The 88,625-nt window shown below is 59.0% G+C and carries 81 protein-coding genes and 9 pseudogenes; 45 read left to right on the top strand and 45 right to left on the bottom strand.

The genetic code is table 11. The features are described from left to right. The 7 genes and pseudogenes from ASD00_RS40190 to ASD00_RS19035 form a co-directional block, all read right to left on the bottom strand. Positions 1-170 (bottom strand): annotated as a pseudogene (locus tag ASD00_RS40190) (S-(hydroxymethyl)glutathione dehydrogenase); the annotation flags it as partial. A 22-nt stretch (positions 171-192) separates the two neighbouring features. Continuing rightward, positions 193-1,038 (bottom strand): xylose isomerase, encoded by an 846-nt coding sequence (locus tag ASD00_RS19060; RefSeq protein ID WP_057208289.1) that lies wholly within the window; start codon positions 1,036-1,038, stop codon positions 193-195. 22 nt (positions 1,039-1,060) lie between these two features. Beyond that, on the bottom strand, positions 1,061-2,266 hold the full coding sequence (locus tag ASD00_RS19055) for an FAD-dependent oxidoreductase (RefSeq protein WP_057208288.1): 1,206 nt from the start codon (positions 2,264-2,266) through the stop codon (positions 1,061-1,063). A gap of 63 nt (positions 2,267-2,329) precedes the next feature. Then, positions 2,330-3,274 (bottom strand): substrate-binding domain-containing protein, encoded by a 945-nt coding sequence (locus ASD00_RS19050; protein WP_057208286.1) that lies wholly within the window; start codon positions 3,272-3,274, stop codon positions 2,330-2,332. Between the two features lie 75 nt (positions 3,275-3,349). Next, a complete protein-coding gene (locus tag ASD00_RS19045) occupies positions 3,350-3,661 on the bottom strand; it encodes a MocE family 2Fe-2S type ferredoxin (RefSeq protein WP_057208284.1) in 312 nt (103 codons plus the stop codon). Continuing rightward, positions 3,658-4,692 (bottom strand): sterol desaturase family protein, encoded by a 1,035-nt coding sequence (locus ASD00_RS19040; protein WP_057208282.1) that lies wholly within the window; start codon positions 4,690-4,692, stop codon positions 3,658-3,660. Before ASD00_RS19040 ends, ASD00_RS19045 begins: the two co-directional genes overlap by 4 nt. Before the next feature lie 174 nt (positions 4,693-4,866). Next, positions 4,867-5,868 carry a LacI family DNA-binding transcriptional regulator gene (locus tag ASD00_RS19035; RefSeq protein WP_057208279.1) on the bottom strand — a complete coding sequence of 334 codons (1,002 nt, stop codon included), beginning with the start codon at positions 5,866-5,868 and terminating at the stop codon, positions 4,867-4,869. A gap of 683 nt (positions 5,869-6,551) precedes the next feature. Between ASD00_RS19035 and ASD00_RS41305 the strand changes: the two genes are divergently transcribed. From ASD00_RS41305 to ASD00_RS41795, 5 genes and pseudogenes are all read left to right on the top strand, one after another. After that, positions 6,552-6,743: hypothetical protein (locus ASD00_RS41305; RefSeq protein WP_210173875.1), on the top strand; the 192-nt coding region annotated here is incomplete at its 5' end. 343 nt (positions 6,744-7,086) lie between these two features. Then, entirely contained in the window at positions 7,087-7,257 is a 171-nt protein-coding gene (locus tag ASD00_RS40965) for a hypothetical protein (protein ID WP_164474992.1), read from the top strand. Continuing rightward, on the top strand, positions 7,250-7,972 hold the full coding sequence (locus ASD00_RS41800; protein ID WP_244494248.1) for a hypothetical protein: 723 nt from the start codon (positions 7,250-7,252) through the stop codon (positions 7,970-7,972). The genes ASD00_RS40965 and ASD00_RS41800 overlap by 8 nt, the downstream gene beginning before the upstream one ends. 10 nt (positions 7,973-7,982) lie before the next feature. After that, positions 7,983-8,225: a hypothetical protein gene (locus ASD00_RS19020; RefSeq protein ID WP_057208276.1), complete on the top strand. Its 243-nt coding sequence runs from the start codon at positions 7,983-7,985 to the stop codon at positions 8,223-8,225. A gap of 382 nt (positions 8,226-8,607) precedes the next feature. After that, positions 8,608-8,829 (top strand): annotated as a pseudogene (locus ASD00_RS41795) (hypothetical protein); the annotation flags it as partial. Here the strand turns inward: ASD00_RS41795 and ASD00_RS19015 are convergent. The 3 genes from ASD00_RS19015 to ASD00_RS19005 all read right to left on the bottom strand — a co-directional run bounded on the left by ASD00_RS19015 (position 8,767) and on the right by ASD00_RS19005 (position 11,172). Continuing rightward, positions 8,767-9,267 carry a GNAT family N-acetyltransferase gene (locus ASD00_RS19015; protein WP_244494247.1) on the bottom strand — a complete coding sequence of 167 codons (501 nt, stop codon included), beginning with the start codon at positions 9,265-9,267 and terminating at the stop codon, positions 8,767-8,769. The pseudogene ASD00_RS41795 and the gene ASD00_RS19015 overlap by 63 nt on opposite strands. Before the next feature lie 398 nt (positions 9,268-9,665). Next, on the bottom strand, positions 9,666-10,904 hold the full coding sequence (locus ASD00_RS19010) for a type II toxin-antitoxin system HipA family toxin (RefSeq protein WP_057208272.1): 1,239 nt from the start codon (positions 10,902-10,904) through the stop codon (positions 9,666-9,668). Continuing rightward, on the bottom strand, positions 10,885-11,172 hold the full coding sequence (locus ASD00_RS19005; RefSeq protein ID WP_057208270.1) for a helix-turn-helix domain-containing protein: 288 nt from the start codon (positions 11,170-11,172) through the stop codon (positions 10,885-10,887). Before ASD00_RS19005 ends, ASD00_RS19010 begins: the two co-directional genes overlap by 20 nt. A 568-nt stretch (positions 11,173-11,740) precedes the next feature. On the opposite strand from ASD00_RS19005, the pseudogene ASD00_RS42510 reads away from it, so the two are divergent. The 5 genes and pseudogenes from ASD00_RS42510 to ASD00_RS40180 all read left to right on the top strand — a co-directional run. Further along, positions 11,741-12,106: pseudogene (locus ASD00_RS42510) on the top strand (tetratricopeptide repeat protein); the annotation flags it as partial. Between the two features lie 195 nt (positions 12,107-12,301). Continuing rightward, on the top strand, positions 12,302-12,958 hold the full coding sequence (locus tag ASD00_RS18995; RefSeq protein WP_057208297.1) for an ABC transporter ATP-binding protein: 657 nt from the start codon (positions 12,302-12,304) through the stop codon (positions 12,956-12,958). Then, positions 12,955-15,366, top strand: a complete 2,412-nt coding sequence (locus ASD00_RS18990) for an ABC transporter permease (RefSeq protein WP_057208266.1) — start codon at positions 12,955-12,957, stop codon at positions 15,364-15,366. Before ASD00_RS18995 ends, ASD00_RS18990 begins: the two co-directional genes overlap by 4 nt. Then, positions 15,356-16,429, top strand: a complete 1,074-nt coding sequence (locus ASD00_RS18985; RefSeq protein WP_057208264.1) for a lipocalin-like domain-containing protein — start codon at positions 15,356-15,358, stop codon at positions 16,427-16,429. The genes ASD00_RS18990 and ASD00_RS18985 overlap by 11 nt, the downstream gene beginning before the upstream one ends. 193 nt (positions 16,430-16,622) lie before the next feature. Further along, positions 16,623-16,813, top strand: a pseudogene (locus ASD00_RS40180) (DUF6494 family protein). Between the two features lie 62 nt (positions 16,814-16,875). On the opposite strand, the gene ASD00_RS18975 reads toward ASD00_RS40180, so the two are convergent. Together ASD00_RS18975 and ASD00_RS41790 are read right to left on the bottom strand one after the other, a co-directional pair. Next, positions 16,876-18,330: a CHAD domain-containing protein gene (locus tag ASD00_RS18975; protein ID WP_200951480.1), complete on the bottom strand. Its 1,455-nt coding sequence runs from the start codon at positions 18,328-18,330 to the stop codon at positions 16,876-16,878. A 186-nt stretch (positions 18,331-18,516) separates the two neighbouring features. Beyond that, positions 18,517-18,618 (bottom strand): annotated as a pseudogene (locus tag ASD00_RS41790) (IS110 family transposase); the annotation flags it as partial. A gap of 204 nt (positions 18,619-18,822) precedes the next feature. On the opposite strand from ASD00_RS41790, the gene ASD00_RS18965 reads away from it, so the two are divergent. The 12 genes from ASD00_RS18965 to ASD00_RS18910 all read left to right on the top strand — a co-directional run bounded on the left by ASD00_RS18965 (position 18,823) and on the right by ASD00_RS18910 (position 30,698). Continuing rightward, on the top strand, positions 18,823-19,542 hold the full coding sequence (locus ASD00_RS18965; RefSeq protein ID WP_057208256.1) for an IclR family transcriptional regulator: 720 nt from the start codon (positions 18,823-18,825) through the stop codon (positions 19,540-19,542). Next, positions 19,543-21,279: a hypothetical protein gene (locus ASD00_RS18960; protein WP_057208253.1), complete on the top strand. Its 1,737-nt coding sequence runs from the start codon at positions 19,543-19,545 to the stop codon at positions 21,277-21,279. It abuts the gene before it with no gap. Then, positions 21,276-21,986: a hypothetical protein gene (locus ASD00_RS18955; RefSeq protein WP_057208252.1), complete on the top strand. Its 711-nt coding sequence runs from the start codon at positions 21,276-21,278 to the stop codon at positions 21,984-21,986. Before ASD00_RS18960 ends, ASD00_RS18955 begins: the two co-directional genes overlap by 4 nt. 11 nt (positions 21,987-21,997) lie before the next feature. Continuing rightward, positions 21,998-22,969 (top strand): dipeptidase, encoded by a 972-nt coding sequence (locus ASD00_RS18950; RefSeq protein ID WP_057208295.1) that lies wholly within the window; start codon positions 21,998-22,000, stop codon positions 22,967-22,969. Between the two features lie 101 nt (positions 22,970-23,070). Continuing rightward, positions 23,071-24,144 (top strand): extracellular solute-binding protein, encoded by a 1,074-nt coding sequence (locus ASD00_RS18945; protein ID WP_057208250.1) that lies wholly within the window; start codon positions 23,071-23,073, stop codon positions 24,142-24,144. A gap of 103 nt (positions 24,145-24,247) precedes the next feature. Then, complete coding sequence (locus ASD00_RS18940; protein WP_057208248.1) at positions 24,248-25,099, top strand: ABC transporter permease; 852 nt, start codon at positions 24,248-24,250, stop codon at positions 25,097-25,099. Then, positions 25,096-25,926 carry an ABC transporter permease gene (locus tag ASD00_RS18935; protein WP_057208246.1) on the top strand — a complete coding sequence of 277 codons (831 nt, stop codon included), beginning with the start codon at positions 25,096-25,098 and terminating at the stop codon, positions 25,924-25,926. Before ASD00_RS18940 ends, ASD00_RS18935 begins: the two co-directional genes overlap by 4 nt. Positions 25,927-25,941: 15 nt before the next feature. After that, positions 25,942-26,991 carry an ABC transporter ATP-binding protein gene (locus ASD00_RS18930; protein WP_057208244.1) on the top strand — a complete coding sequence of 350 codons (1,050 nt, stop codon included), beginning with the start codon at positions 25,942-25,944 and terminating at the stop codon, positions 26,989-26,991. Positions 26,992-27,029: 38 nt separating this feature from the next. Beyond that, complete coding sequence (locus ASD00_RS18925) at positions 27,030-28,415, top strand: aspartate aminotransferase family protein (protein ID WP_057208242.1); 1,386 nt, start codon at positions 27,030-27,032, stop codon at positions 28,413-28,415. Beyond that, entirely contained in the window at positions 28,415-29,890 is a 1,476-nt protein-coding gene (locus ASD00_RS18920; RefSeq protein ID WP_057208240.1) for an NAD-dependent succinate-semialdehyde dehydrogenase, read from the top strand. The genes ASD00_RS18925 and ASD00_RS18920 overlap by 1 nt, the downstream gene beginning before the upstream one ends. Positions 29,891-29,916: 26 nt before the next feature. Beyond that, positions 29,917-30,303, top strand: a complete 387-nt coding sequence (locus ASD00_RS18915) for a RidA family protein (RefSeq protein WP_057208238.1) — start codon at positions 29,917-29,919, stop codon at positions 30,301-30,303. An 11-nt stretch (positions 30,304-30,314) separates the two neighbouring features. Beyond that, a complete protein-coding gene (locus tag ASD00_RS18910; protein WP_057208236.1) occupies positions 30,315-30,698 on the top strand; it encodes a RidA family protein in 384 nt (127 codons plus the stop codon). A gap of 179 nt (positions 30,699-30,877) precedes the next feature. On the opposite strand, the gene ASD00_RS38950 is transcribed toward ASD00_RS18910, so the two are convergent. Then, on the bottom strand, positions 30,878-31,075 hold the full coding sequence (locus ASD00_RS38950) for a winged helix-turn-helix transcriptional regulator (RefSeq protein WP_107028010.1): 198 nt from the start codon (positions 31,073-31,075) through the stop codon (positions 30,878-30,880). A 251-nt stretch (positions 31,076-31,326) separates the two neighbouring features. Here ASD00_RS38950 and ASD00_RS18905 point away from each other — a divergent pair, with 251 nt between their 5' ends. The 10 genes and pseudogenes from ASD00_RS18905 to ASD00_RS18850 all read left to right on the top strand — a co-directional run bounded on the left by ASD00_RS18905 (position 31,327) and on the right by ASD00_RS18850 (position 45,257). Continuing rightward, positions 31,327-31,572, top strand: coding sequence for a hypothetical protein (locus tag ASD00_RS18905; protein WP_057208234.1), 246 nt, complete (start codon positions 31,327-31,329; stop codon positions 31,570-31,572). 970 nt (positions 31,573-32,542) lie between these two features. Next, a complete protein-coding gene (locus ASD00_RS18890) occupies positions 32,543-34,861 on the top strand; it encodes a rhodanese-like domain-containing protein (protein WP_057208228.1) in 2,319 nt (772 codons plus the stop codon). 271 nt (positions 34,862-35,132) lie between these two features. Next, positions 35,133-35,601 (top strand): annotated as a pseudogene (locus tag ASD00_RS18885) (Lrp/AsnC family transcriptional regulator). Positions 35,602-35,843: 242 nt separating this feature from the next. Beyond that, positions 35,844-36,869, top strand: a complete 1,026-nt coding sequence (locus ASD00_RS18880) for a helix-turn-helix domain-containing protein (RefSeq protein ID WP_057208226.1) — start codon at positions 35,844-35,846, stop codon at positions 36,867-36,869. Positions 36,870-37,153: 284 nt separating this feature from the next. Continuing rightward, entirely contained in the window at positions 37,154-37,783 is a 630-nt protein-coding gene (locus ASD00_RS18875) for an outer membrane protein (RefSeq protein WP_057208224.1), read from the top strand. 238 nt (positions 37,784-38,021) lie between these two features. Continuing rightward, a complete protein-coding gene (locus ASD00_RS18870; protein ID WP_082523638.1) occupies positions 38,022-41,057 on the top strand; it encodes a putative Ig domain-containing protein in 3,036 nt (1,011 codons plus the stop codon). 289 nt (positions 41,058-41,346) lie between these two features. Continuing rightward, entirely contained in the window at positions 41,347-41,541 is a 195-nt protein-coding gene (locus ASD00_RS18865) for a hypothetical protein (RefSeq protein ID WP_146160917.1), read from the top strand. 215 nt (positions 41,542-41,756) lie between these two features. Beyond that, on the top strand, positions 41,757-41,882 hold the full coding sequence (locus tag ASD00_RS40170) for an exopeptide (protein WP_107028007.1): 126 nt from the start codon (positions 41,757-41,759) through the stop codon (positions 41,880-41,882). Between the two features lie 865 nt (positions 41,883-42,747). Then, positions 42,748-43,050, top strand: a complete 303-nt coding sequence (locus tag ASD00_RS18860; protein WP_057208218.1) for a DUF982 domain-containing protein — start codon at positions 42,748-42,750, stop codon at positions 43,048-43,050. 1,277 nt (positions 43,051-44,327) lie between these two features. After that, the gene (locus ASD00_RS18850; protein WP_057208214.1) at positions 44,328-45,257 is read left to right on the top strand and encodes an MBL fold metallo-hydrolase; all 930 of its coding nucleotides are present in this window, start codon (positions 44,328-44,330) and stop codon (positions 45,255-45,257) included. Between the two features lie 351 nt (positions 45,258-45,608). Here the strand turns inward: ASD00_RS18850 and ASD00_RS18845 are convergent, their stop codons facing one another. The 12 genes from ASD00_RS18845 to ASD00_RS18790 all read right to left on the bottom strand — a co-directional run bounded on the left by ASD00_RS18845 (position 45,609) and on the right by ASD00_RS18790 (position 57,999). After that, positions 45,609-46,256: a hypothetical protein gene (locus ASD00_RS18845; protein ID WP_057208212.1), complete on the bottom strand. Its 648-nt coding sequence runs from the start codon at positions 46,254-46,256 to the stop codon at positions 45,609-45,611. 144 nt (positions 46,257-46,400) lie between these two features. After that, positions 46,401-47,318, bottom strand: a complete 918-nt coding sequence (locus ASD00_RS18840) for an MBL fold metallo-hydrolase (RefSeq protein ID WP_225906472.1) — start codon at positions 47,316-47,318, stop codon at positions 46,401-46,403. Positions 47,319-47,746: 428 nt separating this feature from the next. Next, positions 47,747-48,112, bottom strand: coding sequence for a response regulator (locus ASD00_RS18835; RefSeq protein WP_057208208.1), 366 nt, complete (start codon positions 48,110-48,112; stop codon positions 47,747-47,749). Between the two features lie 29 nt (positions 48,113-48,141). Beyond that, the gene (locus tag ASD00_RS18830) at positions 48,142-50,745 is read right to left on the bottom strand and encodes a PAS domain-containing protein (protein WP_244496088.1); all 2,604 of its coding nucleotides are present in this window, start codon (positions 50,743-50,745) and stop codon (positions 48,142-48,144) included. Between the two features lie 281 nt (positions 50,746-51,026). After that, the gene (locus ASD00_RS18825; protein ID WP_244496087.1) at positions 51,027-51,620 is read right to left on the bottom strand and encodes a glutathione S-transferase C-terminal domain-containing protein; all 594 of its coding nucleotides are present in this window, start codon (positions 51,618-51,620) and stop codon (positions 51,027-51,029) included. A 51-nt stretch (positions 51,621-51,671) separates the two neighbouring features. Next, positions 51,672-53,156 carry a mechanosensitive ion channel family protein gene (locus tag ASD00_RS18820; RefSeq protein WP_057208204.1) on the bottom strand — a complete coding sequence of 495 codons (1,485 nt, stop codon included), beginning with the start codon at positions 53,154-53,156 and terminating at the stop codon, positions 51,672-51,674. Between the two features lie 24 nt (positions 53,157-53,180). Beyond that, a complete protein-coding gene (locus ASD00_RS41785; RefSeq protein WP_244494249.1) occupies positions 53,181-53,399 on the bottom strand; it encodes a CBS domain-containing protein in 219 nt (72 codons plus the stop codon). Between the two features lie 346 nt (positions 53,400-53,745). Further along, positions 53,746-54,504, bottom strand: coding sequence for an SDR family oxidoreductase (locus ASD00_RS18810; RefSeq protein ID WP_057208202.1), 759 nt, complete (start codon positions 54,502-54,504; stop codon positions 53,746-53,748). 290 nt (positions 54,505-54,794) lie between these two features. Next, positions 54,795-55,190, bottom strand: a complete 396-nt coding sequence (locus ASD00_RS42505) for a hypothetical protein (RefSeq protein ID WP_063963300.1) — start codon at positions 55,188-55,190, stop codon at positions 54,795-54,797. 341 nt (positions 55,191-55,531) lie between these two features. Next, entirely contained in the window at positions 55,532-56,182 is a 651-nt protein-coding gene (locus ASD00_RS18800) for a response regulator transcription factor (RefSeq protein ID WP_057208200.1), read from the bottom strand. Between the two features lie 215 nt (positions 56,183-56,397). Further along, positions 56,398-56,937, bottom strand: a complete 540-nt coding sequence (locus ASD00_RS18795; protein ID WP_057208198.1) for an Rrf2 family transcriptional regulator — start codon at positions 56,935-56,937, stop codon at positions 56,398-56,400. A 294-nt stretch (positions 56,938-57,231) separates the two neighbouring features. After that, on the bottom strand, positions 57,232-57,999 hold the full coding sequence (locus ASD00_RS18790) for an alpha/beta hydrolase (RefSeq protein ID WP_057208196.1): 768 nt from the start codon (positions 57,997-57,999) through the stop codon (positions 57,232-57,234). 151 nt (positions 58,000-58,150) lie between these two features. Here ASD00_RS18790 and ASD00_RS18785 point away from each other — a divergent pair, with 151 nt between their 5' ends. The 3 genes from ASD00_RS18785 to ASD00_RS18775 all read left to right on the top strand — a co-directional run bounded on the left by ASD00_RS18785 (position 58,151) and on the right by ASD00_RS18775 (position 59,825). Beyond that, positions 58,151-58,597, top strand: a complete 447-nt coding sequence (locus tag ASD00_RS18785) for a MarR family transcriptional regulator (RefSeq protein ID WP_057208194.1) — start codon at positions 58,151-58,153, stop codon at positions 58,595-58,597. A gap of 576 nt (positions 58,598-59,173) precedes the next feature. Beyond that, the gene (locus tag ASD00_RS18780; RefSeq protein WP_244494625.1) at positions 59,174-59,422 is read left to right on the top strand and encodes a DUF4160 domain-containing protein; all 249 of its coding nucleotides are present in this window, start codon (positions 59,174-59,176) and stop codon (positions 59,420-59,422) included. After that, on the top strand, positions 59,415-59,825 hold the full coding sequence (locus tag ASD00_RS18775) for a DUF2442 domain-containing protein (protein WP_057208192.1): 411 nt from the start codon (positions 59,415-59,417) through the stop codon (positions 59,823-59,825). The genes ASD00_RS18780 and ASD00_RS18775 overlap by 8 nt, the downstream gene beginning before the upstream one ends. A gap of 303 nt (positions 59,826-60,128) precedes the next feature. Here ASD00_RS18775 and ASD00_RS18770 read toward each other — a convergent pair whose 3' ends face one another. From ASD00_RS18770 to ASD00_RS18725, 10 genes are all read right to left on the bottom strand, one after another. Continuing rightward, entirely contained in the window at positions 60,129-60,872 is a 744-nt protein-coding gene (locus ASD00_RS18770; protein ID WP_057208189.1) for an amino acid ABC transporter ATP-binding protein, read from the bottom strand. Next, positions 60,869-61,843: an amino acid ABC transporter permease gene (locus ASD00_RS18765; RefSeq protein ID WP_057208187.1), complete on the bottom strand. Its 975-nt coding sequence runs from the start codon at positions 61,841-61,843 to the stop codon at positions 60,869-60,871. Before ASD00_RS18765 ends, ASD00_RS18770 begins: the two co-directional genes overlap by 4 nt. A gap of 61 nt (positions 61,844-61,904) precedes the next feature. Continuing rightward, complete coding sequence (locus ASD00_RS18760) at positions 61,905-62,738, bottom strand: transporter substrate-binding domain-containing protein (protein WP_057208185.1); 834 nt, start codon at positions 62,736-62,738, stop codon at positions 61,905-61,907. Positions 62,739-62,877: 139 nt separating this feature from the next. After that, positions 62,878-63,267: a carboxymuconolactone decarboxylase family protein gene (locus tag ASD00_RS18755; RefSeq protein ID WP_057208183.1), complete on the bottom strand. Its 390-nt coding sequence runs from the start codon at positions 63,265-63,267 to the stop codon at positions 62,878-62,880. Further along, entirely contained in the window at positions 63,260-64,069 is an 810-nt protein-coding gene (locus ASD00_RS18750; protein WP_057208180.1) for an alpha/beta fold hydrolase, read from the bottom strand. Before ASD00_RS18750 ends, ASD00_RS18755 begins: the two co-directional genes overlap by 8 nt. A 2-nt stretch (positions 64,070-64,071) precedes the next feature. Further along, positions 64,072-65,148, bottom strand: a complete 1,077-nt coding sequence (locus ASD00_RS18745) for an LLM class flavin-dependent oxidoreductase (protein WP_057208178.1) — start codon at positions 65,146-65,148, stop codon at positions 64,072-64,074. A 35-nt stretch (positions 65,149-65,183) separates the two neighbouring features. Further along, entirely contained in the window at positions 65,184-66,698 is a 1,515-nt protein-coding gene (locus tag ASD00_RS18740; RefSeq protein ID WP_057208175.1) for an aldehyde dehydrogenase, read from the bottom strand. Between the two features lies 1 nt (position 66,699). After that, a complete protein-coding gene (locus ASD00_RS18735; RefSeq protein WP_057208173.1) occupies positions 66,700-67,686 on the bottom strand; it encodes a flavin reductase in 987 nt (328 codons plus the stop codon). 178 nt (positions 67,687-67,864) lie between these two features. After that, positions 67,865-69,670 (bottom strand): helix-turn-helix domain-containing protein, encoded by a 1,806-nt coding sequence (locus ASD00_RS18730; protein WP_057208170.1) that lies wholly within the window; start codon positions 69,668-69,670, stop codon positions 67,865-67,867. A 264-nt stretch (positions 69,671-69,934) separates the two neighbouring features. Then, positions 69,935-71,278, bottom strand: coding sequence for an amidohydrolase (locus ASD00_RS18725; RefSeq protein ID WP_199197060.1), 1,344 nt, complete (start codon positions 71,276-71,278; stop codon positions 69,935-69,937). A gap of 362 nt (positions 71,279-71,640) precedes the next feature. On the opposite strand from ASD00_RS18725, the gene ASD00_RS18720 reads away from it, so the two are divergent. The 7 genes and pseudogenes from ASD00_RS18720 to ASD00_RS18695 all read left to right on the top strand — a co-directional run. Next, positions 71,641-72,243: an amino acid synthesis family protein gene (locus tag ASD00_RS18720; protein ID WP_057208165.1), complete on the top strand. Its 603-nt coding sequence runs from the start codon at positions 71,641-71,643 to the stop codon at positions 72,241-72,243. Positions 72,244-72,281: 38 nt separating this feature from the next. Continuing rightward, a complete protein-coding gene (locus ASD00_RS18715) occupies positions 72,282-72,764 on the top strand; it encodes an Lrp/AsnC family transcriptional regulator (RefSeq protein ID WP_057208162.1) in 483 nt (160 codons plus the stop codon). A gap of 202 nt (positions 72,765-72,966) precedes the next feature. Next, positions 72,967-73,407, top strand: a complete 441-nt coding sequence (locus tag ASD00_RS18710; protein WP_057208160.1) for a hypothetical protein — start codon at positions 72,967-72,969, stop codon at positions 73,405-73,407. 307 nt (positions 73,408-73,714) lie between these two features. Continuing rightward, positions 73,715-73,951 (top strand): hypothetical protein, encoded by a 237-nt coding sequence (locus ASD00_RS40165; RefSeq protein WP_156585677.1) that lies wholly within the window; start codon positions 73,715-73,717, stop codon positions 73,949-73,951. A gap of 74 nt (positions 73,952-74,025) precedes the next feature. Continuing rightward, positions 74,026-75,690 carry an N-6 DNA methylase gene (locus ASD00_RS18705; protein WP_057208158.1) on the top strand — a complete coding sequence of 555 codons (1,665 nt, stop codon included), beginning with the start codon at positions 74,026-74,028 and terminating at the stop codon, positions 75,688-75,690. Then, on the top strand, positions 75,680-76,711 hold the full coding sequence (locus ASD00_RS18700) for a hypothetical protein (RefSeq protein ID WP_057208157.1): 1,032 nt from the start codon (positions 75,680-75,682) through the stop codon (positions 76,709-76,711). Before ASD00_RS18705 ends, ASD00_RS18700 begins: the two co-directional genes overlap by 11 nt. Before the next feature lie 129 nt (positions 76,712-76,840). After that, positions 76,841-77,259 (top strand): annotated as a pseudogene (locus tag ASD00_RS18695) (helix-turn-helix domain-containing protein); the annotation flags it as partial. A 250-nt stretch (positions 77,260-77,509) separates the two neighbouring features. Here ASD00_RS18695 and ASD00_RS18690 read toward each other — a convergent pair. The 5 genes and pseudogenes from ASD00_RS18690 to ASD00_RS18675 form a co-directional block, all read right to left on the bottom strand. Next, positions 77,510-77,902, bottom strand: a complete 393-nt coding sequence (locus tag ASD00_RS18690) for a type II toxin-antitoxin system VapC family toxin (RefSeq protein WP_057208291.1) — start codon at positions 77,900-77,902, stop codon at positions 77,510-77,512. Continuing rightward, entirely contained in the window at positions 77,902-78,144 is a 243-nt protein-coding gene (locus tag ASD00_RS18685) for a type II toxin-antitoxin system prevent-host-death family antitoxin (protein ID WP_057208155.1), read from the bottom strand. Before ASD00_RS18685 ends, ASD00_RS18690 begins: the two co-directional genes overlap by 1 nt. Positions 78,145-78,271: 127 nt before the next feature. Next, a pseudogene (locus tag ASD00_RS38930) lies at positions 78,272-78,519 on the bottom strand (transposase); the annotation flags it as partial. 122 nt (positions 78,520-78,641) lie between these two features. After that, entirely contained in the window at positions 78,642-81,752 is a 3,111-nt protein-coding gene (locus ASD00_RS18680) for an efflux RND transporter permease subunit (RefSeq protein ID WP_057208153.1), read from the bottom strand. Next, the gene (locus ASD00_RS18675; protein ID WP_057208152.1) at positions 81,752-82,867 is read right to left on the bottom strand and encodes an efflux RND transporter periplasmic adaptor subunit; all 1,116 of its coding nucleotides are present in this window, start codon (positions 82,865-82,867) and stop codon (positions 81,752-81,754) included. The genes ASD00_RS18680 and ASD00_RS18675 overlap by 1 nt, the downstream gene beginning before the upstream one ends. A 99-nt stretch (positions 82,868-82,966) precedes the next feature. Between ASD00_RS18675 and ASD00_RS18670 the strand changes: the two genes are divergently transcribed. Both ASD00_RS18670 and fabF read left to right on the top strand, forming a co-directional pair. Continuing rightward, on the top strand, positions 82,967-83,551 hold the full coding sequence (locus ASD00_RS18670; RefSeq protein ID WP_057208117.1) for a TetR/AcrR family transcriptional regulator: 585 nt from the start codon (positions 82,967-82,969) through the stop codon (positions 83,549-83,551). Positions 83,552-83,729: 178 nt separating this feature from the next. Continuing rightward, on the top strand, positions 83,730-85,028 hold the full coding sequence (gene fabF, locus ASD00_RS18665) for a beta-ketoacyl-ACP synthase II (RefSeq protein ID WP_057208116.1): 1,299 nt from the start codon (positions 83,730-83,732) through the stop codon (positions 85,026-85,028). A 204-nt stretch (positions 85,029-85,232) separates the two neighbouring features. On the opposite strand, the pseudogene ASD00_RS18660 reads toward fabF, so the two are convergent. Together ASD00_RS18660 and ASD00_RS18655 are read right to left on the bottom strand one after the other, a co-directional pair. Continuing rightward, positions 85,233-85,611: pseudogene (locus ASD00_RS18660) on the bottom strand (type II toxin-antitoxin system VapC family toxin). Continuing rightward, complete coding sequence (locus ASD00_RS18655; protein ID WP_057208114.1) at positions 85,611-85,865, bottom strand: type II toxin-antitoxin system Phd/YefM family antitoxin; 255 nt, start codon at positions 85,863-85,865, stop codon at positions 85,611-85,613. Before ASD00_RS18655 ends, ASD00_RS18660 begins: the two are co-directional and overlap by 1 nt. Before the next feature lie 511 nt (positions 85,866-86,376). Here ASD00_RS18655 and ASD00_RS18650 point away from each other — a divergent pair. After that, positions 86,377-86,772 (top strand): PRC-barrel domain-containing protein, encoded by a 396-nt coding sequence (locus ASD00_RS18650; protein WP_057208112.1) that lies wholly within the window; start codon positions 86,377-86,379, stop codon positions 86,770-86,772. A gap of 175 nt (positions 86,773-86,947) precedes the next feature. Here the strand turns inward: ASD00_RS18650 and ASD00_RS18645 are convergent, their stop codons facing one another. The 3 genes from ASD00_RS18645 to ASD00_RS38925 form a co-directional block, all read right to left on the bottom strand. Continuing rightward, the gene (locus ASD00_RS18645) at positions 86,948-87,268 is read right to left on the bottom strand and encodes a hypothetical protein (protein WP_057208110.1); all 321 of its coding nucleotides are present in this window, start codon (positions 87,266-87,268) and stop codon (positions 86,948-86,950) included. Between the two features lie 560 nt (positions 87,269-87,828). Beyond that, positions 87,829-87,942: an ATP-binding protein gene (locus ASD00_RS42320; RefSeq protein ID WP_272502216.1), complete on the bottom strand. Its 114-nt coding sequence runs from the start codon at positions 87,940-87,942 to the stop codon at positions 87,829-87,831. After that, positions 87,917-88,471: an ATP-binding protein gene (locus ASD00_RS38925; protein ID WP_272502215.1), complete on the bottom strand. Its 555-nt coding sequence runs from the start codon at positions 88,469-88,471 to the stop codon at positions 87,917-87,919. The genes ASD00_RS42320 and ASD00_RS38925 overlap by 26 nt, the downstream gene beginning before the upstream one ends. Between the last annotated feature and the right edge of the window lie 154 nt (positions 88,472-88,625).

The following is an 88,625-nucleotide window of genomic DNA, read 5'->3' as shown; positions in this document are numbered from 1 at the left end:
GGGAACAGACCTTCGGGGTCGGCGCCGGAAAGCGTGAAATCGTCGGTGTGGCAGATGCCGGTCGCCTTGACCTCGATCAGCACCTCGCCGGCCCGCGGCCCTTCGAGCTGAACGGTCATCACTTCCAGCGGCTTGCCGGCCTGAACGGCGACGGCGGCGCGTACATCCATAATAATATCTCCGATAGTTTGATTAGGTCAGGGGGCCGGTTGAGACCTTCGCCCACAAATCACGAGCATGTTGCTTCAGCGCCAGGGATTCCTCCCAACGGTCTGTAGTATCTTCGCCGAAGCGGTCTGTTATCGCATAGGGTTTGGGGCCGAGTTCGCAGACGAATGCGAGGCTGTCGTTCGCCCCTGCCCGCTTTTGCCAACTGCGAAAACCAAATTCCCACCAGCCGAGAAAGAGATCCACCCAAGGGCGATGGTGAGGATAGGAGATCTCGATTTGGACCTGTTCTCGTGAGGCTACTCTTCCGTGGAATGCCCAGGAGCAGTCCAGAATCTTCTCGATCAGTCGGTGATTTTCGTCGGAGATGGGCCAGGAAAACTCGCGCCCGACGAGGAAATGGGACACATCTCCCAGTAGCCTCAGATTCGGAAGACGATCAAGAAGGTCCAAGGTGAAGAAAAGGTCGGTGGTCATCCGATCGCGATGAGTCTCGATCAAAACAGGAATTCTCGCTTCCTCCGACAGTTGTTGCCAACCTTCAAGAAGTGGCAGGCAATCTTCTACGCGGCGCAAACGAACGTCGGGTTGCAGGCAGATATGGTGAACACCGAATTCGGCGGCGTTTTCAAGAACCGGCTTGAGATCATCTATGGTCGTTGGAAAACACTGGCCTTCGACCTGAAGGCCGAATTGGCGCAGCAGGGCGTGAAGCCACCGCACATACGCTCGGTCGTGCCAGTGCGCGCTTACACCATCAAAGCCTCCTTGAGCGATCCGCTCGACCTTCTCCTCGAGGGTGAATTCGGAGCGTCTGCTGCTGCGCAGTTCCATCGCCCAAAGTGATTGAAACACCAAAAGTGATTGCATTGCCCCATCCCCGCCGATTTGATCACGCGGCCCGCGCGCTTTTCAGAAGCGTCTTCAGATTAACCGCCGGGTCAGCCAATGACGCTGCATCGACAGCGGCGCCGGCAGCAATCAACATCTCGGCCAGCTTGATATCCTTGGCAATGGTGTTGCCAGCGCCCAGTCCTGCCGCCGCAACGAGCCGCCCGCCGTCCAGATAAAATTCCAGCTCTCCTTCTGCGAGGCAACGCACGACTGCCTGATGAGCGGGCTGCGGCAAACCCGCGACCTGCAAGCCCAGATCATATTGGTCGGTCCAGAACCAGGGGATGGCCAGGAATGCATCGTTGCCGCCCACCATGTTGCGGGCAGCAGTCTCGGCCTGGCTACGCGCATTGCGCCAACTCTCGAACCGGACATGCCCGCCGCTCGCCAACGAAACCGCCGCGCAGTCTCCGGCCGCGAATATGTCCGGATTGCTGGTGCGAAGGGAAATATCCACCAGGACGCCATTGCCGGTCGCAAGCCCTACCGCCTCGGCCAACGCCATATCGGGCTGAACTCCAATCGCTGCGACAACAATGTCGGCTGGCACCACGACACGATCGGCGAGATAAACGGCATCATCAGTGATTTCGGCCACCCCTTGTCCGAGATGGAACTGCACGCCCTCGCCCAGATGCCTGGCATGAAGCTTTGCGGCGAAACGCGTGGGTACGGCGCGCCCAAGCGGCTTTGGCGCAGCTTCAATGATGCTGACAGCAACGCGCTTTTTGCGCAGCACGGCTGCGAGTTCCATTCCGATCAGGCCGCCACCGACGATCGCGACGCTCTTGCCGATCTCGGCACCAGAGAAGATCGTCTCAGCATCCGCATAGGTGCGGAAGTCCAGCGCGCGTTCTGCGCCGGGGCATGTCAGCCGCCGCGGACGCGCGCCAGTGGCCAAAAGCAGCTTTCCATAGGTCAACACCCGCCCGTCGCTAAGCGCAACAGTATGGCTTTCCACGTCAATGCTCGACGCCGAGACACCCTGAAGGTAGTCGATGCCGGAAGCTTCCAGCGCCTGCGCTCCGCAGATCGGCTTCAACTGGACCGCACCCTCGATCGGTTTCGACAACGGCGGGCGCTCATAGGGCAGGTGAGGTTCCGAACCGACGAGCGTGACGGCTTCTAAGAAGCCTGCTTCGCGCAGCGCAAAGGCCGCTCGAGTACCGCATTCTCCGGCCCCGATAATGACGATACCGCCCATGCTCTATCTCCAGCTTGAAATGGCCTGGCGCAACGCAATTGCGATGCGCCAGTCGTGGGAGGATCAGTTCTGATGGGCGTATTCGGCCATGTTCTTGGGCGTGACGAGCTCGAAGGGAACCCAGACCGCCTTCTCGATACTCTTGCCCTGAGCCAATGCCGCCGCCGCATCGACGGCGCTCGCTGACTGGCCCTTGGCGTTCTGGAATACCGTGACGTCCAGGTCGCCTGCCGCCATGGCCGCCAGTGCGTCCTGCGTCGCGTCGATACCAACGATGATTACATCGTCCGTCGATACGCCCGCCGCTTTCAGCGCCTGAATGGCACCAATCGCCATCTCGTCATTGTTGGCAAACACCACGTCAATGGGTCGGCCGGCGGTGATCCAATTCGTGGTCAGATCCATCGCATTGGTGCGTGTCCAGGCAGCGGATTGCTCGTCAGCAATTGTCACGCCCTTGCAATCGCCCGCCGCCAGCGTTTCCTTCACCGAAGAGGTGCGATCCCGCGAAGCCTGATGCGCCAAATCTCCCATCAGGATGTAGACCTGGGCATCGCTTGCTTTTCCTTTTGCCTTCAAGAGCTCACAGGCAGCCTCGGCACCCAACTTCCCCGAGTCGGTCTCTTTCGAGCCAACATAGGCCTGCTTTTCGGGTAGCGTATCGACATCGTCGGGCTGAAGATTGAGGTAGACCAATGGAATGCCAGCCTTCTGCGCTGCTTCGCTGATGCCAGGGGCAGCCGACGTATCGGCAAGCGTCATGATGATCGCATCCACGCCCGAGGCGATGAAGTTGTCCAACTGACTGCGCTGTTTGGAAATGTCGGTTTGAGCATCTTCGATCTGAAGGTTGACGCCGCTTATCTGAGAAGCTCTCGCGTCGAGTCCCTGTCGTAGCAATGTCTGGAAATTGTTGTCGAAGCTCTGCATCGAGACGCCGATCGTCTCCGCGGACGCAGCCGTTCCCATTAAGGCGGCCAGAACGGCTGCCAGGTACATGGATTTCATATCATCCTCCCAGTAGGTGCCGGATCACCCGATCGCATTCCGGAGGCCCCACGGGCCTGTTCGGTAGCGGAGCCTTCAGCCGAGGGCCACGCGTACTTCTCCGTCGATCACCTCGGCCGGATAGGTTCTCAGATTCTCGCAGGCGGGAAGCCGAAGAGCCTCGCCAGTACGATAGTCGAAGACGCCGGAATGCTTGGGACATTCCACCTCGAAGTCCATGACCAACCCGTCTGCGAGATGGATCGCCTCGTGCGTGCAGAGCCCGGCCGTGCAGTAGACGTTGTCGTCCGGCCCGCGGTAGATCGCGTAAGTGCGGCCTGCGTGATCGAAGCGCAGCGCGCCTTCCTGCTCAATGTCGTCAAGTTTGCATGCTGAAACCCAGGTCATTCGGCGGCCTCCCCGATTGCGTTGCGTGCCTTGCGGGCTGCGAGTTTTTCCTTCCGCTTGCGATAGCGTTCCTGCATGCGGGCCTCGCCATCGGGAGAGCCGTCGTGCCAGGTGCCGAACCAGCGATCGAGCGGAATTAAGGCGTCCCCATAGTTCACCTCGAAATACTTGTGGTGGAGATAGTGAGCATAGGCGTGGCTATCGAGCAGCTTGTCTTCACCGACCTCAACCTTGTCGAAACCGACGTGACCAGGGATCGCACCAAAACCCGCATAGTGAAGTTGGTAGAGCATGATGATCGGGTTGGACGGCAAGATGAGGTGGTAGAACGCAGTTCCGAAATAGAGCAGATGCTCGATCGGATGCATCGACAACGACGACCAGGGCGATGGATTGACCGAGTTGTGATGGACAGAATGGACCCACTTGTAGAGGAACGGCGTGTGGATGAGCCTGTGGATACAGAAGAAGTGGAATTCGTGGATGATCGGGACCACGAGTGCGACGAGTGCCAGCGTCCAGGGATTTTCCGCAAACGTCAGCCAAGGCGCGTAACCATTGGCATAGGCCCACAGCATCAGGACTTCGATCGCGGTCCAGATTGTCACTCCAGACAGAAACGTTCGCAGGATGTTGTCAACGTTCTGGCTTTCGAACCAAAAGGCCTTGCTCTTCTGGTCGGCCGGAAACTTGCCGTTGTACTTGAAGCGGTTCTCCTGGCGCTTCAGGATGTAAAGATGAAGTTCGAAAGCGCCGTAGAAGAGAAAGACGCAGATTGCATTCACGGCATAAAGCGACGCGATCCAGCCCATGCCCAAGTCCTGCATCGTCTCCGTGGACGGTATCACCCAAGCCCAATAGGCCACGGCTGATACGGCGAAGATCGCATTCCACGGAAAGAAATAGTGTGGCAGCCACTTTGCAAGCGCCAGCAGCTTGAGCGGAAAGGCAAACAATGGCGCTAATTCAATCGGCTCGTTCGGAGCCCAATCACCGCGTTTGTTGCGCGTTCCAAACTTCAGATCATCCATTGCGCTCTCCTCCGCGGGATCGGATGTGCTCACAACCGCACAAATTGACGATGGAAGAAGGACGCATTTGGCGCCCCTATCCGGGTCCTCTTCCTCTGGGAGGCCGGCATCTTCCTTGACAAAAATCTAGCAGGAGGCGGGTTGGATTCCGAAAGTTCGTTTGATCTGATTAGATCAAAGCCCCTCAGGGGTGATGGTGATGAAGCGGATTGGAGCGAGATCCGGCTCGATCGACGTCAGGCCGATGCGTCGCAGAATGAGGTCGAGCGCCCGCTGGGCCTGTGCCTCCGGTGCCTGATCCAAAACCACGTCCATGATCCCATCACGCAGGGCCTTGCGCGTATAGTCTGTCAGCTCATGACCGACGAACAGCAGGTCCCGACCGCGGGGATCTCGGCGCAGCACGTCAATCAGTGCGGAATTTGCACCCCCGGCGTTATAGAGCCCGACGAGGTCGGGATAGATTTTGAGCGCGTTGACCAAAGTCTCCGCGCTATAAAGTTCGTCATCACGTGTGAACCCAAGCCATTCGAAGGCGATCGAACCAGGATGCTCGTGAAAGTAATCGGAGAACCCGCGGATGCGTTCGCGGTGCACCTGATAGATGGGATGGCACAAGGCAACGACCGAGCCCTTTGCCCGGGTCATTCGAGCAATGAGATGCGCCGCAGTCCGTCCGGCAGCGTAGTTGTCAATGCCGACGAACTCACCTTTCGTCTCAGAGGCACGCGTTACAACATGGACGACCGGGAGACCCCGCTCCACAACGGCTTCTACCGCCGCGCTGATCGTTGGATTGTTGGGAGCGGCCAAGATCAGACCTGCGCGCGTCATTTCGGTAGACATGATGCGCCTTGCGATTTCCGCAGACTTCATTTCTTCAGTGAAGGTGCGGTGCACGATTACGAGCGGATCGAGTGTCTCGGCAATCCTCTCGAAGGCATTAGCGAGCCGGCGGTAAAATGTCGTTTCAGGTCGAACCAACAAGACTTCAATGCGCAGCAGTCCGCGATGGGTGTCCGCAGGTAATCGGGGGTAATTGAGGGAGCGAGCGGCGATAACGACCTTCTCGACCAACTCAGCGCGTACGCCGCCTCGCCCGTTCACGACCCGCTCGACCGTTGCAGTTCCGACTCCGGCCAGGCGGGCGATATCCCGATAGTTCGGCTTGCTCACATTCCGGATCCCTAACAAAGGCCTGTACTACACGTAAGATGTCCCTCCATCATTACCTTGGCGTCAAGCGTCACAGATAGAATTCAGGAAATCGGATTGCTTCAGCTGCATTGTGAACGTCTTGCATTAGAGGGACCTTGCGAACAGCAAACGCCGCCCTAACATCTTCTGCAGGAGGAAACGCCATGCCGAAAATCGCCGGGCCTAGACATCCGAAATCTCACCCCGATCGTGACCTGCAATGCCAGGAGNCCGCCCTAACATCTTCTGCAGGAGGAAACGCCATGCCGAAAATCGCCGGGCCTAGACATCCGAAATCTCACCCCGATCGTGACCTGCAATGCCAGGAGGCGATCACTGATGAATTCCAGTTTTTGATCGAAAGGATCGAGGCAGCAGGATGGTCGCCCGAAGAGGCCTCATCAGCGTTGATCGAGCTGGCCGAAAACCACTATCTCTCGATCAATGCTGAGGCAGAAATGTTTGAGCTTGGCGCTGGCGTCGTGCTGATAGCCCCAAAGCCGCATTGATTGGGTGGAGGCTATCAAAATGCCCGGCACCACATGGCGAAAAGGCGACATGCCGGAGGATGGATCCGTAATCTTTGTCCGCGTCGTGCGCCCCTATCGATTCAAAATCTACAAATCGAATAGCGAGGAATTTCGACACGGCAAGAAGGGTCNCAATGCCAGGAGGCGATCACTGATGAATTCCAGTTTTTGATCGAAAGGATCGAGGCAGCAGGATGGTCGCCCGAAGAGGCCTCATCAGCGTTGATCGAACTGGCCGAAAACCACTATCTCTCGATCAATGCTGAGGCAGAAATGTTTGAGCTTGGCGCYGGCGTCGTGCTGATAGCCCCAAAGCCGCATTGATTGGGTGGAGGCTATCAAAATGCCCGGCACCACATGGCGAAAAGGCGACATGCCGGAGGATGGATCCGTAATCTTTGTCCGCGTCGTGCGCCCCTATCGATTCAAAATCTACAAATCGAATAGCGAGGAATTTCGACACGGCAAGAAGGGTCGATGGCAGCAAATGAATGAGTTTGGTGGTTGGGATAATTGCSAGCCACCTACCGGCTTCGAATGGTCGATTGAGCTCCGCGATTCRGCGCTCCCCTTTTTGAGTTATGCGGAGAGCCTCCCCAAATCTGGTCGTTGACTCTCTGCTTAATGAGAACATTTGTAGAACAGATTTACTCAGAAGGCATTGAGCATGAGCGACGAGGTTGGCGTTACCAAGAGAGGGGAAAGCGACCTGGCCAAGCACCTGGGCGAACACCACGGCTGGAAGACGTGGGGCGGCTTCGACTTCGCTATCGGAAGGGCCACCCCGAAGTGGCTCGGTTACGAACATCGGCCGGAGTGGAAGAAGGGCAATGCCTAAGAACGGTGCCTGGTGGCTATCGGAGCTTGTCGCCAAGGTTCGAGTCGAATGTTCATGCGGCATGAAGAAGCAATATGACGCCAAGGCGCTGCTGGAGCGCGTCGGCGACATGCCTATGCCCTCCCTTTTGGACCAACTGGCACAAGCAAACGGCTGCTCTAAAACCAAGAACAACTTCAATAATCGCTGCCAGCTGAAATACAGCGACCCAATGCCTTCGGAGGCCCCGCCCTCCCGATCGTACCGGCTGGCAATGCGGAACCAGCCGGACGACCGGAAGAAATCACCTTCGCCAATCTACCGGAATGGTGTGAGCTTTTCTGCCAATGCAAACGCTGCGGCCGAGAACATCACCTGGATCGGAACGACCTGGCGCGTCGGTTTGGCACGACGCAGTCGATCCTGGCACTTGGACGACGCATGCGTTGCAAGAAGTGCAGCAACAGCAACGGTAACGTGCTCCGGGTGCGAAAACAGAGACGGTGATTTGTCGACCGCCGCGATGGAACATTGTTGCTGCAAGGGTGTTATATGTACTCATGTCGAAGGTTGCACCTCTGCAAGGCCCCTCTCCTGGGGCCTATTTTTTGAGCTCAAACCAATCGACATTATCGGCCAGTTCCCGGCGCCTCTGTCCCGGATGGCAGCACCATATGATACGGTCCTCAAAACGACAGTCGGAAATTGGTACACGTTATCTTTGCTAAAGCCCTGAGGAGCCTACCATGTCCGATTCAGCAGACTTCCCACCTCTTCCAGATGAAATCGAAGCCGGACTGGCGGCCTACATGACCGACCCGGACCTTTCACCGCCACCTGCCGGCCGGGTCGACGCGGTCGAAACCATCTTGCGCGACTGGCTTATAGCACATCGGTACATGACGGACGTGCCGGAGCCCTCTCCGGTTAGGTTGGATACGAAAGGCGTGAATCGCGAGGAAGTGCAGTATCCAGGCTTTATCAAGTAAAATTGCGAGTTGAGGAGTGGCGCAGAAAGTCCGCCATGTCCGCGAAAATACCGGTCAGTATCGAATACGCGAGGAACGGCAGCTCCATCGATTCGCTATTCGCCTGAAGCTGCTTGCCGCGACGCTTTCAGCAAAAGAGGTATCCAGCGCTCAAGCAGCGTCCGGATGCCTGCTTTGACGGCGCGCCATTGGGATAGTCCGCTTTTCTTGGGATCCATCCCTCGACAGTCAGCGATAAATCGCGAAAGACCACGGTGTATTTGCCGAGGACCGTGAACAGGTGCTGGCCCGGGTGAAGGAGGGTGCGCTACATGGAAACCGCAGCACCCTCAACCGTGCCGCCAAGTGCGCACACGGAAGTTCTTCAACGGACTCACAGCCAGTGGAGGCGACCGAACACCGTATGCGGCAGATCATGCTCACCGCTGAGGCGGCAACCCTGGCGTTGATCCCGAAATCGCACGAGATCTTCTGGGGACCCATGGCCTACGCAATGATGGGTGGCATCGTCCTGGGAACGGCGCTGACGCTTCTCTGTGACCTATGTGGTGGCGATCGTCCAGCAGATCAGTGGGCCATCTTCTGGATCGACGCGTTCTCCTGATTGAACGAACCCGTTTCGTTCGAGCACGCGATGCGAGCCGATGTTATCCCCAGCCGTTTCCGCCGAAATGTTTCTGACCCGCGCATCGCCGCGTGCCCACCTCAGCAGTTCTGAAATAGCTGCCGTCGTATAGCCGCGGCCCTCGCGCGAGGGCGCAACGCCGTACCCGATATGCACGTCGCCGTTCTCAGGCGGCCTAGTGATCGAGCACAGACCCACCACCTCGCCATCCTCAACGATCAGCCAGGCCGATGGACTGAATTCCTCGTCGACGCCGCGATTGAGATCGGACAGCATCCGCAATACCTCCTGAGAGGCGATGGAGCTGTCCTGCACGAGGCGGAGACCTATAGGAGCAACGCCGTTCGCCAGCGCGTCGAAGGCGCCGGGGGTAAGGATTGTAAGCATGGTTTTTCTCACCTTTTGAAAGTACACCATTGTTGGCGATCAGGCCGAAACGCAGGGTAAAGGTCAGCCGCTCACAAACTTGCGACGGCTCATCTCCGCCGGCACGGCCGGTAGGTTGGAAGATTCGCGATGGCAATCAAAGGCATTCTCCCCAGGTGGGGCGTCGTTGGTACCAGCGAGTTGCTTCCCGTGCAATCCGCCTCTCTCGCCAAGTACATATTTCGATGAAACACCTGTATTTGCTCGTCCGAGCGCGAGCCGTGTCAGCCGGGTGCGTTCGTTCTGCTCGTGCTGCGGGGCATCGCGTCTGCCTCGGTAAGAGCGTAGTGGGATTAAGCGGCCGTGTTGGGAGGCACAAAGCTTTCGCACCTAACTGCGCCCCAAGCGGGATTTTTGCCGTTCTCGAAGGAGTTTTCTCGATCCGATGATCATCCGCACGCCTGAGCCAGAATTCGCCTGCATCTCTCCTGAACGCGATGAACGATGCGAACAAGGACTGCCGTCGGATCGCCAGCCATGGCCGCGATTTGCGGCGCGACGTCCTCACAAGCGCTACTGATGAGTCCAGCAAGTTCCTCCACCCGTCTGATGGTCGATGCGCCGCTCATTCCGAGCTCCTTGGCCAGTTCCTGCCAATCGGAACGCCTCAAGTCAGTTGCGTGGAAACGTCCAGCAATAGCCTGCGGTAAACTCTGATCCACCTGGCGGTAAACCGCCGCACACATCAGGTCGTAGAGCGGCGCCATCTTTGCGGATCCTGCAGCACCGATCAGGATCGAATAGTTTTTGGCGTGTGAATCCGAGTTGCAGATCAGCACGTTGAAGATTACCGCATCGAGAAGCTTCAGGCGTTCAGCAGGCGAAACGAGATCGCTGACGGCGCCGAACATCATCTTCAGAGTCACGCCACGACCTGTCGAGGATCGCTCATATTTCTGTGACGGAAAATGACCCGTCAACTGGCAGAGGTCCTCCTGATGCAGCCTGCGGATCTCGCCTCGCGGATCCGTGAAGCGGTCATAGCGCTTCACCAGCAGATAGCGTCGTTTCCCGGCTGCGCCTATGGTTGTTTCTGCGGCGTCCAAGCCGCAGGCCCGTGCTAGGGTGAGACAGAAGGCTTCGTTCTCGACGCTTCCGGCAAGCCGTCTGGTGTCCGGCTTGATGATGTGGGTCGACGGCGTTCCGTCGACTGGTATGGAGATCTTGCCTTCTTCATCGACGAAGACCGGCAATTTTTCCTGCACGCCCGCAAGGGACATGGAGACGCCGCGCTCTCCAACCAGAAAGGGTTTGGCCGGAAGTTCGTTGAGTACCCGTTCCAGTGCCTGTTCATCCGGAATTGGCTCATGGTTGACGCCCGCCTTTCGCGCCTCCCCGATGGAGAGCGCGCCTGCCGTGTCCCGCCCGATGTGACCAAGCAGGCCCACAATGTCCTGCGGAGATACTTTCAGACGCTGGCCGATCTCGGCGAGATGTGCTTCCGGAAGAAGGTTGGCAAGCCATGGCAGCAGCCTGTCGGCGCCGACGGAGCCTGAACGCAGCGGCATGGTCAGCGAGACGGGGAAGGCCGAGCGGCGTGCTTTCCAAGAAAGATCGTAGTCGAGCCGCCATTCCCCTTCGAAGGTCATGCGCGCGACGGGAAGGGTTTCATAGAAGATGGTTGTCATCCACCCTCACAAAGGTCGGCAGGAAGCCGAGGTCATCGTCCGGTGCGGTTGGGGTCATCAGGGCTGCCCTGAGATCGCCGATCTCGATGCCGACGGTACGCGCCACGATCAACGCCTTCTCGAGCTGGCAGCTCGGCTTGCCGGATTCGAGTTCGACGATGAAGCGCTCGCCCGTGCCTGAGCGAGCGGCAAGCTCGGTCTGGGTCCAGCCGAGGCCTTTGCGTTTTTCCCGAACGGCGGCGCCGAACTCGCGTGCGGACCTGAACATTGAAATCTCCAGTGGTGACTTACCGTACAGGAAGATTCCCAAAAGTCCAATGCGATCCGTACCGATCGGGAAGCAGCAGCACCAGCTACACAGAATCATCCTGCTCGGGAAGTTTGTGTTCCTCGTCCCTTGGTGAGCCGGAAGACCTTCGCGTGCACCGTCGTCGGCCCGCCCTGGATCCGGTTTGTGCCAGATGATTTCTGAGCGAACCCACCAACCGGCCTCCTGCAAGGCGATCGCCGAGCGGTTCGGGATCATGCAAAGGTCTATCAGAGGTCTATGGGTTTCAGATACCCGCTCTGCGATCGTGGTGGTGGCCCTCGCCGCCATTATCCCGGCGCTGAATCGGTCCGACCGTCGCGAACGGCTTGTCGCGAAAAGTGCGATCGTCGCCCATGACATCCGCGGCCGACCGCCCGTTCGGAGTCGTGGCGTAGCAGTTACCATAGTTGAGCCAGAGCGAGCCCTGCGGCTTCAACCATGACAGCGACATAATCGCCGAGCGTCGGCTCCAGGCCGATCTTGCCTTCAACACTATAGTCGCGAAGACGCAATCGAGCGCGTTTCGATGCTCATGCCTCGCCTCCCTGTTCGCGGTAACGGTTGCCCTCCTGAAAAGGAGTCCATCATGAGCACAAAACCTACTGAACCTATTCCCGAAAAGGCCCGAGGAGGTTCCACCAGATGTCCCCCGATACCCTGCCCAACCCAGAGCGACCCATCGAGGAGCCGGGACCTGATGATCCGGAAGAGGCCCCGACATTTCGCCATGCAGGGCCGCCTCCTGTTCGCCGCCGGCAGGCATTCGGAGGCCATTGCGGCGCTCCACAGAAGCGTCCCGGAGTCACCAGACGTGCTGATGTTCCTGGCGCGTGCGCATGCGGCCCTGGGCGAAATCGGCGAGGCGGCCAGGACCGCAGTCCGCTTAAAAGCTGAGTTTCCGGAGTATTCGGTCGAACGCTTCGTCTCGGCCTATCCCGTGACGAACCTCGATGCGCTATCTGCCATCCGCGATGCAGCCGAAGTGGCGAAGCTCGGCTGGGGTTTGCCCGATTCGCAAAACTCGAGGTGGCCTTTCCAAGCGGCCATGGAGCGTTACATATGTGAAATTGTCCTGATCTTGGCCACCATGGTGATCGCTCTTAGCAATCTTAGGAAATCCTATGAGACTGCCGAAGGGCGCCTTGAAGTGTTGAGAGGGGTCAATCTCGATCTCGGCCAGGGAGACAGCGTTGCCCTGACAGGGGAGTCTGGTAGCGGAAAGAGCACGCTCCTGCATCTCGTAGCCGGCCTCGACCGTCCAGACTCAGGCGAGATCGTGATCGGGGACCGAGACATCTCCAAGCTGAACGATCGGGAACGCGCCGCCTACAGGCGGACAGAAGTCGGCCTTGTATTTCAGCAGTTCAACCTTGTCCCGTCACTGGATGTGGCAGCGAACATCGCTTTCCACGCCAAGCTCGCGGGACGCCACGATCCCCTGTGGGAAAATGAACTCGTGGCCCGCCTAGGAATCGGGACATTGCTCACCAGATATCCCGAGCAGCTTTCCATCGGACAGCAGCAGCGGGTAGCGATCGGACGGACCCTTGCCGCGCGTCCCGGCTTACTCCTGGCGGATGAACCCACAGGAAACCTGGACGAGGCCAACGGAGACGCTGTTCTGGAACTGATGCTCTCGCTGTCGAAGGCAACCGGATCGACACTGCTTCTGGTGACACACTCGCAAAGGCTGGCGGATAGGCTCGACCGGCAGGTGCATTTGCGGTCCGGGAAGATGGAATGAAGATGTGGACCGCAGCCACGGCACTTCTGTCCCACTGGCGACGACGACCGCTGCAGCTCGTCGCTCTCTTGTCCGGCCTGGCGCTGGCGACGGCCTTGTGGTCCGGAGTGCAGGCGATCAACGCAGAGGCCCGCGCAAGCTACACCCGCGCCGCGGTTGTGCTCGACCAGAACGGGTTGGCCAGCCTGGTTTCTCCAAACGGCCGCCCGATTCCTCAGTCCGCCTTCGTGCGGCTCAGACGGGCGGGCTGGATCGTGTCACCAGTTTTAGAGGGAGACTTTCGGTTCGGAACCACCCGGTTAAGGGTGATCGGCATCGAGCCACTGACGATGCCCGCGGAAACCAACACCGTCGATCTTGGAAATGCCGGGGACTTGCTTTCCTTCATCACGCCTCCGGGCATGCTGGTTGTCTCTCCCGAAACAGCGGAAAAAATGCGAGGACAGACGGACCTCGCACTGCGTGTTTCGGATCGGATGCTGAACGGCACCGCCTTCACCGATATCGGCTTGGCCCAGAAGTTATTAAGAAGAGAGGGCGTACTCAGTCGGATTGTGATCGCCAAAAGCCAACGTTCCGGTCTGGATCCGCTTGAAAAGCTTGTTCCAACGCTCTCAGTTCGTCAGCCGAATGCAGAAACCGATGTCGAGCATCTTACCGAGAGCTTCCATCTCAATCTGACGGCCTTCGGTTTTCTCGCCTTCGCGGTGGGGCTGTTCATCGTGTACTCGACGATCGGTCTCGCTTTCGAGCAACGGCGGCCGACCTTCAGAACGCTTCGCTGCCTTGGAGTTTCGTTGAGTGCGCTTGCGGTTCTGCTGCTCGCCGAACTTGCCCTTTTCGCCCTCGCCGCCGGGGCAGTCGGCGTCGCGATCGGCTATCTGATCGCGTCACTGCTGCTGCCCGGAGTGGCCGCGACCCTTGAAGGACTTTACGGAGCCAGCGTGCCCGGCACGCTTTCCCTGCGTCCGGAGTGGTGGCTTTCGGGCTTTGCCATCGCAGTGGCCGGAACAATGGTTTCGTCGGCACAGAGCCTGTTGCGCTTGATGCGGGTGCCTTTGCTCGCGGCGGCCCAACCCCAGGTGTGGGGGCGGTCGTGGCAAGCGGGGCGGCGGATTCAAGTGCTGGCCGCGGCGGCTTTGCTAGCCCTCTCGGGAGCTCTTCTTCTATGGGCTGATGGACTTGAGGCGGGCTTTGGCATCCTTGGCTGTCTTCTGCTCGGGGCGTCGCTACTTCTCCCCATCGTGCTCTCCGGATTCCTCACCGTAATGCAGCGGACGTCTTCACGTGCGCTCGTCACGTGGTTCTGGGCCGACGCTCGGCAGCAGCTCCCCGGACTTTCCCTTGCGCTCATGGCATTGCTTCTTGCGCTGGCGGCAAACGTCGGCGTTGGAACCATGGTGTCGAGCTTCCGTCTCACGTTCGTCGGCTGGCTCGACCAACGTCTCGCCGCCGAACTTTACGTCGCTGCCCGGAACGAGGGCGAGGCAGACAGGCTCAGGACATGGCTCGCAACGAAGGTGGAATCGGTGTTGCCGATCTCCAGCGTAGATGCCGAGATCCGGGGGCAGCCGATGCAGATTTTCGGTGTCGTTGACGATCCGACCTACAGGAAGCACTGGCCCCTGATCGTTGGCATGCCGGACGTCTGGGATCGGGTGGCGTCCGGTCAAGGGGTGCTGGTCAACGAACAGTTCTGGAGGCGGGACCGGCTCCGTATCGGCGATGAGCTGGATCTGGCGGGGGACTGGAAGGCGGCGGTTGTCGGGGTCTATTCGGATTACGGAAACCCAAAGGGCGAGGTCATCGTCGGAATAAATGCGCTGACCTCTCGCTACCCGCAGGTCTCGCGTCTGCGCTACGGTCTGCGGATCCAGCCTGATCAGATTGCGGACCTACGATCGAGGCTCTCGGACGAATTCGGACTACCATCCGATAACGTCGTCGATCAAGCGGCACTGAAGGAACGGTCACGGCGGATCTTCGATCGCACTTTTTTGGTCACTGGCGCGTTGAACATGTTCACACTGGGGGTTGCAGCATTCGCTATGTTCTCGAGCCTCCTCACGCTTTCGGAAATGCGCCTCCCGCAGCTTGCGCCTGTGTGGGCCATGGGGGTCACAAGACGCGATCTCGCTCTTCTTGAGCTTCTGAGAACGCTGGTGCTCTGGCTGGCGACATTTATTGCCGCCTTGCCCCTCGGCCTAGCGCTGGCGTGGGTGCTTCTCGCGGTGGTAAACGTCGAAGCCTTCGGTTGGCGTCTGCCTATGTATATCTTTCCTTACGAGTGGGTTCGCCTCGGTCTCGTCGTGCTCGCCGCTGCTGTCGTTTCCGTATTTATCCCGCTTCGCCGGCTGGCCGGAGTCACGCCATCGGAACTTCTGAAGGTATTCGCCAATGAGCGTTAGATCGATTGCGATCGCTTTTGCGGCGACGACCATGGCCAGCATATCCGGGAGCCAAGCGGTCTCCGAGGGTTTTGGTGGCCTTGGCTCAGCGGCCGAAGGGTTTTCGGTGCCGCAACCCGGCCAGCTGTTGCGTTTTTCCGCCGACCACGGCCCACATCCGGACTTTCGGATAGAGTGGTGGTATCTAACGGCCAATCTTGAAGCACCCGACGGAACTCAATACGGAGCGCAGTGGACCCTTTTCCGGTCAGCGCTTGCTCCGGGTGAGGCCGGCGAGTGGTCGAGCCCACAGATCTGGATGGGTCACGCAGCCGTCACCACTTCAGAGGACCACTTCGTGGCAGAACGTATTTCACGCGGGGGAGTGGGGCAGGCTGGTGTTGTCGCGGAGCCGTTCGCGGCCTGGATCGATGACTGGCAGATGACGGGACTTGCAACCCCGGGATCGGATCAGCTGGCCGATCTCAACGTGACTGCAGCCGCAAAGGACTTCGGCTACGAACTCCGCCTGTCGGCCACCGGCCCGCTCGTGCCGCATGGCGATAACGGCTATTCGGTGAAATCAGCGAAGGGACAGGCCAGCTACTACTATTCGCAACCGTTCTACGCGGTGACCGGCTCGCTTTCGCTACCCACCGGGAGTGTAGAGGTCGCGGGGAAGGCTTGGCTTGACCGCGAGTGGTCGTCACAGCCGCTCGCGGAAGACCAGACCGGTTGGGACTGGTTCTCGCTGCATCTCGATACGGGAGAGAAGCTCATGGGCTTCCGTCTCAGAGATGAAGGAGAGGGATATACCTCCGCCACCTGGATCACCGCCGACGGGCGACCGGACCCCTTACCCGCGGGGGCTCTCCAGATCGCTCCCGTCCGGACTGCCAAGGTCGCGGGGCGTCAGATTCCAGTGGCCTGGAACATACGAATTCCCAGTCGCGGCTTTGACGTCACGACCAGGCCGTTGAACGACCAAGCATGGATGTCTACTTCCACACCGTATTGGGAAGGCCCGATTAGCTTCGGCGGCAACGTCGGTGGGAGGGGGTATCTGGAGATGACTGGGTACTAAACGCCTAGATAACCCTTCCCAAAATCCTGGGGTGAACGGAATCGAACCAAGGGCCCGGCGATCTCCTTCGTGCGACGCGCAGCCGCGCCAGCCATCCGCCCGCTTGTGCCTCGCGCTCTGCACAAGGCGGTGATTTTACCGAGGGCACTATTTGATGACGGGGAATGATTTCCGGACACAGAGGAGTTCTGCCATGAGCGAAGACGCCTTCAACAGGCGATCCGCACCTTCCTGAAGGAAGTCGGCATGACCTCGCAGAGCAAGATCGAGGAGACAGTGTGCGAAGGGCAGATCGGCGGCAAGAAACTGAAAGTCCGCATGACGCTGACGGCGGAAACTTGCCGAGATCTCGGTCAACCGGGGACGCGCGGATCGCGAGCTTGACCTCGCGGTCGGCAGCCCGGTCGAGGTCGCCCTTAAGGAAGCGGCCTGGAGCGTTGTTGGGGCTATCGCCAGAAACGTTTCGCATCCACAAGATCGACGTACGCATCTTCGGCCGCCTCAAGCAGGCCCCTCTTGTTGCCTTTCGCGATTAGGGATGCCGTTGCCGGTTCGCCGGCCAGCCCGATCCTTTCAAGAAGTTGTGAACCAGCCGCCATGTCGTTCAACGCGCCGAGTTGGTCCTGCAGCTCTCCGAGGATGGTTATGAACCGCTTATGACGTCGTCGCCCCCGTTTGCCTGGGAAAAGAAGCATGAAAAACTCGGACGCGTAGCGCAACTTCTTTGCATCCTTTCGCACCTTGTGGCGCTCTTCGTCGTCGATGACGACTATTGCCCGTCCGTCTCGCTTTATCTTCTTTCGCAGGCGCTCGAGCGCGGAGGAAGCAAAATCCACGGCCGGCACCTGCCTGAGATCCGTCGTTTCCGCGGCATCCAGCCAGGGACCGTTGGAAATCCATTCGGCAAGACCCAGCATAAATGCCCTAACCCTTTGTGAGCCCAGCGTTGCTTCCACCTCGTCATATGCGGAATCTCGCGCCTCGGTCAGGCGAATGCGCAATACCGCTAACTCCGTCTTGCCCAAGAGGACATCGATGTCTCGCGCCTGTCCGAGAACCCCGGCAAGCCAGCGCGCTTCACTCCCAAGGTGCTCGGATCGATCATCGGCGATGACGTCCTTGAATATGGAGAACGCCGATCGCAGTCTTCTCAGCGACACGCGAGCCTGGTGCAGTGCCTCGGCATCCCTGGCGGCAAGAAGGACCGCTTCGTTCAACCTGTATTGCTTGATGCAGGCCTGAGCGATCTGCTGAAAAGCGGCGGCCGTTGTGATCTGCTTATCCAGTTGGACGAGCTCCGCCTTGAACACACTGACGGCAGGTCCAAGGAGTTTGTAGCCACGCGCTGCCTTGCTCAGCACGCCGATCCGAACCGGTGCGAAGCCGTCCAGCTCCTGGGCAAGATCAAACAGAGCGGAACTGGAACCGTTCTTCAGCTCGAGTTCCAGCTCGCAGAATCGGGTTTCCCGATCGCCCACAGTAACACGCCCGATGTCCAACGCTGCTTCAATCTTGGCGTCGTCGCGCGAGAGCAACCACATTCGACGTTCGACGTGAACATCGAACCGGGCTTGCAGAGCGTCGACATCGTCTTCCAGAAGCGATCTGATTGGCGTCGAGTGATCGAGAACAGGCAGGTCACTGGAGATTGTGAACTCCCATTCAGGGCGCACGAAAAGCCCGGCTAACTTGGCGTTGTCTGCCTTGACGGTCTGCGTCCGCACTCCGTCTACCGTGCGGATCCGCAAGGAAAATCCCGCCGCGCGCAATTTGTGGTCCGGGGTGTCGAAGTAGACCGAGCGCTGGGACATGGTTTTAGGCTTGCCTGTCAAAAGTGGCGACGCCTTAATCCGCCCGAGCGCGTCGGGCGACAGCTCAAGCTTGAGTTCCGTTTCGTTCACCTTAGTCGTCCCCATGGCCGTGATGGGTCAGAACCTATGCTTCAACCATAACAAACTTATGGTCACCCGTCTGGGCCGGGCACCTGGGATACGCGGCCCCGCTCGCGTCGCAATCACAGTCCGCGAGCTGCAGCTTGGAATGTCCGACCTTTGGCGGACACACGCGGCCCTATGCATGGCCATCGCGCTGGGAAGAGAATTGCAGTGGACTGTTCTGAACCAGCCAAGCCGCATCACCTGCGCGATGCCCCGCGCGTCCTTCTTGTCGATCTTCACCGGCATCGTGGTTCGTTTGAGAGATCCTGATGCTCAGGTTTCTAAGCCAGGCATGAATTCAAACCAATAGGGCCTGGTCATTTCAGTGCGCGCGGCCGGGCGCAGATTTTTTCATCGGCCACAGGAATCCCAAGTTGACAGATATCAATCTATCGTCCAACATAAACATACACCGTCTTCTATTGTTGGACAATAGGAAAAAGAAAGAAATTTCGAATGGCAGTTCGCCCCCTTTCATCCGTGCTGAAGACACTTACTGCATTCGACTGTGTCGCGGCCGCCGCAGAGCCGATGCGCCTGGTCGACATCGCCAAGCAGCTCGGAGAAGCCCGAGGCGCTGCCCATCAGCGCCTCGTCACGCTGGTCGAGGCCGGCTGGATCGAACAGACACAGGATGGCCGCTACCGGCTGACACTGCGGGTCGTCAGCCACGCGGCCATGGCGTTGGAGCAGTCCAATCTCGGCGCACGTTTTGCGGGCGTTCTCGAGGAAATGGTGACGCAAAGCGGTGAAACGGCCTCGCTCGCAGTCCTCGATGGCAGGGATGCCGTTATCGTTCGGCGGGTGGAATCTCGTGGCGTTCTTCGCGCCGACCTCAAGGTTGGTGCGCATCTCAGGCTCGATAGGACAGCCTTCGGCCGCGTGCTCGCCTCGCACGCGCGCCCAGAAATCATTGAGCGACTGCGTGCGCAAGGCGTCAGCCTCCCGGACGATGACATGATGACGCTGGTTCGCCAGCAGGGATACGCCATTTCGGAAGTCGAAGGCCCGCGCACTGTCTCGGCGGTCGCCGCACCCATCCTAGACGCGCAGGGCGAGTGCATCGGCGCACTGGCCCTTTCGGGCCCGTTCCAAGGTTTTGATACTGAAAAATGCGCTGGGATCGTCGTTGCGGCAGCGGCGGCGAGCTCGGGGCGCATGCGAGGAGACCAATAAATGACTGCCCTTAGAAGACCTGCTCCGGCGCAGGACGCGTGCCGCATTGCGCGGCTTATGCGTTCAGCCGGCGAAATGATGGCGCCTGAGCGCTTGGCCGCCATCCAGCCGTCGCGCGTCAGCGCATCGCGCGCGCTGCTCAGCCACGCAATCCGCGGTCGCTGGCAGATCCTTTGCAAGCGCTTCGAGATCGATGAGAAGGGTAACGGGGTTGCCGAATACCGCATCGATATTGGCAGCTGGCGCTTCAGCTTCCCCGTCTTTTCTTTTGAGCCCTCGCCCCATGGTCGCACCGGTCGGATCATCGGCCGGGCCTGGGACATGATGGGCGCATTGATCGAGGGCGATCTGAGCCAGGTCGATTTCGAGACCACGCGCAATGAGCTTCCCAAACTTTACGAGGGGCGCGCCACACCCGGCACGCTCATATGGTGCCGCTCCAATCGCAGCGGTCGCTTCTTCGAGAGTGCCCGCCAGGCGTTGACAGCGGGACGGCAGCCAGACGTCGCTGAACTTGCACAGACCTGCTATCTCATGCGCAACACCGGTCTCGACGGCAACGGCACGTTTGGAACGAAGAGTTTCCTTGCCTATGAAGCGGACCACCCACTGCGCTGGTCGCTCGCTGCGCAGATGCTGTGCGCCTACATGATGCGTGTCTTCGCTCAGGACCTGTTGCAGCATCTTGTCCGCCTCGGTTCGCCGCAGGCGCCGGACATGGCCAAGGACCTTCGCCGCTTCCTCGGCGTCGGCAACGGCTCGGCACTCGGCCTGATGCTATTCGTCAACAACCACCCGCGGCTGATCGAACGCTGGCTTTTCATTCGCGAAGAGGCCATTGCGCGCGCTAAGGCTGTACTCCCCGACGACGCGGGCTCACAGATCACCAAGCTGCTGACCCTCGTCGACAAGGCAATCACCTTCCGCACGCAGGATCGTGCTGCCTACGAAAACTTCACGCGTTCCGACGTGCTTGCGGAAGAATTGCAGATCATCCGGCGCGCTGTCGCCGACCTTCTGCAACGCTGGCAGGCGGGCAACCGCTTTGAGGCCGAGCCCTTCGCAGAACTTGCGGCCTCGCTTGAGGGGCGCGTCCATGCGGAAGCCATGGAAACTCTTCATTCGCTCCTGATCGAATTGGTGCCCGACGAGGCCGATGCCCTGGTCGACGGCCTGGTCATCGACGAGGAGTTGACGGGGCGACCGGAAATGCCGGTTCACCGACTGCGCGACCTGATACGCAACGATTACGCCTGGGCCTTCAAGCTTAATCTGGAGGTTCCGGCCTCCGAGCGCTACGTCTGGTACAAGTCCGTGACCGCCGAAGAACCGCGCCGCGGCCTTGCAACGGAGGTCGGTCAGAATGTCGTCAATCTCGGCCTCGACCTGCCACGTCTCGTCGTAGCCCTTGACCGCGACCTCTCGGCGGCCGACCCGAACCTCAGCACAGCCCGCTTCCTGTTCGCCCATCCACAGCACAGGGCCATCGTCACCCGTGTCCAGGCCCTTGCCGGCACCAGCCTGCATTCGCCCCATGCAGACATCATGAGCGGCTCCTTCACGCCAGCTCATATCACCCGCCTTCTCAATGTCGGTATCCACGGCATCGACAAGACACGCGACTTCCTCGATCGCAACTTGCGTGGCGTTCTGTTCCATGGCGCGCCCATTCCCGAAGACATTGCTTCTGGGAGCGCCGACGAGTTGTGGTTTTATCCTGCGGAGCCAAACCTGTGAGCACGTGCCAGTCTAATCTTGCGACCTCCATGACTGTCAGCCTGCGCGAGATGCGCATGGTGTTTGAGCGCCTGCTCCAGGTCACGCGCATCGAAAGCGGGCTCGTTCCGGCCCTTCGCGATTGCGCAGTCTACTCGGCCGCCCTCGGCGGCTTTGCCCGCTTGCCCGCAACGCTTGAGACGATCAGCAAGGCCACCCCCAGCGCACTTTCACTCGAGGGATCGGATGACCCTGTCATTCACTGCGGCGGCCAACATGCCTGGCTTGCCGCCGATGCCGCCCTTGAGCTGGCGGTCGAGATCCTGAAGACCGGCGGCCGTGGCATCGTCACCGTGCGCAACGCTGCGGACATCGGCGAATTGCGGGTCATCGAGGCGCTGGCGCAGCGCTTCGGCTTGAAGGCAATAGTCGCTGTTGGCGCCGATCGCGCGACGATCGCCGTCACGCCCGCAACTGATGCCGATGAAATCGCCCTGCTCGACAAGATCCGCCGCGACGGGGTCGATGTCGACGCCGCGCTCTGGTGGGAACTCTACCATCGCTCCGCAGAGGCGCTCGCACCCGACTCCTATCTTTCACGCCGCCATGCCGGACCGATCATCGTTGAGGCCGACGGCAAGGTCATCGGCCGCCAGGACGAGGACGAGACGGACTTTTCGTTGCTTCTCGCTGACGCGCCCAATAGCGCCGTTTCCGCCAACCATTGAACGGAATGACCATGATTATCGATGCTCTGCAATGCGGCCATTTCAACCGCGAATCCTTCGAAGCCCTGAAACGTGGCGGCTACAGCGCCGTCACGCCGACACTTGGCTTTTGGGAGGGGACGATGGAGTCGCTCGATTCCCTTGCTCGCTGGCGCGACATGGAACGTGAAAACGCCGACATCATCCTGATTGCCCGCACAGCCGCCGATATCGAGCGCGCCGGGCGCGAGAACAAGGTTGCGATCGTGCTCGGTTATCAGAACTCCAACCTCTTCGAAGACCGCATCGCCTATGTGGAATTCTTCGCCGAGCTCGGCGTGCGTGTCGTACAGCTCACCTATAACAACCAGAACGAACTTGGCGGCTCCTGCTACGAGGAGAATGACAGCGGTCTCGCCCGATTTGGCAGGGACGTTGTACGCGAGATGAACCGCGTCGGCATGCTCGTCGATCTTTCTCATGTCGGCGACCGCACGACGCTTGACGCCATCGAATGGTCCGAAAAACCGGTCGCCATCACCCATGCCAACGCGGACTCGCTCTTTGCGCACAAGCGCAACAAGTCCGACAAGGTGATCAAGGCACTCGCGGAACGCAGAGGCGTCATCGGCTGCGTCGCCTACCGCAACATTACGCCCGAAAGTGCCTGCGCGAGCGTTGATGGTTGGTGCGAGATGGTGGCGCGAACGGTCGACATTGCCGGCATCGATCATGTCGGCATCGGTACCGACATTTCCCACAACCACAGCCAGCGCGACTACGACTGGATGCGCAAGGGCCGCTGGACACGCTCCGTCCAGTACGGCGCGGGTTCGGCTTCAACTCCCGGCGCCGTGCCGAAGCCGGAATGGCTCTTGAAGCCGGAAAACCTTCAGGACGTGGCGCCCGCACTCAAGCGCGTCGGGTTCAACCAGCAAGAGGCAAACAAGATCCTCAGAGACAACTGGCTGCGCCTCTATGGCGAGGTCTTCCGCGCCGACTGATCGATCCGGAAACGGACTCCAACAAAAGAAGGGCCGCCGCCGGCAGGCGAGCGGCCACGAGGAACAGCAATCAACGACCGTTCGACTAAGGAGAACAACGAATGGACACGTTCAAGAAAGCATCGGCAATGCCGGTCTCGCGACGCGCAGTACTCGGTGCAGGCCTATTAGGGGCCGCAATGCTCGCATTACCTTTCGTGCGCCGTGCAAGCGCTGAAGAAAATGTACTCTATGTCAACACCTGGGGCGGCGACTGGGAAGCCTCCGTCAAGAAGTTCCTCTTCGATCCCTTTACAGCCGATACCGGTATCGAGATCCGCACGGTCTCGCCGATCTCGTTTGCCAAGCTCGCAGCACAGAAGACGACTGGCGTCTTTGAGTTCGACGTCACCACGCTCGGCGTTGCAGACGTCGCTCGTGCAAATGCCGCCGGCCTCTTGGAAACGCTCGGTGACCACGTCGACACCTCGAAACTGTGGCAGGGCGCGATCTATGAAAACGGCCTGTCGACCCACGGCTTCGCCACGCAGCTGGCTTACAACAAGGCGAAGTACCCGGACGGCCTGAGGAGTTGGACCGATTTCTTCAATGTCGAAAAGTTCCCGGGAAACCGCAGTTTGCAGCGCCATGCCGCCCGCATTCTCGCCATCGCGCTCCTCGCCGATGGTGTCTCCCCCGACCAACTCTTCCCCTATGATCTCGACCGCGCCTTCGCCTCGCTTGACAAGGTCAAGGACAACGTTCGCGTCTGGTGGACGGCAGGCCCGCAGGCCCGCCAGATCCTGACCGACGGCGAGGTCGACATGGCGGGCCTCTGGGACAGCGATGCTGCCGGCGCCAAGAAGGCTTCCAAGGATCCGATCGAGATCGTTTGGGATCAGGCGATCGTCGACCAGGCGTGCTGGATCGTCGCCAAGGACAGTCCGAGGTCCGAAAACGGCTTCAAGCTGATCAGCCATATCGGCCAGAATGCCGAGGGCCTCGCGAAGTTCTGCATCGCCGACCAGAATGGCCCGATGAACCCGAAGTCGTTCGATTTCATTCCGGCTGACGTGGCCAAGACCATGCCGACCTATCCAGATCACCTCGCCCGCGCTGTCATGCTCGACGGCGCCAAGCTGACGGCCCAGATCGACGAGCTGAGCAGCCGCTTCGAGAGCTGGGTCGGTCTTTGATCCAAACCTCCCGGTTCAGCAACAAGCGGAACCGGGAGGATCTGAAAACAGGTACGGCATGAGGATCGGGTTTTCCCGATTAGGGTACTGAGGGAGCAGTGACATGAAACAGAGATCGTTTTCGCCCATTGCGGAGGGGCCGATACCGCTGATGGCCCCGGCAGCGGTTTTCCTTGCGGGGTTGTTCCTGGTACCGCTTGCCTATGTGGGCTGGATGAGCGTCTCGCAGCCCGCTCTTGGCCTGCAGAACTTCGGCCGTCTCCTGCATTCGGGCCTGTTTGCGTCCGTCATTTACCAGACCTTCAGGACCGCCTTCCTTGTCACGGCCATTGCGCTTCTCTTCGCCTATCCTCTGGCTTATGCCGCCGCGAACGGATCGAAACGCTTCGCAACCTTCCTGCTGACCGTGGTCGCTCTGTCATTCTGGACGAGTTATCTCGTGCGCACCTATGCCTGGATGGTCATCCTCGGCAACCAGGGACCGGTCACAGCACTCCTTACCTGGCTCGGTTGGGATCCGGCGCCCAAGCTGCTCTTCACCACCTTTAGTGCAACGCTTGCCATGACCCATGCGCTCATCCCTTTTATGACCATGTCGCTTTTCTCGGTCATGAAGCGCATCGATCCTCTCCATGTCCGCGCTGCCGAAAGCCTCGGTGCGAGCCCACTTCGGGCCTTCGTTGCGGTCTACCTACCGCTCTCGGCACCTGGCATCGTCAACGGCTGCACGCTTGTCTTTATCACCTGCCTCGGCTTCTATGTGATGCCTGTCCTGCTCGGCAGCCCGCGCGACCAGATGATCGCCGGTATCATCGGCGACCAGATCGAGCAGACGCTCGATTTCGGTCTCGGCTCGGCGATCTCCATCGTCTTGCTCGGCCTCACGCTTGCCGTCTACGCGCTTTACAACCGTTTCTTCGGTCTCGACCGGCTTTGGGCAGGAGGCGGCCGATGAACCCGTTCCTCCGCGCCCTTGCGCTCCTCATCGCCGTCTTCGTTGCCGCGCCGATGTTCATCGTCATTCCTATGTCGTTCAGCTCGGCAGCCTCGCTGACTTTCCCGCCGCCGGGTTATACGCTCGCGAACTACATCAATTTCTTCTCCGACCCGAACTGGACAGAGCCGCTGGTCAACAGCGTCATCATCGGCATCGGTACGGTCTTCGTGACGCTCAGCCTTGCGATCCCCGCGTCTTTTGCTCTCGTGCGGCACATTTTCCTCGGACGTGGATTGTTCAATCTCTTGATCATGCTGCCAATGATCGTGCCAACCATCGTCATGGCGCTCGGGTACTACATGTATTTCGGTCAATTGCGCCTCGTGCAGAGCTACCTGGGCGTCATCCTGGCCCATAGCTGCATCGCCATGCCCATGGCGACGTTGATCCTGACCGCAGCGCTCAAAGGATTCGACCAATCCGTCGAACGGGCCGCCATGAGCCTGGGTGCATCGCCTTTCACGACGTTCCGGCTGGTCACCTTTCCGATCTTGCGTCCCGCCTTCACGGTTGCCGGCCTCTTTGCCTTTATCGCATCCTTCGATGAAGCCGTTATCGCGCTCTTCATCTCCGGCCGCGACAAGGCAACCCTGCCGCGCCAGATGTTCAATGCCGTCCGCCAGGAGGCGGATCCGACGATCTCGGCAGCCTCTTCATTCCTTTTCCTGCTTGTTCTGGCTGGCATCTCAATCTGGCTTGCACCGCAATTCCTGCGCCGCCGGTCCGGTTTCACGCGTCAGCCGCTCGAAAACGGCGCCACCAACACCGCTCCCGCGGCATCCTGATCAAGGAGCAAAGCCATGAACGCCCGTTCCCTCACACTCCGCAGTGTCAACAAGAGCTACGACGGCAAGCATATGGCGGCCGACGACGTGTCGCTCGACATCAAGGCCGGCGAATTTGTCTCCTTCCTTGGACCCTCAGGCTCCGGCAAAACAACCACACTGATGATGATTGCCGGTTTCCAGCATCCGACGAGCGGCGAAATCCGGCTCGGCGAGCGTGCCATCGACAAACTACCGCCGCACAAGCGCAACATCGGTATGGTCTTCCAGAACTACGCGCTCTTCCCGCACATGACGATTGCCGACAACGTCGCCTTCCCCTTGCGCATGCGGGGCGTGGAGAGGGCGGAGAAGGACCGCCGGTCGCGCGAGGCGCTGGCGAAGGTCGGCCTGCAGGGTTTCGAGAAACGTGTCCCCTCCGAGCTATCCGGGGGCCAGCAACAACGCGTAGCCCTTGCACGGGCGCTCGTCTTCCAGCCAGATGTCATTCTGCTCGACGAACCGCTCGGCGCACTCGACAAGGCGCTGCGCGAGCACATGCAGGTGGAGTTGAAGCGCATCCACCGCGATCTCGGCGTCACCATGGTCTATGTCACCCACGATCAGTCCGAGGCCATGACCATGTCGGACCGGATCGCCGTTTTCAAAGGGGGACGCATCGAGCAGGTCGGCACTCCGAACGAGATCTATTTCGCGCCGAAGAGCCGCTTCGTCGCCTCCTTCATCGGCGACAGCAACATCATTGCCGCCACTTCGCTTGGCGGTGGCCGTTTCGAGACGCCAGTCGGCGTCGTCGACACGAAGGCTGCAGGTGGCGACCGAAACACCAAGGCCGAGCTGCTGCTGCGTCCGGAAATGATCCGTCTCGCTGTCCGGGCGGAGGCTGGGCGCCAGGCGATGAAGATCGACAGCACCATCAACTACGGCGACAACCTTCTGGTCGTCGGCAAGCTCGGCACCCAAGCGATCCGCATGCGCGTGCCCGGCGTCGATGCACGAAGACTCGACGGCGCCTCGGAGTGCCACGTCACCTGGCGTAGCGAAGACGTGCACGTCATCGCCTGACAATCGCCAAGCAATTCAAGCATACCCTGGAGCTTGCCATGAACGACCGCCCCAATTCCCTCCACGCCCTGGACCGGCAAAACCTCGTCCATCCCTACACCAACCTTGCGGTTCACCAGGAGGTGGGGCCGCATCTAATCACTGGCGGCGAAGGGATCTACGTGATCGATGATGAAGGCAAGCGCTACATCGAAGGTCTCGCGGGCCTCTTCTGCGCCGGTCTCGGTTTCAGTGAGCAGCGACTGGTGGAAGCGGCGACGCGGCAATTGAAGACGATGCCATTTTACCATTCCTTCGCCCACAAATCGACGGAACCGGGCATCCGTCTCGCCGAGAAGCTGCTTGAAATGGCCCCAGTTGCGATGTCGAAGGTCTTCTTCGCCGGCTCCGGCTCCGAGGCAAACGACACGGCGATCAAGCTTGTCTGGTACTATAACAATGCGGTCGGACGACCTGAGAAGAAGAAGATCATTTCGCGCCGCAAGGCTTACCATGGCGTAACGGTCGCCACCGCCAGCCTCACGGGCCTGCCGTTCAATCATCGCGATTTCGATCTGCCGATCGCCAATATCCTGCACACTGACTGCCCGCACTACTGGCGGTTTGCCGAACCCGGCGAGAGCGAGGAGGACTTTGCGACCCGGCTAGTCGGCAACCTTGAGGCAATGATACTTGAAGAGGGCCCGCAAACGGTGGCGGCGTTCTTTGCCGAACCGGTCATGGTGTCTGGGGGAGTGATCACACCGCCGAAGACCTATTTCGAAAAGCTCCAGGCGGTCCTGAAGAAGTACGATATCCTTCTGGTCGCAGACGAAGTCATTTGCGGTTTCGGGCGTACCGGCAACATGTTCGGGTCAGAAACCTACGGACTGAACCCGGACATGATCAGTTGCGCAAAACAGCTTTCGGCCGCCTACATGCCGATCTCTGCGCTGATGATCAACGCGAAGATCGCGGACGTCCTCGTCGACCAGAGCCGCAAGATCGGCACCTTTTCGCACGGCTTCACCTATGGCGGTCATCCAGTCGCGGCCGCCGTCGCGCTGGAGGCACTGACGATTTACCAGGAAACCGACATAGTCTCCCACGTCCGCGCCGTCAGCTCGCGCTTCCAGCAGGGCATTCGCAAGCTTGGCGAACACCCGCTGATCGGTGAGGCCCGCGGTGTTGGTCTTGTGGCCGGCCTCGAATTCGTCAAGGACAAGGGAACGAAGGAGAACTTTCCGCCCGCCTGGCAGGTCGCCAACCATGCCGGCAAGTTCGCAACCGAGCGCGGCGTCCTTACTCGCGGTCTTGGCGACATGGTGAGCCTATGCCCGGCCATGATCATCTCTAAGATGCAGATCGACGATCTCATGACCCGCATGCAGCTGGCCCTCGACGACACGCTTTCGTGGGCGCGCAGCCAAGGCTACATCGCGTGATGCCGCAGATCGCCATCTCCAACCGTCCGCCACATTGTTATGAACGGCTCGGCATGCTGATCGACGGCCGCTGGATCTATGAGACCGAGCGGCGGGACGCGGTCATCGAACCTGCCAGCGGTACGCTCATCGGCCATTTGCCCCATGCTACTGACGTCGATCTCGCGGCGGCCGTCGCCTCCGCGCAGCGTGCATTCGATAGCTGGAAAGACCGCTCGCCGCTTGACCGCGGACAGGTTCTGCGCCGCTTCGCCGAACTCGCCCGCAAGCATGTCGAAGACATCGGCCGAAGCATGGTGATGGACCAGGGAAAACCGCTTGCAGAAGCAATCGGAGAGATTCGATTCGCGGCCGACCATGCCGATTGGCACGCGGAGGAGGCGCGACGCATTTACGGTCGCCTTGTCCCTTCGCGCGATCCGCGTGTGCAACAGGTGGTCACCCGCGAGCCCGTCGGCGTCTGCATTGCCTTTACCCCCTGGAACTTCCCTTTCAGCCAGGCGCTACGCAAGGTCGTGGCGGCCCTGGCTAGCGGCTGCACGATCATCCTGAAAGGCCCGGCGGAATCGCCCTCCTCCACGGTCGCGATCGGCCGGCTCATGCAGGAGGCGGGACTGCCGGACGGTTGCCTCAACATTGTCTGGGGATCGTCTTCGCATATTTCCGAGACGCTGCTGGCGGCCCCTGAGGTGAAGAAGATTTCGTTTACGGGCTCTGTCGAGGTCGGCAAGCTGCTCGCTTCGCTCGCCGGCCGGCACATGAAGCGGTCGACGATGGAGCTTGGCGGCCACGCTCCCGTAATCGTCTTCGACGACGCCGACATTGAAGCTTCTGCCGACGCGCTTGCCGTCCAAAAGGTCCGCAATGCCGGACAGGTCTGCGTCTCGCCGACCCGCTTCTACGTTCAGGCAACAGCGTATGACCGTTTCCTTGCACGCTTCGCCGACAAGGTGGCCGCAACGAAGGTTGGCAATGGCTTTGACGAAGGGGTGCAGATGGGACCGCTCTGCCACGCCCGCCGGGTGACGGCCATGGAAGGCTTCGTACAGGATGCTCGCGACCGGGGGGCCGAGATCGTGACCGGCGGCAGTCGCATCGGCAATACCGGCTTCTTCTATGCACCAACGGTCGTCGCCGGCGGCTGTGAGGCTCTGCAACTGATGAACGAGGAGCCCTTCGGTCCAATTGCGATCGTCACACCGTTTTCTGGTTTTGAAGACGTGATCCGCCGCGCCAACAGCCTTTCTTTTGGCCTGGCTTCGTACGTGTTCACCGCTTCGAGCAGTCGAGCCCGGCACACAGCGCAAGCGCTTGCCGCCGGGATGGTCAGCATCAATCACTTCGGTCTGGCGTTACCCGAAACGCCTTTCGGTGGCATCAACGACAGCGGCTATGGTAGCGAAGGCGGAGTTGAAACCTTCGACGGCTATCTCAACACGAAGTTCGTGACCCGCTTCGAAGCGCGACCCGAATGAGGAGCCTTACTTCCTTGGAGAACAAAATGTTTGAAGCCATCGATACCGGATCAGACCCTTGCGACGTGCCAATCAGCGAAGTCGTGCGTGCCGGCAATCTCGTCTGGTCGGTCCACATATCGGAGGACCCGGTGAACGGCGACCTCGTCACCGGCGACATTGAAACCCAGACGCGCCGAACACTGGGAAATCTCGACATCGCGATCCGTGCCGCAGGCGGCACACTGGCCGATGTGGTGCAGGTTCAGGTTTTCCTCATTGAAAGATCGGATGCATCCGGCATGAACAAAGTTTACGCCGAGTTCTTCAGGGAGCCCTATCCGGTACGTGCGACCGTGGTGGTGAAGGAGCTACTTTCTGAAGGCCTTCGCATCGAAATCCTCGCCCACGCCGTTCTCAGCAACAAGACATAAGGGAGCGGATTGTGTTTGAGAAAGTCGAAACCGGCATCGCTGCGTCAAAGGCGCCTTTGAGCGCCACGGTCAAGTCGGGCCCTATCGTGCGCTCCGCCCATATTGCGAAAAACCCGACGACGGGCGAACTGATCACCGGCGACATCGAAACGCAGGCGCGCCAGGTGTTCCTCAATCTGCAGCAGGCGCTCGAGGCGGCCGGGGGCACGCTTGCCGATGTCGTGCAGATCCAGGCCTATCTCACAGACAAGGCCGACGCAGCCGGCATGAATCGGGTCTATCGGCAGTTTTTCTCAGCGCCCTACCCGATCCGTGCCACCGTCGTCGTCGATCTTCTTTCCGACGGAATACGTCTGGAGGTACTCGCCACCGCTGTCCTTTCCACCTCGGCGTGACGATCTATCTCCGTGTTTACTTCTGGCTGTCCAAACGGGCCAGCACGAGGGCCGAAGCGGTTCGCTACGTCTGACAGCCTACTCCCAGATTGCTGCACTGGGCGTCGACAAGCACTCGTGCCCGATGGTTCATGGCGTGGAGATACACGCCCACAGCGAGAAAGCTGCCCGCAAGCGGGTTAACTACTTGGTATCGTCGTAAGCGCGACGGAATCCTGGATGGTGTGCAGATTATCACGAACCCAAAAGTTGAACCTTTCAAGGGCGCGCAAAGCCCCGCGGCCAATCTCGGTCAGCTCATATTCGACACGCGGCGGCACTTCGGGAAAATAATGGACGAAGCCGTTACGCTCCAGATTGCGCAGTGTAAGTTTCAACGTTCGCTGGGTGACGCATCAATTTCTTTCTTAAGGGCTGAGAAGCGGAGCCGACGAGGGAAACAACTTTTGATTGCGCGCTGTAGAATCCGAAGGCACCGCGGTGAGCGACAAAACGTCCAAGTGGCAACGAGCGGTGCGGCCAGGCTGCCAGAGCATCAGCCTGCCTTATCGTGAATTCGTGGCGGCAGTCGACAACCTGTCATTGTTTTGCTTTAATCTGACTTCCTCAGCCGGAGGTTTGCAACACGATGAATGGTTGGAACAAGGACGGGCGCGGCAGCGTCAGAGTATCACCGGTCGTCGGCTGGAAGGCCGCAACGCTGATCAACAACGAAGCCGACATCTTCCTTAGGCTCGAGTTCAGCGTCAATCCTGATAACACAGACGTATCTGCACTCCAATTTGCACTGACTGAGCATCAGGCTCGCGAAATCAGTGCCAAACTGAGAGCCCTTGCAGATACGATATCGTCTTACGCTCTCCAGCCCACTTGATGGCCGATCGTGTTCGGCTACCTCGATCCGAGCGAACGACGAATGCCCGATGATATTGCCGACCTGCACCGATACTTGTTCCTGGCGATCATCGATCAGCAAAGCGGATGGGCGGGTAGCTTCGCGTCGAGTCCGTGCTTACTCCCATTGGCGGCCCTTGGCCGCCGAAGGCGTGGTGATGTATTCTCAAGACCGAAGAAAACTGTCTTGAAACGATCAAATGGGGATGACAGTGATCAACATATCAAGATCCGCCATGGGAATAATGCTCACCGTTTTGATACTTGGTGCCGCCCAGGCGCAAACGACGTTCTGCTATGGAACGGAGTGCACGGTCGAGAACAGGGATGGGACATCTGAGACGTTATCCGTCAATCAAGTGAATGAACGAGCAAGGGCAGAAGCCCTTAGGCACATTCGAGAAATCGACTGTGCGTTTGCAGATAGTGCCTCGCAATGCCTCGAAGCGAAGCTCGTTTTGCGCCGACTCTTCTATTGAAAGAAGGGCTTGGAGATTTCTTCGGGTTGATGGCACAAGCCAACATCCAAATGTCAGATCATCGCACTGACAGCTGAACTTCCAGATATCGCGGAAAGCGCACGACGGGCCCCGATCGCGCCGTAGGACACGAGCGGATGCAGGCGCTTGCGTTTCCATTCGTCGCTGGAACTCAGGCCTTCGCGCCGTCGCTCCACGCCTCTGCGCCCGCCGACCAGCTTCCCGTCCGGCCGAAGAATGACGACCCGGGTCGCGCACTCCATGGCCAGCTGTCGAGGGTACCGATCTTGATGAATCGCGACTTCACAATCGGCCGGACGCGCAGACATGTCCCCGGCCCCGCGGCAGGCAATGGCTATCGCACGAACGATGAATCGGGAGTAGACTTCGCTCGACTGGGAGGCTGAGAAGTTTCCGTCTGGGACCAGACCCAACAGCGGGGCTTTCTTCGTCTTTCTGGAGAGAGTGGCCATGGGAGCAGATCATGCCGAGCGGCGGCTGGTCGCAATTCTCGCCGTCGATATTGTTGGTTATTCGCGCCTTATCGAAGCTAGCGAGGCCAGTACGCTGGCCGCGATGAAAGCGTTGCGCGCCGAAGTATTCGACCCGTTGCTGGCGGAATATCACGGACGGATCGTGAAGCTCATGGGCGATGGGGCGATCGCGGAATTTGGTTCGGTCGTGGATGCTGTCCTTTGTGCCGTGGATTTCCAGAGGCAAGTCGCAGCACGCCAAGCGGATATCCCGGGCGACCACCGCCTGCTCTTCCGCATGGGCGTTAATCTCGGCGACGTCGTGGTGGATGCGGATGATCTGCTGGGCGATGGCGTAAACATCGCTGCTCGCCTGGAGCAACTATGTGAGCCAGGAGGGCTTTTTGTATCCGGCACGGCTTTCGATCACTTGCAAGGCAAGCTCGAGCTGCCACTGGAATTTATGGGCGAGCAGCATGTGAAAAACATTGCGCGACCCGTGCGTGTCTATCGCGTCAAATTTGATGGAAATACGCGCAGTTGGTGGTTCAAGAACCAGCGCCATCGCAATCGGGGCATTACCGCCGCGGTTGCCCTGGTTCTTTTAGTGGCGACCCCTGTTTTATGGATAAGCCCCTGGAAGACCAGTGTCGGAACTGCGTCAGTCGCTCGGATGGCGCTTCCCCTCCCCGACAAGCCGTCGATAGCGGTCCTTCCGTTCGATAATCTCAGCTCCGATCCCGAGCAGGCCTATTTCGCAGACGGAATGACGGAAGACTTGATCACAGACCTATCGAAGCTGTCCGGCATCTTCGTCATCTCGCGGAACACCACCTTCGCCTATAAAGGCAAACCCGCGAACGTGCAGCAGGTAGCCGAAGATCTGGGCGTCAGATACGTCTTGGAGGGCAGCGTACGTCGCGACGGAAATCAGGTTCGAGTCAATGCCCAACTGATCGATGCCGTCGGCGGACATCACCTTTGGGCCGATCGCTACGATGGTGAAATAAAGGGGGTCTTCGGGCTGCAGGACAAGGTCATCAGCCAGATCGTGGCCGCGCTCGCGGTGAAGCTGACGAGTGCGGAACAGGTCACGGCGCGCGAAGCGGAAACCAGCAACCCGCAAGCCTACGATGCATTGCTCCGAGGATGGGATCATCTTCGCCATGACAACGAAGAAGAGACCCTGAAGGCGATTGCTCTCTTCGAGAAGGCGATAGAGCTCGATCCGGACTATAGCCGCGCCTACGCATCGCTCGCCGCAGCCAACTGGAGAATTAGCCTCTCGTTCTGGTTTTCTTCCGCAGGTGCTGGCTGGGAGCACGCCTACGAGAGCCTGAACAGAAACCTGGCAAAAGCAATGGAGAAGCCGACGTCGCTTGCCTACGCGATTTCATCCCAATTGCTTGCGCAGCAGGGAAGCTATGACGAGGCGTTCGTCGCCATCGATCGTGCGATGGAGCTTGCCCCGAACGATCCGGACAACCACATCAGCAAGGCGCGGATTCTCAACGCGACCGGGCACGCCGACGAGGCCGAACAGCAAGCGCGCCTGGCTATGCGCCTCGACCCCCGTTTTGCACCCGGAACGCTTCGCATGCTGGCTATCTCACTCTTCTGTCAAGAAAAATACGAAGATGCGGTCAACACGCTGAAGCGGGTGATGGAACAAGAGTCGGCCGTCCACGCGGACTACGCGACGCTGGTATCTAGTCTTGGGCACCTCGGCCGCACCGACGGCGTTGAGGCCGCAATCGCCAAATACAACGAGATCGCCCTGTCCGCCGCATACGATCCGCTCACGGTCCAAGAAAGCGCGTGGGACTGGTACGGCATCGCGTTCAACTATCATAGACCGTACATTGCACGGGTGCAGGAGGGCCTACGGAAAGCAGGAGTGCCCGAGGGCGCAGGGACCGATCTCGCTCTGGACGACTACGTCCAGTTCATGAGGATGACCCACGGCGAAGTAACTGTGGACGGCACAACGAAAGTTGACGCTGCGAAAGCCAAGGTGTTGCGTGACAGCGGGGTGCCTTTCGTCGACGTACGGGCCCCGCCAGACTACGCCAACGGCCATGTTCCTGGGGCCATCAATCTGTCCCTTGTCACTGATCTATCGAAGGAGAGCCTTGCCAAGGTGGCGGGCAAGCAGTCAGACGTTGCCTTCTATTGTCACGGCAAACATTGTCCCTATTCCGCATATGCATCCGCAAAGGCCGTTGCTTGGGGCTACACGCACATCTTCCATTTCGCTGGCGGGTTTCCGGAATGGCAGGACGCCGGTTATGCGGTCGCGGCTGCTCCCAAGCAGTAAAATGCCGTAGGAATGGCCATGAGGCACCGCGTCTCGCACCACAAGCAGCCTGCGATTTTCGCTGACGCTGCTGGAAGAGTTGGAAAACTCGTAACTTCAGGCGCTGCAGCTCTTTTTACGATTTCAGTTTCGATGAGCATGTGCCATGCCGACCATCGTCTACGCCACCGCTTGGATCTCGGTGGCATCCATCTGATCGAGAACTCTTCAAGAACCGTGTGCGGAGCGCCGCGGACACGGACACCAGCGCACGAGAAGACAACTGTAGGCACTGTGTAATCAGCCTAAAACTTGCTCCAACAATCGAAACAGCCTACCCAAATCGGGTTCAAGGGTACTTTGCGCCTTGCAATCCCACGGGCGTGCCTCTCATGCGGAACTGTCAGGTAAAGTCAATCTGTCGCGAAATGCTGTTCGCGTTCGGATAGAACGGCTTGAACGCGAAGGCTTCATCAAGGATTATACAATCGTCACTAACGGTGGCGGAAACGACAGCCACATCACCACCGCATTGATTTTTGTCTACCGCCAGGATCGCATGAAGGGTGGCGAGGTCATCCACGCTTTGCGAAAAATTCCGGTGGTCGTCGGTTGCGATGTGATGGCGGTCGATTTTGATCTGCTGGTACGGGTAGAGTCCCGCCGATCGTATCCGCCAGAGCTGGCAACTGATCTCTGAACTTCCGGGCGTAAGGGATACCTTTACGGCATTCGCACTCTCCTCTGTCGTTAGGAAATAAGCGGATGAGTTGGCACTTCATAACCAAAATGAAAAATTGGCAACAGAGCCATATAATCATCCGTGCCAAATGCTGACGGGGAAACTCGGCAATCGACAGGACTTGTAAGATGATCGATCTGCGACCTACAAATGGTTCTTTCCAAGACCCGTGAGACACTTGTAGGGCAATGCCGCGCAGATACCCTAGGATGTTGATGAAGACGTATTCTGATGCTGCTGTGGAGAGAAACTGGAAGAGCGATGACCAAAAAAGAGCATCCCACGCTTTTGTTCAAAACGGATACGCGCGCGATCCCTCTAAAGAAAGCTCTCGCATTCTGGGAAGAATCAGCCGGTTCGCTCTACGATTTCAACATTTTCCAGGCAAATGAATTTCATACCGCACATTGTACATTTCGCCTCGGAGACCTGTTGCTTACACACTGTGTTAGCGTGGCCCAAAAACTTAGTCGTTCCAACTATCGCATCGGCGCGGACGGTTACGACCACTTCGAAATACAGTTCTTCATCGATGGTCATTGGCGACGCCATGACGGACGAGAAGAAGCTTACGCCGGGCCGGGAGACATGATCGTTCATGACGCGGCGCAGGCCCATGCGGGATCAGCAAGCGATTTCTGCAATCTTACTCTCTTCGTCCCCCGCCCACTGCTGGCGCGATTGTTGATCAACCCCGATGACCACAATATGCGAGTCCTCGCGGCTCATGAGCCGATGGTCGGGTTGCTCCGCAACCACATCGACAGCCTTTTCCGGCTATTGCCGCAACTCGACGAGAAGCAGGCGGCGACGCTGGTAGCGCCGACGCTCGAACTTGTCGCCGCCACCCTCAATGGTGTCCCGAGAGAAGATACGATGCGCGGAATAGCCGGGGCGCAACTGGCAACGATCCGCCGTTATATCGATGCTCATGCACTGGATCCTGATCTGTCGCCCTTTCAGATTGCAGCACACTTCACGATGTCATTGCGCAAGCTCGCCTATCTCTTTTCAAAAGATGGCGGCGTTGCCTCCTATATTCAGGAGCGGCGCCTGGAAATGGCGCGCCGGGCCCTTCGCGATCCCGCTCAGGCACACAGATCCATTGGAGAAATCGGTCTCGAACACGGTTTTACCTACGCTCACAATTTCACGCGCGCTTTTCAGCGCCTTTACGGCATCACGCCGCGCGAGGCGCGGGCGGCCGTAGCGCAAAGATATCGGATGGCCGGGATCAGCGAATCGCAAAACTGGTTCGACCGAGCTTCCCAATGGGGACGTTGGTAGTTGCCGCATGCGCTCGCAGGCAGCCAGCTGACTTTTGCGTAATGTGATTATTTTGAACGGTGCCGTTTGCGCGCTGGGATAGATTTACGCGGCCGCTCTTTTTCATACTTACCATCAGCTCCGGAATATTGATTGTCTGGGCGCAATTGGCGCGGGCTGGAAGCCTTCACGCTGCCATCACCACGGGACGTCGCTCCTCGGCGACGTTAATTCACGATGGCTGCCTGCCAGTCCGGCGGGCCGTCAATTCAACGATAGTTTCGCACGGAATCGGAGCCGACCACATGAGAACATTCCTTCTACCTGCCATTCTTGTGCTCACCGCATCTACGGCAATGGCTGCTGATGTAGCTCCCGAAAATAGCGCACGGTCTGTTGCTGTCGATGCGTCGACCTTTGTGTGGTCGGGAGCATATCTCGGTGTTCAGGGCGGCGGCGGTTGGGCCAATGGTGAATTCTCCGGCTTCGGCATCGCCGGATCCGAAGATGCCAATGGCGGCCTCTTTGGTGGGTTCGCCGGCTATAATTATCAATTCGACAATAGGCTCATCATCGGCGTTGAAGGCGATCTCGAATACAACTGGAACGAACAGAAAATCTTCGGCGCAGATTTCGGCACCGATTGGGCAGGCTCGGTGCGGGGACGCGTTGGCTATGCCTTAGATCACGCGCTCATCTATGCCACAGCCGGTTGGGCGGCGACGCGTGGCTATGTCGATGTGCCGGGATTGGGCAAAGAGGAAGCAACGTTCAACGGCTACACGGTCGGCGCCGGTTTGGATTACGCCTTCACCAGCAACATCTTCGGCCGCGCCGAATACAGGTACAGCGACTACGGGGATAAAGACCTGCAGGGCATCAACGTCGATGTCGACCAGCAGACCGTCAAGATTGGTCTGGGCGTAAAATTCTAGTGGCGACGGACGGAGATGACGAAGGCGACGGAGGTTGAAAGAACGCCCCCTCGTAGGCTTGCGAGCATTATCAGGCTTTCAAGGCCGTCGGGTCTTGCCGGGTTGACGATCGCCGGCCGGCGGCAGGCCCCTGCCATGGTGGCGATCGTTGGTGGCGCCGGTTCGTTCCGCGGGGGCCACTCAAGTGCATCAATGAAGGCTGCGCTTCTTCTTATTTCCCACTGAGCTTCTTATTCGTATGATCCCGACTGAGACCTTTTTCTTTAAAAATCAAAGCCTCCATGGAGCGCGCTGGGATTCGGCACAGGCGTGGAAGACTCTGAGACGCGGCTGGTCAGTATTTCTGCTGGTAACGCTCATGCTATTGTGCGGCTCGCCAGCGCAAGCCGCCCCTCCTGCTATCACGCAGCAACCCCAGGACCTGACGGTAGCGGCCGGGCAAATCGTCACGTTTTCCGTCGCGACCAGCGCTAGCGATGCGACTTATCAATGGCAGGTCAGTACCAACGGGCATGATTTCTCGACAATTCCAGGTGCCATCGAGAGTACATACACCTTCAAGCCCGTCCGCGTCAGCGAAACCGGCACACGATATCGCGTTGTCGTCAGCAAGGACGGTGAGAGCGCCTATTCAAGGCCGGCGACGCTGACAATCACAAAGGCAATTTCGATCGTCTTGGTGGACGAACTGCCGAAAGGCAGAGTTTACGGCCAGACGGTGGAAATTAAGGCGCTCGTCATAGGGACGAGCGGCAAACCGAACGGCGAAATTGCCTTCATGGATGGAAATACAAGGATTGGCACAGTTTCGTTCGATACCAGCAATGGGGCCAGTCTAACGATCACCACCAATGAGCTTGGCGCTGGCCAGCATATCATCACCGCTGTTTACTCCGGGGACGAGAACCATGAGCCCGGCATCAGCAGTGGCGTTGTCATCGATATCGCCAAGGCCGACCAAAGCATCTATTTCGACACAATTCCACCTAGGCAGGCAATTGTCGGTCAGACATATGATGTGACCGCTCACGCGATGCGCGTAAGCCAGAGCGTGCCTGTCGAGGTCAAGGTGGAAAGCGGCGACATATGCACTGTTTCCAACGGTGTTGTCACTTTTCTGAATGCTGGTGATTGCGTGGTGAGCGCCCAACATATGGGAGACGCCAACTTCAACGACTCGCAAAAGGCTACACAGACAGTCCGGGTGATTGCGGCGCCCGCCCAGGACCACACGGTTTCCTGGTCATCCAACGGCCCGGGCCGTGTTATCAATGTCACCTTCAATGACGATCCCCAGACGACGATCAGTAGTCCTGTGGAAGTTTCCGAAGAGCGGATAATAGCATTCTGGAACGTCTCACCGGATGCGGCCGCGACATATCGTGAGCCCAGCGGATGCGGTATTCATGCTGTGGGCGCTGCATGGTACACCAATCCCATCACGTCGGATTGCTCGATTTCTTTCAGCTTTGAGGAAATTACCATTTCGCCTGCGACGTTGGTCAACGCAACAATCGGCGTCGCCTTCAATCAGACGATCGCCGCAACGGGCGGCAATCTGGATTTTGTCTATACGCTGACCAGTGGCACGTTGCCCGCAGGTGTGACGCTGGCCGATACCGGTGAACTGTCGGGAACGCCGACGGAAACGGGTAGTTTCACCTTCACCGTTCAGGCGGCTAACGCGCGTGCCCATTCGAAAGCGATGACCTATACGCTTATAGTCGAAGCAGCAGCTATGCGACCTGAGGTTATTTCAACCGGGGTGATCGGCGACCCTGCGTCCGGCGCCGTCAGCGTGACGTTTGATGTCACGTTCTCCGAAGCCGTCACGGGTTTTACCGGCTCCGACCTGGTGCTGACATCGACCGGCACCGCTATCGGGAGGCTGGCGTTAATCCAGACCTCGGACAACGTTCATTATACCGTCCGGGTCGACGATATATCCGGATCAGGCACCCTTCGCCTTGATGTTCTGGCAAATGCCATCAGCAACATAGCAGGAAATAGCAATCTGGCTTTTACCCGTGGAACACCTTGGAACGTTGCTCCCTCGATGATCCTCACGCCGCCCGACGGCTCGAACCTGTCGAATGGCTTGGTCGGTGCCGCGTACAACGATCGTTCGATTTCCGCGACCGGTGGTGCCGGAACCATTACGTACAGTGCCACCGGTCTGCCCTCCGGTCTGTCCATTGATCCTGCGACCGGTGCGATCACGGGAACGCCGACGGCCGATGGAACGTTCACCGTTGCTGTTACCGCAACCGGAGCAACCTCCGGCACGGCCAGCGTGAGTTATACCATCGTCGTCGCGGCGGCCCCACCGCCTGTATCCCTGACACCGGCCGACGGCTCTGCGTTGACCGCGGGCGTGGTCGGCACCGCGTACAACGATGGTTCGATCTCCGCGTCTGGTGGTGCCGGCACTATCACCTACGGTGCCACCGGTCTGCCATCAGGCCTGTCCATTCATCCTGAGACCGGTGAGATTACCGGAACGCCGACGGCCGCTGGGACGTTCACCCTTGCTGTTACTGCAACTGGAGCAACCTCGGGGGTCGCCGTCGCGAGCTATATCATCGTGATCGCGGCGGCCCCACTCCCTGTATCCCTGACACCGGCTGAAGGCTCTGCCTTGACCGCGGGTGTGGTCGGTGCCGCGTACAACGATGGTTCGATTTCCGCGGCCGGCGGTGTCGGCACCATCACGTTCAGCGCTACCGGGCTGCCAGCTGGCCTCATCATCGACGAGGCTTCCGGTAAGGTCACTGGAACACCAACCGCAGATGGTGCCTTCACCATCAACGTTACCGCGACCGCTGTAACCTCAGGCTCGGCTTCGGCCAGCTACACAATTGTTGTCGCTCCTGCTCCACCAAGCCTGACGGGGATTTCTCCTGCAACCGGTTCCACGAGGGGTGGAACAGCCCTCACGATCACCGGCAATCATCTCATTGGCACGACTAGCGTGATGCTCGGCAGCGTGGCAGCAGCCAGCATTGTGGTTGTCAGCAATTCCCAGATCACCGCCATCGCACCGGCCAATGCCGCGGGTTCAACCGATGTTTCAGTGACGGCGCCAGGCGGTACGGCCACTTTGCCTGCCGCTTTTACGGTTTCCCTTGGTCCTACTGATTTTGCTGTGATCGCTGCCGCGATTGGTGAGCCTACGGTGCTCGCAAGGCATTTGAGAAGGCTCTTCCTTCGAGGCAATCCGCGACGGCGCTTCGGCATAGACGGCAGTCTCGGCGCGGACGACTCGACTACCTGAAGAGTGCAAAAATGCTCTTCGACTCATCGTTGGCGATGTTGAGTGCCTGACTCGCCAACTGTTCCTGGACCGGAGCGCTTTCCAGCGCGCGGAGACATCGTTCATGTCAGGATCGACCAGACGGCCGACGCCTTGATGATAGTTTTCATCATAGCCGCCACGAAATCAGTCTGCGGTTCGACCTGTGATCCAAGTTGAAGCTTCCAATACTGATTTCGAGAAAATTGAAAGTTTGCACGCTCCCGAGATTGTCGCTGGATCGGAAGGCCAGCGCTTAATGGAGGCACCAATGGCCGACGATGATGAGCGCCTGCTGGCGGAGCTAAACGCCCAGGCGCAAGCAGCCGACGAGCACCGAGACATTCTCGCAAACCTCCGGGCTCTCGCGCTGGCCCTTGCCGCAAAGTACCGCACCGCTCCCCCGATGAAATTGAACGTCAGGCAAAAATCATGTGGCGCGCGCCGCCTGCACTGGAGAGAATGAGGACTGGTTGCAGGCCTGGGCATGGACCCGGTTCTTCGTGGTCATGGGCCACGCGACTTACCGTTTGTCCTGCCTGCGGAAATTGTTACGGGATTCATCCACCTCTCGGCGCGAGGCAAAGGTCACCACTACCATGGCGCTGGATCTGGAAGCGGACGCCCTGCTCTGATCACGCTCTGCCACGAATTGCTCGCATTCTGAGCCTGAAGTGAGCGATGGACAAATCCGGCCTCATCTTCATCGTGCTGCTCTGCATTCTCGTGGGGATCGTGCTTGGCATCATGGCGTTTGAACCGGAATTCGGATCAGAAACAGCGCCGACACCACCAATCACCCGCTAAACTAGGTGGTGCGCCTTCAAGCTAAATCTAAAACGCGAGAACGAGCAGCGAACATCCACAGGACATACCGCGCATGTCTAAGCTCAATTAGCTCGTCCGGAGTAGGAACAAATTGAGATCAATTCCCATGAAAAAAGGCCGGGGCGAAACCGCACCGACCTTCCTCATCATCGCCCAGTGCCAGTACATCCGTGGTCAAAAGTCTAAAGCGACGAGGCATTTGCGAGCGGCGAATCATTCAGCGCTCATAGCAATGCCAACGACGAGGTATAGGAGGCCAATGTGTTCGAAACAAGTCGCTAACCACCTGGAGGCGTCGCGGATCGCGGAACGGTCGAAATACGACACCTGCCTTATGTCGCCGTCTCCGCAATAGTCCTAGGCCAAAGTCTCCCGCAATCCTTGGCGGGAGGTTCGAACCTAGGAGACTACCGATGAAGATCATGATTACAGCTGTGGCATCCCTCGCTTTTGCCTCAGGCCCGGCGAGTTTTCCCTCTAATCTACGTCCGCAATAAACTTGCTAGTATAGTTTTCCGTTCGGCCGTCTCGTCGAAGCCGGCGAACGGGGCGGGCTTTCGAGGAGCGCTCGCCGCGGACCGCTGGCAAACGGGTGGGCCGAGGCGATCATGGTCCATCTTCATGTTGATGAGGCACGTCTTCCTTGATGTTCAAAGCGTCAGGGATGGTGATTGCGTCGGGACCGTATTTGGCGTAGGCGCCAAGGAGGGTCTGGCGGCACTGATGGCGAGATTTGGCGAAAAAACGCGCTAGACCTCTTGAACTGGCGCGGCGTCGAAAATAAATTTTCGTCGAGCGCAAAGCGCTTTCCTTGTTGAAAAACAATCAGTTCAGTGAGGTAGAAATGCAAACGAAGATGTTTGATCGACCAGTTTACCTGAGTGAAAGGAAGGACCTGGTCATCGAGATTACCAACCTGGCCGACGCGATCGACTTCCTTGAGGAGTGGTCCGAAGGAGATCAGGATGTTATCCACGATGCGACCTTGAAGACGTGCTACCTGGCTCACGACGGGCTGAAGCCCATCAGTGTCGCGCGCGATACGCTCTGTGCGTTTGCGAAGAAGAAGGGGATTCTTGTTGAAGCGCCCGCGGTTCTGCCGTGGATGCTCAAGGGAACGTCTGGGGGTGGCCGCGTATCTCCGTGACATGACCATAAAGAGGGGCTGCGATGGCGGCCTCTCTGGTCCCACCGGCACGGATGGGAAAGATTTCTCATGCTGGTTCTTCGTCAGGTTTATGGGCGCGCTTTCGCTACGCGCGAACCGCGACATCCGCGTAATCCGGGTTGAGCTCGACTAGGATACTGCGCAAGATGCTTGCCGAGCGTATGGCGGTGGACGACGCAATATGAGCCCGACGGCACCTTGGCATGGCCTCAATGCGAGCCCGACGCACATGGTGTGGCCATCGAGCATGAAGCGGGGTCGGCGCTCATGCCTCGCCTCCCTGCTTGCGGAACAAAAACGGCGCGGTATCAGTTGCCCTCCTGAGGAGGAGTCCATCGTGAGCACGAAACCTACTGAACCAATTCCGATGCCCGGCCCGGCAGGCCTGACGCCCTCGGAGCCCCAGGTTGTTACCGTCCCAGGCCCCAGAGACCCGAAAAGGCCCGAGGAAGTTCCACCAGATACTCCGCCCGATTCGCTGCCCGACCCAGATCGCCCAATTGAGGAGCCGGGACCTGATGATGTCCCGGAAGAAGCGCCCGACATTACCCCAGTACCGGGCGAGGAAATTCCGGCGAAGATGAGCGATTGAACTGATCATGCCAGTATCTCCGCGGTTTGGCAGCGCGGTCAGGGACCGATTGCAGCGGTCACGAAGACGGGTGATCACTGCGGCTGTGTAGCTTCAGCCGTTGTCCGACATGTTCATGCTAGACTTGAGACAGAAGACTTCGAGTTCGGCTATCGCTTCGCGCAGGGGTCGATGACCGTGATTTGGGTTGCCTCGCGACTCGACGAGTTGCTGGCAGTTCGCCGCGACGGTGGCTGCCGGAAACAGGGGGAATAGAGTTGCCCACGCCGAAGACCTGAACGAGAACGGGCATCCGTCGGCATTGAGCCGCCGCGTTATCTCCGGAGCAGTCCTTCCGCGCCGACGATTGATCGTCCGTATCGATCCTCAAAAAACGAATCTTCCTAGGTCCGTTTTCCTACATCGCTGGTCACCCGCGTTCTCGTATCGACATCCATCAACATGCACGAGGAGGCGAGACTACGCCGCGGTTCCGCTCCGGTTCCGGTCGGAAGATTATGAGATTTCGGACGCAAACCAGGAGACCTGGCTGTGTTCCTTGAGTCCGGGCGGGATGAGCGTGACCGCCCCATACTCATGTGTAGGTCGACTGCTAAAACGCTCCAAACTAGATTCCCTGATGTAGCCCGACCGGCACGTATGAATTGCGAAAACAGGAGCGCATATGTCGAAAGCAGAAATCAGCCCCCGAAAAATCATCCAGCAGGAAAGACCGACGCCGGACGAACTGGTTCCGTCACGCTACGCGGTTCAGGTGGGTGAGATCGAAGTGGTGGTTATCAGCGATGGGATGCTGACACCTCCAGCCGAGTCAATGGCCACCAATGCCAACCCAGCCGAACGTGGAGCGTGGCTAGACGAAAGGTTTCTATCGAAGGAAGCCTTTGACTGGGCGTTGAACGCCGTGGTGGTACGTAGCGGCGACCAGACGATTCTCATCGACAGCGGTATCGGCGAAGAGTACCCCGACTTCCCCCGAGCCGGACAGTTTGGCCATCGTCTGGAAGCCGCCGGCGTCGATCTTGAATCCGTGACCGACGTTGTATTGACGCACATGCACTTCGACCATGTTGGCGGGCTGCTCGTCGAAGGCGTGAAAGAGAGGATGCGTGCAGATCTGCGCGTCCATGTGTCCGCGGCAGAAGCCAAATTCTGGAAGTCACCCGATTTCTCGCTTACGGCCATGCCACCGGCACTTGCGGATCTGGCACGCAAGGCGTCGCTCGAGTTCATGGACATGTTCGGCAGTCATTTGCGCACCTTTGATGAGCAGTCCGAGGTGGCGCCGGGGGTGGTTGTCGCACGCACCGGCGGCCACACCCCAGGGCATAGCGTGGTCCGGATCTCGTCTCGCGGCGAACGGCTTATGTTCGGGGGCGACGCCCTATTCCCGGTTTCCTTCGACCATCCTGAGTGGCATAACGGCTTTGAACACGACCCAGAGGAAGCAACCCGCGTCCGGCTCCGTCTTATGAAAGAGCTGGCGGAAACCGGATCTTGGCTGGTGTCGACGCACATGCCGTTCCCGTCGGTCGGTCGTGTGGCAGCCGCCGGCGACCTTTATCGCTGGGTCCCGGCTTGGTGGGACTACTGATCCCTACGGCGATTAGGATCCGACCTAAGGCGTTGGGTTGACTGACCGGTGGATCCTAGGGCGGTATGGCCCTCGATCCACCGGTCAATCGAAACGAGAACATTTGGAGCCTATCCTGCGCGACCCTTCACGCTAAACGGCTGTGCACGAAGGATGAAGGTGGCCACGCCGCTTTGCCCCGTAAAGCCGACGCACTCCAAGATTTTCCTGTCGTCCGATCTGTGGTGGCGACTACTCAAACGTGCGGAGAAGCAGGAGACGAGAGGCCACATCAACTCTGGGCCTTTGAGGCGCCTGCTACGCCCCTGCCGGTTTTTAGCATCGGCATCAATGATAGCCGATATCGCTGCATCATTCAGCGAAGGGGGCTTCGGCGATGAGATCGACCGAGGAAGGGACACTGTAACCGGGAACCAGGCGCTCGCCGAAATCCCGGACAAAATTGTCGTAGGTGGTTTCGGGCTGCGTTTTGGCGATGTGGCAAAAACATGCGGTCATTTTTTTCTTCATCCCAAGCCGGGGAAACTCGGCAATGATCGCCCGCACTTCGGACGAGGGAATGAGGCTGTATTTGAGGCCCACAACATCAAAGCAGATTCCTGCCGTGCAAAGTGCGATCTCCGCTTCCTTGTAGAGCCCGATCGAGGGGGTCGAGTTGAGGGCGACGCTGTCCCAGATCAGCTGGGCACGCCGTCCATCGAGTCCGGCTTCCGTCGCGAACTTTCGAGCCAGATCGGCGGCTTCCACTTCGAAACGGCGGGGCCCTGCAAATCGCTCATTCAGGGTGATATCATGCAACAGCGTGCCGACTGCGAGCACCTCGGCGTCGTGCGTTATGTTCTGCAGCTCGGCGATCTTTGCGGCAAACAGCCAGGATCGCATGACGTGATTGAAGAGATAGGGCTCACAAGCCTCCCGCGCATAATCGATCGCTCGGCCGACGAGCGGCGTTCCCGGAACCGAAGTGCCGGCGACGATGCGTGCTTCCATGGCAATCATGTCACAACCTCTTCCTGACTGCTGCAGGGCAAAAAATTGGGGAGAGCGCGGCGCATCAGCACCGTGCCGCGAAGAACCGCACGCGATCTCCAAGGATGTCCGATCGCATGCGGTCGCTTGATTGGCGGCTAGGTCAATATTCGGTTAATAGTCCCAGAAAACCGGCACCCAACGAAAGGCGTCGCCGTCAACCGCAACGTGCCCGACCGACGGGAACGGCATATGAGTAGCTACCAGCAGTTCCCCAGTCGCCGCCAGCTCTCGCAAAAGCCGGACCCTAACACGGGCAGCTTCCTCAGGATCGTGCTCGAAGCCGTTGAACCAGTCGGGGTGCTCGAAGCCAACCGCGAACACGGCGTCGCCGGCGAACATCAGCCGGTCGTTCCCGGACGCAACGCGGACCACGCTGTGCCCGGGGGTATGGCCGCCGGTGCGAGAGACGACGACGCCCGGAGCCACCTGGTGTTCCTCATCGAACAGCCGCAGCTGGTCATGGTATTCCTTGGCGAACCGTTTGGCGGCCGCACGAAGTGCATCCGGAAAGCCGGCAGGCATGTTGACATGCGTGAAATCGGGCGCCTCCCAGAACTTAACCTCGGCGGCGGCAACGTGAATGCGCAGGTCCGGACGCAACCGATCCTTGACGCCTTCGACGAGCAGCCCGCCAACGTGGTCCATATGCATGTGGGTCAGTACGACATCGGTCACGGACCCGAGGTCGATGCCGGCACTCTCAAGTCTCTTCACCAATTGCCCGGCCCGCGGCAGGTTCAATTCCGGATCCAGCCCCAGACCGGCGTCGATAAGGATCACCTGCACGCCGCTGCGCACCACCACCGCGTTCAGCGCCCAGTCGAAAGCTTCCTGCGGCAGGAACATATTGTCCAGCCATGCGGCGCGTTCCGTCGGGTCGGCATTGTGTCCCAACATCGCGGTTGGAAGGGGTAGCACTCCATCGCTGATCACCAGCACTTCAATTTCGCCGACCTTCACCGCGTAGCGCGATGGAACCAATTCTTCGGTTGCCGATCGGCCGCCACGTAGGGTGTTATCCAAGCTCATGATTGTCTCCTCCTGCCCCATCGTACGGGGATTTGCTTCTGCCTGCGTCATGATGCGCTCCTGTTCTGCGGGGTTGGAACGTGCCGGGCACGGCCCATGCGGCTGAGTGTATTGGGGGGCATCTGAGCAGTCGATTGGGGTCAAGGGAGAGGATAGGCTACACTAGAGAATAGGGTAGGCTGGCTTGTTCGTTTACGAACGCGAGGATTCAGTGTTGCTTGAGCTGGCATTTAAAAGGGCGTCCCGAAAATAGGGCGTGATTGCGATTGATCAAAACAGACGGCCGCGTTGAGCGTGTTGCGCTCCCACGCGAAACTCTGCGACCGGCGATGTAAACAGACATTTGCGCCCCCTCCACCCGGTTGGTTGTTTGATAAGACAGTCGCGATGCCCGGGCGGACGGAGCTATGCCAAAGCGTGGATTCTGATCAGCACTGTCGATCGTCCAGGGCATCGCGAACGGCCGCAAGCAGGGTGTGCCCTGCAAAAGGCTTTCGCAAAAACCCGTCAATGCAGCGTGCGCGGTCCTGATCGGCGATTTCATGGCGCCCCGTGATCAGGAATACCGGCAGTTGCGGGTTCTGCTGCCGGGCAAGATCTCGGAGTTCGAATCCATCAGTACCGGGCATCCCGATATCGGTAATCAACACGTCAACGCCCTTAAGCCCGGAAGCGAGCAACGCCTCGCCCGAGAGGAAGCTGCGGGTTTCGTATCCCGCCGATTCCAGGAGTTCCGCCAATGAAGCAAGCACGCTCGGGTCGTCGTCGACGAGCGCTACCACAGACTTGTTCATACCGTTCCTCCCTATGGCAGGCTATTGGTTCATGGCATCTTCGCCACGTCGAGCGGCAGGGTGAACACGAAATTCGCGCCGCTCGGTTCATTCTTTTCTGCCCATAACTGACCGCCATGCGATTCTACGATCGAGCGGGAAATTGCGAGGCCCATGCCCATGCCCTGATCTTTGGTTGTAAAAAACGGCTCGAAAATCTTGTCGGGGAACTGGACGCCTCGCCCCCTGTCCTTGACCTCAACGCGCACCATATCCCCCGCCCGGAAGGCGCGGATCTGGACAACACGGTCGTTCGAAACGGAAGCCATCGCATCCATGCCGTTGCGCATGAGATTGACCAACACTTGCTGAATCTGCACCCGGTCGAATGGGACGAGCCGGAGACCGCTCTCGCCTTCGATATCCATCCTGATGCGTCGCCGACCCGCCTCCTCTGCAAGCAGGTCACGCGCCTGCCTGACGACGGCGCCAAGCTCGGAACTGTCACGCTTATCCGTCGACTGCTTGAAGAGGGCGCGAATGCGGCTGACGACATCTGCTGCGGAATTGGCGCTATGAACTATGCGATCGAGCGTTTTCTGGGCGCGTTCGATATTGGGCGGCTCGGCGGTGAGCCAGCGCTGGCAGGCGCTGGAATAGTTCATCACTGCCGAAAGCGGCTGGTTCACCTCATGCGCGATTGAGGCTGATAATTCTGCCAGGCTGGCGGCCTGACTTGAGCGGGCGAGATTTTCCTGGGCACGGCTCAACTCCTCTTGGGTCTGGACCTGATCGTCGATATCCAGGCAGATGCCGTTCCACTGAACGATTTCGCCGTCACCATTGCGCATTGCCGAAGCACGGGTCTCCACCCAACGGTACACGCCGTCAAAGCGCCTTAGGCGATGTCGTAGCAAATAGGGCTCGCCGGTCGCTAGCGAATGGGCATACCGTTCCTTCACGGCAGCTAGATCGTGCGGATGGATCACGGCGTCGAGCGTGCCTTCCAGTCGGGATTTTCCGAGACCATCCGTTTCCTCGAGATTGAAACCGAGATATTGGCGGAGCCGCTGGCTGCGATATATCGGCTTGCCATCCGGCAAGGCGCAGTAGACCAACGCGGGCAGCGTTTCGACGAGTTGCTGGAGGTGTTGCTCGCTCTCGCGTAGCGCTTCCTGGGTGGTTATGAGGTCGTGGATGTCGGAGCTCACGCCACACCATTGGACGATCGTGCCCAATTCATCCCGCAGCGGTTCGGCCCGCGTCTCGGTCCAGCGATAGTCACCGCCGGCACGGTGTTGACGGTATCTTTGAATATACGGGATGCCTGTCGCGACCGAATGTAGGAAAGCCTCTCGCGCCGCCGCCCTGTCCTCGGGGTGAACGACGCCGAGCGAAGCCGATTGATCCGGCGCGATCATATCTTCGAGCGTGGCCCCGGTGACTTCCGTGAAGGGTTTGTTGACATAGGTCGGAGCTCCGTTGGCCATCGCGCTCCAGATCAGCGCCGGCACGGTGTCGATAAGCTGCTGCAGTTGCCGTTCGCGCTCGCGGAGTGCAGCCTCGGTTCTCTTATACACGTCGATGTCCAATGCAGTTCCATACCACCCGGTAACACGTCCCTGCCTATCACGCGTCGGGCGGGCTGCAGCCCAGTGCCAGACATAAGCGCCGTTGGCACGCAGGATCCTGCATTCGAAGTTCCAATGCTCGCCTGTCCTGAGCGCGTGTCGTACTGTCTCTCCCATTCTTTCGCTATCGTCGGGATGCGTGCCGCGCTGCCAGCCCTGACGCCCGCCTTCCAGGAAGGATTTGCCATCCAGCAGAAGGTTGAGATCCTCAAGCGTCATCGCGATAGAGGTCTGCACCGCTGGAGTTGCATAGGTAAATTGTCCGGTGACGTCGATCGCCCAAGCGCCGCCATAGAGCTTTTCGATGGCAAGAGCGGCCTGGACCGCATCAGCCGTCTCACCGAACGAGCTTGCGGTCATCCAGGACTCGGCCTGGCGTGCCACAGCCGGATCGACTTCGATGCTGATCCCGTGATCCGGCTCCACACGAAACGCAACCCGCTCGTAGCTGCTATCCGCCTGAAGCTGGCGGTAGCTTCTGATCTGGGGGATGCCGTGAAAGAAGGCTCGCGCAGCCGCCTGCTCGTCGGTTAGCCTGTCGTGCGGATGTACCGTGTCCATCGACAAAAGGGGGTCCCGAGCGGGTCGACCGGCATGCGGGCTATCGGTGTCTTCGGGGAGGGCGATGTCGATTAGCGTGCCGCACCATCCGGCGATTGCGCCCTCCCCGTCACGGATCGGCTGCCCGGTGCTGCGCACCCAGCCATAGATTCCGGTCGCACGCAGCGTTCGGTGCTCGACAGTGTATTGCTCGCCCGTCTGCAAGCACCGGCGCCATGCGACAGCGGCTGCATCGTAATCTTCCGGGTGGATGACCCGACTCCAGTCGAACCTATTCTTATCCGGCTGCGAATTGAGGCTTTCCGGGCTTGCGCCGAAAAAGGCGAGCGCGGCCGGTGTCACATAGATAAGTTTGCCCGCGGCATCGGCGGCCCAGGCATTGCCGGTGATCCGCTCGACCAGCTTCGCCGCCTGTACGGCATCGATATCGGGTGGGCCTTGCGATCCACCACTACTATCCATCCCCGACGTTCCGGCGGAGTTCGACATGCCTCAACCCGACCCCATTGCACTAGGAATTGCCATGGTGCGTCTTAGAGCGAGACAGCACTACGGCCTATTTTATGAGAAAGGTATATGGGAGCTTGCGACAAAAACACCTGTTCCGAAGGATAGGGCGAAGATTCGCAAGGCAATTTTGGCCTTAAACGCGGCTGAGGCGTACCCACTATGAGCGCCGGACAGACGTCCGCCGCTGACGCGGCGGAGCCTAAAAGGCCTGTCTGGAGAGACGCGGGCGGTTGTCAGGTGGCGAGCCCTTCACTCCTCAACGCGGCCTGGACCGAAGGCCGCGCCAGCAGGCGCCTATCGAGCGCAAGCAGCGGCGCCGGGATTTCGACGCCGAAGATCTTGGCCCAGCTCATCATCACGAACAGATAGAAATCGGCCACGCTCGGATGATCGCCGAACAGGTATTCGTCACGCATATGGTCGGCGAGATACTGAAGGCGATAGGTGATGGAGGCGCTAGTTTTGGCGTGTTCCTTCGTGTTGGCACCCAGAAATAAGGATTCGAAGCTCTTGTGGATTTCCGTGGAGAGATAGGCTAGCACCTCGATAAGCCGGGTACGGCCCAACTCGCCGCTGACGTCGAGCGCCGGCAGTTCTCCCGCTAGATAAGCCAACACCGCAACATTTTCGGTGACGACTTCGCCACTGTCGAGCATCAGCGCCGGCACATATCCCTTGGCGGTCACCGCGCGAAAATCATCCCCCGACGCGGTAATCTTCGTTTTCAAATCGACACGTTCGGCTTCGAACTGCATGTTTCCCTCGATCAGGCAGATGTGGCTCGCCAGGCTGCAGGCGCCCGGCGCGTAAAAGAGTTTCACGCCCATGGTCTCGTCCTTCTTTGGTGTTTTCGATGGTTTTCGGCCTGCGGCCGACATTCAGGTGCTGAAGATCGTCCGGATCGACTTCAAGAAAGCGGAGGCGCTCCGTTCGTGTTTTGCCGCTGCCATCGGAAGCTGGCTGTTGTCGCCGGAACATGCGGATAGCATCGCCGCGACCTCCTCGGCAATCGCCGGACGGTCGGCGATCAGGCGCGCGAAACTCTTCTGGTCGATCTCGTAGGCGGCGATCCGCGTCAGCGCTTGCAGCGTGTAAGCTTCGTGCATTCCCGCGAGGAGCCCGGTTTCACCAAAGAAGTCGCCCGCCGAAAGGCGCCGCTTTTCCTGCTGGTCATGCTGCATCGATACGACGCCGGTGCGGATAATCGTCATCGAGGGCAGCGACTGTCCTTGGGAGACGATGACATCCCCCTTGCGATATTCACGCTCTATGCCCGATTGGGCCAATTTTTCTCTTTCGGATCGCGTCAGTCCGGAGAAGATTGGATTTTCATCGATGACCTCCTGCAGCGTCACATCAGGTGGCCTGGCTGTTTCATTCGACGGGGTTCCATTGATGGTGGCCATGGGCGGCATCGCAAGCTGGATACCGGCGGATCGGCAATGTCGGTAGAAGCGGTCGATCACCTCGTTTTGCGCCTTCATCCTCAGCATCGGATTGCTCACCCGGAAAAACAGATGAATTTCCAGCGCGGTTGCATCCACGCCGCTCAGCGAAACCAAGGGCGGCGGCTCCCGCATGATGGAATTGCAGCCCGCCAGAACCGTCAGCATGGCCTCCTCGATAATCGAAGGAGCGTGCGTCGGTACCACCCGCACCGTCATCTTGAGAAGATGCGTCTCATCCGGCCGGCTGACATTAGTCAGCTTTAGCTTCGCAAGGACGCTGTTGGGCAGGACCACGATATTGTTGGCGCCCGTTAGAATCTGCGTCGAGCGCCAGGTACTTGCAATGACGCGTCCTTCCGTGCCGTCCTCAAGGAGGATCCAGTCGCCCAGCACATAGGTGTGCCCGAGATTGAGAGCGACACCGGAAAATACGTCGCCGAGTGTGTTCTGAAGAGCAAGGCCGAGCGCAATGGCTATGACGCCGGAAGTCGCAATCAGCGTTCCAACAGGGGCGCCGAAAACGAAAGCGAGGGCGGCGAGCGTGACGCACATGTAAACCGCGCCGACGACGATATCCTGCAGCAAACGGGCCTCGCGTGGCCTACCTTCCAGAACCAGATAGATCCGCACGAACCCGATGACGGCCCAAGAGAGATGGAGCCACCACAGCAACTGGGCGAAGACGATGAAAGCCGCCTGCTCGTCGCCAATACCCAGGCCTTGCGATTGACCAAGCGGAATATCTGCGAGAACGATGACGGAAGTCATGGCCGTAAAGAAGATGATCTGCACCACAAGCCGCAGATTGGAGCGCGTCGGACCGATGAATTTCCACACGGCTATTCCGGTCAGGCCAAGAATGATCAGCCATGCCAGCGGCGCAGCGGCGATTTCAATCAGATATGCTTGAAACATGACGATCGTCCCAAGATCCGGCGATTAGTAACCAATGCCAGCGATGTAGTTCGCCAACATATGTTCCTGCAGTTGTTCCTGCTCGAAGAGCAGCACTCTCAGCGCGTCGCGGATATCCAGGACACCGAGCGGTTTCGCATCGTTGCCGAGGACCGGCATGTTCTGGATGCGGTTTTCCATCATGACCTGCCATGCGGCCTGCAAATCGTCGCCCGAGCTGCAGGAAATGATGTTGCGACTCATCAGCGAATGAGATCGGATTTGCTGAGCACCCCCGCCGCCTTGCCGCCTTCCTCGCTGACGACGGCCAATTCGATCCCCGGATTGGAAAGCGTCAGGGCAGCAGCCTGCAGCGTCGCGGCGACATCGATCAACATCAGCCGACGTCATGGGATAGAGCTTTTCAATGCGCATGGATTCCTCCTGACAGCGCTCGTCGGCACAGCCGGGTATCTCGGTGTTGGTTAGAACCGCTATGGCGCCGGCCACCGGAGCCATAGCGTTGTCGATGCCAGACAAGGGCTGCGGTTAGGGTCGGTGAGCAGAGGTCTGCCGGGACGGCGAACCCAAATGGAATATGCGCGGGCGCTTACTTCTTCTGGGCGGCGGGGGACTGTAGCCAATCCTCGAAGTGGATCGCGCCGAGGCGGGCGCTGTCGTCCGGAACCAGTGTCCGGTCATTGATCTCGATCTCGAAATAACAGGCCTTAGGGTCAGCGACGAGGGTGCGCGGATCGTTGGTAGCCTTGAGGTAACGCGCGATGAACTCGTTCATAGGGGCTAGCTCCGGACCGGCGATCTCGATTACGCCGTTCACCGGCTCGGCCAGAGCGGCATCGGCCATGGCATCGGCGACATTGTCTGCTGCTATCGGCTGGAAAGCGCCCGTGGGCGCGCGAACATTCGTTCCCTCGGTCGCCGATTGAGCGATGGCCCCCACGAACTCGAAGAACTGCGTCGCGTGGACGATCGTGTAGGGAATGCCGGAATTCCGGATGTGCTCCTCCTGCCGCAGCTTGGCGCGGAAATACCCCATCGCCTGCATGCGGTCGGTACCGACGACCGACAGCGCTACGTGATGGCGAACGCCTGCAGTCTTTTCTGCAGCGAAGAGGTTGCGGCCGGCCGCTTCGAAGAATTCCATGGCGACCTTTTCTTCGAAGCTTGGCGAGTTCGCCAGGTCGATCACGACCTGCGCACCGGCCAACGCTTCGACGAGGCCTTCTCCGGTAACTGTGTTTACACCCGAATTCGGAGAGGCAGCCAACACCTCGTGGCCACGCTTGCGAAGCCGTTCAACGGTCTTCGATCCAATGAGGCCTGTGCCTCCGATGACGACGATTTTCATGTTCAATCTCCTAGTTTAGCTTGATTCGGGTTTGCGGGTTGCGCACCGGCGTTACTTCGCGGAGGCTGCTTCCTCGATAGCGAGGCGATGGATGCGAGACCGTCAGGGCATGTGACCCGCCCTGAATGCTAAGGGTCTTCAAGGTAAGCGCACACTTCGCCATAAATCTCATTGCCGCCGGCGGGATGTTGCGATCTGCGGAACCGCAAATTGCGTGGAAGGCAGCGTCTTCCACGAGGCGACGCCCGACCGTTCGGCGACCTGTGCCACGGGACGTTGAGGAACTGCCATCAGCCGCGCCGAGTATTCGGGCACATCGGCGGCAAACTGATCGTGGAACCGGTCCGGCCGAATGTAGAGATCTTGCCGCCCTCCGGCAGCGTAGTCGTCGTTAACGCGTCGGCCAGCGTGCTGCCGGGAAATTCTCCCGAAAGGCTTACGCTGGATTCACCTGCCTCCGGAGCGACGGCGGCGAGGTCGACCGAGGCCGTCACATTCGCATTTCCGCTGGCTGTTTCGGTGTTGACCGCCAGTGCACCGATCACGTCGTTCGCGCTCGACTCCGCAAACGCGCCATGCACCAGCACGATTGTCGGCTTGTCCTGGGAATCGGCTGCTTGTGCGAACGCGGTAGCTATGGTGCCCACCGCTGCGGCGAGCGCGAGAGCTTTGATGATATCGCGCATCTTACGTCTCCAGTTAGAGCCTTTTCGGCCGGTCAGGAGAATGCATCACGGCAGCCCGCCGGCCTATCGAACCCATGCATCGGCCATCTAGTCCCAGAGTACAGGTATGATAGATCGGGTGATTAGGATGCGCCCTGACTGAGTTCACCGCAATCGCAGTTCGTTAAGAGCAACGGCTTCAGCTCATGATCGGCTGCACAAAGTTTTGTAGCGAATTCGCAGTCTTCACGTATCTGGCGAAAAAGTGAAGTACGACATCGCGCGGCGCTGTGCGCCGCGACTAAACATTTTTTTAAGAAATGAGAATGGACGTAAAGCGGCGCGACGGCGCCGCCGCAAGCTCACGCTTGCGGCTTCTCGCGCAGGCTGGAAGGCAGTGAATCCCATGCACGGATGAGTTCTCCGACGGAAGTAGTTCGCATCTTGCGCATCATATTGCTGCGGTGGAGCTTCACGGTGATCTCGCTGATGCCGAGTTCGAAAGCGATCTGCTTGTTGAGGCGCCCGCGCGCCACTTCTCGAAGAACTTGCCGCTCGCGTGGGGTAAGGGTCGCAAATCGGGTGGAATGCTGGTGGATGTTTTCTGCCTGTGCCCTTTGCTCCACGTCCCGCCGAATACCGGCAATCACGGCGTCGAGCAGCGTCTGGTCGCGCACGGGTTTCGTCAGGAAATCGACGGCCCCGGCTTTCATGGCCTGCACGGTCATCGGTATGTCCCCGTATCCCGTGAGGAAGATGATGGGTTTCGTTACCCCACGCGTCGAGAGTTGGTGCTGCAGATCGAGGCCACTCGCGCCCGGCATGCGGACGTCGAGCACCAGACACCCGGGCCGGTCGGGAAGGCCGGCGCTCATCAGTTCGCGGGGCGAAGGGAAACAGGCGACGTCGAGGCCGACCGATTCGATGAGTTCCTGCAGGGAGTTGCGAACATTTTCGTCATCATCGACTACAAGAACCAGCGGACTATCCGCAACGACAGCTGGGGTGCCCATCTCATCAACTCCGGCAGATTGTAGGCGCTACCATGCGCAGCGCGCTAACCTTGCCGCACTGCGACCGAATACGCGCCGACGAGTGAAGGGTGCCGTTGCCGGCCAAGATGAATATATCCTTCATCACTCTAAATCCTCATCTTCCCGAGCCGGCCGCATCTCTGCCAGCCCGGCCGCAATTGCCAGCCGCAACCCATGTCCGCTTTTCCAGCCCGTCAGGACAATGCTCCGTCTTCTATTGCACCGCTTCGGGTCCGGCCCTTCGTCCTGTCGGCAAGCCATTTACGGACTTCGTCAGAAAATTCCGGCGGCGCCTTGCGGCTTAAGTCGCCGGCAATGTCGGCCAACGTCTCGCTTCCAAGGGAATCCCGCATGGCCTTTTCCGCGCGCAACATCACCGCGTGGATTGCGCATACGCCTTTCGTTGCCCATGACGGCGGCCGCTCCCGATATACGGCGCAGCGACCACGGATCTCCTGACAGTCGAATAAGGGCTTCCTACCTTCGATCGCATCAACAACCTCCAGAACCGTGATATTTCCAGGCTGCTTTGCGAGCAGATATCCCCCTTTGATACCCTCGGAAGCTGATACGATCCCCGCTTTTTCCAGCTTCGGAAATATCTTCGCCAGAAAACTAGGGGAAATTCCCTGAAAATCCGCCAGGTCGCGGTTGCTCAGCGGCGTTCCGGGCGAACTTGCCAACCACAGGAGACAATGCAGCCCGTATTCCACACCTGCCGTCATATGCGCCATAACGCGGACTATAATTATCCGCGTTTTGGCTGGCAAGCACTAATTTGAACCGCCGGCGAAGCGGTACTGTCGCGGTACAAAATCAGCGACCGCCGGAGACAGGAACGTCTCTCAATTCCGCTAAAGCCATCATCGGAGTTCGGCAATTGGCAGATTTGGGTGAGTTGCGATTGGGCATGCCGCACATCCTGACACCGATGGATTTTCGCGAACGTGACTGGTTGAGCCGTGCTCTTACGGCAAAGCCGCCACCCTTCCGGATGGCGGCCTTTGATCACCAGCAATTTGCAAAGATTACTGTGCAGCCTCTTCGATTAGGTCCGCGACTGCCTTGGGCTGCGACACCATCACCACATGGGATGCACCATTGATCACGACAGTGTGCTTTGAGCCTGCCCGTTCGGCCATGAAGCCGAGTGCCTTCGCAGGGATGTTCTTGTCGCCGTCCCCATAGATGAAGTAGGAGGGCAGCGTCTTCCAGGCTGGCGAACCGGACTTTTCCGTCAAGGCGGCTTCAGTGATCGGGCGCTGGCCGGCGGCCATCAATGCCGCATCCTCAATCGAAACGTCGTGGGCGAACTGGTCATGAAACTTCGCCTGGTCGATGGAAAGATCGACGCCGCGATCTGCCAGCTTGACCGGAGCGGCGAGCGCTTGGCCAAGCGTTCCGCCCGGGAACTTACCGGCGAGATCGGCAGCTGCTTCCCCTGCTTCCGGAGCAAACGCTGCCACATAGACCAGCGACTTGACATTGTCCTTGCCATTGGCAGCGGTCGAGATCACCTGGCCTCCGTAGGAATGCCCGACCAAGACGACAGATCCTTTGATGCTCGAGATGATGTCGGAAACATAGGCCGCATCGCCGGCGACACTGCGCAGGGGATTGGCCGCGGCAACGACTGTGTAACCGTCCTTCTGAAGGATCTTCGTCACACCATTCCAGCTCGAGGAGTCGGCGAAAGCGCCGTGGACGAGAACGACAGTGGGCTTTGCAGGCTGGGCGAGTGCACTGCCGGACAGGAGGGCGGCGGCAAAGGCAACGGTGGCGGCGAGTTTGAACATGACGACTTCCTTCGTGGTTCGGATCTCGGTTTAGGTCTTATTTATTTGTGTGCAATTCATTTGTGTCCAATCTATTATGCTGCCGAAACGTGGTTGTCAACCGCTTGCAAATAAATCGTGCACGATTTATCTGTTTGGAAAGGAGATCGCCATGACGAAGCCAGACGACCATCCCGGGGTCGCCGGAATGCTCTGCTTTTCCCTCTATTCCGCAAGCCACGCATTCACCCAGCTTTACCGGCCGTTGCTGGACAAGCTGAGCCTGACGTACCCGCAGTACCTGGTCATGGTGTCGCTCTGGAAACGCGACGGGCAGAACGTCAAGGAGCTGGGTAACAATCTCTTCCTTGATTCCAGCACGCTTACGCCGTTGCTCAAGCGCCTGAACATTGCCGGGTTCATCACGAGAACGCGCAACCCCCGGGACGAACGCGAGGTGCTTCTGCACCTGACGGAGAAAGGCCGCGCTCTGCAGGGGCAGGCCGATCATGTCATGCATTGCATCGGCGATGCGGTAGCGCTTGACGCGAAGGCCCTAGATATCCTCCGCGAAACGATCGACGATCTACGCAACAGGCTTCAGGCAGGGGCGGGATAGTTCGAAAACCTGCTCACAGCGACAGGCCGCCTCACATGCATTTCCGAGCGAGACGATGGTGGCGGTTCATCAACGGCGGCATGGCAAAAGTTCGGCAGGCGGATCGAGCGGACAGGACGCCGCCGTTGCGAACTGGATGCTGGTGCAGGCGACGCGGATCGCTACCCTCGCTGGAATAGCGTCGTTACGGTATGCCGCCATCCCGGCATCGGTGATTGCGGGCAGCATTATTTGGCGCTAGCGTCCCGACCGGAGCATGATCGCCAGCTCAATCTTCATCACTGCCGGCGGCATCCTGGCTCTCGGAAGCATGCGCACCGTTCCCCGCAGCTGTGTTTGCGGGAGACATCAATGGCTGACCAGACCCATTTTCCAGGAATTCGCCTGCTCCGAGACAGGGCGCCGGCCATGCTCGGCCGTGATGGCGACACTCGATGAAGTCTGGCAAAAGGTGCGAAAGATCTTGGGGTCTAGGTCGTGATCAGGAGCGCGTTGCGGGTCGTCGTGATGGCGCGTGCTTTGCTTGTTTAGGTTACGCGATCCGCGGCCAGGACTAAAGATCTTGCATAACCCAAGTTGTTAGGTTATGTTGATTCATGGTCACCGTTCTCCGCGCCGCTGGCATGCGATTTTATCATTTACACAAATGACCACGAACCCGCGCACGCCCATGTCTACGGAGACGGTGAAGCCCGTATCAACATTCTCGATCTCACCGTATTATCGAACCGGGGGATGAAAAAGCGAGATTTGAGCGTGGCTCTCACTATTGTCCAGGCAAACCAGCGCTTGTTCATCGAAAAATGGGAGAGCATTCATGGGTGAAGTCATCTTTGAAGATCGTCACTACCGAGAAGCTACCTCGAAAGGGGACGCAGAGCGTGCACGCGCCCCGATCCCATCTTCGGTCCGTTTCGATGAACCTTCCAGCCGCATTGTCGTGGATTTCACAAACGGCGCAGCTTTCATGGTGCCTGCCCGATCGATACAAGGCCTGGAGAATGCAACGCCTGCCCAGTTGGCGGAAGTCGAGCTTTTGGGCGAAACTGGCTTGCATTGGGAAACCTTAGACGTGGATTTCACCATCCTCGGTTTAATGAAGGGCATATTCGGAACTGCGAAGTTCATGGAGGCTCAGCGCCGAGGCGGGCAATCTCGGTCCGCCGCGAAGATCGAGGCAAGCCGAGCCAACGGCGCGAAGGGCGGGCGTCCCCGGAAGATCAGCTAGCCGGCCAATCGCCGCGCTCTTTCAGCCGATACATTCCGAAGCAAAAAATGAAAACATCGGATGTACAAGGGGTCGCCTTCGGCGGAAGCAGGGTATTTCAGTCGCGTACTGACTTCATTGTCTTTCTTAGCACACCTGAACTCAGGCAGAGCGAGAAAAACGATCCTGGCCACTTGGTGTGATGCCCACACACAGCGTGCCGTCATCACGTAGCTGCTGAAAACCCTCTGGCGCATGTAAGTGCGATGTAAAACAGGCATCTTTCTGTCGAGTAGAGTTGAATCGATCGATGCTATTTCACGCTCAATGCTTGAGGATCTGGCTAAGAAACAGCTTCGTACGTTCATGCTGAGGGTTAGTGAAGAACTCTTTCGGCCTCCCCTGTTCGACGATCTGACCGGAATTCATAAAGATCACCCGGTCAGCAACAGCTCGGGCAAACCCCATTTCATGGGTAACGCAGACCATCGTCATGCCGTCCCGGGCAAGACTTGTCATCGTGTCGAGAACCTCCGAAACCATTTCAGGGTCGAGTGCGGAGGTCGGCTCGTCGAACAGCATCACCGCCGGTTGCATGCAAAGCGAGCGTGCGATTGCCACGCGCTGCTGCTGGCCGCCGGAAAGCTGCACCGGGTACTTGTTGGCCTGTTCGGGGATACGCACCCGCTCCAGGAACGTCAACGCCCGCGCCCGCGCCTCTGCTGCCGGAACACCGTTGATCCACATCGGCCCAACCATGCAGTTCATCAGCACAGTCATGTGGGGGAAGAGATTGAAGTGCTGGAACACCATGCCGACGTTGCGCCGCACTTCGGAGACATTGCGCATCTTGCTGTGCAGGCTGATACCGTTGACGACAATCTCACCCTCCTGGTGTGCCTCCAGGCGGTTGAAACAGCGGATGAGGGTCGACTTGCCGGAGCCGGAAGGGCCGCAGACGACGATGCGCTCGCCCTTGCGGACCGTCAGGTTGATATCCGTCAGGACCTGAAAGGCACCGTACCATTTGGAAACGTTCCTGACGTCGATGATAGTCTCAGCACTCATCGGACCTTGCTCCTGGCGTAATGACGTTCGATGCGGGACTGGATGAGTTCGAGGCAGATGGACATGATCCAGTAAAGCATGGCGGCGGATATGAGCATTTCCATGTGCTGGAAGCTCTTTTGCCCAAGCGTGCGGGCGAGGAACATAAGTTCCCAGACACCGATGACGGAGACGAGCGAACTGTCCTTCAACATAGAGATGAACTGGTTGCCGGTCGGCGGAATGATGACGGGCAGCGCCTGCGGCAGGATGATCTTGCGCATGGTAAGCCCGAAGCCAAAGCCAATGGAACGCGACGCTTCCCACTGGCCGCGGTCGATGCTTTGAATGCCCGATCGAAAGATTTCGGTCATGTAAGCGCCGTAACAGAGCGAAAGCGCCAGGATGCCGGCTGGAACCGCATCGATGATGATGCCAAGTTGGGGTAGACCCAGATAGATCAGATAGACTTGCATCAGAAGCGGGAGCCCGCGGAAGAATGATGTGTAGAAGCTTGCGATCGCATAGGCGAAACCGTTGGTCGAAAGTTTCGCAACCGCGCCAAGGATTGCGATGAGCGAGGCAATCAAGATCGAAACGGCTGAGACATAGACGGTCGTCACAAGGCCTTGCGCGATCAGGAAAGGCAGCTTCTCCTCGATAAAGGGCAGGCTTAGGTGGAAGGTCTGGAAGAAGGCGAGAAACAACACCAGAAGCTCCATCCAGACGATGGCGATCTGCAGCCTGAGACTGGCGAAGCCGATGAGCACGATGTTCAGGCAGAAGAGCGCCGCCACGACAAGAGCAATGGCGAAACGTCCGTAGAAGCCGCTCTCCAGCGGCTCGCCTATCACCGGGCGCATCAGTTCGCCCATCGTTGTCCCGGTCAGATTGAAAGCCATGAAGACGACCAGGACGGCTGCGAAAACCGACGCCACGAACGGAGGCTTGTGGACGAGAATTTCGGAGTCAACGGTATCCGGATAGAGCATGTTAGTCCCTCTGGACAAAAAGGCGATCCGGACCAACCCGGACCGCCAGACGTAGACAAGCCTACTTCACGACCGTGTAGTCGACGCCGTACCACTTTTCCGAGAGCTTGCTCAGCGTGCCATCGGTCTGCATCGACTTGATCGCTTCGGCGATCTTGTCGTTCAGCTCCTTGTCACCGTGCTCGATGGCAACGGCCAATGGCTCATAGAAGACCGGATCGCCGACCTGCTTGATCGGATATCCGGCCTTGATGGCATCGCGAATACTCGGCAGCGACGACACCACCGCATCGACGCGAACGCCGTCGCCGAGGCGCAGGTCGTCAAAGGCCGTTGTCGAGTTGGCGTAGGACTTCACTTCCTTCGGCTTGAACGCGTATTCGAAGGCGGGAGCCCCCGCGGCATCGAGCGTCAGTTCCTGCTTCGCGTAAGCTTCGAAGGTCGACGTTGCCGTCGTTCCGACGACCTTGCCGTCCAGGTCGATCAACGTGACGGCGAGACTATCGTTGTGCACAGCGACCGCCGCCGGCGTGTAGTAGTAGACGGCCGGGAAGTCGAATATCTTGGCCCGTTCCTTGGTCGGCGTCATCGAGCCCACATGCATGTCCCAGCGGCCCTGCCAGTTGCCGGCGGTGATGATATCCCAGCCTGGGGTGACGAACTCGACGCCGACACCGAGGCGCTTGCCAATTTCCTTGGCAACATCGATGTCGAAACCGTCCATCTCGTTTTTGTCGTTCATGAAGGACTGCGGCGCCCAGCTGGCGTCGGTTGCAACCTTCAAGGTCTTTGCGTCGAGCACGCGCTCGAGCACGGCTCCGGCATTGGCCGGAAGCGCCGTGAATGATATGGCCATCGATGCGGCCGCCGCTGTCAATCTGGCGAAAGTGTTCATTCGGTCGTTCCCTCTTGTCGTTCTGGTTTGGGCAGGGTCCTCTTCCTGCCATAGGGGTGATCTTGAGTTCTCAAGCGCCCTTCTGTCTTCCGGCGATACGAGGCAGCGCGGAGCCGCCCTTTCCTAATAACCGTGGAAGTCAGCGCTCTTCTTTCTTGTCCATCTCGTCACGCACAGTCCGCGCGATCCCGAAGGTTTCGACGCCCGCGGGAATGCCGCAATAAATCGCGATCTGGACGAGTGCCGCACGAAGTTCCTCGTCGGTCAGGCCATTGCGGATCGCGCCGCGGAAATGGATGGCGAATTCATGCATGCGGTTGAGAGCCGCCAGCATACCGAGGTTGAGCAGGCTGCGCTGCTTGAGATCGAGCCCCTCGTCCGTCCAGGCTGTCCCCCAGCAATACTCATTCAAAAGATCCTGGAAGGGACGCGAGAAGGCGTCGCTGTTGCCGATTGCCCGATCGACATAGTCGTCGCCGAGCACCCTACGCCTCACGGCCTCGCCCTTCGCCTGCAGCGCCTCATCCATCGACTTTTTCCCCCTGTCTCAGAAAATCGGCCATCAACGTCGCTACGAGCTCCGGCGCTTCGACAAGAATGGAATGGCGCAGGCCCGGCAGTATCCGGAGTGCGGACCCGGGGATGCGCTCGTGCATGTACCGGGCCATCCGAGGATTGGAGCCTGCATCGTCCTCACCGGTTGCGATCAGCGTCGGGCAACGGATCTGGTCAAGGAAGCCGCCGAAATCCGTCTCGGCGAGCACCCGGTAAGCAGCGACATAACAATCCGGATCGTTTTCGGCATCGCGTGATCGTAGCCTCGCGATGATCTCGGGATTGCGCTCCTGGAAGTCTTCGGTCAGCCAGCGCGACAGCGACGCGTTGTGGTGATCAGCGGGCGTGCCCGCCCTGAGTGCCGCCAGGCGTTCAAGCACGCGCTCCCGTTCGGCCAACGTTCGTCCGGCAACCGTCGAAAGCAGCGTAAGCCGGCGCAGTCGGCCGAGATGGGTCAAGGCAAGACGCTGGGCGATGAGCCCGCCGAGTGAGAAGCCCGCGAGATTGAAGGTGGAGAAGCCCGCCTGATCGGCCAGAGCCAACGTCTCGTTGACGAAGTCGTCGATCTCGTATCGCCCCTTGACCCGGCTTGACTGGCCGTGGCCACGCAAATCGAAAGTCAGGATCGTAAAGCGATCCTTCAGCCGTTCGACTACCCCCGACCACGCCTCCAGATAAGATCCGACGCCGTGAATGCAGATGAGCGGCTCGCCCTCACCGTCGATACGGTAATTGAGCGTAACCTCTCCGATGGTATGGCGTTGGGTCCCCGCCATCGTCAGCGCCCCACCGCGACGCGCTTCTGCTCGTTCTCGCGCGCCGCAAAGAAGGGCATGATTTCCGAGATGAACAACTCCAGCGTCCGCTTCTGCAATTCGAACGGCAGGTTGAAGGTCAGGCCAAGACAATATTGGTCGACGCCAGCCGCTTCATAGGCCAGCAGCTTCTCAATCGCTTCGTCCGGTGTCCCAAACATCAGGTTTTTGCGGATGTTTTCCGGATTGTAGTTATCCTTGCCCTTGACCGCTTCATAAGGCACGGCTTCCGGGAAGCCGTCGCGCACCGCGCCGATATTCTGCATGAGGTTTTCGAAGGCGCGGCCGTAGTCCATGCTGTGCTTGACGGCGAGTTCCCCACCATCCGGCCTGTCGTAGACGCAGGTGCGGCGCTGCATCATGAAGCGCGGTCGCGGAACTTCCGGGTGATCAGCGACCGCTTTGTGAAACTTGTCAGAAAGCACCTGGATTTCAGCAGCCGGCGCAGAGAGCGGCGTCGACAGAATGCTGGCACCGTTCGCAATCGCCCAGTCGAATGTCCCGGGATCGCGCGCCGCAACCCAGATCGGCGGATGCGGCTGCTGTAGCGGCTTGGGCACGGCCGCCGTCCGAGGGAATTTCCAGTAGTGCCCTTCATGCGCGTAGTCGCCGGACCACAACTTCTTTACGGCCGGGACGATCTCCTTCATGTAGGCGACGCCTTCTTGCTGCGGCATACCGCCGGCCATGCGATCGAACTCATACTGGTAGGAACCGCGCGCAATGCCGAATTCCAGGCGGCCATTGGTCAGATGGTCGCAAAGCGCCGACTCGCCCGCCAGCCGGATCGGGTTCCAATAGGGTGCAACCAGCGTGGATGTGCCTAGCCGAATCCGATCCGTGTGCTGTGCGAGCCAGACGAGCGTCTGGAACGGGTTCGGAGAAATCGTGCATTCAAGCGTATGATGCTCGGCGGTCCACAGCGCCTCGAAACCGCCTTCATCGGCAACTCGCGCGAGCTGAAGCAGGTTGCTCTTCACCCGCTCCATCGGTACGTCCGGAGAGAAGCGTTCCATCGTGAGGGAAACTGCGAACTTCATGGTTTTCTGCCTTTCCTGTGCCGGTGCGTTTGTCGTTACTTCAAGCGAATGACGAAGGGGTCCTGCATCGCGCCGGAGTAATCGACGATGACGTTCTTCAGCCGCGAGAACTCGTGCATGACCTCGAAGCCGCCACGCCGGCCGTAGCCGCTTTCCTTGAAGCCGCCATTGGCGGACATGAAGGAGGCGGATCGATAAGTGTTGATCCACACCGTGCCGGCGTCGATCCGATTGGCGAAGCGCAGCGCCCGATCGATGTCCTTGGTCCAGATGCCAGAGGCGAGGCCATAGCGCGTGTCGTTGGCGAGTTGGATCATCTCCTCCTCGTCGCGGAACGGCATGACCCCGACCACAGGGCCGAAGAGTTCGTCGCGCATGAAGGTCATGTCGTTCTGCGCGTCGATCATGACGGTCGGCTCGAAGTACCAGCCTCCTTCAGCAAGTCCTTCTCGCTGGGGTCGGCGGCCGCCTGTGGCGATCTTCGCGCCTTCCCTGACGCCGGATGCGACGTAGCCCTCCACTTTCGTAAGTTGGTCGGCGAGCGCGAGCGGGCCGATATCCGTGTCGTCGGCCGTCGGCAGGCCGACGCAGATCTGCTCGGTCCTGGCGACGAGCGCGTCGATGAACCTGGCGTAGGCACCCGCCTCGACAAAGCAGCGTGAGCCTGCCACGCAGGTCTGGCCGGCAGCCGCGAAGACGCCGGAGACGACGCCATTTACGGCATGTTCGATATCGACATCCCCGAAGACCACATGGGGCGACTTACCACCAAGCTCCATTGAGCAGGGAATGAGGTTCTCAGCTGCATTGCCCGCGATCCGTCGACCGGTGGCTGTGCTGCCCGTAAAGACATATTTCGCGACACCGGGGTGGCGCGTCAGCGCCTCCCCGGCGCTTTTTCCCGTACCCGTTACCACATTGACGACGCCGGCTGGAAAACCCGCCTCGTGGATCAGCTCGGCAAGCGCCAGCGTGGAAGCAGTTGCATGTTCCGAAGGCTTGATGACGACCGTGTTGCCGATCGCCAGGCATGGCGCCAGCGTGCCGGTCAGCAACATCAGCGGCGAATTCCACGGCGTGATCATTCCGATGACGCCCAAGGGTTCGCGAAGATTAAAGTTCAAGGTGTCGAGCCGGTTGATCGGGATCGTCTCGCCCTGCAGCTTGTCGGCCATGCCGGCGAAGTAGTGGTAGCTGTCTGGCATGGCGCGCATCTGCGCCGTGGTTTCCTTGAGCAGCTTGCCGTTGTCGCGGGTCTCGATTGCTGCAAGCGCATCGGCATTCTGACGCACGAGCTCGGCGAGACGGCGCATCAACCCGCCGCGGTCGGTCTGTGTCATGCGCCGCCACGCCGGGTTGCGAAAGGCGGTGCTGGCGGCCGCAACGGCGGCGTCGACATCGTCCGCATCGCCATCGGCAAATTCGTACCAGGGCTTGCCCGTCGTCGGGTCATAGCTTTGGATATACGTGCCGTTTCTGGGCTTCACGAACTGCCCATCGATGAACACGAGCTGGCGCGATCCTTCGATGGAGGTGACTGTCGTCTTCATATCACTGTCCTTGGTCTTGGGAGGCTTGAAGCCAGGCACGGGCCTCGCCGTCGATCATCGCGACGCGACCGCCGTCATCGGAATCCATGTAGATGCCGAAGCGCCCCGCCTGCCGCTCGCGCACATAGCGCCGCAGCATGGAACGCAGTTCATGGGTGGCGATCGCGTCATAGGGCAAATCGTCGATCGGGAAAAAGCGAAGATCACCAGGCAGGCTGCTCCCCTCGCCGGCCAGGCGGGCGCGGTAAACAAGATAACCCGGATCGCTGTCGGCAACGTCGAATACGGAATAGAGAAACGTTTCTTCCGGTACGAGGCGAAGCGCATCGCCGCCGTCGACGACGAGCTGGCTATCCGCCTTTCGACGCCGTGCCGATGGCAGCACCCAGCTGCCCTTGCCGTCCGAGCGCAGCAGCAGACGATCGCCAGCTTCGATGAGATAGCCGATGATCATGCCATGAGAAGCAAGCCAGCCATTCGGCAGCGGATCCTTCACGCTGGCGTAGCGCCCCCTGCAGAAGCCAAGCGGCGCAGTCGGGCTGGTGCCGAAGGCGCGAACCTCACCGATCAAGATCGCATGGTCGCCGGCGTCAACCGTGTTTGAGGTGGTGCAGTCGAACCAGGTCAAACTGTCTGTCAGCACCGGCGCACCCGTGTGGATGTGGTCATGTGTCACCGATTGGAACTTGTCCTGCGACTTTGAGGCGAAGATCCCGGAAACATCGACCTGTCCCTCATGCAGAACGTTGACGGCAAAGCATCCGGCTCTGGTGAAGGCGTGGTAGCTCGATGCCGACTTCGCCACGCAGACGAGCAGCAAAGGCGGGTCCAACGAAACGGAGGTAAAGGAGTTTGCGGTCATGCCGCGCGGCGTGCCGTCCTCGTCACGCGTCGTGATCACGGTAACACCGGTCACGAACGTGCCGAAGGCGCGACGCAGCGCTATGGGATCGATAGGCGCGTCGGTCGATGCGGCTGTCTCGGTCATTCCTCAATGCCTCCTCTCCATCAGGTTGAGTAGAGGCTATCCCCGAGTTACCGACCATTCTTCCACGCCTTCGTAGGAGCAAAGGGAAAACGTCTCCGCCGATCCATAGGAGCATGAAGCAGGCCGAGAACGAGCGCTGCGATCGCCGCGCAACATGTGGTCAGACCAGGAGGAAAAATCAGCCGCGGGCGGCGGAGCGATTGTCGATGACGCCGTTGAGGCGGATCGCGAGCTCAACGGCGAAACGCTTCTCCGGCGTTTCGACATCTATGCCGAAAAGCTCCTGAATGCGCGACAGCCGGTAACGCAGTGTTGTCACATGCAGGCCCATCGCATCGGCGCAGGCCTGACTGCGACAGCCCTCCTGCAAATAGACCGACAAGGTTTCCAGGTAGGGCGTTCCGTTCTGGCGGTCGTGGTCGGCAATGGCGCCTATGCTTTCTTCCACGAAGCCTCGGACATCGCCGGCCTCGCAAGCAGCGACCAGCATCGGAAGCGGACCGAAGTCTTGGGTTGCGAGCGATCCGGTCAAGCCGAAAGAGCGGCCGATCCGGATCATGCGGGCGCAGCGCTCCCAAGCGGCCGGATAGTCGGCGAGCGCCGCGCAGCGATTGCCGGCCACCACGATCGGCTCCTCATCAAAATATCGGCCCAACTCCTCCGCAATGCGGCGTGTGAGCTTTACCAGGCGCTCCTGTCGCTTGCTGGCGTCGTAAGGGACCAGGCAGACGGCACCACCAGCGATGGCGACCAGACCCGCCGGCAATGACGCCTGCTGCATGATGCGCGAAAGCGTGTGCTCGACATCGACGGACGCGCCGCCGAAAGCCTTGGTCTTGTCGGGAAAATCGATGACGATCATCTGCTGAGGCACGGAGAAACTAAGCCCAAGGCGCTGAGCACGCTGGGAGATATCATTCGCGTCGCGCCAGCGGCCCTCCACCACCTCGAAGAAAAGCTCAGTCTGGGTTCGCGTCTCAAAGCGGAAGCGAATGAAGCTGCGCATCATCTGTACACTCAACGCAAATTTGGCGCTATCCAGCATCATCAGATCCAGGTCGCTGAATTCCTGTGGTGAAGGGAAAATGATCAGTGCGCCGACCAATTGCATGTCGACCATGAGCGCTTCGACGCGCGCGGAAATCTTGAAACGGTGATTGCCGAGATCGAGAAACAGACTTGTCTCTTCGCTCGCGCCCATTTCGGCCGCATCACGCGCCGCCTTCATCAGCGCACGGGCGAGCAAAGTCGAGGCCGCATCCTGCCAGCCATTGTCATCGATCAGCGTCGGCTTCGGCGACCTGCCGGCCATGACGTGGTTTGCCGTGAAATCGACGACAACCGTTGGATTGGGTATCATTGCGCCAACCATCGCTGAAAGCGATGACACCGATCCGTCGCTCAACACATGCTCCAGAAGCGAGGTGTGCGCCTTGAGCGTCCGCTCCAGACGCTGCGCAGACACTTTCTGTGCCTCCAGCTGATGTTCGCGCTCGACCGCAATGGCACCAAGGTGGATGATCGACCCGAGAAAGGCGAGATCATCCTCTGAGACCTCCGTCACCTGCCGCGCAATGACACTGAGCACCATAGGGCGGCCCTCCGCGTCCCTGCAATTCATCGGCATCACGAGAACGGTGCGATAGTCGCGCTCGAAGGCTTCTTTTCGATAGCCTGGAAAGTCGACCGTTTCCCGCGCGTCACGAATATAGACTGGCTCGTTGCGCTGGAGCGCGATCAGTGACGGGCTTGTCGCCAGTTCCCATTTGTCCGGCAGTTGCCGATCAATCAGCGTGGGATCGTGGCGCACGATCACATGGGCGTAGCCGTGTGCCGCATCGATGCCCATTATCGATCCCAAGGCCCAGTTGGCATGACGGCAGGCGGCGGCGATGAGCTGCTGCAGTACGGTCCGCAAGTCGCCGCCGCTGTTGATTTGGCTGGCGACGTCGCGGAGCGACAATATCCGGGACTTCTGATCCAAATCGGCTCGCCTCTTGACTTCCGTCAACTACCATGCGCGCACAGACCGTATAAATCCACTATCTTTCATAGGAAAATTTGGACGGTTGATCCGACGAAACATAGGAACCAAAAGCTTCCGCAGGTGCAGCTTGCGAAAGACAATCAAATCTCCGGCTTACTTATCCGAGCCCGCATCCAGCACGTGTCATGCGAGTGTATTCAGACCTCGTGACCACCGGGCTCCCGATGACCACGAAAGCTGGAGTTTCTGCCGAACTATGTCTTAGTCCACGGCCGCCTTCTGGAGCACAGAGATCGCAAGGATCTTTGCACCCGTCTTGATGGACGTCTCCGGAGCCGGCGCAAAGAAGGGCGAATGGTTGGAAGCAACAGGTCTGTTTTCATGCAGGGCTTCTTCGATCTGTTCGGGAGAACTCCCGCCGATCCAATAAAAGATCGAGGGCACGCCCGCCTCGATAAACTCGGGATAGGTTTCCACTCCAAGCGTTGGCTGCACGGCGGCTGGTACATACACGATATCTGCGAAAGACCTATCCAATGCCGGCTTGATGTCACCGATCAGCTGCGACGAATTTGTGCCGGCCACAGCGCCGCCGCCGATGCGCAGCAATTCCGGCTCCGGGGCCTTAGCCGATTGTGCCGTCGTGCCGGCCACCCTGTGCATTGCTTCAAGCAGCAGCTTACGGGTCTCGGGCGTTGTCGAACGCATCGTCAGCTTGAGTTTGGCCTGATCAGGGATGATGTTGCCGGCTGTCCCCGCCTGAAAGCTGCCGATTGTGATCACACCGGGCTCGCGCGGGTCTTTCTCGCGGCTGACGACGGCCTGGATATCGGTGACGAAGCGGGCGCCCAATACGATCGGGTCGATCGAAAGGTGTGGTGCGCTACCGTGCGCCCCTCGGCCTTTGAAGGTCAGGTCAAACGTATCGGAGTTTCCGCTGAAGGCCCCGTCCTTCACGGTAATCTTGCCGGCAGGCTCGCCGTTCACATGCACCGCGAAACCGAAATCCGGCTTTGGGAACCTCTCGAACAGTCCCGCCTTGAGCATCGCCGTCGCGCCGCCGCCGATTTCTTCGGCTGGCTCGCCGACCAAAAGGAGCGTCCCGCGCCAATGATCCTTCATGTCGACCAACAATTGCGCAGCCCCGAGCCATGACGCCATGTGGATATCGTGGCCGCAGCTGTGGGCGACAAAGACCTTTGCGGAGGCGTCGGTGTTCCCGGGCCATTGGGTTGCCGGCACCTGTACCCGGCTAGCATAGTCAAGTCCGGTCTTTTCCTCCATCGGAAGGGCATCGAGTTCGGTGCGAAGCATAATCGTCGGTCCGTCACCATTCCTGAAGACACCGACGAGACCGGATTCGACACCGAAGCCTGCAGTTACCTCGAAGCCGAGCTTGTCAAGTTCAGCTGCCAGCAGCTTTGCGGTCCGAGTTTCGTGAAATCCGAGTTCGGGATTGGAATGGATATCCCGGTAAACCCTTTCAAGTTCGGGATATTTTTGTTCGATGAGTGCGTCTAGTTTTACGGTGTCCGCAAGAGCCGGGTTTGCAGAAACCTGCAGCGCGAGAAGCAGAGCGCTCGAATTGGCCAGTATCGTCTTCATTTGGGTCCCCTTCAGTCTCATTACGACAAGACGTTTCTTGACGGGACCATGATGAGGAGCACCGGCAGCGGGGGCATTCTCCTATACAGAGGAAAAGCAGCGGCAATTTTTCTCGCCACTGATCTAAAGTCTGCAATCTGGAGAGGCATTTCAGAGATCGATTACTTAAGGGCCGCAGCGATCCAGTCATCTGGAGAGATGGAACCTGCCGGGCCCCATCAGCCTTGGACGCTGCCGGCCAGCACATTGGTCTGCTTTCTTTCGCAGGATCGTTCGACGCTTCTCTTCATCCGAACATAGGAAGAATTCACCGGGCATCGCGGTAGGTTGTCGCAAGTTTCCACTATCAGCGGCTTCAGAACATGACCCTCGGCATCAGAAAAATTTGCACTTTCCTGGAAGAGACCTTCGTAGAAGGCGGCAAGGCGGCCTCCCGTCCCGTCAATATCGTTGTCGTGGCAGCGGTAATCCGTAACCCTTGGGCCGGGCGAGGCTTTGTCGACGATCTCCGGCCGGAGATCATCCGCATCGCCGGCGAACTGAGCCATGAAATGACCGACCGGCTATTGCGCCAGCTGGCTCCGGAAAGGATCGAGGCTTGCGGCAAGGCAGCCGCGGTCGGGATCAACGGAGAGATCGAACATGCCTCGGCGATGATCCATACTTTGCGGTTCGGCAATCCCTTCCGCGAAGCGATCGGCGGCACCAACTATCTGGAATTCGCCAATACCCGCAATGCGCCAGGTGCTCTTCTGTGCCTGCCGATGATGCACAAGAGTGAGAACGGCAAGCGATCGCATTTCCTCACAGCCAATTTCCAGATCGCCGATGCGCCAGGCCCGGATGAGATCATCGTTGCCATCGGCGCTTCCGATAGCGGTCGTCCCCATGCACGCATCGCCGACCGCTTCCAGGACATCGCCGAAATGGAAGCCGAAAAAATGGCCTCGCTCAGCAGGGCCTGACCAAGGCAAGCACGCGGATACCGGCGCAGGAGTTTGCCATGAGACTTGACGCGATTGACCTGCGCATCCTTGACGCCATCCAGCGGGATGGCCGCATCACCAAACTCGCGCTCGCCGAAAAGGCGGGCCTCTCTCCAACGCCGTGCTGGATGCGACTGCGCAAGCTGGAGAAGGCCGGCATCATCAGCGGCTATCATGCACGCCTGTCGCTGCGACGCGTCGCCCCGGTCGCCAGCCTGGTGGTCGAGATCACCCTGGCCAACCATCGCCAGGCCGACTTCGACCGGTTCGAAAGGGTCGTCCGCGACATTCGCGAGATCGTCTGCTGCTGGTCGGTCGGCGGCGGGGTCGACTATATCCTGAAGGTGGTTGCAGCCGATATCGATGCCTACCAGCGCCTGATCGACGCGCTTCTCGACCGCGAACTCGGCATCGCCCGCTACTTTACCTACATCGTTACCAAGACCGTGAAGGAAGATCCAGTCGTGCCCGTTTCTGTGCTCGTGGCCGGTGGAGCCTAAGCAGCCGAGCGTTGGCTGCCACCGACCCTGCCACCGAGACTATGTGTGCCATCCACCTCGTTTCGTGGCGGCCTGCTTCCAGACGGATTCAGGCCGCGTGCCTGGAACTAATGACGGGCGAGACGGTTTGAGCTGTGACTTTGGCATGACGCTGACGTGCCCTCCTGGCTGGGTAAGCCTCGATTTTGAGGAGATTTGCATCATGAAGATTTCGTCCAGATTTCGTTCAGTCGCGGCTGCGGTTATCGCTGTAGCAGGAATCAGCTTTGCCGGCTCCGCGCATGCCGACAGCGGTACGATCAGCTTCTCAGTCTACAAGGCTGCCTTCTTTGTGGGTGGCTCTGGGGGCGAGGGCACGCTGACCTTCCATGGTCGCCGCTATCCCGTCTCTGTCGGCGGCCTCTCGGGCGGCCTCGCCTTCGGGGCTTCGAAGACCTATTTCCAGGGTACGGTTAGCCACATTAGCCGCGCCCGGGATGTGACGGGGGTCTACGGTGCGGCGGGCGGTGGCGGCGCGCTCGGCAAAGGGGCCCAAGTAATCGTCATGACCAATGACAAGGGCGCCCGACTCGAACTCTCAGGCAAGCAGGTAGGCTTGCAAGTCAACGCCGATCTCAGCGGCATTGCCATCACGGTGAAGTAAGGGTCGTCGCTCCGTTCGTCGTCCCTTCAGTCGGCCCACTACGCTGAATACAAAGGCCAGCGCTGCCATCTAGGAAGCGGCCGTTCCACTTCGGCCCCGAACGCAACGTTAGAAGATTCGATTTGGCACTCCCGGCGCTCTTTGTTCGTTTCGATGGCTAGTCGAACCGCAAAGTTCCACCCGACTGAGACGATCGGAAGCTGGCAATATGCCGCCAGTCGGCATGTTCGATCTTGAGAAGATTGATGCTGTGTTCTTTGACCTCATAATCCATGGCCACCGATAGTGTCGGGTGCCTCGGCAGCGCGTGTCGTCAACCACAGCAGCGTGGAAGCCGGTATCCCGCGCATCAGCCGCAACGATCAGCGACGATCATCTTGAAGAATCCGAACGGTCGACCCCAGAGCGCGAAGCGCCTGATTTTGAGGGGCTGGACCTACCCATAGGCGCACTACAGTTCTGGATGGAAGTAGGCATTGCTGCGCAATGTTTTGCCGCAATTTTTCCGCTGGATCGGCAGATTGGAAATAAGAACAAAGAGTAGACAGAAATTCATCTGTATAGGATAGGTAACCGGCAAGACAGAGAACCCATGCGTGCACGATTCGGGAGCTAGCCGTGACTTTCGTTACCCATCGCGACCCTATCGACACTCCCGTTCTCCGCAAGGAAAGAGGCGCATTCTTCACGCCTCCGGCGATTACCCGTTTCATTTCGAAATGGGCCATTCGCACGCCTGACGATCGCGTGTTGGAGCCTGCCGCTGGCGACGCTGCATTCTTGGTTTCCGCGGTCGATCGCCTTCGTGAACTCGCTCCCGGCGGGCGCTCGTGCCCGATGGTTCATGGCGTGGAGATACACGCCCACAGCGCGGACGTTGCCCGCAAGCGGGTCGCTGACGCCGGGGGCGAGGCCGATATCCAACTGTCCGACTTCTTTTCCGTCACGCCTGATCAAGCGTTCGACGCCGTCATCGGAAATCCTCCCTATATCCGATACCAGGACTTTACCGGGGAAGCCCGCGCCCGTGCCCGGGAGGCGGCTATCAGGGCCGGCATTTCCCTGACCGGGCTCGCGTCGAGTTGGGCAGCATTCACCGTGCACTCGGCATTGTTCCTGAAGAAAGGTGGCCGCCTGGCCTTCGTGTTGCCCGCCGAACTGCTCTCAGTGAACTATGCCGCTCCCGTCCGCAAGTTCCTGTTCAATCGATTCCGCGACGTGCAACTCGTATTGTTCGACGAGCAAGTGTTCTCCGAAGCGGAAGCGGATGTCGTACTTCTCCTTGCGGACGGCTATCTCGGCGGACCGGCGGATTATGCAACCATCAGTCAAACAAAGAACGCCGCAACGCTCGATACTCTAGGTCCTGGACAGAGCTGGACACCGGCCGACCCAGCGGCCAAGTGGACCAGCAGTCTCGTCGATGCCGACGCGATGCATCTTTTACAGACGCTCTCCGCAACTGGCCTCTACACGAACTTGGAAACCTGGGGCGATACGACGCTCGGGATGGTAACGGGAAACAACAAATACTTCACCCTTTCCCCCCAGCGTGTAGCTGAGCTTGGACTGCTCCCGGACGAGTTGCTCAGCCTTTCACCGCCCGGAAGCTCTCATTTGCGGGGCCTCTCTCTTTCGAATGCCCAGCTAAAGAAACTCGGTGAAGAGGGGAACGCAATCCACCTCTTCTATCCGAGCGATCCGCCTTCCGCGGCCGCGGCAGCATACATTGCAGATGGCCATAGGACAGGCGTGGACACCGCCTACAAATGCCGGGTCCGCAAGACTTGGTATCGTGTGCCACTGGTTTCCCCCGCCGACCTGTTGCTAACATGCATGAACGCGGACACGCCTCGGATCACGGAGAACGCAGCACAAGCCCGTCACCTTAATTCCGTGCATGGGGTCTATCTCAACGATGCACACGGGGTCCTGGGCCGCGAGCTCCTCCCTGTCGCCAGCTTGAACTCCATTACGTTGCTGCATGCCGAAATGGTCGGTCGTGCCTACGGAGGCGGAATCCTGAAAATCGAGCCGAAGGAGGCCGACGTCTGGGCCATGCCCTCGCCTACCTTGGTTACCTGTCGCGCCGACGGGCTTCGCGAGGTCAAAAGGAGCGTGGCAAAACTTCTGGACAAGGGAAGGCTGCTGGATGCCGTCAAGATCGTCGACCAGGTACTGCTAAGCGAGGGCGAGGTTTCGCCCGCACAAATGGCAGTCGTCCGGCATGCGCGCGCGGAGTTCGTAAAGCGTCGCAACTTGAGGGCGGCAAGTGGCCGCTAAACCCAGTTCCAAAGCAGAAGCCTGGGAAATTTTTGACCACATCGTTGCGGTTGCCGCACCTGACGGGGAACACACCAATCCTTGGATTCTTGGATCGGACGGCCAGCCGTACTTCCGTCCAGACTACGAGACCCTGGCGCTGCTGCTTGGGGTTCCGCTCCATCTGAAAGCGGGAACCCAAACCGGAGTTCCTGCCCTCGCTCTCGATGTCTGGCTCAGCTATGAACTTCGCAGGGCTGGTTTCGGCATGGACCAAGTCTGGCCAAGGCCATCAAACCCACGCGTTCTTCCCGCGCCTGTCGCGGCATTCGTGAAGTCACTTCCGACGGCGATTCGAGCCAAGGCTCAATCCCATCTGATATCGAACACGTCCATTCCCAGCGTCACCTCCTCCTCGGCTTCGATTCTCGGCAAAAACTACCTGAAACAGGTTGACGTCATCGTCACCGATTGGGTGACCGGCCCGGAATTGTTGATTTCGACGAAGCGAATGGATTCTTCCTATGGAAAGAATGCGCCGAACCGCATCGAGGAATCATACGGCGACGCCAAGAATCTTCGCTTGCGCCACCCGCTCGCGGCTCTCGGGTTCTTGTTCGGTCTGAGGTCTGACATCCTGGACAAGGAGCCCAAGACGGCCGAGTGGTTGTTCGACCTCTTGGCCAAGCTTGGGCGGGAGGACGACGCGTATCACTCCACCTGCCTGGTCTTGATGGATTATTCAAGCGATACAGCACTGCTGGCAACCGTCGAGGAGGAACCCAGCGAGGGCATACTGGAGCCGGGTCCGCAGCCGATAACCGATCCAGCCGACGATGAGATCGCGCACCTTGCCGTCAGTACGGTCCAGAGCATCGTCAACGCGCTGCCCAAGGTATCGATCCTCGAAAACCACACCCCGGATGACCTTTCCCCGGCCCGTTTTCTTACGTCGCTGGTCACCCGCGTTCTCGCCGCGACACCCGTCAACATGCACGAGGAGGCGAGGCGACGCCGCGGTTCGGTATTGGCAAAAAAATAGAATTCCGGGGTCAGTTCGCTGTGTGCACGCCGTTCCGGTCGATAAATTATGCAACTTTTGTATGTAGCCGGGTACATTCTAGTTCGAAGCGCGACATGCCAATGATTTCAATGGTTTGGAGATTTTGGGATGTCACGAAGCTATTCGCAGCTGAATCTGGCGGATCGTCGCCGCCTCTATCACTTTGTCGAACGCAAGGTGCCGATCAATGAAATGGCGCGCCAATTCGGTCGTCACCGCTCCACCATCTATCGCGAGATCAGGCGCAATACATTCCAGGATCGCGAGCTGCCCGAATATAGCGGCTACTTCCCAACGGTTGCCGACGACATCCGCAAGGAGCGGTGGCGGCGTTTGAGGAAGCTGATGCGGCACCCGCAATTGCGCGAACTGGTCATCGAGCAGTTGGAGGCGCTGTGGTCACCGGAACAGATCGCCGGTCGCCTGTTCGCCGATGGCGTGAGCGCCGTGCCTGTCTGCGCCGAGACACGATCTATCGCTTTATCTACGGCCAGGAAGATTATGCGCTGGAGCTCTATCGGCATTTGACAAGCGCCTCCAAGCCTCCTCGATCGCACGCAATTCAACCTTAAGCCTGCGGGAACATCATTACCAAACAAGTAGAACGTCTGGGTACTGAACGCCGGGGGCGCAAATCGTGCGTCCGGCTCGGTGCAATCGCAAAGATAAATGAACGTCCTTGAAGCGCCTACGCCTCGGCGCGACTGAGGGAAACATGAACACGCGGGAATTCGTCCACACCGGCGCGCTCCGAATGAGCGAGCAGGGGATTTCGCGCTATTTTTGCATACAGCGAATGGGAGCTGGATACTGCCCGACCAGTTCATCGACAGTCAACAAGGTAACGCCCTCCACGATCGATTGAGCGACTAAAATCCGATCAAAGGGGTCCTTATGGATCGCTGGCAGTCCATCCACCGCTACTGCGTGTGCGCTGGTGATTGGGAGCTCTTGGTAGCCGTTATCGATGAGACCGCGGCGAAGTAGTCGTGGATCTACGGTAAAATCGGCCCGGCCAAGTCCGCGCTTGATGGCCACCTCCCAAAGACTCGCCGCGCTAAATAGCAAGACATTTTCGGTATTCTCGATTTCAGCCAGAGCGGCGGGCGGCAGCTTCCCAGGCTCTCCCGCAGCCCAAAGCAGAAGATGCGTATCCAGCAGGAGTTTCATCATTCGCCGCCAAACAGTTTCTCGATATCTTCGCCACCCATACGATCGAAGTCTTCCGGTACGGAAAACTGCCCCGCCATGAATCCGACGCGACGAGTTTCGTCGGCGGTAGGAGTCTCGACCGCGACGACCTTCACCAAAGGCTTACCCGATTTGGCAATGATAAAGGACTCGCCTTTCGCTGCTTTCTCAATGAGCCGGGACAAATGAGTTTTCGCCTCGTGAATATTTACAGTGTGCATGGCCCTACCTCGAACTTAGTCTCATAAACTTAGTTCGACTTCGGCCTGATAGCAAGCGTAGCCCCGCGAAGAATCGACTTTGACGCCAAGCGGCCCAGAGAAGGACTAGGCTGTAGTGGCGAATTAATCATTTGAGCCAGAGCATGATGCTTGCGAGATTTATGAAGCCGAGGAAATTGGCGGCGAGCTTGTCATAGCGTGTTGCGATGCGTCGCCATTGTTTGAGTTTGGCAGATCGATGCCCCATCGCTGTTTGTAAGCGATACGATCATAGACATGTTGATGCTTGCGATGCCGGCGCGGCGGAACGACTGGTTCGCCGCCTTGATCAAGGATGAGGTCATGCCGGCTGTCTGCATCATAAGCGCGATCGGCTGTCTTCCGGTAACCGATGCGGCGAAAGTGTCCTTCCGTCACATCGAGTATACGCTCGCGCCACATCTCGACTTCGGTGCCCGTGCGCCCCTGTGGGATCGTGATACGTGGCATGGACGCCCCTATTCTGCCGCCAGCGCCATCGGCTGTGCCAGATGTTCGACCGTTTCCTCTTTCCCATCTGCTTTGGGTGGCTTGATACGGAACCACACGGCATACAGGGCCGGAAGGAAGAGCAGGATCATCACTGTGCCTACCGCTGTGCCACCGATCAGAGTATAAGCCATCGATCCCCAGAACACGGAATGGGTCAAAGGTATGAAGGCCAGGATTGCCGCGAGAGCAGTCAGGATGACAGGGCGCGTGCGCTGCACAGTGGCTTCGATGACAGCATGGTAGCCATTGAGACCAGCCGCCTGGTTCTCCTTGATCTGCTCAGTGAGGATCAACGTGTTTCGCATCAGGATGCCTGCGAGCCCGATCAATCCGAGAATAGCGTTGAAGCCGAATGGCTGATTGAACAAGAACAAGGTCGGAACCACCCCGGCAAGACCAAGCGGTGCGGTCAGCATCACCATTGTCATTGTCGATAGACTGCGAACCTGCAGGATGATGACGATCAACATAGCTGCGATCATCAGTGGGAAAACCTGCACAAGGGCAACGTTGGCCTTCAGGGACTCCTCGATGTTGCCGCCCATTTCGATGCGGTATCCAACTGGAAGCGATGCGATCAGCGGCTGAAGGGCCTTCATGACCTGTTGCGAGACCTCCGGAGGCTGTGTCGCCTCGTTGATGTCCGACCTGATGGTGATGACCGGGGTCCGGTCGCGGCGTTTCAGGATCGGTTCTTCGAAGCGGATCTCGGAATGCCCCATCTGATCCAGGGGAACCTGGCGGCCATTCCGGCTCATCAGCGAAAAGTCGGCAAGCCTTGATGGATCGAGGCGATTTTCGCCAGCGCTGCGTGCGACAACAGGCACGTTGCGGATATTGTCGCGAACCTGTGTGACAGGAACACCGCTGAGCAGCAACTGCATCTGCTGAGCCGCTTCCGACGGTGAAAGACCGATCAGATTAAGCCTCTCCTGATCCGAAATAAAGCGTAACACCGGCGTACGGTTGCCCCAATCCCGGTTGGCCTGACGGACATCGGGCACAGTTTTCATAATTGCCAGAGCTTGCTCGGAAATCTTGTAGAGTTCATCCTGATCAGGCCCCATGATCCGGAACTCGACTGGGAACGGCGTATACGGTCCAAATACGAGCTGGGTCACGCGCACGGAGGCCTCGGGAACAAGACCCTCCGATATTGCGGCACGAAGGCGGTGCTTCAGTTCTTCGCGTGCATGGGCATCCGGCGTCAGCACGACGACCTTGGCGAAGGCGGGATCTGGCAATTCCGGAGCCATGGCAAAGAAGAACCGGGGTGCGCCCTGCCCCACATAGCTAGTGACGATCTTTGTCTCTGGCTGAGCCTGTAGCCAATCTTCGACTTTCTTCACCGCCGATGATGTGGCCTCGATGCCCGTGCCTTCGGGCATGCGCACTTCAACCAGCACCTCGGGACGGTCCGATGTCGGGAAGAACTGCTGCTTCACACCGCCCATCCCGACGACCGAGGCGGCCATGGCGATGCCAACCACGGCGCATACCATAAATTTATGCCGGACGGCGAACTCGATGACGGAACGCAGGCGACGGTAGTTCGGCGTATCGTAGATGGCGTGATGACCGCCCTCGACTGGCTTGATTTTTGGCAGCATCTTTACGCCAAGGTAGGGCGTAAACGTCACCGCGACGATCCAGGATACGATCAGCGCGAAACCGACGACCCAGAAGATATTGCCAGCGTACTCGCCAGCGGTTGATTTTGCAAAACCCACGGGCATCAGTCCGATGATCGTGACCAGCGTGCCCGATAGCATCGGCGCCGCGGTATGGCTCCACGCATAGGCGGCCGCCTTGATGCGGTCCATGCCCTCTTCCATCTTCACGACCATGACTTCTATCGCGATGATGGCATCGTCAACCAGAAGCCCCAGTGCAAGGATCAAAGCGCCGAGCGTGATGCGATCGAAAAACCGCCCTGTTTCCAGCATGATGAGGAAGACAACCGCAAGTGTGAGCGGCACGGCAAGGGCCACGACGATACCGACACGCCAGCCCAGTGCAACCAGGCTTACGAACAGAACGACACCAAGCGCCATTGCGAACTTGAGCATGAACTCACCGACCGCCTCATCGATGTTCACGGCCTGATCGCTGACCTTAGTGAGAGTCATGCCCAGCGGCAGTGTCTGCGCGATCGCGGCGGACCGAGCCTCAAGCGCCTTGCCGAGATCCAGTCCGTTCCAGCCCGCTTGCATCACCGCGCCGAGCATGATCGCGGGTTCGCCCTCATGGCGGATGACATAGGTTGCGGGGTCCTGATAACCGCGTCGCACATCGGCCAGATCGGAGAGCTTAAGTGTTCGTCCAGCAGCAACAATGGGCGTGTCGGCAATCGCCTGCACGCTGTTGTAGGCCCCGTCGAACCGGATAAAGACCTGTGGCCCTCTGGTGTCGATTGAGCCCGCGGGCGTGACTGTGTTCTGTCTCTGTAAAGCAGCAGCGATATCCTGCGCCGATATTCCAAGTGTTGCCAGCTTGGCATAGGAAAATTCGACGAAGATCTGTTCTGGGCGCTCTCCGAGAATGTTGATTTTCTTAACTCCGGGGACATGCAGGAGATCCTGGCGGATGACCTCGGCCTGCCGGACGAGGTCGCGCATCGGCATCCCGTTCGCCTTCAATGCGTAAAGGCCGAAGCTGACATCGGAATACTCGTCGTTGACAAACGGGCCAATAACGCCCGGGGGCAAATTTGGGGCTTCGTCACCGAGCTTCTTGCGCGCCTGATAGAACTCCTCGTCGACGGCAGATGCTGGCGTATTGTCTTTGAGCGTGACCGTCAGGAAGGCGTAACCCGGTCGCGTTGTCATCTCGACGCGGTCGTACCAGGTGAGTTCCTGGATACGCTTCTCTAGGGGCTCCGCCACAAGATCCTGCATTTCGCGCGCTGTGGCACCCGGCCAAACTGATGTGACCGTCAGTGTCTTGATGGTGAAGGAGGGATCCTCGGCGCGTCCCAGCTTGACGAAGGCGTAGGCGCCCGCAGCTGCCAGCAGAACGATGAAGAACAAGGTAGCGGCGCGTTCGCGAACGGCGATGGCGGAAAGGTTGAAGTTCATTACTTTGTCACCTCTTGCTGAGAGGCAACCCTGACGGTGGCGCCATTTTCAAGCAGATGCGCGCCGAGAGCGACAACCTGTTGGCCAACCCCCACTCCGATAACAAACGCCGTCTCTTCGCCGATCCGCTTCACTTCGATCGGAGTAAACTTCACGGATGAAGATGTGTTATCGACCACCCACACACCTGTCCGACTACCATCGTCCAGGATAGCGCCCACTGGTACGGCAACCTCCGATTGGCGGTCAGCATCTAGAATTCTGATTGTCACAGTCGAGCCAATCGGGGCTGAGGCCGCGTTGCCTTCGAGAATATAACGCGCCTCGTAAGTCCGAGTTTGGGGATCGGCAGAATCGGAAATCTGTCGCAGCCTTGCCTTCCCGCTTAGACCCTCGCCTCCATAGACACTGGCCTGCGCTTCGGAACCGATCTTCGGCCGCAGGGTCTCTGGTAGCCAGACAACAGCTTCACGCGGCCCCGCCTGGGCAAGTTGAATGACGGTCTGACCCGCTGCAACGACCTGCCCGGGATCTCCGAGAGTATCGACGACAATTCCATCCGAATCTGCTAGAAGAACGGTATAGCTGGCCGCGTTTTCCGCGACCTCGGCTTCCGCTTCAGCTGCTGCAAGTTGTGCCATGGCAGTGTCGAGCGCCGCCTTAGCTTGTTCATAGCGCTGTGGAGTGGCCGCCAATCCATTTTTTACCAGCGCCGCATAGCGCTTTTCGTCTGCTTGCACCTGGATCAGAACGGCGCGTGCTGCGGCAGCGGTATTGCGCTTCGCTGTGAGCGCAAGCTGGAGATCGGTCTCGTCAATGCGCATCAGAGCCTGACCTTGCCTGACCTGCTGTCCCACATCCACCATCCGCTCAAGGATCTTGCCCGGAACTCGAAATCCGAGATTGCTCTGTACCCGGGAAGCGACCGCGCCGGTAAACGAGCGTTCCGCTGTTCCAGTCCTCGCCGCCTCAGCCACTCTTACCAGTGGTGAAGCCGTCCTTGGGTCAGCAGCCTCGGCCTCCCGTCTGGCGGGTTCGAAAACCAGGAAAAAGGCACCGGCTGCCGCTGCCGCTGCCACGAGACCTACGAAAGTCAGGACATGTTTGCGTTTCATTTTCAGTTTCTCTTCTTGACCGGCGACGCGGATAATTTAGATTGCGATCTAACTCTATTTGCATTATAGATGTCAAATGAAATCTAAACGGAGGTCGATATGAGAGTGAGCCGGGCACAGGCCGAGGAGAACCGTGAGACGGTGATCAACGTCGCAAGTCGTCTTTTTCGAGAACATGGCTTCGATGGCATCGGGCTCAAGGATCTGATGAAGGGTGCTGGCCTTACCCAAGGTGGTTTCTACAAGCAGTTCGCGTCGAAGGACGACCTTGCTGCGCTGGCCTCGAGGCGCGCAATGGAAAGTGCTACCCGAAGATGGTCAGCGGCGGCGGCGAACAGTCCGGATCCGCTTGAAGCCGTCATGGAGTTCTATCTCTCCTCGGACCACAGAGGCGAAAAAGCAGAGGGTTGCCCTTTGGTGGCGTTGGGATCGGACGCGGCTCGCCAGAGCGAAGAGGTAAGGCGCCCGTTTGAAGTCGGGATCCGGGCTCACTTTGAGGTTCTGGATGAACTGATCGGCGAAAAGGACTCTAATCCCAGCAGTAGGGCGATGGCCATACTGTCACTCATGGTGGGGGCCGTTACGCTGTCACGGATCATGGAAGACCAGAATTTGTCGCAAGGGATCCTCGACGCGGCGGCCAGCGAAGTCAGAAGCATTGCGCGCGGTGACGATGTCGTCTGAAGGCTGAGCTGGTTCGATAACTCGGCGCGAATAAGGACCAGCTTTAGATACCGCCCGGTTCGGGTGAGAGCGTCTTCGAGGCCGTACGTACTGCATGTTTTAACAACAGACCCTGACCGCATCGTCGGCCGGGAGGCTAGAGGCATGCCTATTTTAAACTGAATACAGGTGAGAACACATGCGTCGTATCGTTGTAACAGGAATGGGAGCTGTAAGTCCCCTTGGTGCGAATGTCGGTATCTCCTGGTCGCGCCTGCTTGCGGGTGAAAGTGGTATTCGGCGACTGGGTGACGACGTCGTTGGGGACCTGCCTTCGAAAATTGGAGGTGTGGTCTCCTCGTTCACTGAGGATCAAGAAGGCGGTTTCGATCCCGACACGATCATGGCTCCGAAGGACCAGCGCAAGGTCGACCGGTTCATTATCTTCGCACTGGCGGCCGCTGAAGAGGCCCTCGCGCAGGCGAACTGGAACCCGACCTCGAATGAAGACCGGCTACGTACCGCGACGATCATCGCGTCGGGCATCGGCGGCTTCCCCGCAATCACCGAAGCGGTGCGCACCGTCGATCAACGTGGTGTGCGTCGTCTTTCACCCTTCACTATACCGTCGTTTCTCGTCAATCTCGCAGCGGGGCAAGTCTCGATCCGCCATGGCTTCAAAGGCCCCCTCGGCGCGCCCGTAACGGCATGTGCTGCTGGCGTTCAGGCAATCGGCGATGCCGCCAGGCTCATCCGCGCCGATGAAGCCGATATTGCGATTTGCGGTGGGACAGAAGCCTGCATGAATATCGTCAGTCTTGGTGGTTTCGCAGCTGCCAGATCGCTGTCGACCAGCTTTAACGGAGCACCAAGCCGGGCATCGCGTCCCTTCGATATGTCACGCGATGGCTTCGTCATGGGCGAAGGAGCCGGCATGCTCGTCATCGAATCCCTAAGCCACGCGCTTGCTCGCGGCGCCACGCCACTTGCTGAACTGGTCGGATATGGCACGACTGCTGACGCCCATCACATAACGTCCGGACCCGAAGACGGGACCGGCGCGCGCAGAGCCATGGAGATCGCTATTTCACAAGCTAGAATTTCTCCGCTTGAGATCGGTCATCTGAACGCGCACGCCACCTCGACACAGGTCGGGGATCTCGGTGAAATCAGGGCGATCAAGAACGTTTTTGGTTCCAAAATGACCGTGGCTGTCAGCGGGACGAAATCGGCCACGGGGCACCTGCTCGGCGCGGCCGGAGGACTGGAGGCCATATTCACGATTCTGGCGCTCAGCAACCAGGTCGCACCACCGACCTTGAACCTGAATGCTCCGGATCCGGAAGCCGATGGTATCGATTTCGTCGCGAACGAAGCGCGACACCTGGACACTGAATACGCCATATCGAATGGCTTCGGCTTTGGCGGGGTCAATGCCAGTGCACTCTTCCGGCGCTGGACAGAAGGGGGCGCCGGCCGCGCTCCGTCAATCGGCTGACGCTAAGCTCGCTCCCAGAACACGTGAAACTGTGTCTTTGCCGCGGGTGACATTCTATGAAGGGTCGGGAAGACAACATAGCCGCACCGCTGCATCACAGTCGATAACATTTTGCAACTTCAGAGGTCTAAAACAGGAAACCGGCACGCCATCGAATGGACACAGTGAATGCCGGCATACAACGGGTGATCGACGCCGAGCGGCTCACGCCGAGCTCTCCCAAGGGTTGATCACGGAGGCGTCTGTGTCTTCGAAATCCTTGACGTTGCGTGTGACAAGGATGAGATCGTGGACGATCGCAGTCGCGGCAATCAACCCGTCGATATCGCCGCAGGGGCGGATTGCCGCGATGCGGCCCCATTCGACCGCGATTTGGTTGGTTATCGGCAAAATGCGGTCGCCATGGTCGTGGCGCAGCTTGCGCAACCATTCGGTGAAGTGCGCTGGCAATGCCGCGCATGATTTCGCCGAGGGTAAGCGCACTCAGGTGGATGCTGAGCGGATCGACAGAGCGCAGCCAAGACACCGCCTGCGGCGTGCCGCGTCGCGCCTCTGAGACGATGTTGGTGTCAACCAGATACATCAGAAGGCCACATCGCGGCTTGGCGGCTTGGCGCGTACATTCCCCACATCAGCGAACTGATCGTCCCAAGCGGGACCGCCCAGCAGATCGTCGACCAGCGTTGGCCGGCCGGCGCGCAGAGCGTCGTAGTCATGAGCGGACAGCACGACGGCTGTGCGCTCACCGCGCAGCGTGACAATCTGCGGCCCTTCATGGCGCGCCTTCTGCACCACCTTCGAGAATTGGTTCTTGGCGTCCTGCAGTTGCCATTCCATAGTTTCGCTCCATTTTGGCTAGACTGTCTAGCTATATAGTCCTTGTCTGCCCTTGAAAGTGCCAATGCACCAGGCCGATCGACGACCTGCACGCAACGCCACATGATCAGCGATCTCGATAACCGAGCTGCGCCGCAGATCACCCCGCGGGGCACGGGCCGAAAAACAAACTCTGAGCAGAAAAACCGCGGCCAGTGCTTCCGGCCAACGCGTCTCGAAACAGATCTCGAACCGTCTGGGCGACGGCTCGAACCAATTCCGACGTTGTGAGTTGTTTGTATAGACGCAAAACCAAGAGAAGAGAAAACGCCCATGGACTGGGATCGGGCCGAAGGCAATTGGAGGTAACTCAAACAGGACTGCCTTGGCATGAACGATTCTGAATCCCCGCAGCGCCCATATTGGCTCAAATAGCGGTGCATGAAACCGGCGTAATTAACTGAGGTCGTTGGAACTTTTGCTGACATCAGGGCGTTTCCGGGTTCATGAACATGCTCAAAGGAGTGGGACCATGCGACGTATACTGACTGCTCTTGCTGCGACTGCGATGATCTTAGGAACGGCTTCCGCGCAGACGGCCGAAACCACGACCACCGAAACCTTCGTCACCGCCAAGCCGACCGATGTGCTGAGCTACAATCTCATCAATCTCAACGTCACCAACAATGCCAACGAGGCGATCGGGGAGATCAAAGATTTGATCCTGTCGGACGACCAGCTAACGGGGTACATCGTGTCGGTTGGCGGGTTTCTGGGGATGGGAGATCGCTATGTAATTGTGAGCCCGAAGGCCGTCAAAATCACATACGTCGAAAACGACAAGAAGTGGACGGCGGTGATGGACGCGACCAAGGATCAGCTCAAGACGGCCCCGGAGTTCAAATACGAAGGCCGCTGGGAACGCTAGTCCGAGTAGCGGACAAATATAAAGGGTTGAGGACTCCCCCGAAAGCGGAGTCTCAATCCGGAAGGAGCGGTCCTCCAGGCTACGGGCCTGGTCGTCTGACTGCCCGTGAAGGGCGGCCAGGTATTAGAGGGTTAGCGGACGGCGCCATCGTACCTAGTTGCAGTCGAGGTGGTCCCTACTTCGAGAACGGTCTATCCTGATCTTCGCCCGGGGCTTTCATTCTGCCGACCATGCCGGCCAACTCGGAGAAGCATGGAAGATCCGCCTCGGGCTGGCAGCGATTAGCGAGTTGCAGTAGCAGTATCGGGAAACTGATCGCATCACGATGCACCGGCGACAGTCCCTGCCAGGCTTCGCCACCTGTCTCGATCGCCTCAGCCTTTCGCAATGCGATCTCGATGTCTTCGGCCGATAACAGGCCGCGCCGAACCAACACGTGATTGATGGAAGCAATCGCCATCAATAGCCCTTCGATCTGGAGGTTCGCGAGGTTCATGACTGCCTCCACCTAATAAGTGCACTCCGCGTAAAAAGGCCGGAAACGAAACGCTGAAAGCACTTCTTCCCGGCCTCTCCTCCCTTCCAAGCGGCGCGGAAGGTTGATAAATAAACACTTCCGATGCCGTATTGTTCCCCCTCCTTGTCTTTGCGGACGGCGGCTCGGCGATCGTGGTATCTCGGATCACCTCATTGCGATCTTGATCGCGATCATACTGCACCCTTGATCGACACATTGGTTGCAGAGGTTCGCGCGGCGAGGTCGCAGGCGCCGGGGTCCTGCTGACCATCTGGGCCTGATGTTTGACGCCACGTCCTAGAGTTCGCAGATGCCTATCGTCATCGGAGTGATCGGCGAGCAATGCTCGTAGCTCCCGCGGGAATGGCATTGGCGCCTGGGCTGGTTTAGCGGCTCAACCGTGCGGATTTCGGTAAATCGGGATAGTCATTTCAGCGGTTGCGGACAAGCGTTTCGCTAAGTCCGGACAAGGGATGCGATCCCCACTCCGGTCGCCTGGTTGCTGTTACGGATGTTGATTTCGGTTATTTCGCAGCCGGTCAAGAGCGTCGGTTTTTTCGTCTCCGCATGCTGTCGCCTTCGAGCGTTGTGCGGTGAGCGTTGTGAACAATACGGTCCAAAATCGCATCAGCCAGAGTGGCCTCTCCGATCATTTCGTGCCGGGCCACGGGAAGCTGAGCCGTGATCAGGTCGATTCCGCCGATATCGCTCCTCGAAGAGTTCTAGCAGATCGAGGCGCTGTCGATCGTTCAAGGTATGTGTTCGCCAGTCATCCAGCACCAGCAAGTGCACGCGCGCAAGCTTATCGACGAGGCGCGGAAAGCGTCCATCCAGCCTGGCAAGTGCGAGGTCCTCAAACAGCGTCGGCTGGACTGAGTCGTTGAGGCGGGCCGCCTGTTGTGCAAAGGCACAAGCAATCCACCTCTTTCCGGTGCCTGTTTGGCCGGTCAGGATTAGGTTCTCGTTTGCCTTCAGCCATGCACCTTGCGCCAGAGATAGGACGTTCCGGCGATCAAGACCGGGGTGAGATCCAAAATCGATGTCTTCGTTCGAGGCATTGGCAAAACAAAGCTTTGCTGTAGCGAGCCTGTTTGTCAGCCGTCGGTCTGTTCTCACGGCTCTCGGTCGAACATCAACCCCTGAGCCTGGACCGCCCAGTGGAGGGAGCCACCAGCGCGCCATAGAGTCCCAGAAACTAAAAGTTGACTTTCGGATCAGTTTTCTCTATCAGCGATTTATCGATATTTGCTTGCTGAACTTTGGTTACCGCGCATTTAGCAACTGCGCCCTGACGAACCTTCCTTTCAAAAATCGCTATCTTCATCCGCAGCGCTTG

The sequence above is a fragment of the Ensifer sp. Root31 genome (assembly GCF_001424825.1).
GTDB classification, from domain to species: domain Bacteria; phylum Pseudomonadota; class Alphaproteobacteria; order Rhizobiales; family Rhizobiaceae; genus Ensifer; species Ensifer canadensis.
The sequence above is the reverse complement of the archived record's forward strand: the minus strand, read 5'-3'. Positions and strand labels throughout refer to the sequence as shown.

What these genes read in the sequence shown, in the direction of transcription:
- ASD00_RS18880 (WP_057208226.1), top strand. Translation starts at nt 35,844, where the DNA reads ATGACCAAAAAAGAGCATCCCACGCTTTTGTTCAAAACGGATACGCGC.
- ASD00_RS18675 (WP_057208152.1), bottom strand. Translation starts at nt 82,867, where the DNA reads ATGAAACGCAAACATGTCCTGACTTTCGTAGGTCTCGTGGCAGCGGCA.
- ASD00_RS18775 (WP_057208192.1), top strand. Translation starts at nt 59,415, where the DNA reads ATGGGTGAAGTCATCTTTGAAGATCGTCACTACCGAGAAGCTACCTCG.
- ASD00_RS18825 (WP_244496087.1), bottom strand. Translation starts at nt 51,620, where the DNA reads ATGGGCGTGAAACTCTTTTACGCGCCGGGCGCCTGCAGCCTGGCGAGC.
- ASD00_RS19005 (WP_057208270.1), bottom strand. Translation starts at nt 11,172, where the DNA reads ATGTTCAGGTCCGCACGCGAGTTCGGCGCCGCCGTTCGGGAAAAACGC.
- ASD00_RS40170 (WP_107028007.1), top strand. Translation starts at nt 41,757, where the DNA reads ATGGACAAATCCGGCCTCATCTTCATCGTGCTGCTCTGCATTCTCGTG.
- ASD00_RS19060 (WP_057208289.1), bottom strand. Translation starts at nt 1,038, where the DNA reads ATGCAATCACTTTTGGTGTTTCAATCACTTTGGGCGATGGAACTGCGC.
- ASD00_RS18845 (WP_057208212.1), bottom strand. Translation starts at nt 46,256, where the DNA reads ATGATTGCCATGGAAGCACGCATCGTCGCCGGCACTTCGGTTCCGGGA.
- ASD00_RS18715 (WP_057208162.1), top strand. Translation starts at nt 72,282, where the DNA reads ATGAGACTTGACGCGATTGACCTGCGCATCCTTGACGCCATCCAGCGG.
- ASD00_RS18765 (WP_057208187.1), bottom strand. Translation starts at nt 61,843, where the DNA reads ATGCTCTATCCGGATACCGTTGACTCCGAAATTCTCGTCCACAAGCCT.
- ASD00_RS18785 (WP_057208194.1), top strand. Translation starts at nt 58,151, where the DNA reads ATGACGAAGCCAGACGACCATCCCGGGGTCGCCGGAATGCTCTGCTTT.
- ASD00_RS18655 (WP_057208114.1), bottom strand. Translation starts at nt 85,865, where the DNA reads ATGGAATGGCAACTGCAGGACGCCAAGAACCAATTCTCGAAGGTGGTG.
- ASD00_RS41785 (WP_244494249.1), bottom strand. Translation starts at nt 53,399, where the DNA reads ATGAGTCGCAACATCATTTCCTGCAGCTCGGGCGACGATTTGCAGGCC.
- ASD00_RS18790 (WP_057208196.1), bottom strand. Translation starts at nt 57,999, where the DNA reads ATGTTCAAACTCGCCGCCACCGTTGCCTTTGCCGCCGCCCTCCTGTCC.
- ASD00_RS18690 (WP_057208291.1), bottom strand. Translation starts at nt 77,902, where the DNA reads ATGAAACTCCTGCTGGATACGCATCTTCTGCTTTGGGCTGCGGGAGAG.
- ASD00_RS18760 (WP_057208185.1), bottom strand. Translation starts at nt 62,738, where the DNA reads ATGAACACTTTCGCCAGATTGACAGCGGCGGCCGCATCGATGGCCATA.
- ASD00_RS18960 (WP_057208253.1), top strand. Translation starts at nt 19,543, where the DNA reads ATGACTGCCCTTAGAAGACCTGCTCCGGCGCAGGACGCGTGCCGCATT.
- ASD00_RS18860 (WP_057208218.1), top strand. Translation starts at nt 42,748, where the DNA reads ATGCAAACGAAGATGTTTGATCGACCAGTTTACCTGAGTGAAAGGAAG.
- ASD00_RS18990 (WP_057208266.1), top strand. Translation starts at nt 12,955, where the DNA reads ATGAAGATGTGGACCGCAGCCACGGCACTTCTGTCCCACTGGCGACGA.
- ASD00_RS18925 (WP_057208242.1), top strand. Translation starts at nt 27,030, where the DNA reads ATGAACGACCGCCCCAATTCCCTCCACGCCCTGGACCGGCAAAACCTC.
- ASD00_RS18950 (WP_057208295.1), top strand. Translation starts at nt 21,998, where the DNA reads ATGATTATCGATGCTCTGCAATGCGGCCATTTCAACCGCGAATCCTTC.
- ASD00_RS19040 (WP_057208282.1), bottom strand. Translation starts at nt 4,692, where the DNA reads ATGGATGATCTGAAGTTTGGAACGCGCAACAAACGCGGTGATTGGGCT.
- ASD00_RS18920 (WP_057208240.1), top strand. Translation starts at nt 28,415, where the DNA reads ATGCCGCAGATCGCCATCTCCAACCGTCCGCCACATTGTTATGAACGG.
- ASD00_RS18745 (WP_057208178.1), bottom strand. Translation starts at nt 65,148, where the DNA reads ATGAAGTTCGCAGTTTCCCTCACGATGGAACGCTTCTCTCCGGACGTA.
- ASD00_RS18890 (WP_057208228.1), top strand. Translation starts at nt 32,543, where the DNA reads ATGGGAGCAGATCATGCCGAGCGGCGGCTGGTCGCAATTCTCGCCGTC.
- ASD00_RS18915 (WP_057208238.1), top strand. Translation starts at nt 29,917, where the DNA reads ATGTTTGAAGCCATCGATACCGGATCAGACCCTTGCGACGTGCCAATC.
- ASD00_RS18670 (WP_057208117.1), top strand. Translation starts at nt 82,967, where the DNA reads ATGAGAGTGAGCCGGGCACAGGCCGAGGAGAACCGTGAGACGGTGATC.
- ASD00_RS19055 (WP_057208288.1), bottom strand. Translation starts at nt 2,266, where the DNA reads ATGGGCGGTATCGTCATTATCGGGGCCGGAGAATGCGGTACTCGAGCG.
- ASD00_RS18740 (WP_057208175.1), bottom strand. Translation starts at nt 66,698, where the DNA reads ATGAAGACGACAGTCACCTCCATCGAAGGATCGCGCCAGCTCGTGTTC.
- ASD00_RS18850 (WP_057208214.1), top strand. Translation starts at nt 44,328, where the DNA reads ATGTCGAAAGCAGAAATCAGCCCCCGAAAAATCATCCAGCAGGAAAGA.
- ASD00_RS18840 (WP_225906472.1), bottom strand. Translation starts at nt 47,318, where the DNA reads ATGAGCTTGGATAACACCCTACGTGGCGGCCGATCGGCAACCGAAGAA.
- ASD00_RS18875 (WP_057208224.1), top strand. Translation starts at nt 37,154, where the DNA reads ATGAGAACATTCCTTCTACCTGCCATTCTTGTGCTCACCGCATCTACG.
- ASD00_RS18750 (WP_057208180.1), bottom strand. Translation starts at nt 64,069, where the DNA reads ATGGCGGGGACCCAACGCCATACCATCGGAGAGGTTACGCTCAATTAC.
- ASD00_RS18830 (WP_244496088.1), bottom strand. Translation starts at nt 50,745, where the DNA reads ATGGATAGTAGTGGTGGATCGCAAGGCCCACCCGATATCGATGCCGTA.
- ASD00_RS18725 (WP_199197060.1), bottom strand. Translation starts at nt 71,278, where the DNA reads ATGAAGACGATACTGGCCAATTCGAGCGCTCTGCTTCTCGCGCTGCAG.
- ASD00_RS18945 (WP_057208250.1), top strand. Translation starts at nt 23,071, where the DNA reads ATGGACACGTTCAAGAAAGCATCGGCAATGCCGGTCTCGCGACGCGCA.
- ASD00_RS18870 (WP_082523638.1), top strand. Translation starts at nt 38,022, where the DNA reads ATGATCCCGACTGAGACCTTTTTCTTTAAAAATCAAAGCCTCCATGGA.
- ASD00_RS40965 (WP_164474992.1), top strand. Translation starts at nt 7,087, where the DNA reads ATGAGCGACGAGGTTGGCGTTACCAAGAGAGGGGAAAGCGACCTGGCC.
- ASD00_RS18710 (WP_057208160.1), top strand. Translation starts at nt 72,967, where the DNA reads ATGAAGATTTCGTCCAGATTTCGTTCAGTCGCGGCTGCGGTTATCGCT.
- ASD00_RS41800 (WP_244494248.1), top strand. Translation starts at nt 7,250, where the DNA reads ATGCCTAAGAACGGTGCCTGGTGGCTATCGGAGCTTGTCGCCAAGGTT.
- ASD00_RS19050 (WP_057208286.1), bottom strand. Translation starts at nt 3,274, where the DNA reads ATGAAATCCATGTACCTGGCAGCCGTTCTGGCCGCCTTAATGGGAACG.
- ASD00_RS18720 (WP_057208165.1), top strand. Translation starts at nt 71,641, where the DNA reads ATGACCCTCGGCATCAGAAAAATTTGCACTTTCCTGGAAGAGACCTTC.
- ASD00_RS42320 (WP_272502216.1), bottom strand. Translation starts at nt 87,942, where the DNA reads ATGATCGGAGAGGCCACTCTGGCTGATGCGATTTTGGACCGTATTGTT.
- ASD00_RS18800 (WP_057208200.1), bottom strand. Translation starts at nt 56,182, where the DNA reads ATGGGCACCCCAGCTGTCGTTGCGGATAGTCCGCTGGTTCTTGTAGTC.
- ASD00_RS42505 (WP_063963300.1), bottom strand. Translation starts at nt 55,190, where the DNA reads ATGCGCGATATCATCAAAGCTCTCGCGCTCGCCGCAGCGGTGGGCACC.
- ASD00_RS18835 (WP_057208208.1), bottom strand. Translation starts at nt 48,112, where the DNA reads ATGAACAAGTCTGTGGTAGCGCTCGTCGACGACGACCCGAGCGTGCTT.
- ASD00_RS18680 (WP_057208153.1), bottom strand. Translation starts at nt 81,752, where the DNA reads ATGAACTTCAACCTTTCCGCCATCGCCGTTCGCGAACGCGCCGCTACC.
- ASD00_RS18795 (WP_057208198.1), bottom strand. Translation starts at nt 56,937, where the DNA reads ATGGCGCATATGACGGCAGGTGTGGAATACGGGCTGCATTGTCTCCTG.
- ASD00_RS18755 (WP_057208183.1), bottom strand. Translation starts at nt 63,267, where the DNA reads ATGGATGAGGCGCTGCAGGCGAAGGGCGAGGCCGTGAGGCGTAGGGTG.
- ASD00_RS18965 (WP_057208256.1), top strand. Translation starts at nt 18,823, where the DNA reads ATGGCAGTTCGCCCCCTTTCATCCGTGCTGAAGACACTTACTGCATTC.
- ASD00_RS19010 (WP_057208272.1), bottom strand. Translation starts at nt 10,904, where the DNA reads ATGACAACCATCTTCTATGAAACCCTTCCCGTCGCGCGCATGACCTTC.
- ASD00_RS18940 (WP_057208248.1), top strand. Translation starts at nt 24,248, where the DNA reads ATGAAACAGAGATCGTTTTCGCCCATTGCGGAGGGGCCGATACCGCTG.
- fabF (WP_057208116.1), top strand. Translation starts at nt 83,730, where the DNA reads ATGCGTCGTATCGTTGTAACAGGAATGGGAGCTGTAAGTCCCCTTGGT.
- ASD00_RS18930 (WP_057208244.1), top strand. Translation starts at nt 25,942, where the DNA reads ATGAACGCCCGTTCCCTCACACTCCGCAGTGTCAACAAGAGCTACGAC.
- ASD00_RS18770 (WP_057208189.1), bottom strand. Translation starts at nt 60,872, where the DNA reads ATGAGTGCTGAGACTATCATCGACGTCAGGAACGTTTCCAAATGGTAC.
- ASD00_RS18735 (WP_057208173.1), bottom strand. Translation starts at nt 67,686, where the DNA reads ATGACCGAGACAGCCGCATCGACCGACGCGCCTATCGATCCCATAGCG.
- ASD00_RS18820 (WP_057208204.1), bottom strand. Translation starts at nt 53,156, where the DNA reads ATGTTTCAAGCATATCTGATTGAAATCGCCGCTGCGCCGCTGGCATGG.
- ASD00_RS18905 (WP_057208234.1), top strand. Translation starts at nt 31,327, where the DNA reads ATGAATGGTTGGAACAAGGACGGGCGCGGCAGCGTCAGAGTATCACCG.
- ASD00_RS18935 (WP_057208246.1), top strand. Translation starts at nt 25,096, where the DNA reads ATGAACCCGTTCCTCCGCGCCCTTGCGCTCCTCATCGCCGTCTTCGTT.
- ASD00_RS38925 (WP_272502215.1), bottom strand. Translation starts at nt 88,471, where the DNA reads ATGGCGCGCTGGTGGCTCCCTCCACTGGGCGGTCCAGGCTCAGGGGTT.
- ASD00_RS18645 (WP_057208110.1), bottom strand. Translation starts at nt 87,268, where the DNA reads ATGAACCTCGCGAACCTCCAGATCGAAGGGCTATTGATGGCGATTGCT.
- ASD00_RS18985 (WP_057208264.1), top strand. Translation starts at nt 15,356, where the DNA reads ATGAGCGTTAGATCGATTGCGATCGCTTTTGCGGCGACGACCATGGCC.
- ASD00_RS18650 (WP_057208112.1), top strand. Translation starts at nt 86,377, where the DNA reads ATGCGACGTATACTGACTGCTCTTGCTGCGACTGCGATGATCTTAGGA.
- ASD00_RS19015 (WP_244494247.1), bottom strand. Translation starts at nt 9,267, where the DNA reads ATGGTGTACTTTCAAAAGGTGAGAAAAACCATGCTTACAATCCTTACC.
- ASD00_RS18810 (WP_057208202.1), bottom strand. Translation starts at nt 54,504, where the DNA reads ATGAAAATCGTCGTCATCGGAGGCACAGGCCTCATTGGATCGAAGACC.
- ASD00_RS18685 (WP_057208155.1), bottom strand. Translation starts at nt 78,144, where the DNA reads ATGCACACTGTAAATATTCACGAGGCGAAAACTCATTTGTCCCGGCTC.
- ASD00_RS19020 (WP_057208276.1), top strand. Translation starts at nt 7,983, where the DNA reads ATGTCCGATTCAGCAGACTTCCCACCTCTTCCAGATGAAATCGAAGCC.
- ASD00_RS19045 (WP_057208284.1), bottom strand. Translation starts at nt 3,661, where the DNA reads ATGACCTGGGTTTCAGCATGCAAACTTGACGACATTGAGCAGGAAGGC.
- ASD00_RS18865 (WP_146160917.1), top strand. Translation starts at nt 41,347, where the DNA reads ATGGCCGACGATGATGAGCGCCTGCTGGCGGAGCTAAACGCCCAGGCG.
- ASD00_RS18995 (WP_057208297.1), top strand. Translation starts at nt 12,302, where the DNA reads ATGGTGATCGCTCTTAGCAATCTTAGGAAATCCTATGAGACTGCCGAA.